Here is a 111,135-nt window from a genome sequence, read left to right on the forward strand (position 1 = left end):
ATCGATGGATCGAGTACCGGATCGGTGTCAATCTCGGCGACGTCATCATCGAGGCCGACGATATCTTTGGCGACGGTGTCAATGTGGCCTCGCGTCTGGAAGGGATTGCGGCGCCCGGTGAAGTGTTCATTTCCGGCGGCATCTACGAGCAGATCAAGCATAAGATGGTCTGCGGATACGAATCGCTCGGGGACCGCAAGGTCAAGAACATCACCGATCCGGTCCGGGTTTATCGCGTGCTGCCGGACGCCGCCGCGTACCAAAGAACGCGCAGGCGTCGTGAGGCCATCCTGCTCACGCTGCTCGGATTGGCGATCGCAATCATCGCCGCGGGTGCGCTCTGGTACATGCTCGCGCAATCGCGCGGCAAGTTGACCGACGTGGCGCGGGCGCCTTCCGTGCCGACGGCATCGCCCGCAGCCCAGCAGCCGGCAGCAACCGCGGCTCCCGCTCAGCCTCCAGGCCAGGCTTCAAGTCCGATCCCAGGTGCCGCGCCGGCACAGCAAGCGACACCGCAAGCCGCACCCTCGACAAGTCCAGCCGTGGTGTCGGTGCCGGAGCCCGAAATGATTGCGCTCCAGGGCGGCAGCTTCTCGATGGGGAGCAATGACGATCCCTCGGAACGCCCGATCCGCAGGGTGACGGTCAAGTCGTTCGCGATGGGCAAATATCCGGTCACCGTGCGGGAATGGAACGCCTGCGCGGCGGCCAAGGCCTGTGACTTCACGGCCGGCGGCAAGGACGACGTGCCGGTCACCAATGTGAGCTGGAGCGACGCGAAACAGTATGTGGCGTGGCTCGCCGAGCGTACCGGGAAGGCCTACCGGCTGCCGAGCGAAGCCGAATGGGAATATGCGGCGCGTGGCGGAACGCAATCAAGATACTGGTGGGGCGACCAGATGCAATCGGGCAATGCCGGTTGCAAGGATTGCGGCGGCGCTGACGGCTCCGAACAGCCGGTCAAGGTCGGCAGCTTCAAGCCGAATCCGTTCGGTCTTTACGACATGGGCGGCAGTGTTGATCAGTGGGTCGAGGATTGCTGGCACAGGAACTACCAGGGCGCCCCGGCCGACGGTGCGGTGTGGTCCGGCGGCGACTGCGCCTCCCACGTCATTCGTTCGGGCTCCTGGAAGAATGATGCACGCTATGTCCGTCCGGCCAATCGCGACAATTACGACACCAATGTTCGCTACCCGACCCACGGTTTCCGGGTCGCGCTGTCTCCCTGAGAGATCGTCTGCAATCGTCAGGTTTGGAGGGGTTATGAAAAGTGCAGGCCTGATCGTGCTCGCTGCGGCACTGACATTGCTCGCCAGTCCGGCCATCGCGCAAAACAAACCGGCGGGGAAAGACGCCAAGCTGTATTTCATCTGGCCGCACGACGGAGCTAAGGTCAGAAGCCCGTTCTGGTGCCGCTTTGGGCTGCGCAACATGGGCATCACGCATGCCGGCGACGAATACCCGAACAGTGGCCATCACCATCTTCTGATCGATGTGGATGAGCCGTTGAATCCGAATGAGCCGATCCCGTCGGACAAGTCTCACCAGCACTTCGGTGCGGGCCAGACCGAGACGCAGCTCGATCTGGCGCCCGGCAAGCACACCTTGCAGCTGGTGCTGGGCGACGCCAAGCACTATCCATTCAACCCGCCGGTCGTCTCCGAAAAAATCACCATCCGGGTCAAATAGGCCGATACGGATAGCTCCCTTGCGCGACCGCCGCTTGCGCAAAGCGGCCTCGTGCGGTTTGTTGCGCGCCGCCGGGCGCTAGACCCGGCGTGGAGGGCGTCCGATGTTGTCTCGACTGCTGCGTCTGGCTGGCCTCGTTCTGGGAGTAATTGTCATGGCCACATACGCCAATGCCGACGCCTTGAAGGATCAGATCGCGCCGACCGGAAAGCTCCGGGTCGCGATCGCGATCAGTCCGGCGGGCGGCGCGTTCTGGTCGACCCGGACCGAGAATGGCTATGCCGGCGTTCCCGTCGATCTCGGCAGGGAGATGGCGGCGCAGCTCGGCGTTCCCGTCGACTATGTCGTGCACCAGAATTCCGGCCAGATCACCGATGCGGCGTCGAGCAATACCTGGGACATCACCTTCCTGCCCAAGGATCCCGAGCGCGAGACCAGGATGACGTTCGGACCGATCTACGAGGTTGCCGACGCCACCTACATCGTCAAGCCGGGCTCGGCGATCGCGAATTTCGCCGCACTGGACCAGGAGGGCGTCAAGGTCGCCGCCGTCAATGCCACCACCACGATGCGCGGCGCGATCGCACACCTCAAGCACGCCAAGGTCACGGGCTATCAGACCTATGACGAGATCTTCAATCTGCTGAAGAGCGGCGAGATCGACGCGTTCGCGCTGTCGCGCGATCAGCTCAATGCGATGGCCAAGAAGATTCCGGGCACCCGCGTGCTGGACGAGACCTTCAAGCAGACCGTCACTGCGGTTGCGGTGCCGCTCAACCATCCGCTGGCCGCGGCGTTCGCCACCAGGTTCATGACGGAAGCGATCGCCAACGGCACGTTGCGCAAGGCCTATGACAATAACGGGCTGAAGGGCTCCCCGATCCGCACCGAGGTGAAGTAGTCCGGCGCGTATCGACCCTTCCCCTTCACCCCTAAGGAGCGCACAACGCGTCTCGAAGGGTCGACGGCCACCAGCCGGGCGGTTCATCCTTCGAGACGCGCGCAAGAGCGCGCTCCTCCAGCGACAAAGGCGAAGCCTTTGCGCGGGGATGACGGGGATGGAGAGGCGCGCATCCGGCGTGGGCGACATCTGGGCATGCTGCATAATTCCGCGCCATCGCGCTCGGCGGCTCCTGCGTCACCTCTCTAACTCATTGGATTGAAGAGGATTTGAGGCCAACCGCGAGCGCCTCCGGTTGGCATGGCCATTGCTTTTAGATGCACCAGTCAATGACGACTGCCGTCCTCCGGATTGCCGAAGCCAATGCAGGCCGAGGTGAGGGGATCAAGGCGCCCCGCCCGGGCGTCGCGAGCAATCGTTGCACCCCCTAACTCCCCCGGATGGACGAGCAATTAAACCAACCCGCGTCGCTTCCGGCAGGCAACCGGCGCGGCCGAATTGCGCAAGGGGAATTTACGAATGGCCTATCTCGCACCGTCCGAATTCGTCACCAAGATGGTGGACGCCGGCGAATCCAAGATCTTCATGTCGACGCGTGACACCGTGATCCGCGCCTACATGGCCGGTGCGATCCTCGCGCTCGCAGCCTGGTTCGCCGTCACGATCAACGTGAATACCGGACAGCCGATCATCGGAGCGCTGCTGTTTCCGGTCGGCTTCGTGATGCTCTATCTGCTGGGCTTCGATCTGCTGACCGGCGTGTTCGTGCTCTCGCCGCTCGCGCTGCTCGACAAGCGCCCGGGCGTCACGCTCGGCGGCGTGCTGCGCAACTGGGGCCTCGTCTTCATCGGCAATTTTGCCGGCGCGCTCACGGTGGCGTTCATGATGGCGTTCGTGACCACCTTCGGCTTCACGCAGGAGCCCGACAAGGTCGGCATGACCATCGGAAACGTCGGCGAGGCGCGAACGCTGGGCTACGCGGCGCATGGCGCGGCGGGCATGGCCACCCTGTTCATCCGCGGCATGCTCTGCAACTGGATGGTCTCGACGGGCGTCGTCGGCGCCATGATCTCCACAACGGTGCCCGGCAAGGTCATCGCGATGTGGATGCCGATCCTGGTGTTCTTCTACATGGTGTTCGAGCATTCGGTCGTGAACATGTTCCTGTTCCCGTCAGGACTGATGCTCCATGCCAAGTTTTCGATCATGGACTACCTGATCTGGAACGAAATCCCGACCGTGCTGGGCAATCTCGCCGGCGGTCTCGCCTTCACCGGGCTCACACTCTACACGACGCATGTGAAGACGGCGCCGAAGCGCCAGCGCCTCGCGGCTTGATCCTGGCCGGCTTATGGGGCTCTCCTGTCACGGAGGGCCTCATTCGCATTGGGACGGTCGATGCCGCGCGCGCTGAAGATATCGGTCGGGCAATTCTCTGATCAGGGCCGCAAGGACACCAATCAGGATTTCCACGGCGTGCTGATCCCCGATGAGCCGCTGCTCGGCCTGAAGGGCATCGCCGTGGTGCTTGCCGACGGCATCTCCTCGAGCAGCGTCGGCCGCATTGCCGCCGAGTCTGCGGTCAAGAGCTTCCTGACCGACTACTACTGCACCTCGGAATCCTGGTCGGTGAAGACCTCGGCGCAGCGCGTGCTGGAGGCGACGAATTCCTGGCTGCACGCGCAGACCAGGCGCAGCCAGAACCCCTACGACAAGGACAAGGGTTACGTCTGCACGCTGAGTGCGCTTGTCATCCGCTCGACCACGGCGCATCTGTTCCATGTCGGCGACAGCAGGATCTACCGCGTCGCGGGCAACAGCCTCGAGCAACTGACCAACGACCACCGCGTCGTGATCTCCTCGCAGCAGAGCTATCTGGGCCGCGCGCTCGGCGTGAACCCGCAGCTCGAGATCGACTACCAGAATCTGCGGCTCGAGCGGGGCGACACCTTCCTGCTGGTGACCGACGGCATCTACGAGCATGTTCCCGCGCGGCAGCTGGCGCGGATGATCCTCGACGGCGCTGCCGATCTCGATGCCGCCGCGAAGTCGATCGTCGAGCAGGCCTATGAGAGCGGCAGCCCGGACAATCTCACCGCGCAGATCATCCGGATCGACGAATTGCCAGACGGCGACGCCAGCGAGGTGTTCGGCCAGCCCACCGAGCTGCCGCTGCCACCGCTGCTCGATGCAAGGATGCTGTTCGACGGCTACCGCATCGTCCGCGAACTGCACGCATCGCACCGCAGCCACATCTATCTCGCGGTCGACGAGGAGAGCGGCACCACGGTCACGATCAAGATCCCCTCGATCGATCTGCGCGACGATGGCGCCTATCTGAAACGCTTCATGCTGGAGGAATGGGTCGCCCGGCGGATCGACAGCCCGCATGTGCTGAAGCCGTTTCTGCCGCAGCGCAGGCGCAACTTCCTCTATGTCGCGATGGAGTATATCGACGGCCAGACTCTGACGCAGTGGATAACAGACAATCCGTCACCGGCGCTCGAGACGGTACGCGACATCACCGAGCAAATTGCAAAAGGGCTGCGCGCGTTCCACCGCAAGGAGATGCTGCACCAGGACGTCAGGCCCGACAACATCATGATCGACAGGACCGGAACGGTGAAGATCATCGATTTCGGCTCGACGCGGATCTCGGGCGTTGCCGATGCGGCGCCGGCGGGCGTCGAGGACATTCTGGGCACCCAGCAATACACCGCGCCGGAGTATTTCCTGGGCGAGGGCGGCACCGCGCGTTCCGACCTGTTCTCGCTCGGCGTCGTGACCTATCAGATGCTGACCGGCCGCTTGCCCTACGGTGCGCAGATCGCGCGCGCCCGCACCCGATCCGACTTCAACCGGCTGCTCTATCGTCCGGCTGCGCATCGCGGCCGCGACATCCCGGCCTGGGTCGACGGTACGCTGGAGCGCGCCGTGCACGCCAATCCGCTCAAACGCTACGACACCTTCTCGGAGTTCCTGTTCGACCTGCGCAATCCCAACGCAAGATATCTGACGACGTCATCGACCCCGCTGATCGAGCGCAACCCGGTGCTGTTCTGGAAGTCGACCACGCTGGTGCTGGCGCTCGTCGTGGTGGTGCTGCTCGCCTACGGCGCTCATCATTTGGGGTAGGGCGCCAAATCCGCCCAACCTATCCCCGTCATCCCCGCGCAAAGGCGAAGCCTTTGCGCGGGGATGACGGGGAGAGAGCGGGGGGATGACAGGGATAGATCCGGCGATGTCTCGCTAATGCGTCGCGCCGGCGGCAATCGGATCCAGCCCGCTCTTGACCAGCGCGTCGCGCGCATCCGCCGAGGCGAGGAAGCTGATCAGCGCCTTGCCGGCGTTGGGCTCCTTCGAGGCGGTCGCGATGCCGGCGGAGAACACCGTGATCTTCTGCACCGGCTCCGGCAGCGGACCGACGATGTCGATGCCGGCAACCGGCTTCAGCTCCGAGATCTGCTGCAAGCCGATCTCGGCCTCGCCCTTGGCCACGATCTCGCCGACCGGGGTTGCCGGGATCATCCGCGCCTTGTCCTTCATCTGATTGGCGATGCCGAGTTTGCCGAACATCTCGGTCGAGACATAGACGCCGCTGGCGCTGTCGGAATAGGCGACCGATTTCGCCGCCAGCAGCGCTTGCTTGACTGAATCGGCCGAGCGGATGTCCGGCCTCGGTGCGCCTGATTTGACCGCGATGCCGATCGGCGACTTCACGAGGTCGACGCGGCTGTCGGCCACCGCCTTGCCCTGCTTGATGAGGTCACCCAGCGCATAGCCGACCATGATCAGCACGTCGGCCGGCTCACCGCGCTCCAGCCGCACCGGAATGGCGTTGGTCGTGGTGCCCATCGACGGTCCGAAGGCGGTCACCACCTTGTGCCCGGTCTTGCGCTCGAATTCCGGCACCAGCGCCTTGTAGGCCGCCGTCAGCCCGCCCGAGATCATGACATGGACTTCGGCGGCGGATGCGGCCGACGTGAGGGCGAGGGCGCCGATGACGGCGAGCGTGAGGGCACGGAAAGTGACGCGCATGGAGTTTCTCCCTGGACGATTCTTGGGAAATAGGTCGTCGTGGCCGGGGAGACTACTGCGCGAGGGGATGCGTGACTAGCTCCGCCGTCATTGCGAGCGAAGCGAAGCAATCCATAGTGCCGCATTTGCGGAGCCTTGGATTGCTTCGTCGCTTCGCTCCTCGCAATGACGGGAATGAACGTCGCCAGTCCTCACGAATTCACATGCACGAAATCGCGCAGCAGCGGGTAGATCTCGTTGTTCCAGCGCTTGCCGGAAAACACGCCGTAATGGCCGACCCCGGCCTGCATGTGGTGCACCTTGCGATAGGTGCGCACGCCGGTGCAGAGGTCCTGGGCGGCGAGCGTTTGCCCGATCGAGCAGATGTCGTCCTTCTCGCCCTCCACCGTCATCAGGCCCATTCGCCGGATCGCCGCCGGGTTCACCGGGCGGCCGCGATGCATCAGCATGCCCTGCGGCAGCAGATGCTCCTGAAACACGTCGCGCACCGTCTCGATGTAGAATTCCGCCGGCAGGTCCATCACGGCGAAATACTCGTCGTAGAAGGTCTTGATCACCTCGGCCTTGGCGGTCTCGCCCTTCGCGAGATGGTCGGCGAGGTCGATGTGCTGCTTGATGTGGCGCTCCAGGTTCATCGAGACGAATGCCGTCAGCTGCACGAAGCCGGGATAGACCTGACGCAGCGCGCCCTTGCACTGCATCGGCACGTAGTTGATCAGATTGTCCTCGAACCATTTGATCGGCTTGCTCTTGGCGAATTCGTTCACCTTGGTCGGCAGGATCCTTGTGTCGATCGGTCCGGCCATCAGGGTCAGCGATGCCGGCCGCGCCGGATGATCGTCTTCGGACATCACCGCGGCAGCCGCCAGCGCCGACACCGAGGGTTGGCAGATCGCCACCATATGCGCGCGCGGGCCGAGCTGGCCGAGGAAGTCGATCAGATGGTCGGTGTAGTCCTCGAGCCCGAAGCGGCCTTCCTGGCGCGGGATGTCGCGCGGATTGTGCCAATCGGTGATGTAGACGTCGTGGTCCTGCAGCAGCGTCTTCACGGTGCCGCGCAGCAGCGTGGCAAAATGGCCGGACATCGGCGCCACCAGCAAGAGCCGCGGCTGCTCCGGTCCGTCCACCTTCCTGAAATGCAGCAGCGAGCCGAACGGCGTCGCGTAGGCGACCTCCTCAGTCACTTGGTATTCCCGGTTGCCGGCGGACACGCTGCCGATGGCGTAGTCGGGACGGGCGTAGGTCAGGGTGGAGCGCGAGATCAGCTCGAGCGCCGCCTCGAGCCGGCCGTACACCCGGTCGGCGGCGCCCTGCGGCACCAGATTGAGGTATTTCAGCGCGGCTGCAGCCCCGGTCCGCCATGGCGCCGTGAGGTCCATGTGGTTCTGATAGGCTTGGTACATCATTGACATCATACGCATCCGCCCCTGGCCCGGCTGGATATGCAATATCGACGCCAGAGCGGGGGCGGGCTGCCCGGCAAATTGGCACGTGGCTTGCTGCAAAATTGAACGGCTCCGGGGCGCGGCGGTTGGACCGGCGCGCGGTCACCGGGGCTAAGGACGCGTTCGGGCGTGAGGATTCGATATGGCGAAAGCGACACTCACCATCAGCAGCAAGAATTATTCGTCCTGGTCGCTGCGCGGCTGGCTGCTGGTGAAATTCGCCGGGCTGGAATTCGAGGAGGTGGTCACCGCGCCCGATGACGCCTCGGCGCGGGCCGAACTGCTGCTGCTGTCGTCGTCGATCCTGGTGCCCTGCCTGCGCCACGAGGGCGCGACCGTCTGGGATACGCTGGCGATCGGCGAGTATCTCAACGAGGTCATGCCGCATGCCGGGCTGCTGCCGGAGGACCGGATCCAGCGCGCGCATTGCCGCTCGATCTCGGGCGAAATCCATTCCGGCTTCACCACGCTGCGGTCCTCGCTGCCGGTCAACCTCAAGGGGCATTTTCCCGGCTTCAAGATCTGGTCGCGGGCGCAGGCCGATATCGACCGCGTCTGCACCATCTGGCGCGACTGTCTCGGCAAGTCCGGCGGCCCGTTCCTGTTCGGCGAATGCCGCACCATGGCGGACGCGATGTATGCACCGGTCGTGACCCGCTTCATGACCTATGACGTCAAGCTCGAACCGGCCCTTGCGGTGTATGCCAGCACCATCATGACCATGCCCGAGATGCAGGAATGGATCGAGGCCGCGAAGGCGGAGCCGGCCGATGTCGAGGAGCTCGAGGTCGAATATTAGGCAGCGCGTACCCAGCCTGCCTGCCTCGGCGGCTCAAGCTCCAGGCAAGCCTTGCTCAATGGACGTGCCTTCGGCGTCCGGTACCGGCAGCGTGCGGCGGGCGCGCCCGGCAGCCGCCGAACGCAAATATGTGCCTCGCGCCAAATGCTTCGCGGCGATATCAGCGCATGGCGGGACCGATCGCCGCAGCACAACCGGGCTGGCAAGGATTTCGCATAGCAACAAGCGAGCTGTGACCGCGACGATGCGACGCTGCCGAAAATTTGGACGCTGAGCCGCGCCGCGATTTCGCGAACACGAGAACCGTGGAGGCTTGAAATGAACCAGCACGCCATCGTCAGCAAATTCTCCCACGTCAAACCCGGTGACACCGAGTTCAAGGGCGGAGGTCTGCGCGACTTCTTCCTGTATCGCGATCTCGGCATCGCCGATGCCACCGGCGGGCAGGTGATCTGCCATCTGGTCAAGGCCAATCCCGACCTGCCGCCGGAAGAGGGCACCGGCTGGCACAAGCATCTGTGCGATTTTCAGATCGTCATCATGACCAAGGGCTGGGCGCGCTTCATGTATGAGGACAAGGAGACGCTGGTCGAGGCCGGCGACGTGATCCATCAGCGGCCCGGCATCACCCACTATCTGTTCGATTACTCGAAGGACATGGAATACCTCGAGATCGTCAGCCCCGCCGATTTCAAGACCGTGGATGTGCCGCCTGCGACCGAGACCGTGCCGCCGGTGACGCCGTGGAAATGATCGCGAGGAGGGACCGCAAATGTCGTCCGCGGAGGAATTAACCTTTGTCGTCGGCCGCTGGCTGCGGCCGATCGTCATGCTTCTGTATGTGGTGCGCCGCCTCGGGATGATGACCACATCTAGCCGTGAACAACGGAGTACGTCGCTCCATCAGTGATTCGGACGCGGTTCGTTCCATCCGCGTTCCAAATCTTAAAACGCGCCGCGTGCGCGTCGCGTTTTGAAACAGCGCGCCAAACGCCCCTCAGGCCATGCCCGCCTGCTTCACACGCGGCATGCGCCAGGCGATGACATTGACCTCCAGCGCGCCGCCGGTTGTGTCATTGCGCCACTGGCCGTCGATGAAGCGGCAGGCGAACGGCAGCTGATACGTTCCGCTGTGATCCTCGCAAAGCACTTCCACGCGTTGTTCCGGCGAAGGTTCACCATTGCCGTCGAATTGCGCCAGCCGTTTTTCGCGCGTAGCCATACGATCTGTCTCCACTGCCCAAGGTCGAGCCAAAAGGGGTCGAACCAAACAAGTTCCGAAGGCCCCGTCCCCACGAGTAGTCCCCGTAATGGGTCAAGCACACCGCTCGAATGCGGTTTCAGTGTGGTATGTGTGCCTGGCTTTCAGCGTCGCGAGCACAAAACTGTGAATGACGCATGTGATTGGGGATGTCGATGATCGCGCGTTTCGTTGTTGCCTTGCTCGTGCCGCTCGCACTCTGCGTCGTCGGAACCGCGCATGCGCAGGACGTTCCCGGTATCGAGATCTGCACCGTCGAGAAGACGATGGAGCGGCGCACCAGCTGCCTGCAGAGCAATGTCGATTTTCTGCAGAAGACGATCGGCAAGCTCACATCGGATCACCAGCAGAAGCTCGACGCCGCCAACCGGCAGATCGAGAGCCTGAAGAGCACAATCGCGGGCTTGCAGAAGCTCGTCACCGATTTGCAGGCGGCGCAGGTCAAGCTGACCGAGGATATGAAGAAGAAAGCCGACGTGCCGCCGGCGAAGGATGCGACGCCGGCAACGAAGGACGGGACGAAATAGGGGGCGTCATTGCGAGGAGCGAAGCGACGAAGCAATCCATCCCGCCACACACGACACCATGGATTGCTTCGCTTCGCTCGCAATGACGGGTTGGAGGGACCGTCGGCCTACGCCACCCGATACGTCTCCATCACGTCGCGATCCGGCTCGTAGCCGAGCCCGGGGCCCTGCGGCACGGCGACCTGGCCACGGGCGTCGACGTCGATGCGGTCGCCCCACAGGCAGGCGGGGCGCTTCATGAAGAACACTTCGATCAGGCCTTCGTCGCGGATCGCCATCAGGTGCAGCGTGGCAAGGAAGCCCGGCCCGAAATAGGGCGAATGCGGAATCACCTGGACGCCGAACTCGTCGGCGAGCACCGCCACGCGCAGGAATTCGGTGACGCCGCCGACCTTGATCACCGACGGCTGCGCGTGACTGACCGCGCCCGCGGTCATCATCTGGCGGAATTGATGCACCGTGCAGGCGTTCTCGCCGGCGGCGATATCGAGCCGGCCTTCTCTCCGCACCTCCGCGAGCGTTGCAAAATCCTCCGGCGGCCAGACCGGCTCCTCCAGGAACATCGGCGCGGCCTGCTTGCAGTCGCGGGCGAACTGGATCGCCGCCGGTCCATCCAGCGGACAATTCATGTCGACCATCAGCGGCACGCCGGGGCCGATCGCTTCGCGCGCCGCAGCAACGGCCGGCACGGTGGTCTCGTGCAGCTTGATCGCGGCGTAACCGAGCTTGATCGCCTTCCTGCATTCGGCGGCGATGTGCGTCGGATTGCCGATCCGCATCAGGCTCGCATAGGCCGGAATCGTGCTGCGCTTGGCGCCGCCGATCAATTGATGCAGCGGCACGCCCTTCACCTTGCCGGCGAGGTCCCACAGCGCGATGTCGAGCGCCGAGATCGCAAACATCGTGATGCCGTAGCGGCCGAACAGATGCAGATTGCGCTGGATCTGCTCCATCGCGGCGGGAATGCTGGCCGCGTCGGGCACCTCGAGGCCGCGGGCCTCCGGTGCGATCATCTCGGCCACCGCCGCGCAACTCGTCTTCGGGCAGACATAGGCGAAGGCATCGCCCCAGCCGGTCAGGCCGGCATCGGTCGAAATCTCGACCAGCACCATGTCGAGCGCCGAGATCGCGGAAGCGCCCTGGCGGAAGCTCGCAGGGCCTGCGTCATAGGGAATGCGGATATGGTGGGCGCGGACGTCGGTGATTTTCATTGTTGTTGTCCTTCCGATCGCAGGATGTAGCAGGGTGTCCCTGGAGTTCGTGAGGGCCGGACGCGGCAGCCTGGACGGCGTCGCTTCGGCTCGCCTGGGTTCCAGCCATCGCAGCCCTTGCTTGTGGCAAGCGTTGCTCGTGACAAATCTTGCTCGTGAATCGTGTCGAAGACGTGGATGCCCGGCGTGGCGCCGGGCATCACGAAATCCGAAAACTGTGGAGAAGGCTGCTACGAACTCTTCTCGCCGCTCATGACGGGGCCGAACCGCTCCCAGCTCTCGCCCTTGAAGCGCATCATCTGCAACTGCTCGATCGGTGCATAGTCGTCCGGCCCGGTCTTGATCTTGGTGCCGGGCAGATAGATGCCGATCTCGAAGTTGAGGCTGGCCGCCTGCTTCATCAGGTTCTCGCGGGTGAGGTTGTCGCCGCATTGCCGCAACACCTGCTCGAGCCCCTTGGCGACGCCGTAACCGAACACGGTCGAGGCGTCGTTCTGGTCGCCCTCGGGATACCACTTGGTCATGAAGGCGCGCCACTCGTTCATGGCTGGATCGTTCTTCCACTCGTGATCCGCGGGATCCTTCAGATACTGGGTCGACAGGATGTCCTGGCTCGCCTCATAGCCGGCCGGCTTCATCACGCCGCCGATCGAGACGGAGACGTTGGTCAGGAACTGGACCGGATGCCAATCGAGCTCGGCGGCCTTCTTGATCGCCTGCGCCGCGAACTTCGGCGTCGCGATGTTGACGAAGATGTCGGGATTGGCGCCCTTGATCTGCACGATCTGCGAATCCACCGTCGGCGACGTGGTCTCGTAGGAGGATTCGACGACGATCAGTTTCTTGGCCGCGTCGCCGAGCCCCTCATGCAGGCCGATCAGATAGTCCTTGCCGAAATCGTCGTTCTGGTAGAGCACGCCGATGGTCTTGCCGGGATATTTCTGCAGGATGTATTTGGCATAGATGCGCGCCTCGACCTGGTAGCTCGGCTGCCAGCCCATGGTCCACGGAAAGTTCTTCGGATCGTTCCACTTGGCGGCGCCGGTGGAGACGAACAGCTGCGGCACTTTCTTGGCGTTCATGTATTTCTGGATCGCGGTGTTGCCCGGCGTGCCCAGCGGGTTGAAGATCAACAGCACCTCGTCGCTCTCGACCAGCTTGCGGGCCTGCTCGACCATCTTCGGCGGGCTATAGCCGTCGTCGTAGGAGACGAAGTTGATCTTGCGGCCGTTGATGCCGCCCTCGCTGTTGAGCTTGGTGAAATAGGCCGCTTCCGTCTTGCCGATCGTGGCATAGGCGGATGCCGGGCCCGAATAGGGCATGATGTTGCCGACCTTGATCTCGGTGTCGGTCGCGCCCGGATCGTACTTCTTCTGGGCGTTGGCTGCGCTGACGACGGCGATCGTCAAAAGCCCCGCAAGCGCCGCAGACTTGACGCAGTTGACATAGCTCAGGCGTTGGTGGTGCATCATTGTCCTCCCTGACATGCTGGCCGCGGCTCGTGCAGTCTTGATTTTCGGGCAGCTTGGTGAGCCGTCGGATCGATGCAACTGCGAGTATGCACGATTGCAGCGGTGTTGCCAGCGACGGCTTTGCGGTAAAATTTCGCAGAGCGGAATCATAGTTTCGCCGCCGCGCAGCAAGGACTGTCAAATGCCGCGGGCGGCAGCCATGCATGATGCCCGAGCATTGCAGGAAGGCCGTCGTCCATGAATCCAGCCCAGAAGGCGCTCTGGTACATCGAAAGCCACCTGCGCACCTCGCTGACGCTCGATGATATCGCGGTCGTTGCCGGGGTCTCGCGCTTCCATCTGGTGCGGGCGTTCGCGGAGGCGACCGGGTTTTCGGTGATGCGCTACGTGCGGGCGCGCCGCCTCAGCGAGGCCGCGCGCGAGCTCGCGGCCGGTGCGCCCGACATTCTCACGCTGGCGCTGGATGCGGATTACGGCTCCCACGAGGCGTTCACCCGCGCGTTTCGCGACCATTTCGGCGTCACGCCGGAGACGGTGCGCGCGACGACGTGCCTGACCAAGCTCAAGCTTCAGGAGCCGATCACCATGATCTCGACCGCTCTCGATCACATCGATCCGCCACGCATCGCGACCGGCAAGACCTTTCTCGTCGCCGGTGTCGGGGAGCGCTACAACCACGCCAATGACAGCACGGCCGGCATCCCGAACCAGTGGCATGGCTTCCACCAGCAATGCGCGCATATTCCCCGCCAGGTCGGTGACGTTGCCTATGGTGTCTGCTGCAACGGCGACGATGCCGGCAATTTCGACTACATCGCAGGAGTCGAGGTCGCCGATTTCTCCGACCTGCCGCGCGAGTTCGCGCGGGTCCGGATCCCCGCGCGGAAATACGGGGTGTTCACCCACGCCGACCACATCTCGACCATTCGCCGCACCGTCAACACGATCTGGAATCGCTGGCTGCCGCAGTCCGGCATGAAGGTCGCGGACGCGCCGAACTTCGAGCGCTACGACGAAAAGTTCGACAAGAACAGCGGTAACGGCGGGCTCGAGATCTGGGTGCCGGTGGAGGAGTAGCGGCCGGTGTGGTGGTTGCGCGGGAGGCGAGAGGTGCGGGAGACCTTTCAGATGAAGGTCGACAGATACGAAAGACCGGTTGCCATGAGCGATCCGGGGCGTCACGCGCCTCTATTCGATGGCCTGCCGCGGGGCGCCGGCGCGCTTGCGACGACCGTGCAGGGTGTGCTGATCCATCAGCACATCGCTCCGGCCTATGGGGTTACGCTCGGCGGCGACCAGCACGCGCAATCGCAGGTCCGCGCCGTCGAGACAATGCTGGATGAAATCGTGACGCGCGACGCGCGGCCGCTCGCCGTGGCGCGTGCCGTCAACGAGCGCCAGGTCGGTGTGTGCAGGCACTTCACGCTGCTTCACGTGGCGATGTTGCGTACGCAGGGCATTCCGGCACGTGCCCGTTGCGGGTTCGGCGCCTATTTCGAAGCGCGAAAATACCTCGACCATTGGGTGACGGAGTACTGGAACGAAGAACGGAAATGCTGGGTAATGTTCGATGCCCAGATCGACGATCGCCAGCGTGAGCTGTTCGGGATCGGGTTCGATGCGGCGGATGTACCACGGGATCAGTTCCTGGTCGCGGGCGATGCCTGGTCGCTCTGTCGTGCCGGGAGTCATGATCCGCGCGCCTTCGGCATCCTCGACATGCACGGGCTCTGGTTCATTGCGGGCAATCTTGTCCGCGACATCGCCGCTCTGAACAATCGCGAGATGCTGCCGTGGGACGTTTGGGGCGCCATGCGCATGCAGGACAGCGAACTCGATCTCGCCTTGTTCGACCGGCTGGCAATCGTCAGTCGTGAGCCTGATGCTCACGTCGATGAACTCGGTGCGCTTGATCGCGATGAGCGGGTGCGTATTCCCGGAGCCGTTTTCAACGCCGTGCTCGACCGCGTGCAGGACCTGTAGCTGAAGGTCGCGGGCGCGCCGAACGTTCGAGCCGGTCGTATCATGTCGCGAGAATGCGATGGTGTGGCTCGCAGATCGTGCAACACATTGGCTGTCGTCCCTGCGAAAGCAGGGACCCATAACCACAAGTGGCTATTGTTTGAACACTTCGGAACGACGACTGCCGTTCACAACTCTTGCCGCGGCGTATAGGTCCCTGCTTTCCCAGGGACGACACCGTCTATGATGCGCGGTGATTGCAGGGTCTACTCAGTGCGATCTTGCGAGGCAGAACGCCACGACCTGTTCCAGCGCCGTCTTCATCGGCGAGGACGGGAACAGCGCCAGTGCGTCGACCGCCATTGCGCCGTAGTGGTGGGCGCGGCTGATGGTGTCCTCCAGCGCGCGGTGCTTGGTCATCAGCCCGATCGCGTGATCGAGATCGGCCGCGCCGATCTCGCCGCGCTCCAGTGCGCGAATCCAGAACTGGCGCTCGGTGTCGTTGCCGCGGCGGAAGGCGAGCACCACCGGCAGCGTGATCTTGCCCTCGCGGAAATCGTCGCCGACATTCTTGCCGAGTTTTGCGGATTTGCCGCCATAGTCGAGCACGTCGTCGACGAGCTGGAAGGCGATGCCGAGATTCATGCCGACCGAGCGGCAGGCGGTCTGCTCGGCCTTGGGCCGGTTGGCGATCACGGGACCGACCTCGCAAGCGGCGGCGAACAGCTCCGCGGTCTTGCCACGGATCACGGCGAGATACTCGTCCTCGGTGGTCGCGGTGTTCTTGGCGGCGGCAAGCTGCATCACCTCGCCCTCGGCGATGGTGGCGGCGGCCGCGGAGAGAATATCGAGCGCGCGCAGCGAGCCGACCTCGACCATCATCCGGAACGCCTGGCCGAGCAGGAAGTCGCCGACCAGCACGCTGGCCTCGTTGCCCCACAGCATCCGCGCGGACAATTTGCCGCGGCGCAGCTCGCTCTCGTCGACCACGTCGTCATGCAGCAGGGTCGCGGTGTGCATGAACTCGACCGCGGCGGCGAGCTTGATATGGCCGTCGCCTGTGTAGTCGGCGAGCTGGGCCATCGCCAGGGTCAGCATCGGGCGCAGCCGCTTGCCACCGGAGGAGATCAAATGATTGGCGACCTCGGGGATCATGGTGACTTCGGAGCCGGTCCGCGAAAGGATGGTCGCGTTGACGCGCTCCATGTCAGCGGCGACAAGTCCCACCAGCCCGTCGATCGAAGCATTGGACGGGCTTTCGAAGGGTACAATAACCGCCACGCTGGTCTCCAATTTTGCCGAATTCGCACTATCCTCAGCTATAACAATAGAAACTGCGCGGTGCAGCGGCAAGGCCACGAAGTTGTTGACATGTGACGCATTGGCCGCACAGCCGGGCGGAGAGGAGAGTGGATCTTGCGGGAATTGGTACGGACCAATGACGTGGTGCTGGTCTCCGCCGTCGGCGCGCTGCTCGACAGCGCTAACATCCATCATCTGGTGCTGGACCAGAACATGAGCATCATCGAGGGCTCGCTCGGCGTGCTGCCGCGGCGGATCCTGGTGCACGAGGACGACAACCACGAGGCCCGCCAGCTCCTGACCGATGCCGGCCTCGGCCACGAATTGCGGGCCGATGAGTAGAGCGTTTTCAAACGAAGTTGGCCCCGGTTCGCGTGAAGAAAACGCGTCAAAAAACCAGTCTCCGGCCGCTGAGATCACCGAAGACGGATTTCTCGGCGGGCAATTGCGGCTGCGGCAGCCGCGCAGCGGCCATCGCGCCGGCCATGACGCGATCCTGCTGGCCGCGGCGACGCCGGCCCGATCAGGCGACCGCGTCGTCGATCTCGGCTCCGGCGTCGGCGCCGCCGGGCTGGCGGTGGCGCGGCGGGTCAGCGGGATCGATCTGGTTCTGGTCGAAATCGACCCGGCATTGGCCGAGCTTGCCCGGAATAACGCCGTCGCCAACGCGATCATGGCCGAGGTGATCGTGCTCGATGTCGAGGCCGGCGCCTCCGCCTTCGATGATTTTGGCCTCACGCCCGACAGCGCCGACGTCGTGCTGATGAACCCGCCGTTCAACGATCCCTCAAGGCACCGCGCCTCGCCGGACGGCGTGCGCGAGCGCGCCCATGTCGCGACCGCGACCACGCTGGCTAGCTGGGTTCATGTGGCGCGGCGGATCCTCAAGTCGAACGGGCAGCTTGCGATGATCTGGCGGGCCGACGGAATTGCCGAGGTGCTGGCCGCGCTGGATCGCGGCTTCGGCAGCCTCGAGATCCTGCCGGTTCACGGCGACGCGGCCTCGCCGGCGATCCGAATCCTGGTGCGGGCCACCAAGGGCGGCCGGGCGCCGACTCGGCTGCATGCCGCGCTATTGCTCAATGAAGAGTCAGGTGTGCCCAATAAATGGGTGCAGGAGGTCTTGGCTGGAAAGGGAGAATTGCCGTTGGCGCGGCGTTGACGGGCAGGGATTCTGCCCGCGTCGTACTGGCACTAAATCACTGCGGGGCCGTTTCCGACTGGCGTTCAGGCCTGGATGTGAAGTGGATCGCCGTGAGGAGCGTACCGATCAGCAAAATCAGGAGGTAGATCTTCATGGTTTCCTCTCCGCCCGCGCGTTGCAGCCCCAATGACAAAATGCAAAACGCGTTCCACGAAATCCAATGACACTGGCGTGATAAAAAGTGGTTAATTCGAGGTAACGGCATGAATGAACAAACAAGTGATCGCCAAGGACATTCCGGAGCGCATTCTGGAGGACGTTCGGGATGGCTCGAACGCGTGCAGGGAATGCTTCCGGCGCGGTTCAGGCCCGGCATTGCTGTCGTGCCGGTGGTGCGGCTGTCAGGCGTGATCGGAGCGGTGACGCCGCTGCGGCCCGGCTTGACGCTCTCGGGCGTCGCCAAGATGCTGGAGCGCGCCTTTGACACCCGGAATGCCAAGGCGGTGGCGCTGGTGATCAATTCGCCGGGCGGCTCCCCGGTGCAGTCGCGGCAGATCTATCTGCGCATCCGGCAACTGGCCGCCGAGAAGAAGCTGCCGGTGCTGGTGTTCGCGGAGGATGTCGCGGCCTCCGGCGGCTATATGATCGCCTGCGCCGGCGACGAGATCTATTGCGACCCGTCCTCGATTCTGGGCTCGATCGGGGTGGTCGGCGGCAGCTTCGGTTTTCAGGAGGCGATCAAGAAGATCGGGGTCGAGCGCAGGCTCTACACGGCCGGCAGCCACAAGGCGATGCTCGATCCGTTCCTTCCCGAGAATCCCGATGACGTCGCCCGCCTCAAGGCGATCCAGCGCGAAATCCACGCCACTTTCATTACCCTGGTGAAGCAGAGCCGAGGCAGCCGTCTCAAAGCTGCCGACGACATGCTGTTCACCGGCGAATACTGGGCAGGTGAAACCGCGATCGGGCTCGGGCTTGCCGATGGGATCGGCGACCTGCGCGCGACGTTGCGGGCCCGCTATGGCGAGAAGGTGCTGACCCCGGTGATCGCTCCGGCAAGCGGGATGCTGTCCAGCCTGCTCGGCCGGCGGGCGCCGGGCGCGGGCTCGATGGCGGCGCTGGACGGACTAGCGACCCTGCCGGACGACCTGATCTCGGCGGTCGAGACAAGGGCGATCTGGGCCCGATTCGGGTTGTGAACACGGGGATTTGAGCGCGCCATTTAGCCCCAAAACGGCGATTGCGGCGCAGACCGGGTTGCGCGAGAATACCTTTTATTGGGGGCCTGACAGACGTGAACGACAAGGATCGACCGATGCCGCCGCTGATTGCATTCGCAGGCGTTCTGGGTGGCCTGGCCGTGGTCCGCTGGGCTTACAAGACGGCCGTCCGGATCAACCAGGAACTGGAAGAGGCGCGATTGTCCCGCATGGCCGAGCCCACACGCGCGAGCGAGATCAAGACCCTGCGCCGCGACCCCGTGACCGGGGCCTATCGCCCGGGCTAGCAGGCTTTAAGTCCCGCAAATTGGCGTTGCCGGATTTCCGGCATCGCCTTGATTCCATTGGCCGCCGCCGATACGGTCCCGCGCGCTTCAAAACCCCCTCGCGAGACCTGTAGAGACGATGGACGCCCTGCCTGACCACATGCGCCCGGAACGTTCGTTCCAGGGCTTCATCCTGGCTCTCCAGCGATTCTGGGCCGAGCAGGGTTGCGTCATCCTGCAGCCCTACGACATGGAAATGGGCGCCGGCACCTTCCATCCCGCGACCACGCTGCGCGCGCTGGGCCCGAAGCCCTGGAACGCGGCCTATGTGCAGCCTTCGCGTCGGCCAAAGGACGGCCGCTACGGCGAAAACCCCAACCGGCTGCAGCACTACTACCAGTTCCAGGTGATCATGAAGCCGTCGCCGCCGAACCTTCAGGACCTGTACCTGAAGTCGCTGGCCGCGATCGGCATCGATGCCGCCGTCCATGACATCCGCTTCGTCGAGGACGACTGGGAGAGCCCGACGCTGGGCGCCTGGGGGTTGGGGTGGGAATGCTGGTGCGACGGCATGGAGGTGTCGCAGTTCACCTACTTCCAGCAGGTCGCCGGCGTCGAATGCGCGCCGGTCGCGGGCGAACTCACTTACGGGCTCGAGCGGCTCGCGATGTATGTGCAGGGCGTCGACCGCGTCTACGACCTCAATTTCAACGGCCGCGAGGGCGCCGAGAAGGTCACCTATGGCGACGTCTTCCTGCAGGCCGAGCAGGAATATTCACGGCACAATTTCGAGTACGCCGACACCGCGATGCTGTTCGAGCAGTTCAGGATGGCGGAAGAGGCCTGCCGCAAATATCTCGCCGCCGGCTGGCGCGAGGGAAGCAATTCGAAGGAACATCTGATGGCCTTGCCGGCCTACGACCAGTGCATCAAGGCGAGCCACGTGTTCAACCTGCTCGACGCCCGCGGCGTCATCTCGGTGACGGAGCGGCAAAGCTATATCGCGCGCGTGCGCGACTTGGCCAAGGCCTGCGGCGAGGCATGGATCCACACCGAAACGGGCAGGGCGGTCTGATGCCGGATCTCCTCCTCGAACTGTTCTCCGAAGAAATCCCCGCGCGCATGCAGGCCAAGGCGGCGGACGATTTGCGCCGCATGGTGACCGACAAGCTCGTCGCCGAAGGCCTCGTCTATGAGGGCGCCAAGGCGTTCGCAACCCCGCGCCGGCTGGCGCTCACCGTGCACGGCATTCCGGCGCGCCAGCCCGACCTGAAGGACGAGCGCCGCGGCCCGCGCGTCGGCGGACCCGAGCCCGCGATCCAGGGCTTCCTGAAGGCCACCGGCCTGTCCTCGATCAGCGAGGCCAAGATCCAGACCGATCCGAAGAAGGGCGATTTCTACATCGCGCTGATCGAAAAGCCCGGCCGCGCCGCGATCGACGTCGTCGCGGAAATGATCCCGGTGATCATCCGCACCTTCCCCTGGCCGAAATCGATGCGCTGGGGCGCGCGCTCGGCGAAATCAGGCTCGCTGACCTGGGTGCGCCCGCTGCACGCCATCACCGCGACCTTCGGTCTGGAGACCGAGGAGCCCGACATCGTGAAATTCTCGGTCGACGGCATCGAGGCCGGGCAGACCACCTATGGCCATCGCTTCATGGCGCCGGGTGCGATCAGCGTGCGCCGCTTCGAGGACTACGAGGCCAAGCTGAAGGCCGCCAAGGTGATCCTCGATCCGCAGGCGCGCAAGGACATCATCCTCGAGGACGCCAAGGAGCTGGCGTTCGCGCAGGGCCTCGAGCTGGTCGAGGACCAGGTGCTGCTCGACGAGGTCTCCGGCCTCGTCGAATGGCCGGTCGTGATGATGGGATCGTTCGAGAAGGAATTCTTGTCGATCCCGGATGAAGTGATCCGCGCCACCATCCGCAACAACCAGAAGTGCTTCGTGGTCAAGGATCCCAAGACCGGGAAATTGACCAACAAGTTCGTGCTGACCGCCAACATCGAGGCGCCCGACGGCGGCAAGACCATCGTCGCCGGCAATGAGCGCGTGATCCGCCCACGGCTGTCCGACGCAAAATTCTTCTACGAGACCGACCTCAAGACCAGGCTCGAGGACCGGCTGCCGAAGTTCGAGCAGATTGTGTTCCATGAAGATATCGGCACCCAGGCGGAGCGGATCAAGCGCATCGAGCAGCTTGCCGCCGAGATCGCATTGCTCATCGGCGCCGACGTCGACACGACCAGGCGCGCCGCGCGCCTGGCGAAAGCGGACTTGCTGACCGAAGTCGTCGGCGAATTCCCCGAGTTGCAGGGCCTGATGGGCAAGTACTACGCGCTGGCTCAAGGCGAGGATGCGTCTGTCGCAGCGGCAAGCGAGGAACATTGGAAGCCGCAGGGGCCGACCGATCGGGTGCCGACCGATCGGGTTAGCGTCGCGGTAGCTCTCGCTGACAAGCTGGATACGCTGGTAGCCTTCTGGGCCATCGACGAGAAGCCGACGGGCTCGAAGGACCCTTATGCACTTCGACGTGCGGCATTGGGTGTCATCAGACTTGTCATTGAGAACAATTTACGTATCAGCCTTGCTACGACGCCGGGTAAGCATGCTGCCAGAATGTACAAGCAATTGGCGAAGCCTGTACTAGGCCACATATCAACACCGTGGAAAGGGGAGACGGTTCCAGTCGTGGCGATCGACCTCCTTTCCTTCTTCGCCGACCGTCTGAAGGTCCAGCTCCGCGACCAGGGCGCGCGGCACGACCTGGTCGACGCCGTGTTCTCGCTCGGCGGCCAGGACGATCTTCTGCTCGTCGTCCGCCGCGTCGAGGCGCTCGGCAAATTCCTCGACAGCGACGACGGCAAGAACCTGCTTGCGGGCACAAAACGCGCCAGCAACATCCTCGCGATCGAGGAGAAGAAGGACAAGCGTACGTTCGACGGCGCGCCCGACGCCGCGCTCTACAAGCTCGAGGAAGAGAAGACGCTGGCTGCGGCGATCGACCAGGTGAAAGCCGAGGCCTCCGCCGCCGTCGCCAAGGAAGACTTCGCCGCCGCGATGAGCGCGATGGCCAAGCTGCGTCCGGCGGTCGACGCGTTCTTCGACAAGGTCAAGGTCAACGACGACGACCCGAAGGTGCGCGAAAACCGCCTGAAGCTGCTCAACGAGATCCGCGCCGCAACGCGCGCGGTGGCGGATTTCTCCCGGATCGAGGGCTGACCGATGGACCGCGCGACGCTCGCCGCTTACGACAAGGATGCGGCGGCGTTTGCGCAGGACTGGCACGAGCAGCCGGCGCCGGTCGACCTGCAAGAGACCGTCGGGCAATTCTTCATCAAGGGCGGCGTGACAGCCGATATCGGCTGCGGCAGCGGCCGCGAGGTGGCGTGGCTCAATGCCAATGGCTTTCCGGCCGAAGGCTTTGATGCCTCCGAGGGCCTGCTCACGGAAGCCCGCGCCCGCTACCCGGCGCTGCGCTTTGTGCGCGCCGAATTGCCCGAGCTGTCCGGCATCGCCGCCAACACTTTCGACAATGTGCTCTGCGAGACCGTGATCATGCATCTCGATCCCGCGCTGATCGCGCCGTCGGTGCGCCGCATGTTCGAACTCGTGAAGCTCGGCGGCATCTTCTATCTGAGCTGGCGCGTCACCGCAGGTGACGATGCGCGCGATGCGCATGGCCGGCTCTATGCAGCCTTCGATACGGCGCTGGTGCGGGCTGAACTTGCGGCGGCCGAATTGCTGCTCGACGCGGAAGTCGTCAGCGCCTCGTCCGGCAAGGTCATTCACCGGCTGGTCGCCAGCAAGGGCAGGCGGTGATGGCGCGGCTCGCGACATGCGCCTGCGGACAGCTCCGCATCACCTGTCAGGGCGAGCCCCTCACGATATCGCTGTGTCACTGCCTGGAGTGCCAGAAGCGGACCGGCAGCACCTATGGCGTCGCCGCGTTCTTTCCGCGTGCCGATGTCGAGCCGCAGGGCGAGGCGCGCGAATACAGCCGCATCGGCGGCAGCGGGTCTGCGGTGGTGTTTCATTTCTGCCCGAATTGCGGATCGTCGGTCTATTGGGAGCCCGGTCGCGCGCCGGATCTGATCGGCGTTGCGGTCGGCGCCTTCGCGGACCCGGATTTTCCCGCGCCGTCGCAATCGGTCTTTACCCAGCGCCGCCACGCTTGGGTCGTCGACAGGTAAACGGCCACCGCCGCGAGATGCGTCGCGCCAGAAATATTTCGAAACAATTCGCAATTTATTAACCATGCCCTGCGAGGGTCCTGGCGAGTCAACGATTTCTTAAGAAATCGCCCCTCGCGCCAATGCAGGGACCTCTCCGATGACCTCGATCGGCACCACGCCCAATCCTTACGCCCAATACGGTTCGGCCTACGCACGGGCCGCCGCGACGCCCTCGCTGGCGGCGACCTTGTCAGGCGACGGTACCGCCGGCGACCTGTCGGCGTCCGCGACATCGAGCGCTGCAACCAACCTCACGCTGTCGGACGCCGCCCGCGCGCAGCTTGCCAAGGCGCCGCTGCCGGATTTTGCGACCGTCACCAATGACGCGCGCGTCACGCTCGACCGGCTCTACACGGTCGCGGGGGTGAAGAAGCCGATCGTCGACGGCAAGACCACGATCGATCTCTCGACACTGGATCGCCGATCACTGTTTGCGATCTCGACCAACAATGGCGGCAAGTTCACGCCGGACGAGCAGGCGGTCGCCGCTGCCGAGCTGAAGCAGCGCTTCGACAAGGCCTTGGCGCCATCGCTTGCGACCACGCGCCTGACCGGCGACTACGGCGTCAGCTACAAGTCCGCGCTCGACTATCTCGACGGCGCCAGCGATGAGGAAAAGGCAACCGCAACCTGGGCCAGCCAGCGCGCCGCGGTGCTGAAGGGCTATCAGGCGACGCAGCAGGATCCGAACAAGGCGCCGGCTGGAATTTCAGGCGACCCGGTCGCGGCGGCGCTGGCCGGAACCACGTCTCCCACGACGGGTAAGCCACGCGATTTCGGCAGCGTGGCGAGCGATGCGCGCGCCTTCCTCGATCGGCAGAAGAGCGAGGCGGGGAAGAGCGGCAAGGAACTGGTCTACGATTCCCGCCGCAAGACCGGGCAGCTCGCCGATCTGTCCTCGCTCGACAACCGCTCGCTGTCGGCGATCTCGTTGAACCAGGACAAGAAGTTTTCAGGCGAGGAGATCTTCGCGGCCAAGCAGGAACTCAACACGCGGACCCGTCTTGCGGTGCTCGATGCGCTGAAGCAGAGCCAGTCCGCCGGCGATCCGCGCCAGTTCAGCCTCGGCATCCTCAAGCAATATTCCTCGATGAGCGCTGAGGAACGCCAGGCGGCCAACTGGACGCAGGATTTCCAGGACGCGGCGATCAAGAGCTACAAGTCGACCTCGACGCTGCTCTCGATCCTGAAATCGTAATTTGGTGCGACACTAGAGCGGGATGAATTTTGGTTGAATCGGCTTGCCGGGCTTTCGGTTGACCTCTCCCCGTCGGGGAGAGGTCGGATTGCTCTCGGCGATGCGAAGCATCGTCCGGTGCAATCCGGGTGAGGGCGCTTGCTCTCTCGATAAACCCTAACCCCTCACCCGATTTGCTGCGCAAATCGACCTCTCCCAAAGGGAGAGGTGAACTTTCGACGCCGTTCCAGCTCAACCTAATCTCATCATGCTTTAGAACCGAAGAGCCCCGCCCGGAGGGGAGGCCGGGCGGGGCTTTCTGGTCCGGTCGATCTGCGCGCACATCCGCTTGCGCGGCGCCCGGACTGTTCGTTCAGGCGATCGTGCTGAGTTGAGCTACTCGACGACCTGAACGATCCGCCGCGAACGCGGCTCGACCAGAACGGTCTCGCCATTCACGACGGTGTAGCGATAGGGCGTCGCGCCGAACCGTTGCGGCACGTCGTAATACGTTACGCCGGCATCCGGCAGCACGGTGCCGACCACGACGCGATCCGGAACGGCGTAGTTCGGCACGCGCTCGCGCACGATGTATTCGCGGAATGCCGGGCGCTGCTCGACCGCAATGCCTTCGTCATCCTCGACTGCAACCGGCGGGCCACCGCGGACAACGCCGACGGTCTGGGCCTGTGCGGCAACAGCCGGCACCGTGATCGCAGCAGCAACCGCTGCAACGGCAAGTATTCTGTTTCGCATGGCTCGCTCCATTCTTTTGACGCACGCGCCGACCTTCGCCGATGCGCACGGCGAGCCAATGCATCTGGTGTGGCGATGTTCCGGAAAAACCGCCGCCACATACGCGGCATTTTGGAGCAATTTTCGTGAGTTGCGGGAACTCTCAGGCCGTGACGGACGTCTTGATGTGGAAACCCCCGCAGCGGATAAACTGCCGCTCGATTCGCTCCTCCAAAAAACCGCCGGAGAACTCTTCAATGGTCATCACCGCTGGGCATTTGCCGCACATTGTCGCTCTGATTGCAGGCATCCTGATCCTGATCATGCCGCGGCTGCTCAACTACATCGTCGCGATCTACCTGATCTTCGTCGGGCTCGTGGGGATGGGCCTGCTGCGCTGGCTGCACCTGTAGCGGGAAAGCGGGGTTTCGCGGCTTGCGCGGAACCCCCCAAAATGGTGTAAGGCGCGCATCTTCGACCCCTCTTTTCGGATTGTTGTCTGACATGGCCAAAGCCGTCGCGAAGTCCAAGAAAACTGCCGAGAAAACCGCAGCGAAATCAAAGTCCTCGGCACCGGCCCGGAAGGCCGCTCCGGCGCGCAAGGCGCTGAAGAAGAGCGCCCCGAAGCCGGCTGCAAAGCCCGCCGCCAAATCGGCTCTGAAGCCGGCTGCAAAGCCTGCCAGCAAGGCGCCGGCCAAGGCCGTCACCGCTGCGAAAAAGGCGGCTCCGCCAGCGATCAAGGCCGGCAAGTGGGTCTATACCTTCGGCGACGGCAAGGCCGAGGGCCAGGCGACCTTGCGCAATCTGCTCGGCGGCAAGGGCGCCAATCTCGCGGAAATGGCCAATCTCGGCCTGCCGGTGCCTCCCGGCTTCACCCTCCCGACCTCGGTCTGCACCTACTTTTACGACCACGACAAGACGTATCCGAAGGAGTTGAAGGCACAGGTTGAAAAGGCGCTCGACTATGTCGGCAAGCTGACCGGCAAGACCTTCGGCGACGCCAAGAACCCGCTGCTGGTCTCGGTCCGCTCGGGCGCGCGCGCCTCGATGCCGGGCATGATGGACACCGTGCTCAATCTCGGCCTCAACGACCGCACGGTCGAAGCGCTCGCAGAGCTCTCCGGCGACCGCCGCTTCGCCTATGACAGCTATCGGCGCTTCATCACGATGTATTCGGACGTGGTGCTCGGCTTCGAGCATCATCACTTCGAGGACATCCTCGACACCTTCAAGGACGGCCAGGGCTACTCGCTCGACACCGACCTCACCGGCGACGACTGGGTCGAGCTGGTCGGCAAGTACAAGGAAGCGGTCGCCAAGGAGACCGGCCACGACTTCCCGCAGGATCCGCACGACCAGCTGTGGGGCGCGATCGGTGCCGTGTTCTCATCCTGGATGAACGCGCGCGCGGTGACCTACCGCAAGCTGCACGACATCCCGGAATCCTGGGGCACCGCGGTCAACGTGCAGGCGATGGTGTTCGGCAACATGGGCGAGACGTCGGCGACCGGCGTCGCCTTCACCCGCAACCCCTCGACCGGCGAGAGCAAGCTGTACGGCGAGTTCCTGATCAACGCCCAGGGCGAGGACGTCGTCGCCGGCATCCGCACGCCGCAGGACATCACCGAAGAGGCGCGCCAGGAATCCGGCTCCGACAAGCTGTCGATGGAAGCCGCGATGCCGGCCGCGTTCAAGGAGCTGACGCGGATCTACACGCTGCTCGAGAAGCACTACCGCGACATGCAGGACATGGAGTTCACGGTCGAGCAGGGCAAGCTGTGGATGCTGCAGACCCGCGGCGGCAAGCGCACCGCCAAGGCGGCGCTGCGCATCGCGGTCGAGCTCGCCAATGAAGGCCTGATCTCGCGCAAGGACGCGGTGACGCGGATCGATCCGGCGTCGCTGGACCAGCTGCTGCACCCGACCATCGATCCCGCCGCCAAGCGCGACGTGATCGCGACCGGCCTGCCGGCGTCGCCTGGTGCTGCCTCCGGCGAGATCGTGTTCTCGTCGGACGAAGCGGCCAAGCTGCAGGCCGACGGACGTAAGGTGATCCTGGTCCGCATCGAGACCAGCCCGGAAGACATCCACGGCATGCACGCCGCGGAAGGCATCCTGACCACCCGCGGCGGCATGACGTCGCATGCGGCGGTGGTCGCGCGCGGCATGGGCAAGCCCTGCGTCTCCGGCTGCGGCACCATTCGTGTCGACTACGGCCGCGGCACCATGAGCATCGGCTCGCGCACCTTCAAGACCGGCGACGTCATCACCATCGACGGCTCGGTCGGGCAGGTGCTGGCCGGCCGCATGCCGATGATCGAGCCGGAGCTGTCCGGTGAGTTCGGCACGCTGATGGGCTGGGCCGACGAGGTCCGCAAGCTCGGTGTCCGCGTCAACGGCGACACGCCCGACGACGCGCGCACCGCGGTGAAGTTCGGCGCCGAAGGCATCGGCCTCTGCCGCACCGAGCACATGTTCTTCGAGGAGACCCGCATCCGCACCGTACGCGAGATGATCCTCTCCGAGGACGAGCAATCGCGCCGCGCCGCGCTGTCGAAGCTGCTGCCGATGCAGCGCGCCGACTTCGTCGAGCTGTTCGAGATCATGAAGGGCCTGCCCGTCACGATTCGCCTGCTCGATCCGCCGTTGCACGAGTTCCTGCCGCACACCCAGGCCGAGATCGAGGAAGTGGCGCGCGCCATGAACACCGATCCGCGCAAGCTCGCCGACCGCGCCCGCGAACTGTCCGAGTTCAACCCGATGCTCGGCTTCCGCGGCTGCCGTCTCGCGATCGCCTATCCGGAGATCGCCGAGATGCAGGCGCGCGCGATCTTCGAGGCGGCTGTCGAAGCCGGCAAGCGCACCGGCAAGCCAGTCGGCCTCGAGGTGATGGTGCCGCTGATCGCGACCAAGGCCGAGTTCGATCTGGTCAAGGCGCGGATCGATGCGACCGCCAACGCGGTGATGAAGGAAACCGGCGTCAAACTGACCTACCAGGTCGGCACCATGATCGAGCTGCCGCGCGCCTGCCTGATGGCGGGCGAGATCGCACAAACCGCGGAGTTCTTCTCCTTCGGCACCAACGACCTGACGCAGACCACCTACGGCATCAGCCGCGACGACGCTGCGAGCTTCCTCGGCACCTACGTCGCCAAGGGCATTCTCGAGATCGATCCGTTCATCTCGGTCGATCGCGACGGCGTCGGCGAGCTGGTCAGGATCGGCGTGACGCGGGGCCGCAAGACGCGGCCGAACCTCAAGGTCGGCATCTGCGGCGAGCATGGCGGCGATCCGGCGTCGGTCGCGTTCTGCCACGAGGTCGGGCTCGATTACGTCTCCTGCTCGCCCTATCGCGTGCCGATCGCGCGTCTTGCCGCTGCCCAGGCCGCGCTCGGCAAGGAGATCGCCAGCCAGGCGTGAGCGATCAGTCGGCTCAGAGAGTGCAATGGCCGGGACCAAGTCCCGGCCATTTGTTTGTCGTTGCACCTAAAGCATGATCCGGAAAAGTGTGAAGCGGTTTTCCGAAAAGATCATGCTCAAACAAGAAGCTAAAGCGCGATGACGCTTCAACCTGATCTCATCGCGCTTTAGCAAGCACCGTCATTGCGAGAAGCGATAGCGATGAAGCAATCCATCGACCCGCATGTGCGGTGCGATGGATTGCTTCGCTTCGCTCGCAACGACGGTGCATTGGCGGTCGACGCCTGCAACACTTTGTTCACCATCTTCGTTGACCCGGTGTTTACGACTTTCATGCGCCGCGCATTTACCAAGGCGCCTGATGCAGCGCGCCTCGGATGCGCGATCGCTTGAGTGTAGCGCGCGTGCAACGCCGATTAACTCCGCGGCAACCTAAACAAGTTAGCAACGAGAAAGGTCGAATTGCGCGGATGTACCGCGTTCGATTGCACTCAGTAAGCGTTGCGTGAGCGTACGATGTTTGTGTCGCGTAACCAGCCGAAGGGCGCACGTCTTGCGCTCTTCGGTCTCGGTCTTGGCATCTTCGCACTGATGCCGACCGAGCTCGGATATCAGGATATTGCTTCGCTTTTGGCCCGGCAGCCCGGCGTCGCCGAGCGCTGGCAGAAGCGCGTCTTCGCCTCCGCGGTCGGCTCCATCCAGGTCGCGACCTACAGCTTCGGCCGTCCGATCGGAACATCCGCGCCGCAGGATCCGCAAATCCTGCTCGCAAGGCTGGACAGTCCGAGCGCCGACATCACCGGCACCGTGACGCGCAATCCGATCGCTGCGCCGCCACCGCGCTACCAGGCATCGGATTTTCCCAAGGTCGATCGCACCCTGAAGGGCGATCGTCTCGTCGTCGGGCGGCCTGACCAGGTCGATCCTGCACAGCCCGCGAACCCGGCTCCGGCGAACGAGGATCCCGCGACATCGAATTCGTCGGTCAAGGGCATGAAGACCGCGACCGCGCCGGCCGACAACGCGCCGCTTGATCCCGAATTGCAGGAGGCGCTGCGTGCGCCGCCGTTGCCGCAATACGTGAAGCCGTCGCCGCAGCAATACGACGTGTCGATGTCGCTTGAGGCCAGCCCGCTCGACGATCTGAAGCCTGTGCCCGCGAAGCCTGCTGCTGCGCCGCCTGCCGATGCAACGCACGAGCGCGACCCGTTTGCATTCAAGACCGCCAGCCTGTTCTTCGGCTCGTCGCTCGGCACGCCCGAAAATCTCGAGCGCTGGCAGCCCGGCGAGGCGCCGGTTGTCGTGGTGCCGGCAGCGCAGCCCGATCCCGACCTGAAGGTGATGGCGTCACTGCCGGTCGATGCCGACGGCCCGGTGAAGGCGGGCGAGATGGGCGAGAGCATCGCGCCGAAGGGCGAGGTCAACGCCGACGACCAGCACACCAAGACGCCGGCGGAACGGCTCGGCCTGTTCGACGAGAAATCGCGCGCCAAGTCGGAGAAGTGCCTCGCCGAGGCGGTCTATTTCGAGGCGCGCGGCGAAGCGGTGCGCGGCCAGATCGCGGTCGCCCAGGTGGTGCTGAACCGCGCCTTCTCCGGCAAATATCCGGAGACGGTGTGCGGCGTGGTCTACCAGAACAAGAACCGCCACTACGCCTGCCAGTTCACCTTCGCCTGCGACAACATCCCCGACGTGGTCCGCGAGCCCGACATGTGGGACCGCGCGAAGAAGATCTCGAAGGCGATCCTCGACGGCAAATTGTGGCTGCCGGAAGTCGATCGCTCGACCCATTACCACGCCTATTGGGTGCGGCCGTCCTGGGTCAGTGAAATGAAGAAGACGTACAAGTTCGGCGTCCACACCTTCTATCGCCCGCGCGCCTGGGGCGACGGCAGCGACGCGCCGAGCTGGGGCAATCCGGCCGAGACCGCCAAGATCTCGGCGCAGCTCGCCGAGGCCGCCCAGAGCTCGGCCGAGCAGGCGAGCGCCAGGCGATAGGTGCCAACCTAACCTCCCCTTGAAAAGGGGAGGTCGCTTTGCTCGTCAGAGCAAAGCGGGTGGGGATCTGGTCTCTCCATGAGCAGCGATGTGTGTGGCTGACCCCCATCCCGACCTTCCGCCTTTCAGGGGGAAGGAGGAGACGACGTTCCCCTGCCATTCGGCCTGAGTCGCCGCAATATTCGGAGCTGTGCTCAACCGCGTCGTAATCTCGCGACGTCATTCCGGGATGGCCCGTAGGACCAGGACCCGGAATGACCGTCGCATATTTCGCAGAGCTGCCTTGCGAGCGAATATTTTTCTCCGCCGCCTCTTGGGCTTTCCATGCAGATGCATTAACTCCCGGCAATGTTTCGCGGGGCGGTTCCCCCGCAGCAGTTGCGGGGGAAGACAAGATGGCCGTTACCAGCGGGGATCTCCGACCGACATCGGGCACCACCTGGCGCACACCGCTCGTCATCATCGTCTGCGGCTGTGCGATCGCGCTGCTGAGTTTCGGCCCGCGCTCCAGCCTCGGCTTCTTCGTGCAGCCGATGGGCCGCGAATTCGCCTGGGGCCGCGACGTGTTCGGCCTTGCCATCGCGCTGCAGAACCTGTTGTGGGGGCTCGGCCAGCCGATCGCAGGCGCCATTGCCGACCGGTTCGGCCTGCTGCGCGTCATGGTCGTCGGCGCCTTGCTGTACGCCGCCGGCCTGCTGCTGATGCGTTACTCGACCAGCTCATTGTCGCTCGACATCAGCGCCGGGGTGCTGATCGGCTTCGGCCTGTCGGGCTCGTCGTTCAATCTGGTGCTGGCCGCGTTCAGCAAGCTGTTGCCGCCGGAGAAGCGCGGCATCGCGCTGGGCGCCGGCACCGCCGCCGGTTCGTTTGGTCAGTTCCTGTTCGCGCCGTTCGGTGTTGCGATGATCGACAATTTCGGCTGGCAGACCGCGCTCGTCGTGTTCAGCGCGCTGATGCTGTTGATCGTGCCGCTCTCACTCGCGCTTGCGACGCCGCCCGCCGAGGCCGGCGAGGTGTCGGCCGCCGACCAACAGTCGTTCAAGACCGCGCTCGCCGAAGCCTTCGGCCATCGCTCCTACGTGCTGCTGGTGCTCGGCTTCTTCACCTGCGGCTTCCAGCTTGCCTTCATCACCATCCATCTGCCGGCCTATCTGGCCGACCGCGGCATTCCGGCGACCACCGGCGGCTGGGTGGTTGCGGCGATCGGCCTGTTCAACATCGTGGGCTCGCTCAGCGTCGGCTGGCTGCAGAACTTCTTTCCGAAGCGCTATTTGCTCTCGGTGATCTACTTTTCGCGCGCGCTGGCGACCGTGGCCTTCATCTCGTTCCCTGTCACGCCGTTCTCGGCGATTGCATTCGGTGCGGTCTCGGGGCTGCTGTGGCTCTCGAGCGTGCCTCCGACCTCGGCGCTGGTTGCGCTGATGTTCGGCACCCGCTGGTTCTCCACGCTTTATGGCTTCGCCTTCGTCAGCCACCAGGTGGGCGGTTTCCTCGGGGTCTGGCTGGGCGGCGTCGTGTTCGAGCAGTATGGTTCCTACACGCCGATCTGGTGGCTGTCGGTGCTGTTCGGCGTGCTGTCGGCGCTGATCAACCTGCCGATCGTCGAAAAGCCGGTCGTGCGCCCGGTTGCGCAGCCGGCCTGATGGGTTAAACACTCCCCCGAAACCAAGATTACGGGGAGTGCTCATCGTGGCAACGTTCAAGGCAATCAGGATCGACAAGGCGGACAAGGGTACCACCGCCGCACTGACCCAATTCGACGACGCGGAATTGATGGACGGCGACGTCACCGTCCGCGTCGAATGGTCGACGCTGAACTACAAGGACGGCCTGGCGCTGACCGGCAAGGCGCCGGTGGTGCGCCGTTTCCCGATGATCGCCGGCATCGATTTCGCCGGTACCGTCGAGCAATCCAGCCATCCCGACTGGAAGGCGGGCGACAAGGTCGTCTGCAACGGCTGGGGCATGGGCGAGACCCATCTCGGCGCCTATGCGGAAAAGGCCCGCGTCAAGGGCGACTGGCTGGTGCGACTGCCGGACGGGATTTCGGCCCGTGACGCGATGGCGATCGGCACCGCCGGCTACACCGCGATGCTCTCGGTGCTGGCGCTGGAGAAGCACGGTCTCACCCCGAAGAGCGGCCCGGTGGTGGTGACGGGCGCCGCCGGCGGCGTCGGCTCGGTCGCGATCGCCGTGCTCTCGAAGCTAGGCTATCACGTCATCGCCTCGACCGGGCGGATGTCAGAGGCCGACTATCTCAGGGGACTCGGTGCCACCGAGGTGATCGACCGCGCCGAGCTGTCGGGTGCCCCCAAGGCGCTTGCGAAGGAGCGCTGGGCCGGCGGCATCGACAGCGTCGGGTCGACCACGCTCGCCAATCTGCTTTCGATGACCAGGTACGGCGGTGCCATCGCGGCCTGCGGCCTGGCGGCCGGCATGGACCTGCCGTCGTCGGTCGCGCCCTTCATTTTGCGCGGTGTGTGCCTTCTCGGCATCGATTCCGTGATGTGCCCGATCGAGCTCCGCAGGACTGCCTGGCGCCGCCTTGCCAGCGATCTGGATAAGGCAAAACTGGCTGATATCACTCATGAAATCGCCTTGGACGAGGTCATGGGGTATGGTGCGAAAATCCTCGCTGGCCAGGTCCGCGGCCGGATCGTGGTAAAAATAGTCTGAGGACGTTCAGACTTTACCAACCAAGCTGCTCCAATGTTGCCACGGTTGGTATGGTAAGCAGCGGGTAAAGAGGCTTGCAGCATGATCCCGGGGGGCCGGGTTTCCTCGCGCAGACGTCGAGAAGCGTTGGTGCGGGGGTCATGCTCAACAAGGAGCGGGTGCCCGCGCTCGTAAGTGGAGTAGCTCATGCTTGGGCGTTTGCTGTTGGGGGCCGTCACGGCCGGAGCGATGGTCGTGCCGGCATTCGCAGGCGCGATGAACGCCGATGAGGCCCGCAAATTCGTCGCCGGCAAGGTGTTCGCCTTCACCTGCTTCGACGGCACCCGGGGCGCCGGCCGTATCCTCGACGATCTGGGCGCGGCAGGCTCGATCCAGTTCTCCGGCTCCGGACCCATCCGCCACGTGCGCCTGCCCGGCAATACGCTGCAAATCCGCGGTCAGAGCGTTTGCGCGTCGTTGAAGGGCATTCCGTTCGAACCTTGCTTCAATCTCGACAAGCAGGACGACCGCACGTTCCGCGGCTCGGTCTCCGGCATGGGCTTCGCCTACTGCGATTTCCATCACCAGGGCGGCCAGCAAATGCTGATGGCACGCGCAGTGGCGCGTCCGCGTTCGCTGCACCCGCGCACCCGATCGGCGGATGCCTCGCCGACCGAAGTGTCGCGCGTCGAGACACCGCAGGTCGGAAGCGCGAAGCTCGAGCCGGTCAAGGCCGAGCCCGCCAAGGTCGAAAGCGCGCCGGAATTGCGCCGTTCCACCGACTAACGTCTCATCTGCGCGCTAGCGGGAATAACGCCAAGCCGTAGTCATACGGATGGCGGTCTCCGCGCGTTGATAGCTACTCAATACCTTAGCGTTCGCCGACAGGCGGGATGACGAGGACACCGATTTGAGTAGTCATATGGCGCAATATTTTTTCCGTATCAGTGATGGCGATTACGCTGGTGCGTCCGACCACGCGACGGAGTTCGAGAGCCGTGACGTGGCCTGGGCCGAGATGACCAAGGTCTGCGGTAATTTCCTTGGCAGCATTTCGCGCAACATGAAGCAAGACAGCGAATGGCACATGGAGTTGCTCGACGAGAGCCGGAAGCCCGTGTTCAGGATTCGGCTGGTTGCCGAATCCGTCGACTGAGGCGCTCGCCGTTCAGGACAACAAGCTTCAGGCCCCAGCCTGCGGGACCGGCGGAGCGGCCCGCCTGCGGAACAGGATCCGCTGATACAGCCAGCCGATCGCGACCAGCACGATGCCAAGGCACATGAACGACAGCGCCCGGTAGACTCCGGTGAGCGTCGACATGTCGACCAGGAACGCTTTCAGGATCGTAAGCCCGATCACCGCGGCGGAGGCGAGCCGCGCCCGCTGCGAGTTGACGACGATGCCGATGCCGAGCAGCACGACGCCGAACATCAGCCAGGCGATCGAATAGGTGTATTGCTCCGCACCCGTGGTCTCGCCGCGCGTCAGCACCGGTCCATGATAGAGCCTGCGGATTTCGAACGTGACGTAAGCGAGCGCGAGCACCAGCGCGCCGGCGGCGATCGTGTTGGCATATGCAGCGGGACGATGCCCCGCTACCGCGTAGGACAGCAGCAGCGCCAGCACGGCCGGCAATGCGTAGCCGAGCAGCAGCAGGTTGAAGAAGCTGCCGCCGACGTCCTGCCACCACAGCATCGGGTTCTCCAGCCCCAGCAGCCCGAACAGGCTGGCAAGCCCGGCGAACGCGGTCAGCAGCACCGCGCCGACATTGTGGACGATGCTGCCGCTGCGCAGCCGCAGGCGCTCCAGCCCGATCGCCATCGCGAGCGTCACGCCGACCTGCAACGCGACCTCGGTCAGCCCGGCGCTCTCGCGATAGACGTCACCGGCATTGACCGCGTGACGGATCTCCATGAAGGCGAGCAGCACCGTGAACAGGATCGCAGCGGATTCGACCATGCGCAGCGGGACGTCGTCGCCATCGCGGCGCAGGAAATGGCTTCCGGCCCAGAATGACAGCGCCGGAACGCCATAGCCCCACAGCAGCCAGTTGAAGATCGGCGTGGTGCCGACGGCGTCGCCCGCGATCCGCGGCTCGTAGCCGATGCGCAGCACCACGATGCCGGCCAGGATCGCGGCGAGCCAGCGCAGGAACGGGATCGGCCGCTGCACCGACAGCCATGCCGCGCCCATCGACACCAGCGCCAGCGCGATGGTGAGCCAGCCCTTGTCGAGTGCGAAGGTCAGCGCCAGCGCCAGCGAGGCGAGGGCGCCGGTGGCCGACAGCGCGATCGAGGGCGACAGCTCCGGCCGCTCGCCGCGCCGGGTCAGTGCTTCGGTCGCGGCCGCGTAGGCGGCGGCGAGCAGCACGGCGAGGATCGCGAACGGGATCGAGCGATCGAGATGCGCGATGCGTGCATAGAGTGCGACCAGCAGCGCGACCGGCGTGAACACGGCTGCCGCGGCCCAGGTCACCGTGATCTTCGTGGTGGCAAAACGCAGTTGCGCGAGGAAGCCGGCGATGCCGAAGGCGGCGGCGAACAGCGCCGCGGTGACGAGATGCAGCGAGACCGAGCCGTCGGTCGCGGAGGGGCCGATGCCAGGGATCGCACCGCCCGGCAGCACCAGCATGTCGACGTTGCGGCGGATGGCCCATTCGCCGAACACGATGAAGACGAAGACCGACGCGGCGGCGATCGCGCCGGCCGCGGCCGGGGCGCGCCAGGCCACGACAAGGCTGCCCGCCGTCAGCAGCGCAAAGCCGATCATCGCGATGTCGGCATGCGCGCTGTTGAGCACGATCAGCATCGCGCCGAACAGATAGGCCGCGAGCGAGCCGGACGAGATCGGCTCGATCTCCTCGCCATCGCCGTCGGGGCCGAACATGAAGCCGCAGACCACGAGCAGCGCCGCCAGCACGAAGCCCGCGATCACGTGGAAGACGTGCGGCGCGATCATCTCCGGCCCGCACTGCAGGCAGGGGAAGGTCCATAGCAGCGCGAAGGCGATCGTCGTGACCGCAAGCCAGCGCCACAGCCGGATGCGCGCGAGGCCGAACGCCGCCGCCGTGACGATGGCAAGATAAATGTAGAGCGACCAGAAGTCCGGCTTGTCGGAGGAGACCAGAATCGGGGTGACGAAGGCGCCGACGATGCCGAGCCCGGCCAGCGCGGGCCCATGCAGCAGTGCGGCCGCGAGCGTGCCGAGCGCGACCATGCCGAGCAGGATGAAGGCGGTTGCCGGCGCGAGGAAGTCGTACAGCGCGTAGGCGGCATAGACGGTGGCGAACGCCACCGCGGTGCCGGCGGCGGTGAGGATCGCCGGAATGTTGGCGACCGGCAGTGCCGCGATGCTGGAGATGCTTTCCTTGCGCCGCGTCCACTCACCGGCGCCGAGCAGCGCCAGCGCGAACAGCCCTCCGAGCATCGTGCGCACGCCGGGCCCGAGCAACCCAGCCTCGATCGAATAGCGCACCATGAAGAAGCCGCCAAGCGCAAGCGTCAGGCCGCCGATCCACACCACCCAGCGTGTGCCGAGCGTCTCCTCGAAGCCGGGTGCGTGCTGCGGCGGGGCCGGCAGGGGCGGTGGCGTGGCGCTTGCCGCCTCCGTGGCTGCCTCTGCATGCACATCCGGCTCGCTCGCAGCCGCTTCGGGGAGCGGCGGCGGCACGATGGGAGGTGCCGCAGGAAGCGTGTGCTCGAACTCCTGCAGCGGCGTCAGCGGCGGCGGCACGGCCGTCCGCGCGGCGGCCACGCCTGCGGCCTCGATCGCATCCAGCCGGCGCTGCAGCACCGCATTCTGGCCCAGCGCCTTGCGCGCAAAGATGATTGCGACAATCGCGATAACGAGCGTGAGGAAATCGAACGGCGAATCGAACATTGGGCCTCCGGCGGGACGCGCCGGACCATCGGCCAGCCGGCCGCCCGTCGCAACCTAAAGCATGATCCGGAAGAGCGCGTGCGGTTTTCCGAAAAGATCATGCTCAAATCAAAGAACTAGAGCAGGATGACGATTCGAAGAAAAGTCATCCCGCTCTAGTAGTGCAGTTGAGCGGACTGGAAGTTCAAGCGATCGGCCGGGGCCAGCCGTGCTAGTCCAGGTCGATGCGGAAGGGCCGGCCCTCGACGCTCATGCTGCCGGGGCCCATCGCATCGAGCGCGCGCAGCATCCGGCCCTCGCGGCCCAGCGCCTTGTCGGCGAGGCTGACGATCAGCCGGTTGGGCGCCGCGATCGGCGAGGCCTCGCGGATCAGCCGGGCGATGGACATTTCGTCGCGGTGCGGATTGAGCGCGCAGACCGTGGCAAAGGCGCTCGCGGTCGAGCGGCTGATGCCGGCGTAGCAATGCACCACCATCGGCGCGCTGCGATCCCAGCCGCGCACGAAGGCCAGCACCCTCTCGATATGCGTCTCGTTCGGCGCAACGAACCCGTCCATCTGTTCGATGATGTCGTCCATCGACACTTTCAGATGGTTGCCCGGAAGCACGGAGGGCGGCCGCTGGACCTGGTCGACATTGGCCATCACGGTCAGCACATGGCTGGCGCCGGTGGCACGAACCGTGTCGGGGAGCGCGGCAAGCGAGCAGACGTGAAGCATGATGGTCCTTGGCTAGCGGGTGCGCCCGATTATAACGGCTGCTCCCGGGTGGGCAAAGCCGGGCGTCGCGATGCCCGCTCTTGGTTTTGCGGGCGATGCCCGTACCTGGTTTTGCGGCGCAACCGGCTGCACGCTTCGCGGTGCCGCGCCTACGATACGTGCAATGCCTTGAAGCGTTCGAGGAACTGCTTTTCGGCCCTCGCTGCGGTCCATGGCGTCAGATAGTCGCGCTCGGTGGCTTCCGGCAATCCCGGATCGCGGCCGAACAGCCGCCTGGCTTCGGCCTGCGAAAATCCCGCCAGATGCGTTGCCTCGAGATAGGCGGCACCGCGATCGGCAGCCTTGATCTGCTGGGTGATCTCGTCCGCCAATACCGCAGGCAGGCCGAAGCGGATATGGATCGCCGACAGCAGCCGCTTCTCCACCGCCTTGTATTCGCCGGATAGCACCGCCTTGAACGGCGAGATCATGTCGCCGATGACATATTCAGGCGCGTCGTGCAGCAGTGCGGCGAGACGATGGCTGATATCGACGCGCGGCATCTGCTGACGCATCACGGCCTCGACCAGCAGTGTGTGCTGGGCCACCGAGAAGATGTGCGCGCCAGAGGTCTGGCCATTCCAGCGCGCAACCCGCGCCAGTCCATGCGCGATGTCGACGATCTCGATATCGAGCGGCGACGGATCGAGCAGATCGAGCCTCCGCCCCGACAACATCCGCTGCCAGGCGCGGGTGGTCTCGGTCGATTGACGCGCAGTCATTTCTTCTTGAGCCGCGGTGTGCGGAGCTTGCCGCTGCAGGCCTCGTGGCAGAAGCAGGTCACGAGGTGATCGTTGACCATGCCGGTCGCCTGCATGAAGGCATAGACGATGGTGGGACCGACGAATTTGAAACCGCGCGCGCCGAGCTCCTTGGAGACCTTGATCGAGACCGGCGTCGAGGCCGGCACGCTCGCGGTGGTCTTGAACTGATTGACCTTCGGCTTGCCGTCGACGAAGTCCCACAGGAATTTCGAGAAGCCGGGACCCTTCTCCATGATCTCGAGATACGACTTGGCGCTCGCCACCGTGCCTTCGATCTTGGCGCGGTTGCGGACGATTCCGGCGTCGTTCATCAGCGCGTGCACCTTCTTGTCGGTGTAGCGCGCGATCTTCTCGGGCTGGAAATCGTCGAAGGCTTTGCGGAAATTCTCGCGCTTGCGCAGGATCGTGATCCAGGACAGGCCGGCCTGGAAGCCGTCGAGGATCAGCTTTTCATAGAGCGCGCGGTCGTCATATTCCGGCACGCCCCATTCATTGTCGTGATAGGCGACGTAGAACGCATCCTCGCCCGGCCACGGGCAGCGCGTCTCGCCGTCGGGGTGCAGTTGCGCGGCGCGGCTCATGCGACGGTCTTCTTGGGTGGGGTGCGGACGGCGTCCGGCTCGGCGAGGTGAAGCGCGAGCCCGCCCGCGGTCAGCGGCAGGCCGGCGTCGAGCGCGCCGGCGACGCGGTCGATGCGCACCAGCGCGAGGCCTTTCTCGCCGGCGGTCGAGCCCATGGTGCCGACCTGCTTGTCGCCAGCCTGGATCATCGCGCCAGTCTCGGGGGAGGGGCCGTCGAGAATGATCTTCACCGTGCGGGTGCGCGCCGTGCCGCGATGCTGCATGCGCGACACCACCTCCTGGCCGACATAGCAGCCCTTGTCGAAATCGACGCCGTTGAGGCGGTCCATATTGGTCTCGTGCGGGAACGCGTCGCCATACATGAAGTCGAGCCCGCCGCGCGGCACGCCGGCCGCGATGCGATGCGCCTCATAGGCGCTGGAGTCGACGAGATCCGCGCCGATCAGGTCGGTGAGTTTCTGCTTCAGATCTTCCGGGATCAGGATGCGCCAGCCGAGCGCCGCATTGCGCGGATCGGCGAAAGCGAGATCGGGGATTGCCGCCGGCTCGCCGTCCCAGGCTGCCAGCACACCGAGACTGTCGGACAGGTTCTCGACCACGACCTTGGCGCGCAGCTTGTAGAAGCCGAGCTTGTCGGCAAGCCCCTTGGCGAGCGCGCGCGGCGCGTCGATCAGGAAGCCGCCGCCATGGCCTGTGGGTATCTCGGTGATCAGGAAGTCGACGATGATCTTGCCCTGCGGCGTCAGCAGCGCGCCAAACCGGGCCTGTCCCGGGGCCAGCTGCTCGACATCGGTCGTGATGAGGCCGTTGAGGAAGTTGCGGGCGTCCTCGCCAGAGATTTTGACCACGCCCCGATCTGGAAGAAACGCTGCTTTCATTCGCAAAATTGGCTCTTTTTCCAAGTTCCTTGGGAAACGCTGTCCCCGCGGATATCCCCTGCCAAGCTAAGGCGCTAGAGTGCGCCGAACAAGGCCCGCGCGACAGCCGAAAGCGGGCGCCGAGGACCGATGAATCAGCATTTTGACACCATTCTAAAATCCGGCACTGTGGTCAATCAGGACGGCGAGGGCGTGCGCGATATCGGCGTCACGAATGGCCGCATCGCCGCGATCGGATCGCTCGGCCAGGCCTCGGCCGGCGAGGTGATCGACTGCAAGGGTCTGCATATCCTGCCCGGGGTGATGGACACCCAGGTGCATTTCCGCGAACCCGGGCTGACGCAGAAGGAAGATCTCGAGACCGGCTCGCGCAGCGCCGTGATGGGCGGCGTCACCGCGGTGTTCGAGATGCCGAATACCAATCCGCTGACCGTCACCGAAGAGGCATTTACCGACAAGATCAAGCGCGGCCACCATCGCATGCATTGCGACTTCGCGTTCTTCATCGGCGGCACCCGCGAGAACGTGCAGGACCTGCCGGAGCTCGAGCGCGCGCCGGGCTGCGCCGGCGTCAAGGTGTTCATCGGCTCCTCCACCGGCGCTCTTTTGGTCGAGGACGACGAGAGCCTGCGGCGGATCTTCCAGGTGATCCGGCGCCGCGCCGCGTTCCACGCCGAGGACGAGTATCGTCTGAACGAGCGCAAGCCGCTGCGGATCGAGGGCGATCCACGCTCGCATCCGGTGTGGCGCGACGAGACCGCAGCGCTGATGGCGACCGAGCGCCTGGTCAATCTCGCGCGCGAGACCGGCAAGCGCATCCACGTGCTGCACATCTCGACCAAGGAAGAGATCCTGTATCTGCGCGATCACAAGGATGTCGCGTCCTGCGAGGCAACGCCGCACCACCTCACCATGGCCGCGCCGGAGTGCTACGAGCGGCTCGGCACGCTGGCGCAGATGAACCCGCCGGTGCGCTCGGCCGATCACCGTGCCGGCATCTGGTACGGCATCGAGCAGGGCATCATCGATGTGCTCGGCTCCGACCACGCGCCGCATACGCTGGAGGAGAAGGCCAAGACCTATCCGGCCTCGCCGTCGGGCATGACCGGCGTGCAGACGCTGGTGCCCCTGATGCTCGATCACGTCAATGCCGGGCGGCTGTCGCTGGCTCGCTTCGTCGATCTCACCAGCGCGGGTCCGGCGCGCCTGTTCAATATCGCCTGCAAGGGCCGCATCGCGGCGGGCTATGATGCCGACTTCACCGTCGTTGATCTGAAGCGCAGCGAGACCATCACCAACAAATGGATCGCCTCGCGCGCAGCCTGGACGCCCTATGATGGCGTGCGGGTGCAGGGCTGGCCGGTCGGCACCTTCGTGCGCGGCAAACGGGTGATGTGGCAGGGCGAAGTCACGACGCCGTCGACCGGCGAGCCGGTCCGGTTCCTCGAGACGCTGAGGGCCTAGCGCATCAAATGCGCCAGATCCTTGTTTGACGCGTTTTCTTTACGCGAACCGGTGCCCACTTCGCTCGAAAACGCTTTGCGGGATTACTGCCGGGCCAATGCCAGCGAGAACTCGCCGTTGCGCACCCGCGCGGCGAGGCCCTCAGCGAACTTCGCCACCGCATCCTCGCCATAGGTGCCGACCAGCTCGGCGAGCGCCGCGAACAGGCTCGCCTGGGCGAGGCAGTCGCCGTCGACGCCGTCGTGACGCGCTTCCGCCCACGCCTCGTTCAAATAGCCCAGCGCGGCCTGCTTCTGCTCGTGATCGGGACGCGGGTCTTGGTGATGGGGAAAGGACGCTGGATGGCGCATGAAACTCTGCAAAATGGATGCGCGCGGTCCGAGGAGCGAACCACTGCGACGCGCGAGATTTATCACGCATGCCGGTACCGCCTAGCCCACATCTTTCGAAAAGGTTAACGCCCGCCACGGCATTTGAAGGGGAATTCCGGATGTCGCCGCCGCGATCAGCCAAATGAGCTGTGGATATGGTCCAGCACAGCGCGCGGCGAGGCGCACAGATGGCTGGCGCCAGCCCCGATCAGCTCCTCCGGCGTGCCGTAGCCATAGGTGACGCCGATCGCGCGGATGCTGTTGCGATTCGCGCCGATCACGTCGTGGCTGCGGTCGCCGATCATCAGCGCGTGCGCCGGATCGGCCCCGGTCTGTTCGAGCGCATAGGCCAGCAGGTCGACCTTGTTGACCCGGGTTCCGTCGAGCTCGGAGCCGAACACGTGGTCGAAATAGCCGCTGAGGCCGAAATGCGCGACGATCCGCGTCGCGAACACATGCGGCTTCGAGGTCGCAACGTAGATGCGCCCCGGTGCCTGCCGCAGCTCCGCCAGCACGTCCGCGATATCGGGATAGACGCTGTTCTCGAACAGCCCGACATCGCCGAACCGCTCGCGGTAGAGTTCGACGGCGCTGTCGGCGAGCTCCTCGCCGCCAAGCAGCATCGCAAAGCTCGCCCTCAGCGGCGGCCCGATGCACCAGGTCAGTTCGTCCTGCGACGGAACCGGGCGGCCGAGCTTTTCCAGTGCATACTGGATCGAGCCGGTGATGCCGGGCTTCGGGTCGGTCAGGGTGCCGTCGAGGTCGAAGAAGATCGCGCGTTCAGTTGGCATAGCGGGCCGTCAGGTCGCGCGAGATCTTCGAGCCTTCCTCGATATAGCGGCGGATCGCCACGGTGGCGGCCGGGGTGCAGGTCCGGTAGCTCTGCTGGAAGCCGTTGTAGCCGCGGTTGAAGCCCGCGACCATGCGGGCGCGGCGGTCCCCGGAGGGGGTCTCGGCGTCGATCAACGCCTGCATCTCGTTGCGCCATTTGGCGCCCTCGTTGGAGCCGCAGATGCCGCGCAGATAGTGCAGGGCGCCGAGGATCTCGGCCAGCCGCTGCAGATCGCCGTCGAACGGCGCAGCCGCGTCCTGCGCCCGGGCGGGCGTCGCGAGGCATGCCGACATCAGGATCACAACGGCGAGAAAGGCTCTGATCATCAGGGGTTCCGGAATCGCCGTGGTATGCCCCCTCAATGCGCCCGAGGCAAGGCGGGCGAGGTCCAAAAACAGGCCTCAAACCAGCCGCCGGGCGGCCGCAATCACCTCATGGAGACCGCCAGTGACCTTGAGGTCGCCGATCTCCTCCGGCGCCAGCCATTTGAAATCGTCGTGCTCGTCGTTCAGCGCAGGCTCGCGGGAGGTCCAGCGCGCCGCGAACGTCATGATCATATAGTGCCCGGTGCCGGGACCGGTCGGCAGCACCTCGCGCCAGCCGGCCAGCCCCAGAATCTCGACCCGCAGACCGGTCTCCTCATCGATCTCCCGGTGCAGGGCGGTGTGCAGCGTCTCGCCGAATTCGACCCGGCCGCCGGGCAGCGAATAGAAGCCCTTGCCGGGCGAGCGGGCACGGCGCACCAGCAGCACCTTGCCGTCGCGGAAAATCACGCCGGAGACGGCGAGTTGCGGGCGGATCGGAGGTTCGGGAGAGCTCAAGACGACAACCAGTTTTGACGACCATCATGCCCGATAAATCAGGCGCCCGCCATGATGCGCTCGACATCGGCCTCTGCGGCGCCGTTGATGACACCGGCAGTCTGCATCACCAGCGGCTTGACCCAGACGATTGCCTGCTCGGCGAGCGCGACCCGGCTCTTGTCCTGGTGCAATTGCCGCATCGCGGAGCCGACCTCGGTCAGGATCTTGGTCATGCTGTCGGTGAGCTGGTCGAATTCGGCCCGGATGGCGGCATCCGCCATCTGATAGGCTTCGATCGCGAGCTCACGCGCCCGAAAATTGGACGCGGTGAAATGCTCGGCATAGGACAGGGGTTGCCATTCGAGGAAATCGCTGGCGCATTCCGGCAGGTCCGGCACCATCTCCAGCAGCATGATGGCTTCGTTGAAGTGATTGAGGTAGTCGGTCGCAAGCCCGGTACGGGGATTGATGTTGGCGGCGCGCAACAGCGCCGCCCGCGCCTCGTCGGGGTACGTCGGTCGCGGGGAAGAGCCCGCTATGGCGGCCGTTGAGGTCATTGGTCGCAGTCTTTAACGGTCTAAGTTAAGGCGGAATAAACGGATACCACCCTGGACAGGATATGTGCGGACGCTTTGTCATTACCTCGCCGCCGGCGGCCTTACGCGAGATGTTCGGCCACATCGAGCAGCCGAATTTTCCGCCGCGGTATAATGTTGCGCCGACCCAGCCGATCCCGGTCGTGCTGCTGCAGAATGGCGGCCGGCACTTTCAACTGATGCGCTGGGGCCTGATCCCGTCCTGGGTCAAGGATCCCCGCACGTTCTCGCTGCTCATCAACGCCCGCTCCGAGACGGTGCGGGAGAAGCCCGCGTTCAAGAACGCGATCAAGCGGCGCCGCGCGCTGATCCCGGCCGACGGCTACTACGAATGGCAGGACGCCGGCGGCCGCAAGCGGCCGTTCTTCATCCATCGCCGCGACGGCCATCCGCTCGCCTTCGCCGCACTCGCCGAGACCTGGATGGGACCGAACGGCGAGGAGCAGGACACGGTCGCGATCGTTACCGCGCCTGCGAGCCCCGACCTCGCGCAACTGCACCACCGCGTGCCTGTCACGATCCGGCCCGAGCAATTCGCGCACTGGCTCGACTGCCTGCCCAACGATGTCGACGACGTGATGCCGATGCTGAAGGGGCCCGATGTCGGCGAGTTCGCCTGGCACCAGGTGACGATGCGCGTGAATGCCGTCGCCAACGACGATGCGCAATTGCTGCTGCCGATGAGCGCGGAAGAGATCGCGGCGGAGGACGCGCCGGCCCCGAAGAAGGCAGCGCTGCGCAAGGCGCCTGTGCGCGAGGACGACGGGCAGGGGTCGCTGTTTTGAGGGCTCACTGAAGAAGCGCGGTGCGCGGTGCAGATGGCGCGCCGCTCTTCCCACATCGTCGTCCCGGCGAAGGCCGGGACCCATACGCCGCGGCGGATATTGTAAGTGGGACTCGTCGTTGCAATAGCGCGAAACTATTCGCATCGGTGGTGATGGGTCCCGGCCTTCGCCGGGACGACACTGAGAGTGCGGGGATCACCCCTTGACGTGTGCCACGCCCTCGATCTCGATCAGCATCTTCGGATTGGGCAGCGCCACCACCACGCAGGTGGTGCGCGCGGGGTAGGGTGCAGGGCCGAACGCGCCGGCATACAGAACGTTCATCGTCGCGACGTCAGAGGCGCGAGTCAGCAGCACGTTGACCTTGACGAGATCGCGCATCGTGGCGCCAGCCTCGGTCAGCACGCGCCGGAAATTGGTAACGACATTGGCGAACTGCGCCTCGAAGCTATCGGGCAGGTCGCGGTTGGCGTCGAAGCCGGGAATGCCTGAGATGAACAAGAGATCGCCGACGCGGGCGCCGAACGAGAGCGGCGGCGCCGTGATGCCGGGTGGAGGAGGGAAGTGCTTGATTGCTGTGTTTTCTGTCATTGGGGTCAGCCGTCTGCGCGAGATGGAAGGGAAGCGGTTTCGACGCCGCGCGGCGCCATTGTGCGCCGGCGCCAGAGATTCTTGCCGAAGAGATTCTGGCCGATCATGCCTGCCAGCATCGCGACGACGAACACCACGATCGGCAGCGAAAGCCCGGCGAGATTGACCAGCGCGGGCCCGGGGCAGATGCCGGCGAGGCCCCAGCCGATGCCGAACAGGATTGCGCCACCAACCAGCGGCGCATCGATGTCGTTGCGGTCCGGCCAGAGGAAGCGCGCCGAGAAGGCAGGCGCTGTGCACCGCCGCGCGATCGCAAAGCCTATTGCTGAGACCGCAACCGCACCCGCCATCACGAAGGCGAGCGTCGCATCCCATGCGCCGAACAGGTCGAGGAAGCCTAGCACCTTCAGCGGATCGGTCATGCCCGAGATCAAAAGGCCCGCGCCGAAGATCAGACCGCAGAGGAAGCTTGCGAGAACCGGCATGGTCAACCTCCGATCCCGTGCCTGACGATGGCAACGGTGACGATCGCCGCCGTCATGAAGATGAACGTTGCCACGATCGAGCGGCCGGACAGCCGCGCGAAGCCGCAGACGCCATGGCCCGAGGTGCAGCCATTGCCCATCCTTGTGCCGAACCCGACCAGAAGCCCCGCGATCGCGATCACCACAAGGCTCGCATTCATCGCCGGCCGCGGCAGCGGCGCGCCGAATAGAGCCGCAATCAAGGGCGCCGCGATCAGCCCCGCAATAAAGGCGATGCGCCAGGCGCGGTCGGCGGTATCGGGCTGGAGCAGGCCGCCGACGATGCCGGTGACGCCGGCGATCCGCCCGGTCAGCAGCATCAGCAGCGCCGCGGCAAGCCCGATCAGTGCGCCGCCGGCGAGGCCGGAAAGTGGGGTGAAATCGTGCATCGATGCGGGTCCCTGTTGCGCAAACTCCTCAGCGATGGCGCAAAGCGCCGGGCGTGCATGCGCCAATGGTCGCGCGACTATGCGGGCGATGATAGACTTCGCAGTAACAGGAACAAGCGCAATCCCGCGTGCTTTGCCGGCATTTCGACGTGCCGCCGCCCGATTGGATTGCCGCGATTCGCTTCACTTCGTCCGGAGAACTCCCCATGAGATTGTCATCCGCCGCCCGCGCCGTGTTGTTCGCGCTGGCGCTGCTCACCGGATCGTCCGCTGCACTGGCCGACGAGGGCGCGGTGACGCTCGTCATCTTCAAGGGCGGCTGGATATTCGGCGGCTCCGCCGGCAAGGGCGTCCTGACCTTCCACGGCCAGACCTACGGGCTGACCGCCGGCGGGCTGGACTACGGCCTCGTGTTCGGTGGCTCGCAGACCACGTTGCAGGGGCGGGTGCGCAACATCCGCCGCGCCCAGGATATCGCCGGCGTCTATGCCGCGGCGGGCATGGGCGTTGCGCTCGGCGCCGGCGTGCGCGGCATCCTCTTGACCAACCAGAACGGCGCGGTGCTCGAATTGAGCGGCAAGCAGATCGGGTTGATGGCCAATGTCGATCTCAGCGGGCTTGCGATCACGTTGAAGGAGTAACGGGCGGGCTTCGTAGGATGGGTTTCGCTGCGCTCTACCCGTCCTACGGTTCCGTGATCCACTGCGCCAGCTCACGCCACGGCTGCAACGTCCAATGCCCGGACGCCGCACCCGACGGCGACGGCAGCACGAAAACGTCTGGAAAACCGCTCACGGCCGGCTGCCGGCCGAGCGCAAGCGCGCTGGTCGGCCTGTCGTAAAACAGGCTCGCGGCCTTCTTGCTGGTGAAGGCGATGGTCCTCGGCCGAACCATCTCGATCTTGGTCCTGAAGCCCGTGACATCGAACGAGCCCCGCGCGATCTCATGATCCATCCCGGCGCCGGTCTTGGAGAGATCGGTGAAGCCGATGCCGAGTTCGAGCAAGGCCGTGAACTCCTCCGGCCGATAGCGCCGCGGCGTGATGCCGGCCTCATGCAGCGCGCGCCAGAAGCGGTTGCCGGGATGCGCGTAGTAATGCCCGACGGCGGCCGAGCGCGTGCTGGCCGCGGTGCCGACGAACACCAGCCGCAGATTGGCGCGGAGCTGGTCGGGAAGGCGGTGGCTGTCGTTGTCCTGCATTTGAGAGATCGTGGAAGCCGCCGGTGTGACGGACCCGACCGCTACCATTTCCGCCGCTCTCGTCATATACCTCGGCGATGAACCGCGAAGAATTGGTCGCCGCCTACACGGCGCCCGGCCGCCACTATCATAACCTCGCGCATATCGAGGACTGCCTCGCGGCGCTCGCGCGCGTCGACGGCCTCTCGGTGGTCGAGCGCGAGATCCTGTCGGAGGCGATCTGGTGGCACGATGTCGTCTACGACCCGACGCGGCCGGACAATGAAGAGCTGAGCGCGCAGCTCGCCAAACAACATGTTCGCGCCGGGATCGGCCACGAGGTCGGCCGCCTGATCCGTCTGACGAAGACGCACGACGTTCAGGCCGATGATCGTCTCGGCGCGATCCTGATCTCGATCGACCTCAGCATTCTCGGCGCCGAGCCCGCGCGCTACGATGCCTATGCCGCGGCGATCCGGCAGGAGTTCATCCATGTCGCCGATGCCGACTATCGCGCCGGCCGCGCCAAGGTGCTTCGCCACTTTGCTGCTCGCCAGGTGATCTTCCCCGATGCCGGCTTCGCCGCGACCTACGACCGCCGCGCCCGCGACAATCTCGCGCACGAGATCGCGGCGCTGGGCTGAGCGCTGTCGGTAAATCGCCCACTCCCCGTTCTTGCGGGGAGAGGGCTGGGTGAGGGGCTTTAGCCGCATATGGCCTGCCTCCGCAGGGGCGCATTGCCAAAACATCGAAAACAACCCCATGCACAGGAGCCGGCGGCGTGCCGGCATTCGACACGGCCACTTGACATGTCGGGCAAATCAGCGGCATTATTCTATTATTCAGAAATAGGACAGGCGCGCCTCACCCCACGCTACGGGACATGGCCGTAGCCCTATGCGATTGCCTGCCGCAAGCGGGGCGAGGTCGCGGCTGGATTCCCTTGATCTCGTCAGGCGCTAGGTCGTGTGGACACTTACCGCATCCAAAGGACGATGGCTGCGAGAGTGACGACGGCGCGATAATTTCGGGCGGTCTTTTCGAAGCGGGTTGCGACGCGGCGGAACTGCTTGAGCTTTGAGAAGCAGCATTCGACGAGGTGACGCTGGGCATAGAGGTGCTTGTCCAGCGGGTATTTGAGTGCGCGTGACGGGTTGTTGGGGATGACGGCGAGCGCGCCCTTGGCGGCGATGGCTTGGCGCAAATGATCGGCGTCATAGGCCGTATCGGCCATGACGACCTCGGCAGGTAGTCCCTCGATCAATGCGGCAGCTTGCGGTGCATCGCCCTGCTGGCCTGCGGTCAGCGCGAACCGTACGGGACATCCCAAGCCACGAACGGCCATATGTATCTTGGTGCTCAGCCCCCCGCGCGAGCGGCCGATCGCCTGATCTTCAGACCCCCTTTTTTGGCGCCGGCGGCGTGCTGATGCGCCCGGACGATGGTGGAATCGACGATCAGATATTCGAAGTCCGGATCATCGGACATCGCCTCGAAGATCCGCCACCAGACGCCCTTGATGCTCCATCGACTGAAGCGCCGGAACACGCTGTTCCAATCCCCGAACGCCTCCGGGAGATCACGCCAGGGAGAGCCCGTGCGAACAATCCAAAGTACACCTTCCACGAACATCCGATTGTCGCGCCCAGTGGAGCCCTTCTGGTCGGGGCGACCTATGATCAGCGGCGCCATCCGCTCCCAAGCCGCGTCGCTCAATACCAAACGGTCCATCACACCCAAGACTGCCTCCCCAAAAGCAGTCTTGAATCTGATTTGCGCCTAAAAGGGAATCCTTAGAGTCCACACCACCTAGCGCACCGGCTCCTTGATCTCGTCTTCGGCCGTCACCGCCTGCGCCGGCCCCGTCGAGCGCACCATCAAGAACCGTCCCGAGAACGCCGTGCCGCGGATGCTCCAGCGGCCGTCGATCTCCGTCGCGTCGGCATTGACAGCGCCTTCATAGTGGACGGTGTCATAGCCGTAGCCTGATGGTTCGTAGCGCTTGACGAACGTCACCGCGCGGCCTGATCGGTGACCCGCCAGCGAGGCATTGTGGGTGCTGATCGGGCAGCCCGGCGCGACGCAGGGTTCGGTCACGCTGCCGCCGAGCGCGCCGCCGGCGTCGATCAACGTCGCCAGGAACGTGACCATGCCGCTCGGCTGGACGTAGCTGCCGTCCCAGACGCCGGTGAGATTGTCGTCCATTCGCTGGTCCGGATTGCCGCGCGTTGAAATGCTGAGATCGATGTGGTGCAGGCAGCGCCTCAACGCAAGTCGCGCGCGCCGCCGCGCGGTTGCCTGATCCGGCAAAAGGGTCTGTAATCCAGCCCAACAGATCAAGAAGACTATTGGAGCTGACAATGACGGGTGAGGCGAAAACCCATTTCGAGGTGATCGTGGTCGGCGCCGGCGTCGCCGGCATCTACCAGATCAAGCGGCTCGTCGATCTCGGCATCGGCGCCACCGTGCTCGAGGCCGCGCCCGATCTCGGCGGCACCTGGTACTGGAACCGCTATCCGGGCTGCCGCTTCGATTCCGAGAGCTACACCTACGGCTTCTCGTTCTCGCGCGAGCTGCTCGACGAGTGGCACTGGAAGGAGCGCTTCTCCGGCCAGCCCGAGAATCTGCGTTACCTCAACTACGTCACCGACAAGTTTGACCTGCGCAGGCACATGCAGTTCAACTGCAAGGTCGAGGCGATGCAGTTCGACGCGACGCGCGACCTCTGGCAACTCAGGATCAGCGACGGCCGCGCGCTGACCTGCCGCTTCGTCGTGCTGGGCATCGGCCTGCTCTCGGCGCCGACCATGCCGCGCGTGCCTGGCATCGAGGATTTCAAGGGTCGCTCGTTCCATACTTACTATTGGCCGCACGAGCCGGTCGATCTCGCGGGTAAGAAGGTCGCCGTGATCGGCACCGGCGCGACCGGCATTCAGGTGATCGGCGAGATCGCCGACAAGGTCGGCGAGCTCACGGTATTTCAGCGCCGGCCGAACTGGAGCGCGCCGCTCAACAACAGCGAGATCTCGGAAGCCGAGATGGCCGACATCCGCGCGCGCTATGACGAGATCTTCGCCGCCTGCGCGCTCACGCCGGGCAGCTTCGTGCACGGCCCCGACAAGCGCGGCTTCTACGAGGTGAGCCGCGAGGAGCGGCTGGCGCTCTGGGACAAGCTCTACGACGAGCCCGGCTTTGGCATCTGGCTCGCGAACTTCCGCGAAATCTTCATGGACGAGGCCGCCAATGCGGAGCTGTCCGAATATATCGCGGACCGCATCCGCCGCCGCGTGAAGGATCAGAAGGTCGCCGAAAAGCTGATCCCGCGGGATCACGGTTTTGGCGTGCAGCGCCTGCCGCTGGAGACCCGATATTTCGAGGCGTACAATCGCGACAACGTGCATCTCATCGACCTCAGCGAGACGCCGCTGGTGCGCGTCACCGAGACGGGCCTGCGCACCACGGCGCGCGACTACGACTTCGACATCGTCGTCTACGCCACCGGCTTCGACGCCATCACCGGCGCCTACGACCTGATCGACATCACCGGCATCGGCGGCGCGAAGCTATCAGACAAATGGAAGCAGGCGCCGTCGACCTTCCTCGGCATGATGGTCCACGGCTTCCCGAACCTGTTGATGCCGACCGGCCCGCAAAGCGCCTCTGCCTCGACGAACTTTCCGCGCGGCATCGAGAACGGCGTCAACTGGTGCACCAATCTCCTGCAATACATGTGGGACCGCGGCCTCACCCGCGCCGACGCCACGGAAGAGGCGCAGCAGCGCTGGACCGCGCATGTCGCAAAGATGTACGAGATCATGCTGATGCGCAAAGCCAAGTCGTGGTTCACCGGCTACAACTCCAACGTCGCCGGCCACGAAGAGGGGACGGTGCGGTACTTCGTGTACAACGGAGGAACACCGAAGTTCTTGGGGATCATCAATGGGGTTGCAGCGGAGGGGTATCGGGAGATTGAGTTTGGGGCCGGGGTGGGTGGTGGTGTGAGGGCGGTGGCTGTTGGCGCGTCGGCATCATAGGGTGGGTTAGCGAAGCGTAACTCACCATTGTCTCGTCGACCAACGGGTGGGTTACGCCTTTGTCGCCTTGTGACCCAAAGCTGGCATGGCTCCTACCACCAATCGGCCTTCTCCCCCGAATGGTCCTCAATAGAGAGCCGCCGATTTTCTTGCCTCATCGTGAGGCATTGTATGTCGGCCCACGTCACTTGATAGCCGCCGATGGTCGCTGCGTCAGGGCTAAAGGTGAACCAATTGGTTCCCAATGGTCTATCGCAACTCACTACGTCGAGAAGGGAGACGAGCTTCCCCTTGGAAAAACTGACCCGGTATCGTTGACCGTCGTGCACGGTTGATACAACGAGCCGCTCTGACAGGGCGTTCAAGATGGCACCGATGGCGAATGGCTCGAATGGTGGCACACCAGCGCGGATGTACAAGAATAGTTCATAGATTGCTGGATGCGGCACGGTTCTCCCAATCGGAGTGAAGGGTACGATGGGAAGCGGCGTTCCGTCCCAAGCCACCGTGATTGTGGACTGACTCCACAACCCAACACAAATCTCTTTTGGCGAAGGCTCCAAATTTGCAATGGCATCGACAACTGCACTCGGCAAGCGCAATGCCGAAGATCGATCCGGCTCAACCGTACCAATATACATATCTGGTCTTCGCCGAATTATGTCCAGTCCTTCAATAATCTCGATGTCCCGCATCGTGTACATTGCCAACTCCAGGCTTCCGTCGGCTGACCATAGCAACGTCTGAGCAGCGACGTCACCCATTGATCCCCACTCGTAAGTTTTGCAACTTGGGCAGGTTTCGCTAATGTCAGCTCCTGACCCGTAGCTGATATCAAATTTATGCACCGTCAGTGTCCGTGTTTGAGAGGGCATTGCCATCTCGCACACGCGCAATGGATTGATGCGTACGCGCCCTAGAAGCAAAGAGGCCAGGCTGTCGCCCGGCCTCTTCGTTTTGGATGGATACCCGGGTCGAGCCCGGGCATGCGGAGTGGTGAGGGGGGCGCCTCACAACACCCGATTGCTCTCCTTCACCTTCTCCGCGTCGAGATACAGGTTCTCGCCCATCTCCTTGAACTTGGCGCTCATCGTCGCCATGCCGTCCTCGATGGTGCCTGAGATCGACGCCCCGACACTCGTCGGGTCGTTGAGCGTCGCGGCGTAGTCGCGGACGTCCTGGGTGATCTTCATCGAGCAGAATTTCGGGCCGCACATCGAGCAGAAATGCGCGACCTTGTGGGCTTCCTTCGGCAGCGTCTCGTCGTGGAAGTTCTTCGCGGTCTCGGGATCGAGGCCGAGGTTGAACTGGTCCTGCCAGCGGAAGTCGAAGCGGGCGCGGGAGAGCGCATCGTCGCGGAGCTGCGCGGCGGGGTGGCCCTTGGCGAGATCGGAGGCGTGGGCCGCGATCTTGTAGGTGATGACGCCGACCTTGACGTCGTTGCGGTCGGGCAGGCCGAGATGCTCCTTCGGCGTGACGTAGCAGAGCATCGCGCAGCCGAACCAGCCGATCATCGCCGCACCAATGCCCGAGGTGATGTGGTCATAGCCCGGCGCGATGTCGGTGGTCAGCGGCCCGAGGGTGTAGAACGGCGCCTCGCCGCATTCCTTGAGCTGCTTGTCCATGTTGATCTTGATCTTGTGCATCGGCACGTGGCCGGGGCCCTCGATCATGACCTGGCAGCCCTTGTCCCACGCGATCTTGGTCAGCTCGCCGAGCGTCTCGAGCTCGGCGAACTGCGCGCGGTCGTTGGCGTCGGCGATCGAGCCGGGGCGCAGGCCGTCGCCGAGCGAGAACGAGACGTCATACTTGCGCATGAGGTCGCAGATCTCGTCGAAATGGGTGTAGAGGAAGCTCTCCTTGTGATGCGCGAGGCACCACTTCGCCATGATCGAGCCGCCGCGCGACACGATGCCGGTGACGCGGTTGGCGGTGAGGTGGATGTAGGACAGCCTGACGCCTGCGTGGATCGTGAAATAGTCGACGCCCTGTTCGCACTGCTCGATCAGGGTGTCCTTGTAGAGCTCCCAGGTCAGCTTGACGGGATCGCCTTCGCACTTCTCCAGCGCCTGGTAGATCGGCACGGTGCCGATCGGCACCGGCGAGTTGCGCAGGATCCATTCGCGGGTGGTGTGGATGTTGCGCCCGGTGGAGAGGTCCATCACGGTGTCGGCGCCCCAGCGGATCGCCCACACCATCTTGTCGACCTCTTCCTCGACCGAGGAGGTCACCGCCGAATTGCCGATATTGGCGTTGATTTTTGTGAGGAAGTTGCGGCCGATGATCATCGGCTCGAGCTCGGCATGGTTGATGTTGGAGGGGATGATGGCCCGTCCCCGCGCGATCTCCGAGCGGACGAATTCCGGCGTGATGAAGGCCGGCACCGACGCGCCGAAGCTTTCGCCGTCGGCAAGGGCTGCTTCCGCACGCTCGAGCTGCTGCTTGCGGCCGAGATTCTCGCGCTCGGCGACGTAGATCATCTCCTTGGTGATGATGCCGGCGCGGGCGAACTCGAGCTGTGTGATCTTGTGGCCGTCGAGGCCGCGCAGCGGCTTGTGGTGCGCGGTGAAGGCCTTGGCGGCATGCGATGCGCCGACATTGCCGTTGTCCTCGGGCTTGATGTCGCGGCCCTCATATTCCTCGACGCCGCCGCGCTCCTTGACCCAGGCGAGGCGATTGCGCGGCAGTCCGCTGTTGACGTCGATCGTCACGGCCGGATCGGTGTAGGGGCCCGAGGTGTCATAGACCGGCAGGTTCGGCTCGCCGGCGCCTTCCGACAGGATGATCTCGCGCAGCGGCACGCGGATGTCGGGCGCGGCCGCAGGCGTCGCAAAGATCTTGCGCGAGGAGGGCAGCGCGCCGGTGGTGACGGCGGGGAGCGTGGTGTCGGGGTTGGAGCGGATGTTCATGGAATCCTCCTTACTTCAATTCGTTGGCATCGCTGCGCGAGAGACAAACATGGCTGTCATCCCCGCGAAGGCGGGGATCCAGTATTCCAGAGGCCGCGGCGGGATACGGAGACGCCGCGGCGTACTGGGTCGCCCGGTCAAGCCGGGCGATGACGGCAGAGTGTGTGGAGTGGCACGAGACTTTTGGACAGGGTGCATCACGCGGCCTCCGCGTTGAGGCCGAGCCATTGCCGCACCCGCGCGTCGGGGTCGGCGTTCTGGGTAACGTCGGAGACGACGGCGATCGAATCGGCGCCGGCGGCGAAGATCTCGGCGGCGTGCTCGAACTTGATGCCGCCGATCGCGACCAGGGGGATCGCGCCGATGCGCTTCTTCCACTCGGTGATCTTCGGTATGCCCTGCGGCTCGAACCGCATCGACTTCAGCGTGGTGAAGAAGATCGGGCCGAGCGCGACGTAATCGGGTTTCGCCGCGAGCGCGGTTGCGAGCTCGGCGTCATCGTGCGTGGAGACGCCGAGCGTGAGTTTGGCCTTGCGGATTTCAGAGAGGTCGGCTCCCGCGAGATCTTCCTGGCCGAGATGCAGATGCTCGGCGCCGGCGACGATCGCCGCGCGCCAGTAATCGTTGACGACGAGTTTTGTGCCCCTGCCCCTGGTCACGGCGAGCGCGTCGCTGACGATCTGCAACGCCTCGGCATCGTCAAGCTCTTTGGCGCGCAGCTGGATGGTGCCGACGCCGAGCTTGGTCAGGCGTTCGACCCACTCGATGCTGTCGACGACGGGATAGAACGGATCAGGATACGGCATGCCAGAACGGGGTCCCAACGACAGGGGTGGAGGGGGAGGCGAAGTCGCGGGCTTCCATCAGCCCGGCTTCATAGGCGGTGCGGCCGGCCTCGACGCCGAGCCGGAAGGCGTTGGCCATCGCAACCGGATCGGCGGCTTTCGCCACCGCGGTGTTGAGCAGCACGGCGTCGTAGCCGAGCTCGAGCGCTTGCGCCGCATGCGACGGCGCGCCGAGGCCGGCATCGACCACCAGCGTGATGTCGGGCAGGCGGTCGCGCAGCAGTTTCAGCGCGTCGCGGTTGGTGATGCCCTTGGCGCTGCCGATCGGCGCGGCCCACGGCATCACCACCTTGCACCCTGCTTCGACCAGCCGCGAGGCGACCGAGAGATCCTCGGTGCAATAGGGGAACACTTCAAAACCGTCCTTGATCAGGATGGCGGCGGCCTCGACCAGGCCGACGACGTCGGGCTGCAGCGTGTCGTTGTCGGCGATCACCTCGAGCTTGATCCAGGGCGTGCCGAACAATTCGCGCGCCAGCTTCGCGGTGGTGACCGCCTCGCGCACGCTGCGGCAGCCCGCGGTGTTCGGCAGCACGGTAACGCCGAGCTCGCGGATCAGCGCCCAAAACGCATCGCCGGTCTTGCCGCCCGCCGCCTCGCGCCGCAGCGACACCGTGACGATGCTGGCGCCGGAGGCGCGGATCGCGCCCTGCATGATCGCAGGCGACGGATACAGCGCCGTGCCGATCAGCAGGCGGGAGGGGAAGGATTTGCCGTAGAAGGTGACCATGATGTCATTGTCTCTCTGCTCTCAGCCCCACACTCAACTCGTCGTCCCGGCGAAAGCCGGGACCCATACGCCGCGGCCCTTCATGGGGCACGCGGGACGACGTTCTTTCCGACAATTGCCGGTCGTGGTTATGGGTCCCGGCTCCGTGCGCAAGCGCGCACTCGGCCGGGACGACTCGGGGAGGGAGTGTGCGAACAAATTCACATCACCCTCCTTGCCGCGGCGTAATGATCTCGATCTCGTCGCCAGCCTTGAGTGCGGTCTCGGCCCAGCGGCTCTTCGGCACCACGTCGTAATTCAGGGCGATCGCGAAATGCGTGCCCTCGTAGTCGAGCTCGGCCAGGAGCGCGTCGACGCTGGAAGCCGCGATCTCCCGCTGCTCGCCGTTTATGATCACACGCATTGGACGATCACGCGCATTGCATCACCTCATTGTCGATTTCGCCGCGCGCGAGATAGGCGAGCGTCAGTTCGGCCAGCGCCGGCGCGAGCAGGAAGCCGTGACGGTAGAGTCCGTTCACCGTGATGCGGTCCTGCTCGATGCTGATTTTGGGCAGATTGTCCGGATAGGCCGGGCGCAGGCCGACGCCGAATTCGACGATGCGCGCCTCGCCGAACGCCGGATGCACCACATAGGCGGCGCCGAGCAATTCCAGCGCCGAGCGCACGCTGACGCCGTTGTCCTCGGCCTCGATCGAGGTCGCGCCCAGCATGAAACGGCCGTCGCCGCGCGGGATCACGTAGAGCGGCCAGCGCGGATGGATCAGCCGCACCGGGCGCAACAATTCGACTTCCGCGGTCTCGATGACGATCATCTCGCCCTTGACGCCGCGCAGGCTCGGCTCGCGGTCGCGCGCGGCAAGACCGCGGCAGTCGATCACGAGGCCGTCGAGATCATCAGCCTCGGCGTCGCTGCCGAACTTGATGGCGCCGCCGGCCTTGGCGATGGCGGCATGCAGCCGCGGCAGCACGCGGCGCGGCTCGACATGGCCCTCGTCGGGATAGAACAGACCGTCACGGAAGCGGCCCTCGAGCGACGGCTCGAGTTCGCGGACGCCCTCCGCATCGAACCGGCGATAGCCTGACGTGAGGCGGGCAAAGCGCTCGAAATCGGCGCGGTCGCGCGGATGCGCCACCACCAGCGAGCCGTTGAACGGGGTTTCCGGAAAATGCTGCCGCCACAGGTCGAGCGAACGAATGCCGAGCCGCGAGATTACAGGCTCGGAGGCCTCCGCCTCGCACCAGGGCGCCAGCATGCCGCCGGCCCAGTGGCTTGTGGATTGCGTCATCGCAGCGTCACTGCGCTCATGCAGGGTGACGGCACGTCCGGCCTCTGCGAGCAACAACGCATGCCAGGCGCCGGTTATGCCTGCGCCGATGACGGAGACGGGGGAATCCCCCCGCGGTTGTGACGTCTGATACATCCCTGTCCCTTCGCCGGCATGACCCGGATCAGGTTCAAAGGGTCACCGCGGTCCCGAACTGATCGCCGTGATGGCGAAGTCCAAGCTTGCGGTATCTCAGCTCCTCCTTCGGAGCACCCCTCGGAACGCGCCTAATGTAGGCTGATGGGCGGATGTGTCAACTTGTATGCCAGGAGCGGCACCGCGGCGTGCGCAGAGCGCTCGTGCCTCGGACGCAGCCCAGCGCGACGGCGGTGCGCTGCTGAGCCGGGCCCATTCTTTCGAAACGCAGGTCCCGGCTCTGCGGAGCAACGCTTGCGTTGCAGCGCCTCCGGGACACGCAAGCACCTATTTGGGAGCCTGTTCCGGCTTTGGCTCGGCGGTCTCGGCCGACATTTGCTCTTGCTTGGCGAGTTCCTTCGGTGGCGCACCCGCGCCGCCATGCATCGCCTCCTTGAGGTGACCGCCGCGCTGCCGCTTTGCGACATAGTAATAGCCGCCCGCGAAATAACGCACGGCTCGGTCGAAATCCCCATTGGCGGCGCGATAGGCGCCGGCGAGGTATTTGACGCCGTATTTGAGGTTGGTCGCGGCGTCGCGCAGACCTTCGGCGGTACCGGTGTAGCCGACCCCGCGGGCGGTCGCGAGCTTGATCTGCATCATCCCGATGGCGCCGCCGCGCCCGATCAGCTGCGGATGGTACTTGCTCTCGCGGACGATGACGCGATGCACCAGTTCTTCCGGTACCAGGTTCGCCTGAGCTTCCGCCGCCACCATCGCCTCATATTGCGCCCGCGATTGTGCACGCGCGCTGGCGCAGGACGCCAGCACCGCGATTGCGGCGGCAAGGCAGCTAAGGGTCTGAAGGGTCTTCATCTCGGGTCGCCCGGGGTGATCAAACGCGCGTCGGTTCTGCGGTCTTATTGGTACGGCGAGCGGGCAGGAATGTGGCAGAACCTTCGCATCGGCGAAACGTTCTGCGTCCGTGATTGTCCGGGTGCGGGTGAAGCGCACGACGCGGTTGCGAAGACAGATGCTTCAAATTGTTTGCTTCAAACGTCGCAGCCGAAAATTGTCTCCGATCTTCTTGGCCGCCGATTTTCTCGGCCGCCCTTTGCCGCACGCTATCCACAGCGGATTGTCGTGCAAACGACTTGATGAAGGTTTACACTGCATCCAACGACAGACGCGCGTGTTGAGTCAGCACGTCTGTCCGTTCCAAAGCACGCAAAAAACAACATTCGGGAGATGCGCCATGGTCCGTCAGGACACCGGCTACATGCCTCGCGAAAATCCCTGCGCGCAATGCGGCAAGCCGATTGCCCGCCCCGATTGGGTGGAGCACAGCGAGGGGCGCACGTCGTTCCTGTGGAATTGCCGCGCCTGCAATTACCGCTTCGAGGCGATCGCGATCTACGACACAGCGCAGCTCACGCCGCTCGCCGCCTGATCCCTTGATTCTCGGTCAGCTCGTCGCCGATCAGATCAGCCTGATCAGGCCGCGGATTTCCGCGGCGATTGAAGCAGCTGCTGCCGCGCCGGCAGTTCGATCCGGACCACCAGCCCATGCGGCTTGCGATCGTGCAGCGACAGCGTACCGCCATGCGCGAGCACGATGGCGTTGGCGATCGACAGGCCAAGGCCAAAGCCTTCGGCCTCGTCCATGTTGCGCGCCTGGTCGCCGCGCACGAACGGCTCCAGCACGCTTGCCTTGTGTGCGTCCGAAATGCCGGGGCCGTCATCCTCGATGTCGATGACGAGGCGATCCGGCTTGACGTCGAGGCGAACGGCGACTTCGCCGCCGAAGCGCACGGCATTGTCGACCAGATTGGTGATGCTGCGATGCAGGTCGGCCGGCCGCGCGGTCGCCATCGCGTGCTGCGGACCTTCGTAGCTGACCTTGTGTCCCATGTCGGCGAACTGGTCGGTGACGAGGTGCAGCGTGCTCGCGATGTCGACCAGCGTCATCTCCTCGAGCTTGCGGTCGTTGCGCAGGAACGACAGCACCGATTCCAGCATCGAGCGCATCTGGTCGAGGTCGCGCAGCATGCGGTGGCGATGGGCCTCGTCCTCGATGAATTCGGCGCGCAGCCGCATCCGCGTGATCGGCGTGCGCAGGTCGTGGCTGATGGCAGCCAGCATCTTGGTGCGGTCGTCGATCAATGCCGTGATCCGCTCGCGCATCCGGTTCAGCGCCTTGGCCAGCGAGCGGATCTCCTCGGGGCCGCGTTCGGGCAGCGGCGCGGCGGCACCGTTCAGGCTGAAGGTCTCCGCGGCCTTGACGAAGGATGACAGCGGCGCCGTCAGCGCCCATGCCGCCCACAGGCCGAGCAGGGTGACGCTGATGACCGCGAACAACACCGTCATCATCCACGGCCCGCCCCAGAACGGCCGCATGTGCTGGTCCGGCATCAGGTTCGCGGCGAACATGGCGCCGTCGGGCAGGCGGATCGCGACGCGGCGGATATCGCCGTCACGCGACGTCCTGCCCGCCTCGCGCGGCAGAGAGTAGACGTGATAGCCGGCGCCGAGCCGGCGCAGCGCGTGCAGGCTCGGCGGGTCGGTCTCGGTGAGCGTGCCGGTATCGGCCGGCAGGTCACCGATCGCAAGCTGCGGGAAGGCTCTGATGATGTCGGCCTGGAGCCGCGGCCGCTCCGATGCCGGCGCGTGCCCGAGCAGTTGTGCGGCGGCGGCGAGCTGGGTGTGCCAGCGATCGGACGGCTCCGGCCGGTCCGGGCGATGGATCAGGAAGGTGGCGGTGATGATCAGGTGCAGCGTGACGATCGAGACGACGACCAGCGCCGCCATCTGGGCGCCGATCCCCCGCAGACTCAGCACGCGCGGCAGCTTCATGGTCAGTTGCTCGTGGCGGCAACCGCCTCCACCCTCGGAGTGAACACATAGCCGCCGGACCGCACCGTCTTGATCATGGTGGCTTCCTGCGGATCGGGCTCGATCTTGCGTCTGATACGGCTGACCAGCACGTCGATCGAACGCTCGAACGAGCCGGCGCTGCGGCCTTGCGTCAGGTCGAGCAGGCTGTCGCGCGACAGCACGCGGCCGGGCCGTTCGCAGAAGGTGCGCAGCAGGTCGAACTCGGCGCTGGTCATGGCGACGCGCGCCCCTTCAGGGTTGCGCAGCTCGCGCAGGCGGATGTCGATGCGCCAGCCGAGGAAGGTCAGGGTGGTCGCCCCCTCGATCGCGCTGGCGTTGCGCGCGGCGGCCTGCCGGCGCAGCACCGCGTTGATGCGCGCCAGCAACTCGCGCGGGTTGAACGGCTTGGCCAGGTAATCGTCGGCGCCCATCTCGAGGCCGAGGATGCGGTCGACGTCCTCGCCGCGCGCGGTCAGCATGATGATCGGCGTCTGCGACTCCGCGCGCACCTTGCGGCACAGGCTGAGGCCGTCCTCGCCCGGCAGCATGACGTCGAGTACCAGCAGATCCACGCGGTGATCGGTCATGGCCTTGGCCATCTCGCGGCCGTCGGAGGCGGTCGTGACATTGCAGGAATTGGTGCGGAGATATTTTGCGATGAGAGATCGCGTTTCGCGGTCGTCCTCGACGACGAGGATATTGGGCGCAGCCTCGGTCATACCGATCTTTTGTCTGTGATTCGGGTGAAACGGCTCAGGAATTTTGTTTCAGTGCATTTCTGGAATCTTACCCGGCACGATAAGTTAACAGGTCGGCGCCGTGGAGAAAAGTTATCGTTCCGTCATCAAGCCTAATCCATTGAAATACGGGCGGAAGTTTCCGATGCCGCACGTCGGTCGCGCGGCGCCATGGCGGTCCGAAAAAGGAGAGGACCGCTGTCCTATCCGACGCCGGAACCCGTTCCCAGGGCGACGCGTTGTTTCTCTTTCAGGCCAGGAGGATGAGATGGCTGTCGAGGTGGCGACAAGGCCGCATCAGCTCATTGCAAGCGATCGGGTCGAGGGCACGGCGGTGCGCCGCGCCAATGGCGACATGATCGGCCATATCGAGCGGCTGATGATCGACAAGATTTCGGGCAAGGTTTCGTACGCGGTGCTGAGCTTCGGCGGCTTCCTCGGTATCGGAACCAATCTGCTTCCGCTGCCGTGGGCCCGGCTGCACTACAATCCTAAGTTCGAGGCTTATGAACTCGACATCGAGGATGACGAATTGAAGCGCGCGCCGTCGTTCCGCGCCGACAAGGATTTCGATTGGGGCGACCGCTCCCAGGAAGTCGAGCTGCATCGCTTCTATGGCGTGCCGCCCTATTGGGGCGGCTTCTGAGCGCAACACGTCGCGCTCGATCAGCTTCCTTGGCGCGGGCGCGCTGCGACATGCGTGCGCGGATGATTTTGGGCAAGCGCGGTTCGCCGGGGCGACTTAGTGAGCCAAACGTCGTCACATCAGGGACTGCGCGTCCGGCGCAGTCGTGAGGCTCAACCGCAGCCTGCTTGAGAGATCACGATCGCTTTCGTCAAGCACCGCAACGTTCCATGCAACCCTCGGGTGCCGCACTGCTTCCGTGGCGTTCCCGGGCATTGGGGCGGCTTTTGAGCGCAGGCTGATTAGGAACGGTCACGCACATCACGGGTTCTCCCAGCATCGATTTTGTGAACTGAGGAGAGCGCATGATGTTGATCAAATCCATCGTTGCCGGCGTGGCCGGCTCAGCACTGCTTGCAACCGTCGCGTTTGCGCAGGCACCCGCCGACAAGGGCGACAAGATGGCACCGGCGGCGTCGACAACGGCCACGTCGACGACCTCGTACAAGGGCGACTGGCGCGCGTCCAAGGTCGTCGGCCTCAGCGTGTACAACGATAGCAACGAGAGCGTTGGCTCGATCAATGATCTCCTGATGGACAAGGATGGTGCCATCAAGGTGGTCGTGATCGGCGTCGGCGGCTTCCTTGGCGTCGGCGAGCATCTGGTCGCCGTGCCGCTCGACAAGGTGAAGTTCGTCAACGAGCCGGTCGCCTACACCGGTGCCTCGAACACCGGCAGCACGACCAAGTCGACGACCACCACCGGCGCTGCGCCCGCGGCGGCGACGTCGAAATCGAATCCCTGGTATCCGGATCACGCGGTGTTCAGCGCGACCAAGGATGAGCTGAAGGCGATGCCCGAGTTCAAGTACGCGACCGAGTAACGCGCGTTAGGCTGCCTGAAAGACGAATGCGCCCGGCGATGCCGGGTGCATTTGTCGTAAGGTGCATGAAATCCGCGTCTGTTGCCGGCATCACCAGCCCAGTTCACGCAAGTAAGCCGCGCGGGCGGCAACGCCGGTGTGGGTGAAATCGGTGAACACCCCATCCACGCCGAGACGGAAGAATTTCAGATATTCCAGGCTCGGGTCGCCGCGATAGTCGGCGGCGAGATACTTCTTCTCGTTGCGGAACGTGAAGACATGCACGAACAGGCCGCGCTTGTGCGCGTCGGCAATGACACTGGTGGCGTCCTGCGTCGAGGCGTCCGCCGTCGATCCCTTGTAGGGCTTGCCATCGGCGTTGCTGTCCTTCCACGGCGAGATCTTGTAGGGCACGATATAGGCCTTCCACGGACCGATGCCGTCGGCATAGGTCTTGATCTCTGCGAGACCCTCGGGCGTCAGCATCGCATCGAAGGTGCGGGAGTCCCCCGCAACCGTCCAGTCGTACGGGCGGGAATTGGCGATGTTGTTGAGCAGGACCTTGCCGGTCTTGAAGTCGACGCCGTTGCCGTCGATCAGCTGGACCTGCCTCGTCTCCAGTCCATGGCTGCGCATATATTTCAGGCTGCCGGGCTCAAAGCTCTGAACGATGATCGGCGCGTCCTTCGCGTTGAGGCCGTTATCCCTGATGATCTTGATCAGGGCATCCTCAAGCGGGTGGCTGCCGGGCGCGCCGCAGCCATTGGCGATCGCCTGGGCGTTGTTCCAGGTCGGGTTCTTGGTTTCCGGATAGACGGCGATCGAACGTCCCGTCGCCTTGCCCTTGGCTTTGGCTATGTCGATGATGTCCTGGAAACTGATGACCGGAAACTTGCCGTTGAACAGCTTCGGCCGTTCGTTGGCCGCATCATAGGTGGTGCCGGCGATCCAGGTCTTCAGCTCGTCCATCGTGAAATCGGTGATCGACCAATCATTGGTATGGTCGTCGCCGTCCACGATCAGCGCCTTCAGCACCGATTTGGGATCGGCCGGGTCGATGAGGTCGGTGAGATATTCGGCCGGCCCGCTGGTGGGTGTTTGCGGCCATTTCACCTTGGCGGGAACGCCGGGCGCGGTGCGCTTGCGTTTCGCGACTTCCGCATTGGTCTTCGCCACTTCGGCGACGTTGGTGTTGTCGCCCAGCCATGGATTGTGGCGTGCCACCAGCACGCAATCCTTGGTCAAATGCAGGTCCTCTTCAAGCGCGTCGGTGCCGAGGTCGGCGGCCAGCTCATACGATGCCTCGGTCTCCTCGGGCACCAGGCCCGGTACGCCGCGATGCCCGATCACGAGCGGCTGCTTGCCGTCGACGGTCAGGAACGGCTTGGCGCCGGCCGGCGCCGAGCCGGTTTGCGCTGATGCCATCGACGGCAGCAGGACCGCCAAGGCCGCCGCACCGAGCAGCATCGCGCCAACATGCACCTTCCGTCGCGAACGAATCTGCTTCACGGCCAAGTCTCCATCTCTTGCGTGGCATCGGGGAGATGCCATGAGGGCCGAGCCCAACAGGGCCGACGCTATTGTCTTCTTGTCGCAATCTTCTGACAGTCCGATGACCGTTGGACAAGGCGAGCAGACGAAGCTTCCGGGACGCGCCGGAGCGCGCAGGTCATCGCGGTTCGCGGCCGGGCGTTGTGCGCGTCAACGTTCGATCCGGACGCTCATGCCGGGTTCGAGACCTTCCGCGGCGCCTGCGGGGTCGAGACGCAGGCGCAGCGTGTTGCGGTCGTGATCGCCGATCACCCGCTCGGCCTGCCAGGTGGCGAACACCCCAAGCGGCCGCAACTCGGTGATGGCAGCCTTGGTGGCGGCGCCGGAACCGTTCTGTATCACGCTCACGGTCTTGCCCATCGCAAGACCGTCGAGATGGTCCTCGCGCACATTGAACGACAGCCATTGCTTGCCGGCTGCAGCAATCATCAGGATCGGCTGACCCGCGCGAACGTTCTCGCCCACTTCCGCGGCGATCACGCTGACCACGCCGTCGACCGGCGCGCGCAAGACCATCTTGTCGAGACGGCGCTCGAGCACTGCGACGGCGGCCGCGGCCGCCTGCACCTGCGCGTCGGCGATGGCGCGCTCCTCTTTGGTCGGCCCTGCGACGGCGGCATCGTAATTCGCCTGGGCCGCCGCCACGCCGGCGCGGCCTGCGGCAACGTCGTTCTCGGCCTGGTCGAGCGCCTGCTGGGTTTCAAAGCTCTGGCTCGCCAGCGTGGTGATCCGCTTGAGCTGGGTCTCCACATAGTCGAGCCGTGAATTGGCCTTGGAGATCGCGGCTTTCAGCGAGTCGATCTGCTCGCGGCGTACGCCGGCATAGACGTTGTTGCGGCTCGCCACCGCGGCGGCGAGCGCGGCCCGCGCCTGGTCCGCCTGTGCGCTCAACTCGACCGCGGAGAGTTTGGCGAGGACGTCGCCCGCGTGCACCTTGGCGCCTTTCTCGACCGCGATCGACACCAGCTGGCCGTTCACTTCCGGCTCGATCCTGACCTCGGTCGAGCGGACCACGCCGACGATTGCGGGGGCCGGCGTCGCGCGGCTCTCGGCATAGATCAGCGCACCCGCGACGAGCACAAGCGGGATCGCGACAATGGCGACGCGCCTAGCGTTGGGCATGTTGCTGTCCTCTCTTGAACACCAGCGCGGAGATTACGGCGAGCGCGAAATAGCCCAGGGCCAGACACCACAGCCTCAGCCAGTCATGCGAGACCTCCCAGATGCTGGCGCCGAGCTGGTTGATACGCACGAGGCCATCGATCGCCGAGTCGGCCGGGAACAGCCGGCCGAGCGCCGTGGCCGCAGGGGGGATGGCCTCGCGCGGCCAGGCGAAGCCGGCGGTGAAGAATTGCGGCAGGCTGGTCGCCAGCAGCAGGATGGTGGCGTTCTCCGGTCGCGTGAACCAGGCGCCGATCGCCTGTCCCAGGAAGCTCGTCGCCAGCAGGAAGACGGTCGCCAGCGCGAAGATCTGCGGCAGATGGCCCAGCGTCGAGAAGCCATAGATCCGCGGCAGCACGATCAGATAGAGCGCGAGCGCCGGCAGATAGATAGTCAGATGGGCAACGCCGCGCCCGAACACGCCCGCGACCGTGTTGCGGGAATTCGCCAGCGCCGTGCCGGTCAGCATTGCCGCGCCGATCAACAGCGTCTGTTGCAGGATCAGAATGAACGCCGCTGGGACGATGTAACTCGCATAGCCGCCGACCGGGTTGAAAATCGGTTGCAGCAGGACGTTGGCCGGGCTGAGGCTCGCGAGCTTCGCCTTGACCAGGCTTCCGTCGGCGCGGGCGCCCCGCGACACCAGTTCGGATGTCAGCGTGCCGATCGCGGTGGCGACGGCGCCTGCGGTCGACCGGAAGATGAACAGATAGGTGGCGTCGGCGTAGACCGGGATGTGCGCGGTGAGGCCCTTGAGCACGTCGCGTTCGGTGCCGGACGGGATCTGCACGGCGGCAAATGCATAGCCGCGGTCGATGGCGGTGCGTGCCTCTGCGAGGGTGCGGGCGCGCACCGTCACGCTCAATGTGCCGCTGGCATCGAGCGTCTCCACGACCTGGCGTGAGAGATCGCTGAGATCATTGTCGACGACCGCGATCGGCAGCTTGCGCAGGATCTGGTTCAGATAGGGTTGCGGATAATAGATGCCGTAGACCAGCGGCGCGAGGAACACCAGGCTGAAGGCACTGCGCGTTCCGAGCACGCGCCGCCACTCCGCCGCGAAGGCGCCGCCGACGCCTGCTGGCGCCGGCTCGCTCGCTGGCGGCTCCTCGGGCCGCGCTGTTGCAAACCAGCCCCGGCGCGTCAGGCTCACCATGCGCAGCAATGCGAGCGCGGCAAACAGCAGCGTGAGGCCTGCGAGCGCCGCGAAGGGAATTGCCGATTCCGATGCCGGCAATCCGCGCGCCGCTTGTCCCATCAGCACCGACATGTACCAGCGCAGCGGCAGGATCGCGCTCCAGACCTGCGCAAACGTATTCATGCCGATGGTGGGAAAGCCGACACCGGCATAGCCGAAGGCGGGGGAGGCGATCAGGCCAGCCAGTCCGAGCCCCGTCGCGAGGTCGCGGACCAGGAGCTGGAGCAGGGCGCCGAGCGACAGATAGGCGATGATCAGAAGCAGCCCCGCGGCGATGATCAGCAGCACGTCGCCCTTGAAGGGAATCTGCAACACGCCCTCGAGGATCAGCGGCTGGGCCAGCATGATCAGGATGAAGATCACGAACAGCGGCGCCAGTTTGCCGGCGAGCGCGGCGATCGGATCGCCGCCGGCGCTTTCGAGCCACTCCCGTGCGTTGCGGCGGCGGAATTCGGAGCCGACCGAATAGCCCGCGGCGAGCGTGATCACGACGTGGATGATCGTCGGCAGCAGCGCACGCAGCAGGAATTGCGCGTAGTTCTTCTGCGGATTGACCAGCGCGATGGTCTCTGCGGATAGCGTTCCCATCGACGCCGGGGCGGGGGCGGCGCGATTGGCGGGAGCGGCCGCGCTCGCGGCGGCGGACAGCACATCGTTCAGGCCCGACGATGCGATGCCGGCTGCCGTCAGGAATTGCTGGTTGTAGAAGCCGACGACCTGCGGGCGGCGATCGGCCTTCAGGTCGCGTTCGAAATTCGGCGGGATGAAGATCGCCGAAATCGCCTTGCCGGACCGGATGTCCTGTACGGCTGACGACAGCGAGCCGGAATCGTCGACGATTCTGAGACTCGGCGACGCCGCGACCTGCTGCGTCAACGCGCGCGAAGTATCCGACTTGTCGGTATCGACGATCGTGACGCCAAGGCCCCGGATCACCGGTTGGCTGAACACGGCCGTGAGCACCACGAAGGCGAACAGCGGCACGCCGACGATCAAGAGCAATGCCACGCGGTCGCGCAACAGCCACCGGCATTCGCGCTGTGCGACCCGCCAGAATCCGGGCTTTGAGGCCAGCCTCATTGGCGTGACCGCCAGTCGAGATAGGCGCTCATGCCGGGCCGCAGCTCAGGCACCGGCTGCACCGGATAGGCGCGGATCGAGAATGTCCGCAAATCGAAATCGCCGGTGGCGCGGGTCGCCCGCCAGCTCGCATATTCGCCCTTGGTGGCGATCAGCTTGACCTCGACCGTGACATGGCGGTCGTCGAGCGCCGGAATCCGGACGTCGAACTTGTCGCCGACCTTCAGGCCCTTCACCAGATCCTCGCGCAGATCGAAATGGATCCACAGGTCGCCGAGATTGATCAGCGTCACCAGCGGCACGCCCGGCGAGACGAACTCGCCCGGTTCGACATTGCGCTGATAGACTTGCGCGGCAACCGGCGCGTAGACCGCGAGCTGATCGATCACCGACTGGACGCTTTGAATGTCGGCTTCGGCTTTCTCGACATTGGCTTTCGCGATCGCGCGTTCTTCCTTGGTGTAGCCGTTGACCGCCTGCTCATAGGCCGATTTCGCCTGGTCGAGCCCGCGCTCGGCTTCGTGCAGCGCATCGGTGGTCTGGTCGAGACGGGCCTGCGGCGCGTTGCCTTGCTCGGTCAGTGTCTTGGCGCGATCGAAGGTCTTCTGCGCCAGCACCTGCGCGGCCTCCGCACGCTCCATTTCTGCCTTCCGCGCGGCAATGGTTTCCACTCGCGTTCCAACCATGACGTTGGCGAGCTGCGCGTCTGCAACGGCCTTGGCGGCGCGCATCTGGTCTTGCTTCGCAAGCGTTTCCGGGTTGTCGATGCGCACCAGGACGACGCCCGCCGCCACGTTCTGGCCGCGCTCGACCGGGATGTCCTTGACCCGTCCGTCGACGCGCGCGGCGATATCGAGCCGCGTTGCATCGACCTCGCCCTGCACGAGCAGCGGCTCGGGCCGCAGCAGATAGTAGACCGAGAGCGCAACGATGATCGCTGCAACGACGCCGACAATGATGGCCGGCATGCGCGTCGCGGCGTGCGCATTGTCCTGGCCTGCTGCCTGTGGTGGCTCCGACGTGCTTCGGCTCTCGTTACCAGAAGGTGACACGTCCATAGCTGACCCCACATTGGCTCACGACCAGGATAGTCATTCACTATGGCGTGGATGTTAAATCCTGCCAACCTCGGCCGCCTGTCCGATCCGGCTCGAATTTGACCGAAGCAACCGCCTCCGGTGCGATCGGCGCGATCTCGCTTCGATGTGCGCCGCATCGAGGCGCGGTTGCATGCACAATTCCAGCGGCGGCGGGATTGGCGCCGTGCATCGGCCGGACCCTTTGAAGCGCGCGGAGCCCGCATGCTCGCTGCATGTGACCGGCCATGTTGCCGTGGCGTTGAACCTGGGTTCCGCCGAGGTTCGCGCCTGCGACCGCCAGCGTGCCCGCTGACTTTCGCGCCGCTGCCGCGTGGCCCGAGCAGGCCGCCATTGCGGGCCGCGCATGGCATCGCCGGTCACACGGATATTTGAAGCCCGCGCCCGAATAAATCGTATCCGATTAAATCGGGATACTTGAAGACCGGTCGTGCGATGCCTTTATCTGGCGCGAGCGAATTAATCGTATGCGATGTAAATCGCGGGAGCGTTACCATGACTACCAGGATTTCCCACGTCGCCAGGACGTTCAGAACGACGCCGTTCAGAACTGTCGCGCTGGCTGTGGCCCTGTCGGCCATCACGGCGACGGCGGCCTCGGCCCAGGCCGCGATCTCCGAGCCGGCCGCCTACCAGGCGCTGTATCCGTATCGCGACGTGCTCAATAACGGCGCGCCGACGCCCGCGGCTAGGCTGGTGTTGCTGCCGCCGGCGGTGCTGCAAACGCTGCAGGCGCAGGAGAGCGGCATCGGCGTCGTTCACGTGCCGCGCCGCAGTGCGCATCGTGCCGGGCGCTGAGGCCCAGCAAAGAGGATGTGCGTCGATCGCCCCACATCCTCAAACCGGATCAGACCAGCTCTCGCGTCTGTGATTGAATGATACCAATCATTCTATTGATCGCCGGCGCCGCCCGACTACGTCGAAATAGAGTGGCTTCCCCTTATGACGGAGACGTTCCATGACCAAGCAGATCGACGACCTCTCAAGGTACTATCGCTATGAGCTCGTGCACGGCGACCATGCCGATTTCATCGCCTATCAACGCAATCTGGGTGACGGCGTCTGGCAGACGTATTCGACCTGGATGATCCCGCGCGCGAATGGCGAATAGCGCCGGCTGACGAGGGCGATTACCGGGACTTGCCGCGGAATAAAGAAAAATGCGCCCGGTGGCGGCCGGGCGCATTTCTTGTTGGCCGTCATCGGGCGCACATCCGGGCGACCCGGCCCGCGGCAGCCTGCAGGTCAGTTCGACTTCACCAGCGGGCAGCCGCCCTTGTCGAGCGGGCGGAACGCTTCGTCGCCGGGCACGGTGGCGATCAGCTTGTAGAGATCCCACTCGCCCTTGGATTCCTCGGGCTTCTTGGTCTCGAACAGGTACATGTCGTGCACCATGCGGCCGTCGATGCGGATATGGCCGTTCTTGGCGAAGAAGTCGTTGACCGGCGTCTTGCGCATCTGCTCCATCACCTTCGGCGCCTCGTCGGTGCCGATCGCCTCGATCGCCTTCAGGTAATGCATGGTCGCCGAATAGAGGCCGGCCTGGATCATGGTCGGCATGTGGCCGACCTTTTCGTTGAAACGCTTCGAGAAGGCGCGGGTCTCGTCGTTCATGTCCCAGTAGAAGGCGTCGGTGACGATCAGGCCCTGTGTCGCCTTCAGGCCCAACGCGTGGGTGTCGGTGATTTCCATCAGCAGCGCGATCAGCTTCTGGCCGCCCTGGGCCAGGCCGAACTCGGCGGCCTGCTTCAGCGCGGTGGTGGTGTCGCCGCCGGCATTCGCCAGCGCCACGACCTTGGCCTTGGAGGCTTGCGCCTGCAGCAGGAAGGACGAGAAGTCCGACGAGTTGAGGGGATGGCGCACGTCGCCCAGCACCTTGCCGCCGGTCTCCTTGACGACGTTGGCGGCGTCGCGCTCCAGCGCCATGCCGAAGGCGTAGTCGGCGGTGACGAAGAACCAGGTGTCGTCGCCGCGCTTGACCATCGCCTTGCCGGCGACGTTCGACAGCGCGTAGGTGTCGTAGGTCCAGTGCACGGTGTTGGGCGAGCAGGCGGTGCCGGTGATATCGGAGGAGCCGCCGCCGGAATTGATGTTGATCTTGTTCTTCTCGCGCGTCAGCGCCGAAATCGGCAGCGCGACCGAGGAGGTCGGCACGTCGAGGATCGCATCGACCTTCTCGTTGTCGTACCAGTTGCGCGCGATGCTCACGCCGACGTCGGGCTTGTTCTGATGATCGGCCACGACGACCTGGATCGGCTTGCCCTTCACCTTGCCGCCGTAATCTGCGACCGCCATCTCGACCGCGGCGACCGAACCCTTGCCGGTGGCGTCCGCATAGAGGCTCGACATGTCGGTGAGCACGCCGAGCTTGACGACGTCGTCGGAGATCTGGGCGTTCGCCGCGGTGCCGGAGACCGCCAGCGCGAGGCCGGCCGCTGCTGCGGCCAAGAGCGATTTCATCGTGTTTCTCTCCCTGATTTTTCGTTCGAGGTTGCTTCCACGGGGCACCTTCTATCCGGTGCGGCAACCTGTCGCAAAGACGACTTTTTGGGCATGCGTAGGGCGCGCGGCGGATGGAACGCCGGGATTCGCGCCCTACAGCGCCGGCAGCGCGGTGAGGGCGGCCTTGATGGTGCCGTCGGTCTCCACGATCACCCGGAGCGTCTTCGAATCGAACGCGATGCCGGCGAGGCGGATGCTGTTGACGTCGGCGTCGACGCGGATGCCTTCCTCGTTCTTCTGCAGGTCGGCGATGGCGGCGGTGATCTTCCGCTGCGCGTTGGTCGCGAATGGCTTCAGGTCGACGACCAGCCGGTCGGCGAGCGCCTGCTGCAAATGCGGGATCGCCGCCCGCGCGGCGGCGCCGAGCAGGCCGAACGCGGCTTCGGACTCGACCGCCAGCTCGACATCGGCGAGCCGCAACGTCTGCGCCGCCTGGTCGAGCCGTGGCCGGCCCCAGATGTGCACGGTCGCCTCGGCGCCGAGGCCGAAGAAGCTCTTCTTCTCCTTGGCGTGCACCAGAAGCGAGATCAAAAGCCGGTCGCTGGAGGCGGCGATGCTCGCACTCTTGACGGTCACGTCGACTGGGCCGGAGCCGTCCTCGGGGAACGTCTTGCCCTTCAACTGCGCCTCGACGAGCTGCGTCAGCGTGGTGAAGGACATGTCGACCGGCAGGCCGACCGAGACCTGGCTCGGGATCGGCGGCACGATCGAGAGCTTGTCGGGGAACGGGCAGTTCGGCGTGGTCTGCGTCTCCGTGATCCGCGTCTCGGCCTCGATCCCCATGGTCAGGATCAGCGAGGACGCATCGACCTTCGGCTGCGCCGCGATCGCGCGGGTCGGCCGCAGCTCGAGCCACATCGGCGGCATCGACGCGGTGCCGCCGGTGCCCTGCAGCGGGATCGAGCGGCAGGCCTTGACCCATTGCGTGCGGGCGGCGTTCTGGAACACGGGGTTGTTCTGCAACCGCGCCTCGACCACGGAAATCTGGTCGGCGACCGCCTTGTCGATGACCGGCTTGACCTGGGCCGGCACGCTGATGCGGACGCCGGCGGCCGACAGGCTGGTGTCGCCGAGATTGACCTGCGCCTGCAGGTTCGGCTCGATCCGCCAGGACGCGCCGAGCTTCGGCCGCGCGGTCAGCGTGACGCTGCCCTTGATGTCGGCATTGGCGTTGATGTTCTTGATGTTCACGGCGCCGATCTGCTTGGCGACATTGCCGCCGAGCAGGCTGCCGAGCGCGTCGCTGACCGCGCCGGTCGCCTTCGCGGACAGTGAGCCGGTGACCTTGAGCGTGCCGTTGATCGGGGTCGTCAGCGTCAGCACGTCCTGTGCGCCGGTGGCTGCGATCGGCCCGCGCGAGGCGGTCCAGCCGATGTCGGCATTTTGCAGGATTTGCTGGACCGGATTGTCGGCCTTGCCGCCGAAGGTCTTCGGCGCACCGCGTTCGGCGGCATCGCGGATTGCCGACAGCGCGACCGAGACCTGCGCCACGACCGTCGAGGAGCGCGGCGCCTGCGGCAGCGGCGGCAGCTGCACGAGCGGCGGCGTCTGCACCGTGACGCTCGGCGCGAGCCAGTCCATGGCCTTGAGGCTGATCGCGAACGAGACCAGCACCACCGTGAGCCCGAGCGCGATTGTTCTTGGATGCATCGGTAGACGCATCATTCCCCCGGATGAAATCAACTTGACGGGTTGTACAGGCCCGCCGACGAGGGCGCCAGTATGGCGGGATCAAGCTGCTTCAGCGGCGGCCGCCCGAGATCACTTGGACGTTAACGACCTGGACGTCAACGACCCGGACGTTAACGATTATGAACGCGACGACGGCCCCGGCATGATGCCGGGGCCGTCGTCAATGACTGAATGTGTCGCGCCTAGCGGACGGCCGAACCGAGGTCGGCGCGGCGGTCGGTCATCGGCAGCACGATCACCTTGGTGCCGACGCTGACCCGCGAATAGAGGTCGGTGACGTCCTGATTGGTGAGGCGCAGGCAGCCGGAGGAGACGTGGGTGCCGATCGTCTCCGGCGCGTTGGTGCCGTGGATGCGGTATACGGTACCGCCGAGATACATGGCGCGGGCGCCGAGCGGGTTGCCGGGGCCGCCGGCCATTTGGCGCGGCAGATAGGGCTGGCGGGCGATCATTTCCGGCGGCGGGGTCCAATCCGGCCACTCCGCCTTCTTGGTGATGGTCTGGGTGCCCGACCAGGTGAAGCCGTCGCGGCCGACGCCGATGCCGTAGCGCATGGCCTGGCCGCCTCCGAGCACGAGATAGAGATAGGTGTGCGGGGTATCGATGATGATGGTGCCGGGAGCCTCGCGGGTCGGATAGGCGACGACCTGGCGGCGCAGCCTGGCGGGCAATTCGACGGAACGGTCTGCGTCCTGCACCTGCGGCATCGATTGCACCGGCGGCTGCACCGCCCCGGTCGGCGGCGTCAGGATGAATGGGAACATCGGCAGCGGAGCGGCCGCGGCGGAGCCCGAGAAAGCGACGGTACCAATCGCCAGCGCACCGAAGGCGGCGGCAGCGAGACGTGCGTTCAGCTTGATGGAATTGAACATTGTCGACCCCTGTGGTTTGCGCCCTGCGCGCCGGTTCCGGCGCGTCGTTGGGTTAAACCAGTACAGGTGAGGCGTTTCAGGACGTTTGCACGAAATCGCCAAAATGGTTTCGTGCCGTTAGGGATTTGTTTCGTCCGTGTTTCGTCGCACGGTTAAGGGCGCGTTGCCGGGGGCTGTCCTATCCCAAGACATCGTTCCCGGCACGGCGCTTGCTGTCCGAAGGCGTGGTTTGGAATGGAGTGGAAGTCATGCCAGCGCCTTCGATGGGGAGCATGCTGGATCAGCAGAAAGGCTTTGGTCCCGGGTTTGATTTTCTCCGCGTTGCGCTCGCAATCTCCGTCGTCGCGGGGCATACGTCCTATGTTGCTACCGGTCGCGGCGACGCCGATCCGACGTGGATCCTCTGGTTTCCCCAATTTGCCATCCTCGTGATGTTCTTCGCATTGAGCGGATTCCTGATCGCCGCAAGCGGGCTGCGGCTTAGCCTGAAGGAATTCCTGATCAATCGCGGAATGCGGATCATTCCGGCGCTCGCGGTCGAGATCGTGCTGTCGGCGTTGATCCTCGGACCGATTTTCACCACGCTGCCGCTCTGGGACTATTTCACCAGCGCCGGTACCTGGAAATATTTCACGAATGTCGTCGGCCTCGTGAACTACACGCTGCCGGGCGTGTTCGCCGGCAATCCCGCGCCGGAGGTCAACAGTTCGCTGTGGACCGTGCCGTTCGAATATGGCTGCTACGCGGTGATGGCGTTCATCATGACCCTGGGGCTGCTGCGCAGGCCGGCGCTGATCGTGCTCGGCGTCGTCGTCCTGATCGGCATCGGCTTTGCAGTGCAGATCACCGGGCATGGCGCAACGCCGTCGCAACTGCCTCCGGGCGTTGCCGGCACGCTGTATGACAAGGTCTTCAGCACGGCGCTGTTCCTCGGGCGCGGCGCGAAACTGCCGGTTGCCTGCCTGCTCGGGATCGCGATCTACCTTTACCGCGACCGCATTCCCCATGACGGGCGCATTCTCGCCGTCTGCTGCGCGCTCTGCCTCGGAGCAGCACTGCTCGGACCGGCAGCCTGGATCACCCAGCCCGTCCTCAATGCCGTCATTGCTCCGGCGCTGGTCTACATCACCGTGTTCCTCGGTGTCTCGAAGCTGCCGCGGCTGCCGCTGTTTTCAAGGGGCGACTATTCCTACGGGATCTATCTGTACGGTTTCCCGATGCAGCAGGTGGTGAAGGTGTGGCTGCCGAACGCGCCGCTGGTTGTCCAGTTCGCCGTCGCGCTGGTGCTGATCACGGCGTTCGCGGCATTCTCCTGGCACTGGATCGAGAAGCCGGTCCTGAAGCTGCGCCGCCATTTCTCGTTCGTGGCGCGCAAGCGGCTCGAGCCGGAGGATATGGTCGAGATGCTCGAGGGGATCGGGCCGCTTGCCGTCAGCGTCAGCGGCAGCCGGAGCAGGCGATCTTCCTGACGAGCAGCAACAGCGTCGCCTGCGCTCAGAGGTGAATGTATCCGGCCAGTCCGTCCCACAGCAGCTTGGCCGCGGTGATGACGAGAATGGCGTAGCAGGCGCGGTATAGCGCCCGCTGGTCGAGGCGTTCGTGCAGCCGCCAACCGGCCCAGACGCCGATCGGTACGGCCGGCACGCAAAGCGCCATCAGCATCCACAGGCTTCGCGACGGCGTGGCGAGCACCAGCCACGGACCGGCCTTCAGGAGGTTGCCGACCGTGAAGAACAGGCTGGTGGTGCCGGCGTAGAGCGCCTTCGGCATGCCGAGCGGCAGCAGGTAGATCGCAAGGGGTGGTCCGCCCGAGTGCGCAACCATCGTTGTGACGCCGGAAGAGAGCCCGGCGAGCGTCGCCTTGATCGTCGAGCGCGGCCGCGGCTTAATCTCGCCGCCGCCGATGAACCACAACGCGGCGAACGCCAGCGTCACCACGCCCATCACGATCTCGACGGCATGCCGGTCGAGATCGCGCAGCGCGAAATAGCCGATAACGATGCCGACCACGAGCGCCGGCAGCAGCATCGCGAGGTCGACGCGCGACCACGTGCTCGGGCGCCAGAAACGCAGCGCCGTAAGGTCCATCACGATGAACAATGGCGCAAGCAGCGCGCCGGCCGCAATCGGGTCCATCGCGAGCGAGAGCAGCGGGATGCCGACGATGGCAAAACCGCCGCCGAATGCGCCCTTCATGAAGGAGATCAGGAACACGCCGGCCAGCGCGACCGCGAGCACGAACGGCGCGGGCAGGTCTACGATGAGGGATGCGATCATAGTGGCGCAGCATGGGGGCGTACGCATGCAGGCGCAATCCAAACATTGCTCTCGGTGCAATTGGTGTGCCCGAGCGGGCTAGCTTGCGCGCATTCTCGGCACGCCCGGCCGGTCGCCGTTGATCACCGCGCGGCGGTCGGCGACGGCGTGATGGAATTGCTCGAGCGTCAGCCCGATCACCGTGAGATCGCCTTCCTCGATCGCGCCGTCGTCGTAGCAATCGAGCGCCTCGCGCAGCAGCGCGTCCGCATCGCCCTGCATTGCCGCGAGCTCCTCCGGCGTCTCGGCGCCGCGCACCCGCGAGATCAGCGTCAGCAGACCGTCGCGATGGGTGATGTAGCGCTCGCGCTCGTCGCGTTTCACGTAGTGGCGCAGCCAGGCGCCCGCCGTGCCGAGGCCGGAGATCAGCAGGATGCTGCCCCAGATGTAGTCGGAGTATTTTTCGAGGAAGGTGCGCTCCGTGCCGTCGATATAGGCGGCCGCGCCCTGATGCGCCGGCAATGCGGCATCCTTGTCGGTGTCCGGCTTCTCGATCTTGGCGGCCGCCGGCAGGTCGCGCGCGACCTGGAGCCGCTGCGTGAACAACTGCCGATCGAGCGCGGCGATGGTCGCTTCATTCAGGGCGTGCTGCGCGACGATGAGGTGATTGACGGCGACGGTTTCGACCTTGTCCTCGGGCCGCGCCGGCGACGACGAGAAGATGCTTCCGGCGATCTCCTCGGACTCGTAGAGCGGATGCTTCTGCGCGATCGCTTCCGAGACATCGACCGGGAGGAACTTCGGTTCGCCGCGCGCCGCCGCCGTCGCCGCGATCGCTTCCGCCGTGATCTTGCTGTCGAGCGGCCCGACGGTCATGTAGGCGTCGAGCGAGGGATCGCGCGCGAGATCGGCGACCTTGTTGACGGCGAACTGACTGATCGTGACCTTGTCGGGGTTGACGCCGGACTCGGTCAGGATCACCCGCAACAGCGTGACGTTGGCCTCGGTACTGCCGACGACACCGACCTTGTGGCCCGGGAGATCGTCGATGCTCTTGATCTTCGCAGACCGCGGCTTTCCTTTGCCGCCCGACGGTGCCCACAGCACAACGACATTCTTGCGCAGGATCGCAACCGACTCGGCGCTCGCCGGCAGACTGAGATCGCCGCGCACGACCGCGAGGTCGACCTTGTTCGCGGTGAACAACGCGATGCTTTCGGCGGCGCCCTGTGTCGTGACCGGCTTCAGCCGCACCGAGTGGCCGTCACGCGCAAAAGCCTGCGCGAAGCCCTGGATGAGCTTGACGTCGTCACTGCCGGTCGGGCCGACCGCGATCTTCAGCGTCACCGGACGCAGTGCGTAGAAAAGCACGCCTCCGGCGGCGCCAAACACGAAGATGCCGGCCGCCAGGATCAGCAGCGACGAGTTTCGCCTTTTGAGCCTGCGGCGCGAGGTGCCGGGATGTTCGCTCTGCTCTGACATCTGGCTGTCATGTTACACGAAAAACCGGCAGTTCGCCGTGAAAAACAACCTAACATTTCGATGACGTCATACGTTTGAAACATCCATGTCAGAACGTCGTGCGAGCAGAATCAAGATTAACGATTTGGGTCTCCTGCGATGCGCATACTCGTTGCGACCGATGCCTGGCATCCGCAAGTCAACGGCGTGGTTCGGACGCTGACGTCGCTTGCGCGCAGCGCAGCGACCCTCGGCGCCGAGATCGAATTCCTCACCCCCGACGGGTTCCGTTCGGTCGGTGTGCCGACCTATCCGGGCCTGCGCATGGCGCTGCCGAACCGCCGCGAGATCGCGCGCCGGATCGAGGAGGCCGCGCCCGAGGCGATCCACATCGCGACCGAAGGACCGATCGGCTGGGCGGTGCGCGGCTATTGCCAGCGCAACAAGCTCGCGTTCACCACATCCTATACAACGCGCTTTCCGGAATATGTTTCGGTGCGCACCGGAATTCCCGACAGCGTCGGCTATGCCGTGCTGCGCCACTTCCACGCGGCCGGATCGATGACGATGGTTGCGACCGACTCGCTGCGATCAGAGCTTGCCGAGCGCGGTTTCCGCAAACTCGGCTTCTGGACCCGCGGCGTCGACACTAAAATCTTCAATCCGGATCAACCGGCGCTGCTCGACCTGCCGCGTCCGATCTTCATGACCATGGGCCGCGTCGCGGTGGAGAAGAATCTCGACGCCTTCCTGTCGCTGGATCTGCCGGGCTCCAAGGTCGTGGTCGGCGATGGCCCGCAACGGGCTGCGCTGGAACAGAAATATCCCGACGCGATTTTCCTCGGCGAGAAGAAGGGCCAGGATCTGACCTCGCACCTCGCCGCCGCCGACGTCTTCGTGTTCCCGAGCCTGACCGACACCTTCGGCGTCGTGCAACTCGAGGCGCTGGCCTGCGGCACGCCGGTCGCGGCGTTCCCGGTCACCGGCCCGAAGGACGTCATCGCGGATCATCCGATCGGCGCGATCGACAACGATCTGCGCAGCGCCTGCCTGCGCGCGCTGAACATGTCGCGTGCCGACTGCCGCAATTTTGCGTTGGAGCGTTCCTGGGAAAACAGTGCGCGTCAGTTCATCGGCAATCTGGCCACGTTGCAGCCGAGCCGCGCGCCGCGGCCCGCCCGCCGCGTTGCCGGCCGCAGTGCGGTTCCGAATTAACAGCTCAAACGAACGAAAGACGAGAGACTTATCTATGGCTGAAATCATCAAGCTGGGCGCCGACCGTTCCATGGACTTCGACCGCGAAACGGTCGAGCAGGCCTATGACCGCTGGGCGCCGATCTACGACCTCGTGTTCGGCGGCGTGTTCAGCAAGGGCCGGCAGGCTGCGATCCAGGCCACCAACAAGATCGGCGGCCGTGTGCTCGAGGTCGGCGTCGGCACCGGCATCTCGCTGCCGCTCTATAGCCAGAATGTGCGCATTTTCGGCACTGACATCTCCGAGGCGATGCTCGAGAAGGCCAAGAAGCGGGTTGCCGAGCAGGGCCTGAAGAATGTCGAGGGCCTTGCGGTGATGGACGCCGAGAAGCTCGAATTCCCCGACGATTCGTTCGACGTGGTGATGGCGCAGTACGTGCTGTCCGCGGTGCCGAACCCGGAAGCCGCGCTCGACGAGTTCGCCCGCGTGGTGCGCCCGGGCGGCGAACTGATCATCCTGACCCGCGTCAGCGCCGATGCCGGCGTCCGCCGCTTCATCGAGCAGAAGCTGCAGCCGGTGGTGCGCCCGCTCGGGTTCCGGACCGCCGAATTCGCCTGGTCGCGCTACACCAAATGGCTGGCCGGCGCGCGCGGCATGGAGCTCGCTGAGCGCCGCCTGATCCCGCCGCTCGGCCACTTCTCGCTGGTCCGCTTCCGCAAGGCGGACGTCGCCAAAGCCGCCTGAGGCGGTTGGCCTGGCGGCTCAGCCCGCCGGTCCTCCCGGGTGAGGTGGCGCACAGCGCGCCCCAAGCCAGGAGGCTACGATCTGCTTCGCCTCATCTCCGCAAGCCTCGCCGGGATGAGGCGAGACCCTTCTCCGGTTGCGTCAAGGCGTCGCTCCGCATTGTCATATGTCATTATGATGATGTCACACGCGATACATCGAATCCCTGTAAATCCTGTCCCGAAAGATGTTGGGGGAACCAATGATCAAGAATTTTCTGCAAGAGCTGCGTACCCAGCGCTGGGATGACCATCGCTTCTACCACCACAGCCGGATCAACCAGAGCCTGCACTTCGTCAGTGCGCTGAGCTTCCTGTTCGCCTATGTGATGCTGTTCTTTGATCCGGTCGTGTCGGCGCTGGTCGGCTGGCTGGTCTCGATGACCTCGCGCCAGGCCGGTCACTTCTTCTTCGAGCCGAAGGGGTATGACCACGTGAACCAGGCGACCCACGAGCACAAGGAAGACATCAAGGTCGGCTACAACCTGCAGCGCAAGGTCGTGCTGATGGCGATCTGGGCGCTGTCGCCGATGGTGCTGTACTTCGATCCGACCCTGTTCGGCCTGTTCAAGCCCTGGGTCACGATGGGCGACTTCACCCGTCAGGTGGCCAAGGTCTGGCTCGTAGTCGGCATCGGCGGCCTCCTGTTCCGCACCATCCATTTGTTCTTCATTCGCGACATCGAGACCGGCCTCGTCTGGATGACCAAGATCGTCACCGACCCCTTCCACGACCTCAAGCTCTATCACAAGGCGCCGCTGTTCCTGATGAAGGGCGAGCTGATCGATCCGGGTCTCGAGAAGCACGTCAAGCACGCCTGATCGTTGCTCCAATATCTTTCCGATATGCGTCATGCCCGGGCTTGTCCCGGGCATCTACGTCTTGGGGCATCGCAACAACAAGGTCTCGTCTTGAAGCTTCTCGTTTGTGCAATCTCTTCACCTCGCCCCGCGTGCGGGGAGAGCTCGGATTGCATCGCCAGATGCAATCCGGGTGAGGGGGGCTCACCGCAAATCCGTCTGTTACCGATCTTGTGGATGCGGCCCCTCTCCCCAACCCTCTCCCCGCAAGGGCGGGACGAGGCAGCGCGAGAGCGGTGGCTCGCCTCAGCGCCCGAACCTCACGGCGACCATCTCTTTCAGGATCTGCCGCTTGATGTTCTTGTTGGTGAGGCCCTCCTTGTGCCACCACCAGGCGTCGCGCTTCATCTTCTCGGCTGCCGCGACGAAGCGGTCGGCGACCTCGGCGAAGTCGGCGTCGGTGTAGTTCAGGCTGAAGATCAGCCGGCCGGTGCCGACCCAGCTCAGCGCCAGTCCCTCGGCCCGCAGATAGTATTGCAGCATCCAGTTGTAGCGGGACGGCTCGGTGTAATAGACCGTCCAGATCGACGAGATGTTGCCGACCCGAACCGGCAGGTCCTGCGCTTTGAGCCGGTCGTTGAGCGCCATGGCGCGCCCGTTCCAGGTCTCGTCGAGCCCGTTGTAGATCGAGCGGAAGTTCGGGCTGGCGAGCCGGCTCAGAAACTCGTCCATCGCCGTCATCACATAGGGATGCGAGTTGAAGGTGCCGCGGGCAAAGCAGATGTCGGCCGGCCGGTCGTCCCGGAAGCGGCGCATCAGGTCCTTGCGGCCGCAGACCACGCCGACCGGAAGCCCGCCGGCAAGGCTCTTGCCGTAGGTCGCCATGTCGGCCTTGACGCCGAAATATTCCTGGGCGCCGCCGGCGGCGAGGCGGAAGCCGACGAACACCTCGTCGAAGATCAGCACGATGCCGCGCTCGGTGCAGACCTCGCGCAGTTTCTTCAGCCATTCGGTGTAGGCGGCGCGGTCGTATCGGGAGGAGCGCGACGAATCGACCAGCGCGGAATCGCCGGGCGCGTTGCCGTTCGGATGCAACGCCTGCAGCGGATTGACCAGCACGCAGGCGATGTCCTTGCGGGTGCGCAGCACGTGCAGGGTCTTCTCCGACATGTCGGCGAGCGTGAAGGTCTCGTGCGGCGACACCGGATTGCCGACGCCGGGCTGCACCTCGCCCCACCAGCCGTGATAAGCGCCGGCGAAACGCACCAGATGGGTCCGCTTGGTGTGGTAGCGCGCGAGTCGCACCGCCTGCATCACGGCCTCGGTGCCGGACATGTGGAACGAGACCTCGTCGAGGCCCGAGATCTCGCAGAGGCGCCTGACGTTGTCGGCAATAACCGGGTGGTAAGGGCCGAGCACGGGGCCGAGCGCGTGCGCCCGCTTCTCACCCTCGGCGATGCACTCCTTGTAGAAGTCGTTGCCGAAGATGTTGACGCCGTAGGAGCCGGTCAGGTCGTAGGACACGTTGCCGTCGAGGTCGGTGACGGTGACGCCGCTGGAGGCCTCGACGAAGGCCGAGGTGCCGAGATGCTCGCGCACCAGGCGGCTGTACTGGAACGGTACGCGGTAGGTTTCGGTGAACTGCAGGTCGGAGATCCGCTCCGTCACCTCGGCGGTCAGCGCGCGGCCCTTGGGGTAGCGATCCGCGTAGAGGCCGGCGAGGCGGAAGAAGCCATCCTGCCGCTGCATGGCGACGTCCTTCGGTGCTCCGTCGGAGCGGAAGAACTCGTCGATGTCGAATTCGTAGTGCGGCACCATGCGCGCCACCATCTTGGACATCTTGGAGTGTCCGGTCAGCGAGCGGTGCTTGGCCCGCGACAGCGCGAGGCGGGCCTGAATTTTTGGGAAAGCTGCGGCGGCGCCGGCAAGCGCGGCGGCGGACAGCGAGAGAATCGGAAGGGATGTTTCCATGACAGAAGCGCTAGCCTCGGCACCTAACAAATTCATGACAGTCAAGGGCCTGATCTCGGCATTCACCCAGCAGGAAGACCTCAATTTCCTGCTAACCAACCGGATTCCGCGGGCGGCGATCACCCGCTTCATGGGTTGGTTCTCCAAGGCCGAGAACCCCCTGGTGCGCGACGTCTCGATCGCCTGCTGGAAGCTGTTCTCCGACCTCGATCTGTCCGAGGCGAAGAAGACCGAGTTCAAGAGTTTGCACGATTGCTTTACCCGCGAGCTCAAGCGCGGCCTGCGCCCGGCGGTGGCCGATCCCGCCATCATCGCGAGCCCGTCGGATGCGATCATCGGCGCGCATGGGCGGATCGAGGATGGGCAGTTGTTCCAGGTCAAGGGCGCGCCCTATTCGCTGCTCGACCTGGTCGGCGATCCCGCGCTGGTGGAGCGGCACAGCAACGGCCGCTTCGTCACGCTGCGGCTGACCTCGAGCATGTATCACCGCTTCCACGCGCCCTATGACCTTGCGATCGACAAGGTGACGTTCATTCACGGCGACGTCTGGAACGTCAATCCGATCGCGCTGAAGCGGATCGAGCGGCTGTTCTGCAAGAACGAGCGCGCGGTGCTGCGCGCGAAGCTTGCGACCGGCGAGGCGCTGACGCTGGTTCCGGTCGCCGCCATCCTGGTGGCGAGCCTCCGCCTGCATTTCCTCGACGTCACGCTGAATGCGCAGTCGCGCGGCCCGGTGGATTTCCCGTGTGACGCGCATGTGAAGAAGGGCGATGAACTCGGCTGGTTCGAACACGGCTCGACGATTATCGTGCTCGCGCCCGGCAATTTCGAATTCTGCGACAATGTCGCGGAGGGAGCACGGATCAAATGCGGCGAGGCGTTATTGCGGAAGCCCTCATAGCGCTTTCGAGCGAAGTGGGCACCGGTTCGCGTGAAGAAAGCGCGTCAAAATATGAACTCTGATCTCGCTGTTTCCTGCGCGTCATTCTTTGGGCACGATCTGCCCGGAAAACCGGTTTCCACTTTTCCGGATCATGCTTTAAGATATGCGGGATCGTCGCGCGACGATCCTGAATCGCAAACCTGATGGACACGCGATGGCGCGGACGCCTGTTCTGGCGGCGGGAGGCATTGTGCTGCGGCGGGACGCACCGCAGCGCTTCGCCGTCGTGCGCCTGCGCAAGCGCAATGAATGGGTGCTGCCCAAGGGCAAGCTCGACGATGGTGAGACGCCACGCGCCGCCGCCGAGCGCGAGGTGCTGGAAGAAACCGGCCACGATGTCGAGGTGCACGAATTCCTCGGCACGCTGGTCTATGATTCAGGCGGACGTTCCAAGGTGGTGCACTACTGGCGGATGGATGCCGACGGCAAGCCGGTGCGCGCGTTGATGAGCGATATCAGGGAAGTCGACTGGCTGCCGCTCGACGCGGCGCTCGACCGCCTGTCGCGCAGCTATGAACGTGCGTTTCTGGAGAATGTCGGCCCGATCGCGTTGCAGGCCGCCGAGCGACGGCGCGTGCGGCTTGTCGAAGAGGAGCCGGGCGTCGATACGACCGCAAACCCCGAAGCTCCCGCCGCCGCAGAGACTCCGGCGGTCGCTGAAGCGTCCGTGGTCGCTGAGGCGTGCGTGGATGCCGAGATGCCGGTCGTCGTTGACGCGCCGGCGCCTGCCGAGGCGGCGGTCATGGCGGAGCCGTCCGATATTGCCGGGGCGCCGGCGGCGGATGCATCCGAAGCATCACCGTCATCCGCGCGCGGGATCGAACCCCTTGCCACGGCCGTCCGGCCGATCCCGCGCAAGAACCTGATCGCGCGCGTGCGGGACTGGCTGCGCCGCGCGGCCTGATCACCCGCACATCTGGCGCCGTGCGGTTGGCTGCCAGGCGTCGATGTCACGCTGCAAGGCAAGACACTCGGCAACGCGCTTGGGCGAACCCAATTCATTTGCGAGAAGCTGTGCCGCATGAACTTCCGCCATGGCGCCGCGAACGTCCCCGTGCGCCAGCTGGAGCCTGGAAATCTGCAGCCTCAGCCGCACGACCTGAACCCGCCCTTCGATGCTGGACCACAGCTGGCGGGCGAGATGGAGATGCCGCATTGCTGTCTCATGGTCCTGCCGGGAGAGCGCGAGGATCGCCTGCGCTTCGTTGGTGAGCGCGCGGATCGAGGGCATCGGCCAGCGATCAGGACTTCCCGAAAGTTCGCAGATCAATGCCTTCGCTTGACTGGTCCGATGCGTGTGTGCCGCGACCAGCGCCAGATGCGCGAGCAGGATTCCCCGCCGCTGCAGGGTCCACCAGGTCTTGCCGATCAAGCTCCGTTCGAGACTCGCATGGGCCGCTTCCGCTTCGCCTCTTGCGAGCAGCAACATCGCGCGGCCCGGCTCCGGGCACCAACCCATCGTGTAAGCCCTGTCGTAGGCTTCGAGCGCTGCGTCGTCATTGCCGATGGCAGCCAGGATATCGCCCAGCACCCGGTTGGCATCGCCCATCGACCATGGCGCATCGCTGGTCAGGCGCGCGAGCGCGTCCCGAATCCGAGCGAGCGCTTCGTCGAGTGAACCCCTGATGCCGAGCACCTCGGAGCGATGCAGCTGGCATGAACCTGTCAGTTCCATACCGCTGCTCGAACAGAAATTCTGGTAGCTCCGCGTCCACTGGTCGGCCCGCGCCCAATCTCCGAACATCCGGGCTGCCCACAGAATGTTGCAATAGAGGTTGCCGCCCATGATCGGGTCCAGATTGGTGCTGGACAGCGCGACCGCGGCGGCATGGTCCTGATCGGCCAGTCCACCATGCGTGTCGCCGAGGCATAGCCGATAGAAGCCGCGATAGGCCAGGCTCAGAGCTTCGATGTTGAGCGCATCCTTGTATCGGACGGCGGTGTAGGCCGCGTCGGCCAACGCGAGTGCCTGTTCCGGCTCGCCATCGAAGGCAGCTAGTTTGGACTTCATCCATAACAGCAGGGCAGTCGTCGGCGGATCGTCGAGCCTGGAGGCCCAATCTTCCGCTCGCGCGAGCCAGCCCTTTCCGATCGCGGCCTGACCGCTCTCGAAATGCAGGCCCGAGAGCGCGATTGCTTCGACCGCTGCGCCGGCAGCGTCGCCGGCTTCGTTGCGCGCGGCGACCGCGCGAACCAGAATCGGAATGGCTGCCGCGGTCCTGCCGAGGCATTGCAGGGCAAGCGCCCATTGGTGCAAGTCTTCAGCGTTGAGCCGGCCGTCTTCATCCGCGCTCGCGAACAGGGTGGCTGCCTGCAGCCACAATTGCCCGGCCGCTGCGCGTCGGGCAAGACCGATTGCTCCGAGTGCACCGACGATGCCATCGGCTTGCTTTTGGCCAGCACGTTCCGGCTGCCTGATCTCGGAATCAACGAAGAGCCGATATCCCTTGCCCGGCAGATTCCGGATCGCTCCCTCCATGCCACCCTTGCGCAGCGCGGCGCGCAACGAACTCACCGCCCGCTGCAGCGAGTTGTCGGTGACCGTGACATCCGGCCAGACGGCCTCGAGCAGCTCGTCCTTGGAGACGACCCGGTCGCGGTGGTGGACAAGGTAGACCAGCAGATCGAACACACGCGGCTGCAAAGCGACTTCCTGCCGCGCGCACAGCAGCACGCGTCCAGCTTCATCAAGCTCGAACAGTCCAAATGAGATTGCCATGTGTATGGGTCCGGCGTCGCCGGAAAAGGTTCAGGCAAAGATCAGACAATGATCAGTCCGCGGTAAGGACAGTCGGCATCGACAGCGCCTATAGCTCATCATGGCCCGAGATCATCGTGGCCCGCTGTCCAACAGTCGTAAACTGAGGAGATTTCGATGGAACTCTATGTCATTCGCCGTCCGAGCGCCTGGGCAAACATGGGCGAGCTGGAGCTTGCCGGTGCAACGTCCGCCAGGATCGGCGACGAGCAGATGCCGGACCGCGTCCGCTGGATCCGCAGCTACGTCGTGCATGAGGCAGATGGTCGCATTGGCACTTTCTGCATCTACGAGGCGCGTGACGGTGACTCGATCCGGGATCATGCGCGCTGCGTCGGCATGCCGGGTGAGGAATTCTACAAGGTCGCGACCACAGTGGTGGTGCGCGGTGATCCCATCCAACCGCCCATTGCAGCCGAATGACGCCTGCGAGGCGTCGCATGGCGCATCCCGGCCAACCATTATCCGGAGCGCCATCACACTTCGATCAAGGAAACGATAATGTCGATTTCATTCATGGAGTCCTTCTACAATCCGGTGCGAAGGCATTTTTCCATTCTGCTCTTGCGCATCCGCCGGATCGTCGATCAGTCGGTCGCAGAGATGCTCGCACGCCGCGAGCAGCAGGCAAATTGCCTGATGTCGCGCGATATCGGCGGCCGGCGGTCGAAGGGCGCCGGCAACCGCGGCTCTCGGCCGATCATTCGAAGTGCGCTGCTCGGGCTGATGATCGCAGGTTTGTCGTCGCCGGTGTTCACCAGAGCGGAGGAGCCTGCCGTTCGGGAGCATCGTGCAGCTCAGGCGCAGCAGGTGGTTTGGCCTCAGCGCAGTGGGCGCGGCTGCAGGCATCGTTCGGATTGGAGCATTGCTGCCGCATCCACCATCCCGGTCCTTCTCGACCGTCGCACCTAGCTCGCAGCACATTGAAGTCATTGCACGACGCCCTTTGGCGCAACTCCCGGACTTCAGGCGAAGCCAGCGGCTTCGCCGGCAGCCGCACCACACATTTTTAAAGGAGATACACATGAACGTTCAGACCGAAATGCCCACCGTCGACCTCGCCGCCGTCAAGGCACGCCAGCAAGCCACTTGGAGCTCGGGGGACTACGCGATCGTCGGTACCACGCTTCAGATCGTCGGCGAGTTGCTCTGCGAGGCGATCGATCTGCGCAGCAATCAAATGGTGCTCGACGTCGCCGCCGGCAACGGCAACGCGACGCTGGCCGCGGCGCGGCGTTTTGCCGACGTGGTCTCGACCGATTACGTCGGAGCGTTGCTCGAGCGCGGCCGCGAGCGTGCGGCCGCGGAGCGGCTGCCGGTCACGTTCCAGGAGGCGGATGCGGAGAGGCTGCCGTTCGCCGACGCGAGCTTCGATGTCGTGCTGTCGACCTTTGGCGTCATGTTCACCGCCGACCAGCAGCAGGCGGCGAATGAACTGCGCCGTGTCTGCCGCATCGGCGGCAAGATTGGCCTTGCGAGCTGGACGCCAGAAGGTTTCATCGGCCAGGTGTTCAAGGCCATCGGCAAATATGTGCCGCCGACTCCGGGCGTCAAATCTCCCGCGCTATGGGGCACCGAGGCGCATCTCGCCGCCATGTTCGGCGCGGACGCCAGGGTTGACGCCCAACGCAGGCACTTCAATTTCCGTTACCGGTCGCGCGAGCATTTCCTCGAGATCTTCCGCACCTATTACGGTCCGGTGTTGAAAGCCTTCGGGGCGATCGATGCCGTCAAGCAGCAGCTGCTGGCCGCCGACCTGTTCGGCCTGATGGACCAGTTCAACGTCGCCAAGGATGGAACGCTGGTAATCCCCAGCGAATATTTGGAGGCCGTGATCACCAGGCGGGGCTGATCTGCCGTTCGCAATTCGTCGATTGGAGTGTGGTGCCGGCGTCCTCGCCGGTGCCACGCTCGCACCTTGGGTCGCAGAAGCTCGTCAGGGACGCTCAAGCGAGCACGACATGGCTGCGATCGATCAATAGTGCCGCTTGTCCTTGGGCGGCGGCTTCGCGGCGCGCGGCGGTGGCGCGCGTCGTTGCTGGAAGGCCGGGCGTGCCTGCACTGCGGGCCGTTGTACGCCCGGACGCGGACCCGGTGCGGCCTGCTGAATGCCGGGCCGCGCCTGGCCGGGTGCCTGCGGCGCAGGCTGCGCCGCGCCCTGTCGCGGCACGCTTGGCTGAGCCGGTTGACCTGGCTGGCGCACGCCGCCTGGCATCGGTGTGCGACCGGGTTGCAGGCCGCCTTGACGTGCAGGCGATTGTTGTCCGCCGGGCGGTGTCGCGCCGCCTTGGCGCGTGGGGTCTTGGCGTGCAGGTTCTTGGCGCGCGGGCTGTTGTCCGGCCGGCGTCTGGACGCCGGGCGCGTGCGGCAGCGTCGTGCCGCCGGGTTGGCCGGGCAGCGCGTGCTGTGCGCCGCCTTGCTGCTGCGTGCCCGGCTGCTGCTGCGAGCCCTGCCGGCCAGGTGTGCCCGGTTGCGTGCCCGGTTGCTGCGGTTGGCCCGGACGGTTCGGCTGGCCGGGCTGCTGCAACTGACCCGGACGGTTTTGCTGACCCGGTTGCTGCGGAGCGTTGCGGTTCTGGCCTGGCGGGCCGTTCTGGCGCTGCGGGTTCGGCTGCACCGGCTGGCCGCGGTTCGGATAGGGCGCGGCCGGATTGGCCCGGCGGAAGTCCGGATTGGCGCGGCGGAAGTCACGCTGCTCGCTCACGACCTGACGGCCCAGTGTCTGCGCGGAATGCACCGCGCGCACGAAGCCCTGGTCACGCGTCATCTGTTGCGGCGAGATCGTCAGCGGCACCGCGGCGAAGCGCGCGCCGCCGGTGCCCGGACGAATCGCAAACCCGCTCGCCCCGCGCGTCAGCACGCCGAGCGAGGCGCCGCTTCGGTCGTTGACCTCGATGCGGCCGACATGTCCGTCGGCGTCGGGATAGAGCTTGATGCCGACATTGTTGCTGGTCGCGGTCGCGCCTTCGGGCACTTCGACAAGGCCGGTGGTGCCGCGGATGCCGAGGGTTGCGGTCGGCGTCGAGATCTTCATGTCGCCGGTCTTGGCGACGGCGGCGGCGACGAACGCCGCCGTTCCCTTGGCGACGTTGAACAGCGCGCTGTTCTGCTGGCCGCCGTCCTCGTAGACATAATTGTCGATCGCGATCCTGGCGTTGGCCCGCAGGTTGAAGGTGGTGCCGTCGTTGAAGGTGATGCCGAGCGAGGAGGTCGCCGATGTGGCGACGTCATCATTGGCGAAGATGTCGTCGCGGATCTGCAATGGAGTGGTGGTGTTGTTGCGCGTGACGGTGGCGGTGCCGGTCAGTGTCGCGACGTTGCCGATCGGCTCGGGCGCGGTTGCCTGCGGCGCGGCGGCCGGAGCGGGTGCAGGCGTGGCAGGCGCTGGCGTTGACGGTGTCGCACTCGGCGCCGGAGCGGCCGAAGGCGCCGGTGCAGGCTGCGCTTGCGCGAGCTGCATCAGGTCCGGTGCGGCATTGGCCGTTGCATGCCAACCGATCGTGACGCCGGCACCAAGCAGAAGCGCATAAAGGAAGGCGCGGCGCATCACCATCGATTCCCGGGAGGCATTGGGGATCGGCAATTGAGCCGCGTCAGGCTGAATGCCGAATGAACGGTGCTGCCTTGTTGTCATGGCGGCCCCGAACGATCAAGCACCGCACTCCCGGAAGGAAGCGCGGCGCTTGGTTGTTGTTGGGGGGGTGGCTAGCCGCGCTTGTGAGGCGTGATGTTGAGTGGCTTCGCCGGCCTGGCCGCGGGCGCATAGCTTGCAGGCTGCGCGGCGGTTGCGGCCGGCACGTAGTGGAACACCGCCTTGCAGCCGTCGCTGAGCAGCGCGCGCTGCCGGACCATGCAGGCGGTGACGCGATCGACATCGGGGATTTCCGAGCTGCACAGCCGCATCGCGTCGCCAGTGCACATCTGCTGCTGCTCGTCGGTGTAGGCATAGGACGCGGAGGTCAACAGACCGAGCGTGAACGCGGTTGCCGCCAGCAGTTTGCCCTGACGAAGCGCGGAAGCGGTGAAAGCCATGATGTCCCCCTTGTGGTGAGCGCGCCGACGCAGCGCGTCGTCGAGGCCATCACTAGGGAGGCTTGGTTTCGGCAATTCTTCGTGCGCACTGCAAAATGGTTTCGTCGCGCGCCGGTTTGTTTCGTCAACCACACGCCGACGGGTAACGTCAGCGCCTACGGTGTCGCTGCCGCCGGAGCCCCCTCCAGCGCGAGCACGGCCTCGCGCTGGGCTTCGGGCATGGCGCGGATGCGGTGCCTGGCGGTGAGCCGAAGGGCGGCAAAACCGCCGAGGAACACCACGATCTTGCTCACGATGCCGAAGATCGGCATCACCACAGCCCATGTCGTGATCTCGCAGGTCAGCGCGACGAAGGCATTCACGGCGGCGGAGGTGAACATCAGGGCTGCCCAGGCGTAGCCGACCATGACGGCGACATCGGGCACGACCGTCTGCGCGATCTCGGGCAGATAGCGGTTGAGCCAGCCTCGCTTCAGCATCACGACGCCGACGATTGCGTAGATCACGCTCGGCTTGAACAGCACGAAGCGCGGGTCATTCGTGAGCAATGTCGCGGTGCCGGCGGTGACGACCAGGAACAGGCTCAGCCATTCCATGGTGTCGATCCGCCTCCGGCGTACGATCTGGATGCCGATCTGCGTCACACCGAAGGCGATGCCGATACCGACCGAGAGCGCGGTGTTGTGGGTCAGCAGGAACAGAACGAGAAAGACGAGGGTCGAGGCCAGGTCGAGGGCGAGCAGTTTTGCCGCCGTGAGAAAATGCTTCATCGGTCGTTGCGCTCCGCTCGCCGTGCCACGCCTTGGCGCGATCCGCGCCTGCGCCGGCACAGCTAGACAGATTGTGGGGCCGCAAGCCTATCGATTTCTGAAATCGAGGAGTGATTTCTCACCCTGACCGAGCGATTTCCGCAGCGTTCGTGGTTTGCGCGGCCGTCGCCCGGCGTCGAAACTCGGTCGGCGTCAGCCCGGTGTCCGCCTTGAAGGCACGGTTGAACGGCGCCAGCGACTGGAACCCGGCATCCAGCGCAATCGTCAGCACCGGCACCTCGGCCTGGCCGGCATCGGCGAGCGCCGCCTTGGCTTCGTCGAGCCGATAGCGGTTGAGGAAGGCGTTGAAGTTGCGGTGGCCGAGCCCGTCATTGATCAGCGTCCGCAGCCGGTATTCCGGCATGCCGAGCCTGACCGCCAAGACGCCGATGGTCAGCCCCTCCTGCCGATAGGTCCGCTCGGTCGCCATCAGGTGCTTGAGGTGATTGAGCGCGGCCTGGCTGGACGGCGGCGGACCGGCATTGGCGAGCGAACGCGCGACCGGTGCGGCCTGGCCACTTCCGCCGCGGGCGCCGGCAACCGCCGGCTGGCTCTCGGGCGGATCGAACAGCATCATCCAGATCGCGATCAGCGCGAATGCGCCAAGGGCGAGCGCGGCGCTGAGGCTGATCGACCGGGTCGGAATCGCGGCGAGTCCGGCCGCCGCGGCGAACATCATCTGAAGGCCGATGCCGATCAGCAGCGCGATCAGGATCCGGCCACGTGCCGTGGTCACGGCGGTGCGCCATCCCTTCGGAATTTGCGCGATCCCGAGCACGGCGAAGGCGATCGTCGCCAGCGCCAGGGCGCGGCCGCACGGCCCGGCGAGATCGGGCCAGATCGTCCAGCAATTGTGGCTCACGACACCAAGGCCGGCGAGCAGCGTCCACACCGCCGCGTGCCAGGGCCGCAGCGCAAACCGCTCGTCGAACATCGCGCGCGCCCACAGCCAGAAAATCACCGGCGAGCCCATCGCGAAGGCGATGAACGGAGAGCTCCAGCCGAATGACGATGCGGGAAAGAAGGGTGCGGTCGAAATCGCGTAGGCCGCGCCGGCCACGCCCATCGCGGCACCGAGATGCGCGGCGCGATGCACCGCCGCGTAACGCAGCAGCAGCACCGCGCAAACCACCAGAAACAGCGCGACCACCGCGCCCCGGAGACCGAGTTCAAGAGCCGTCATCGCCATCGCAAGCCGCCTGCAGGTTCGATTCAACTCGACACTGCTGCGCTTATAGCGCGTCCGGCGATCGACATGAAGCGATCGTCGGACCGGTAAAAAAACTGATGTCCGCCCGCCGTCTGCGCGGCAGCGGACATCAGGTCGTGCCGTGTCGGCGCGCTAGCTGACCCGCTTCCAGGTCTGGCCGCCGCAGAACATGCCGCCGAAGGCGCAGCCCTGCACGCGCATCGCATTCGGGCCCTTCATCGCGATCGTCGAGTCGTAGTTGCGGCCGGAATCGGGATCGTGGATGCGGCCACTCCACTTGCTGCCGTCGGGCTTCATGTTGATCAGGATGCGCTCGTTGCTCTTCATCGAATAGCCGCACAGATTGGTGCCGCAGGATTCGACGCGGACGTTGCCCTTGTTTTCCTCGGTGGCCCAGACGCCGATCGGTCCGGTTGGCGCCGCCGCTGGTGCTGCTGCAATCGGAGCGGCTTGCGGCTGCGGCGCGGGCTGCGCGGCGACCGGTGCAGGCGCAGCGGGCGCGGCGTCAACCGGCGCGGGGGCCGAGGTCGCAACCGTTGCCGGTGGCGCAGGGGGCGGGGGAGGCGGCGGGACGGCGGCAGCGGCCGGCTGCGGTGCGGCGGCCTGAACCGGCGCAGGTGCGGGCGCCGCCGGCGGGGCGGGTGACGGCGAGATCGTCGAGGCGGCATCGTCATCGTCGTCGGACTTCGAGCCGAGATTCTTGCTGATGCCGCCGATCGTGCCGTTATAGCCCGGCGCTGAGATGCGGATGCAGGACAGCGCGCTGCAATTGCGCGGCGCCTCGACATGAATGCGCTGGCCGTCAATCTGGAAGGTGATGCCGGTGCCGCCGGCATGCGCTGACGTGGTGGCCATCAGCAGCGCGGCGATCGCAACGAGCTTCTTCATCTTAAGTCTCCATGGCGTTGAGCGGGGGGCATCGATTGGTCCGGACGCTACGCGCCACCGGCACCCGCTTCTGTGATGCGCATCACGTTGCCGGGCTGAGCCGCAGGCCTCGCCACGGTGACGGAGATCACTGCGCCGCGAGCAGGCCGCCCCTAGCGTCATCGGATGTTTTGGAGGCTTCGATGAAGCGCTTCTGCCCGCTCGTCGCGCTGATGCTGTTCACGCCGCTCGCCCATGCCAGCGAGGGCATCACGTTTTCGATTGGCGGCCACCGCGTCCACGTGGATTCGAGGCGCTGCCGTTCGTTGTCCTGCGTCTCGGTGTCGGGCGCATCCAGGCGCGACGACGGCGGTGACAATGGCCGCACGTTGAAGCCGCTGCCCGCGCCTGTGCCGGCAGCGCCTCCCGCGCCGCCACCGATCATCGTGTACAAGCCCGCTCCGGTCGTCCCCGCTGCCGCGACGCCACCGTCAGCGCCGTCGCCGCCCCGCGTGATGACGCCCGCGCCACCGTCGGTCATCGCAGCTCCGCCTCCGCCTCCGCCTCCGCCGCCGGCCGCGGTGCCTGCAGCGCCTGTGCGTCCGGCGCCGCCGGTGATGCGCGTCTCGCGCGAGGCCGACGAACCGGACGACGGTCCGATCGGCGACTGGCAGACCGAAGCCAGCAATTTGGTGCGCATCCGCCTCTGCGGTACGGCGTTGTGCGGCTATGCGCTCGACAGGACCACGCGCGATCTCGGTGAAGCGGTGCTGATCAACATGAAGCCGAAGACGGACGTGCGCTGGAATGGCGGCGTCTACAGCCAGGACAGCGGCAACATCCGTTACGGCACGATCGAATTGAAGGGCGCTGACAAGCTGCGGGTCTCGTCCTGCGCGCTCGGCCGCGTCTACTGCACCGGTGCCGACTGGGTCCGCGTCTCGCACGCGCGGCAGCGCGTGATCACGCAGGGGCAGCCCCGGGGCGAGCCGCGCTCCTGAGCGCAGCTGTCCAATTTGTAACCGGATGAGACGCGCGCGATGGCGCTCCTGAGAGGGTGACGGAATAAGCTATCGCAAGAAAGCAAAGCGCCCGGCGGGTGCGGCCGCCGGGCGCCGAACTCGTGGCCTGGTCGAATGCTTTAGAACACGCCGAGAATGATGGCGCCGACGAAGGCGAACGCGATGTACGCGGCCACAATGCTCAGCTTGCTCAGCAGAGGACTCGCGAAATCCATTGGGAAGCTCCCTTGGCTCACAATGCTGCCCGCATCAACGCAAAAGCTAGCAAGAGGTTCCTGGCCGAAAAAGTCAGCGTTGCTGCCAAGCTCGATGTTTCCATGCGATGCCGCATTGCGATGCGTGGCTCAAACAGACGCCGAATCAAGGCGTTGAAGCGCCCGCAAATAAATTCCGCGGGGTTGCGGGTTGCGGTCTGGCCGCGGGTCCCGGATACCGTCATCAGATTTCAGAAAGATTGCAATGATGCGAGACACAATCAAAAGGTGAATGGCGATGCCGCAGGATGTCGAACCTCCACGCATTCTCGATCACAACAATGCGGTGGCGATCACCTCGCTCCGCTGCGACGTGACGCGAAGCGTTCGCCACAGTTGACACAGCGAGATCGATGCGGTCGCGCGAATTGCCCTGCGGGGTTCCGCTGCATGGTTAAAGACACCTGAAATCAAGCAGTCGAAATGCGTTGAAGAGTCTTTAATCAAATTCGCAGAACCTCCGCGCCATGACGCGTGGAGTTCGTTTGTATCTCGTCGGCTCCCTTGTCCTTGTGTCGCTTGCTGGTTGCGGCCGCGGTCTGTTCCAGACTGCCGAGCGCGAACCGTGGCGGGCCGAGGCCGAGGCCGCTTGCCTGAAATCAGGCGCGGTCAAGGAAGGCCCGGACCTCGTCCGCATCGATCCGATTTCCGGCCCCGGTGTCTGTGGCGCCGAGTTTCCGCTCAAGGTCGCCGCGCTCGGCGAAGCCAGTTCGGCTTACGGATTTGCCGACGACAGCCTGCGTCCACCGGCGTCGGTCGGCAACCAGCCGCGTTGGCCGATCAATCGTCAGCCGGGCCCGCCGCCCGCGCAGGCGCCATACTCCGAACAGGCCGTCGGCCAGCCGAACTATGGCAGCCAACCGAACGGACCGGTGTCGCTGTCGGCGCCCGGCGTCCCGCCGCAGCAGGGCGAGATCGACCTGCCGCCGGATGGCTCGCCCGATGCCAGCGGCGAGCGACCTTATTATCCGGGTCTGCCCCGTAATCCGCAGCGCGAGGGCGCGACCGCGCCTTATTCACCTGCGCCTTATTCCCAGCAACCGTCGGGCGCGGCGCCGCCGCCACGGCTTGGCCCGTCGAACGGCAATCCGGTGATGACGGTCGGCCCGGTCGCGGTGAAGCCTGCGGCAACGCTGGCGTGTCCGATCGTCTCGGTGCTGGAGCGCTGGCTCGCCGATTCCGTGCAGCCGGCGGCGCAGCGCTGGTTCGGCGCGCGGGTCGTCGAGATCAAGCAGATATCGGCCTATTCCTGCCGCGGCATGAACGGCAATTCGCATGCGCATATTTCCGAGCACGCCTTCGGCAATGCGCTCGATATCGCGGCCTTCACGCTCTCTGATGGCCGACGCATCTCGGTGAAGGATGGCTGGAAGGGCCTGCCGGAGGAGCAGGGCTTTCTGCGCGATGTCCAGGCCGCCGCCTGCCAGCAATTCACTACGGTGCTGGCGCCGGGTTCCAACGTCTATCACTACGACCACATCCATGTGGATCTGATGCGCCGTGCCAGCCGGCGCCTGATCTGCCAACCCGCTGCCGTCTCCGGCGAAGAGGTCGCGGCGCGTGCCGGCGGCCGTAGCCCCTATGCAGCGCGCGAACCTTATGTCACAGGATCGCTCGGCGGCAGAAAGCCTGCCCCGCGGGGTAAGGCGGGGGTCAACGAAGAAGACGAATTCGCCGACGAATAGGACGCGTCTGATACCCGTATTTTTACTGGGGATGCCGTGCAAACGGTAGCCACTATTTGCTGCATATGCTCGCTGAGCCGGGCGCACCCGGCTGATTCCTGGGGGATAGCTTTGCAAGACGTGCCGATCATTCTCGTCATCGAAGACGATCGTGATCTTCAGATGATGGTAGAGGACGCCCTGAGGGACGGCGGCTATGAGCCGGCGATCGCAGGCTCGGGCGAAGAAGCGCTGACGCTTCTGAAGGCATTCCGCACCAAATACAGCGCGCTGGTCACCGACATCCGCCTGCTCGGCCGGCTCGACGGCTGGCGTGTGGCGCGCGGCGCCCGCGAAATCGATCCGTCATTCCCTGTGCTCTACATCACCGGCGGCGGCGGCGACGAGTGGCCGACCCGAGGCGTGCCCGACAGCGTGCTGCTGAACAAGCCGTTCTCGCCCGATCAGCTGGTTGCCGCCGTGGCGAAGCTGCTCAAGAACGGCGCGCCGGCCTGAGCGATCGATAGCCCCTCGCAAGATTGGCAATACGCATGTTGCGCGGGCAAAATGTGGCTGCTAGGCCGGCATGAATGACTTCGCACAGTCGATCGCGGCGGCAGCTTCACTGATCGCCAGCCGCGATCCGGTCCTGCTTGGCATCGTCGCACTGTCATTGCGCATCAGCCTGTTGGCGAGCCTGCTCGCGCTTCTGATCGGAGCGCCGATCGGCGGCTGGCTTGCGATATCCCGATTTCGTGGTCGGCAGGTGGTGATCGTGCTCGCCAATGCCTGTCTCGGCCTGCCGCCGGTCGTGGTCGGCCTCGGGCTTTATCTCCTGCTGTCGCGATCGGGACCGCTGGGCTTCGCCAGCCTGTTGTTCACGCCGACGGCGATGGTCGTGGCGCAGGTCATCCTGGCGACGCCGATCGTGGTCGCGCTTGTGCATCGTCCGGTCGCGCTGCTGTGGGCGGAGTACGCCGACCTGATCCGCACCGACGGCCTGTCCCGCCTGCGCAGCCTCGCGCTGGTTTTCTCGCTGGGTCGCACCTCGCTGCTCACAGCGTTCCTCGCCGCCTTCGGCCGCGCCATCGCGGAGGTCGGCGCCATCATCATCGTGGGCGGCAACATCAGCGGCTACACGCGAACCATGACGACCGCGATTGCGCTCGAGACCAGCAAGGGCGAGCTGGCGCTCGGCCTCGGCCTTGGTGTGATCCTGCTTGCGCTGAGCGTCAGCGTCAGCACGATCGCGTTTCTGCTAGTGCGCGGCGTTGGGGAAAAATAGCTGCTCGCCGCCCACCTTGTAGCCAGCGATGGCCGACTGCCCGGCCTGCGAAACCAGCCAGTCGATGAAGGCCTGGCCGTCCGCGGCCTTTACCGTCGGATGCTTCGCTGGATTGACCAGCATCACGCCATACTGATTGAACAGCCGCTTGTCGCCTTCGGTCAGCACGGCGAGCTCGCCGCGATTTTTGAACGACAGCCAGGTGCCGCGGTCGGACAGCACATAGCCATTCGACGCCGCGGCCATGTTGAGCGCCGGACCCATGCCCTGGCCGATCTCGCGATACCACTGGCCTTTCGCGGAGCCGAGATCGATGCCGGCCTCTTTCCAGAGCCGCAACTCGGCCTCGTGCGTTCCGGAGTGGTCGCCGCGCGAGATGAAGGCCGACTTGGTCGCGGCGATCTTGCGCAAGGCCTCCGCGACATCCTTGTCGCCGGCGATGCGCGCCGGATCGGCCTTGGGGCCGACGATGACGAAATCATTGTACATCACATCGTATCGCCTGGTCGCAAAGCCCTCGGCCAGGAATTTGTCCTCGGCTACGCGATCGTGCACGAACACGACATCGGCATCGCCGCGCCGTCCGATGTCGAGCGCCTGTCCGGTGCCGACCGCGACCACTTTCACATCGATGCCCGCAGCCTGCGAGAAGCGTGGCAGCAGATAGCCGAACAGGCCGGACTGCTCGGTCGATGTCGTCGAGGCGACGATGATGGAGCGGGTCTGTGCGAGCGCGGGACCGGCGAACAACAGCACGGCCGCGATGACGAGGTGTCGAGACAGGAGTGTCATGTGGTCAGCATGTGATGGAGGGCAGGAGATGAAGTCGCGCTGGTCACCATGCCCCAATTGATCCGGTGCCGCAAAGCGGACCGGGTGTCGCGCCAAGCGACGGCCCGTGAACTGGCGGCACTTATTCCTTCTTTATATCATGCCGCGGCATCCCTCCTCGAATTCATACGTCCTCCGGTTCACTTTCCCGGCGAGCAAGCTCGCCAGCAGAGCTCCATGGAGGCAAAGATGACGACCTATCGCGCCTATATCGTCGGACCGCACAGCCGATCCATCGGCGTGGTCAACATGGATTGCAGCGATGACGATGCGGCCGTCATGTCGGCCAGCCGTCTTGTCGACCGCCATGATATCGAACTGTGGCAGATGGACCGGCCGGTAGCCAGGTTCGACGCCTGTTCCAAGCAGGTGTTCCGGAAGCAGTGCGACATTGCGGCAGACCAGCGCCTAGATCCATGAGCGAGCAGCCATGGTCTTGATGCGCTGAAGCAGTCATTCAACGAACGGTCTCAGCCGCGAGCACGCGAGCTGTTTCCGGAAGCGACGATCGCCCGGACAACAAGTGCGATGCGTTCGTTGCGCGCGCCGGGCCTGATTCGGCCTGAGCGCTCGAGGGCGGCGAACCCATGAAGGGCTGCCCAAAAAGTCTCGGTCACGTCAGCTACCTCTACGCAATACGGCGCGACGACCGCCGCAAGCGCTTCGAAAGCGGCCCGCAATTCCGGTCTGGTTCCAGCTTCCGCGAACCGCAAATCCGTCGGAAGGACAAACATCGCGTCGTAGAGTGCGGGACGACTCAGCGCAAAGGCGAGATAGGCCAAGGCGACATTCTTGAGGGCGTTTCGTCGTCCGGTCGATCGGCTTGCCGCTTCCCGAAGCGCTACCGTGATTTCCTGAAAACCTTCGACCGCAACGGCCGCAACAATCGCATCCCTGTTCTTGAAGTGTGAGTAGAGGACAGGCTGGCTATATTCGATCTCATCGGCGAGGCGGCGGATTGTAACGCCATCCCATCCTTCGCGTTCTGCGATTACCCGCGCTGCCGCGACAATGCGATGCTCGCGCTCAGCCCGGTCCCTGCCTTTCCGCTCAGCGGTACCCAATCGTCGATCCCCCGGACTGGAAGGTCCAAACATTTCAATATCATACCGATGCTTGAAAAGCTAGCGTTGCTACATATCTAGCAATGCTAGATAATGTTCTTCGGCTAGGAATGGATCGGTGTGATGCATTGGCTTGCGCTCGGTACGGGATTGCTCGTCGCCCTCGGAATTATCGCGATCGGCATCGGCTACATCGCGAGCCCGAGGACTATGACACGCAGCTTCGGCCTGCCGCTTCCTGAAAGCGGCATCAACATCGCCTGGTGGCTTCGCCTCAAAGGGGTGCGCGACATTGTCGCGGGATTGGTCGTGCTGGCATTCATGGTGTTCGGCACTCCGAGAGATGTCGGCATCATCCTGCTGGTTGAAGCCATCATCCCCATCGGGGACATGCTGGTCATACTTGCCGCGAAGGGCTCCACCAAAAGCGCCTTCGGCATTCACGGTCTCACGGCGTTGATCATGGTCCTTGCGGCTATGCCCCTGATCATTGGAGTGCCCTGAGATGATGCATGCTCTTCCAATCTGGCTGCTCGCTGCCGGCTTCTTTGGCGCAGGCTTCTTCAACGCGATCAGCACGTCAGCGACCCAAGGCGACTTCGCTCGGTGGGGCTACCCGCGCTGGTGGGGCATTTTGACCGGTGGACTGGAGATGATAAGCGCTGTTCTGATCGCGCTTCCAGTCAGTCGGGTTGTTGGCTTGGCGCTTGGGGCGGCCATCATTGCGACCGCGGTTTTCACCGTTCTGCGCCACCGTGATTTTTCTCATCTCGTGCCACTTGGCGTCTTTGTCGTCTTGATCGCTCTTGCCGCAACCTCGTCCTGAGCGCCGCCCCGGGTGTCGCGCCGCGCGATTGCTGATGATAGACCTTGCGCCAGCTTCGTCATCAACAGGGATACCAGGTCATGGCTTTGGAGAAGGTCGCACTCGTCACCGCGGGCGGCAGCGGCATGGGAGCGGCGGCGGCACGGCGGCTTGCCGCAGATGGATTTCGCGTCGCGATCCTGTCGTCGTCGGGCAAGGGCGAGGCGCTGGCCGGCGAGCTCGGCGGCATCGGCTTCATCGGCTCGAACCGTTCGAACGATGATCTGAAGCGCGCCGTCGACGGCGTGATGGCGCGGTGGGGTCGCATCGATGCGCTGGTCAACAGCGCCGGCCACGGCCCGCGCGCGGGCGTGCTGGAGCTGACCGACGAGCAGTGGCACACCGGCCTCGACGTCTATCTGATGAACGTGATCCGCCCGACGCGTCTGGTCGCACCTCACATGCAGGCGCAGAAGTCTGGCGCGATCGTCAACATCTCCACCGCCTGGGCATTCGAGCCGAGCGCGATGTTTCCGACCTCGGCGGTGTTCCGCGCCGGGCTCGCCGCGTTCACGAAGCTGTTCACCGACAGCTACGCGGCCGACAACGTCCGCATGAACAACGTGCTGCCCGGCTGGATCGACAGCCTGCCAGCAACCGACGCGCGCCGCGACAGCGTGCCGATGAAGCGCTACGGCAAGGCGGAGGAGATCGCCGCGACGATCGCGTTCCTCGTCTCCGACGGCGCGGGCTACATCACCGGCCAGAACATTCGCGTCGATGGCGGTTTGATGCGGTCGGTTTGAGGCGACCAGTAAACCCGTCATCCTAAGGGCAGGTGGTTTCACGACTCACTGGTGGCTCCGAACACTCGGAGTCGTCCCGGCGAAAGCCGGGACCCATAACCACCATGGCCATTGTTGCTCGTCGGTGGAACGTTCACAACACCCGCTGCGGGGTATGGGTCCCGGCTTTCGCCGGGACGACAGTGGGTGTGTGGCGCCGTTCGTGCCGTCACAGGATGACAGATCTGGCTTCGCGCACTCGCTTCCTTCGTCGTTGTCGTAGCGTCGCCGCAACTTGCGCCGCCAGTTGCGTCTACGCGCTGCGCGGCGCATTCCAGGCTGCACGCGTCACAATTGCGGCGACCTCAGATTGCGTTTGTCGTGATGACAAACTGAAAGCGCAGGGCTAGCCTTCCGTCAAATCAAAACATACGGGAGGAATGGCATGCCAGACGCAGCAGTCGCAGCACGCGCTTCGGACTCCACGCACGGCGGAACCACGCAGCAGGTCGACGTCGCAGTCGTCGGCGCCGGTTTCGCCGGTCTCTATCTGTTGCATCGGCTGCGCAAGGCGGGCTTCTCGGCGGTTGCTCTCGAAGAGGGCAGCGACGTTGGCGGCACCTGGTACTGGAACCGGTATCCCGGCGCGCGCTGCGACATCCAGACCATCGATTACAGCTACACGTTCGATCCCGAACTCGATCAGGCGTGGACCTGGTCGGAGAAGTACGCGACCCAGCCGGAAATCCTGCGCTATCTCGGCTTCGTCGCCGACCGCTACGATCTGCGCCGCGATATCAGGTTCGGCACCAAGGTCACGCAGGCGACCTGGGACGACGCGACCGCGCGCTGGCTGATCTCGACCAACAACGGCGCCAACGTCTCGTGCCGCTACTACATCATGGCGACCGGCTGCCTGTCGTCGCCGAAGCCGCCGGAAATCGACGGCGTCAAGGACTTCAAGGGCGAGATCTATTTCACCGGCCGCTGGCCGCATCAGGGCGTCGACCTGAAGGGCAAGCGCGTCGCCGTGATCGGCACCGGATCGTCGGGCATTCAGTCGATCCCGTTGATCGCCGAACAAGCCGCGCAACTCACCGTGTTCCAGCGCACGCCGAATTTCGCGTTGCCGGCCGGCAACGGTCCGGCGCCGGAAGATCGCAAGACCTTCTTCGAGAGCGACCGCGCGGCCTATCGCGAGCAGGCGCGCTGGTCGATGGCCGGCGTCCCGTATCCGCAGCAGACCGTGGTGAGCTGGCAATTAAGCGATGCCGAACGCCGCGAGCGGTTCGAGAAGGCATGGGCGGCGGGCGACCTCGTCCACATCCTTTCTCAGCTCTGGGCCGACCAGGCGGTCGATGTCGAAGGCAACCGGCTGGTCGCCGATCTGATCCGCGAGAAGATCGGTGCCGTGGTCAAGGATCCGGAGACGGCTGCGGCGCTGGCCCCGCACGATCATCCGTTCGGCGCCAAGCGTCCCTGCCTTGATACCAATTACTATGCGACCTACAACCGTCCGAACGTGACGCTGGTCAATCTGCGGCAGGAGCCGATCAAGGCGATCACCGCCAGCGGCATCTCGACCGACAAGCGCAGCTTCGATGTCGACGTCATCGTGTTCGCCACCGGCTTCGATGCGATGACCGGCGCGATCATGGCGGTGCATCCGATCTCGGGCCGCGGCGGCAAGTCGCTGTCGGATGTCTGGGCGCACGGACCGCAGACCTATCTCGGCGTCACCGTCGCGGGCTTTCCCAATCTGTTCATGATCACCGGTCCCGGCAGCCCGTCGGTGCTGTCGAACATGGCGGTGTCGATCGAGCAGCATGTCGACTGGGTGGTCGACCGCATCGCCGCGTTGCGCGACGCCGGTTTCACCACGATGGAAGCAACCGAGACCGCGCAGGCCGGCTGGGAACGCCACATGGCCGATTGCGCGACGCTGACGCTGCATCGGCTCGCCAACACCTGGTACACGGGCGCCAACGTGCCGGGCAAGCCGCAGGGCGTGATGCCCTATACCGGTGGCGTCGGTCCGTACCGCAGCATCTGCAACGAGGTGGTCGGGCGCGGCATGCTCGGCTTCAGGCTCTCGGGTCCCGGCGTTGCCGAGCAGTGCAATGACGGCGAGGTGGTGCGTTTGCAGCCGGATGTGCGGCTGGTGCTCAATATGCTCGACGAGATGAACCTGCCGCCTATCGAGACGATGGGCGCACAGGGCGCGCGCGACTTCCTCACCGAGTTCAACAAGGGCCGTCCCGCCGGCCGTCCGGTCGGCGAGGTCGGCACCGGCATGCTGCAGGGCGCTGAAGGTCCGCTGCCGTACAAGCTCTACCGGCCGGCGACGCCGGGGCCGCATCCGATCGTGGTGTATTTCCACGGCGGCGGCTGGGTGCTCGGTGACGAACTCTCCGACGATCCGTTCTGCCGCGATCTGTGCCGGCGCACCGGCATGATCATCGTCAGCGTCGGCTACCGCCACGCGCCCGAGCATCGCTTCCCGGCTGCGGCCGAGGACGGCTATGCCGCGACGCGCTGGATCGCTGCCCACACCGCCGAACTCGGCGGCAGGGCAGGGCCGGTGCTGGTCGCAGGCTGGAGCGCCGGCGGCAACATCGCGGCCGTGACCTGCCAGCTCGCGCGCGATCGCGGCGGGCCCGAGATCGCCGGCCAGCTATTGATCTGCCCGGTCACCGACTCCTCGTTCGACCGGCAGTCCTATGTCGACAACGCGGCCGGCTACTTCCTCACCCGCGGGCTGATGTTCTGGTTCTGGGATCTGTACTGCTCGCCGGCCGACCGCACCGATCCGCGTGTCGCGCCGTTGCGCGGCAAGCTCGAAGGCCTGCCGCCGGCGTTCATTGCGACTGCGGAGTTCGATCCGCTGCGCGACGAGGGGAATGCCTATGGCGACGCGCTCGCGAAGGCCGGCGTAAAGGTCGAGCAGCTCAAGGCGCGGGGCCACTTCCACTCGTCGTTCGTGATGGTCGACGTCATCATCACCGGCGTCGCCGGCCGCGTGAAGATGGCGAAGGCGCTGCGACGCTTCGCCGGACTGCCCGAGGAGTTGGAGCAGGACAACGTCGCCGCGCCGCGGGTCAACGCCGCGGCGAATTAGGGAAGCGCAGATCCCCGCGGCTTGCCCGCGGGGATTTCGCACGACTCCGACCCCGGAGCTCCGATTCAATCAGAACCAGCCCTAGAGGAAGGCGAGATGCTCGACCTTGTTCACGACGTCGTCGAGCGTCTGCTTGGTGGCCGCGGTATCGCCGCCGGCCATGAACACCTGCCAGAACTGCCGATCGACATTATGCAGATGCAGGATGGACACGCGAACGCCGTTCTTGTTGCCGGCGACCTCTGACTGGGTATTGACGACATCGGTGAAGCCGTTCTGCTTCAGCGTGTTGGCGACGACGCCCTTGAGCTCGCCGACATTGGCGAGCGCCTCGCTGAGGCCCATGCTGCGGAAACTGAAAAACAGGAACGCCATGCGACACCTCCTTCTGTTGCGGACGAGCGCAGCGCGCGGAAGTGCGCCGAACTGGCTCTCTCGCTCAACCAGAGGTGTATTTCATTGTTGAATAATCGCGTTATGGGCTGCTTCACAGGAGCCGCGTCCGCGATCATGCGTCATTTGAACGCACGGGCTCCTCTAGCCGAGCTCGAACGTCGTGACGCCGAACACGCGGTCGATCCGCAATGGCGGGATCGCGCCGGTGTACATCCGCGCGGTCTCGAACACCGGCGACAGCCCGAGGCCCTGCGCCAGCGCCACGGCATCGCGGTTGACCGCGGGGACATCGAGGAAGATGTCGCCGCCGCCTGCGTTCGCGAGCAATGCGGACAGGATGGTCTCGGCGCCGGCGCGGTCGTCGGCAACCAGCGGACCGACCTTGCGGCCGGTGCGGCATGGGCGGATCACACCCCAGCCGACCAGCCTGCCGTCGCGCATCAGCGCGCGTCCGACATGTCCCGGCGCATTGATCCAGGCGCGGAGGAAAGCCGGGCGCGGCGCGGGAAACACCGTGGCGTCATCGGCCTCGACCAGCGCGATAGGCAGATCGGCCAGCGCGACGATGCCGATGTTCGGCGCCGACGGTACGGTGACCGCGCCGCCGTAGCGCACATTGGCGTAGGCGAGCGCGAAGCCGGACTTTTGGTAGTTCGCCTGCTGCGCCACCACGCCATCGAGCCCGATCGCGCGCGGATGCGCATGCGCGATAGCCGCATTCCAGATCTTCAGGCCATGGCCGTGGCCGCGCAGATCCGGACGCACGATGTAGAAGCCGAGGAAAGCGAAACGCGCGCCGTAATTGACGCAGGAGATCACCGCGGCAGGCTGGCCGTCGCGCTCGCCGATGAAGAATCCCAGCGGATCTTCGGCGGCAAAGCAGGGCGCATCGGCGAGACCGGGATTCCATCCCTCCGCCGCGGCCCAGTCGATCGCGAGCGCGATCTCCTCGGGCCGCATCTGCCGGATGGTGAGGTCGTTCATGGCGGATGATCACCTCGAATTAGCGACGCAACAGCCATGGTAGCCCGCTAATGGCTCTCCGTCATTGCGAGCGGAGCGAAGCAATCCATCGGCCGCGAGCAAGAAGGGTGGATTGCTTCGCTTCGCTCGCAATGACGAAAAGATCAATCCGCCTGCTTCGGCCGATACGCCGCGAAGAACACGCGCGTCGCGCTGTCGACGACGGTTGCGATCCGGTCCGGCGAGGGCGACGGATTGGCCTGGAAGATGAACGCCTGGAACAGCGTCGCCTGGCACATCTGCATGAACTGCCAGGCCGCGAGCTGATAGTCGTCGATCTCGAGCTCGCCGAGCGCGGCGCGCGCCTCGAGATAGGCGGCGAAGCGGTCGACGGTGTGGGCGATCACATGGGTGTAGAACCGGCTGCCGAGCTCGGGCATCCGCTCGGCGATCGCCATCACTGTGCGGATCGCCGAGCCGCCGCCGGGGCGGCACAGCACCGCGACATAGGCGCGGCCGAATTCGGGGAGGGTGGTGTCGACGTCGCGTGCCGGATCGAAGTTGAAGGCGACCTTGCCCTGCTCGCGCTTCTCCTCCTCGACAATCGCCGCGAACAGCCCGGCCTTGTCGGGGAAATACACGTACAGGGTGCCCTTGGAGACGGCGGCGGCGCGGGCGATCTCGCCCATGCTGGCGCCGTCGAAGCCGAGTTCCAGGAATACCTTGCGGGCACCGTCCAGGATCTGGCGGCGCTTCGAGGACTCCTCGTCGCCGACGACGAGGTGGAGGGGGTTTGGGGGCGCTGCAACCATTGATTTAGCTTCTCGCGAAAGAACTCAAGCCAGCATCAGTCCGGGAAGAATCGAAGCCTTATAATCCGCTGGGCGGGAATGTAGATTGACCGAACCGTTCGGTCAATGGTATTGGTAGGAGTGACGATGCGCCGCACGGCCCTTCTTCCGCCATTGCGCGCGTCAGGATTTTTGGTGGGGAGCCTCGGTTATGGCCGCAGCACGGGATCAGGCTGCACGCATTGTTCGTTCCGAGCCTGAAATGGCCGAGGACGCGATGGCGCGCGACGCATCCGCCGATCTCGGCGAGCAGGGCCGCGCTGACGAAGCCAAAAGGGCCGACGAAGCCAAGAGCCGTGTTGACAAGAGTCCCGGCGAAAAGGGCCCCGGCGACAAGAGTCCTGCCGAGGCGCCGCCCGCTTCTGCGCCCGAACAGCCGGCGGCGTCGGCCGCCGCCGCGGCGCCGAAGTCCGGCAAGCGCAAATTCGTGATGATGGGCGTGCTCGGGCTGCTCGCGCTCGCCGGCGCGAGCTATGCCGCCTATTACCTGTTGGTCGGGCGCTACTACATCTCGACCGACGACGCCTATGTCCGCGCCAACAACACCATGCTCGGCGCGCGCGTCGCGGGCCATATCGCGGCGATCCTGCCCGGCGACAACGCGCTGGTGCGTGCAGGCGATGTGATCTTCCGGATCGATGACGGCGACTATCGCATCGCGGTCGACGCCGCGCGCACGCGGATCGCGACCCAGCAGGCGACGATCGAGCGCATCGGTCGCCAGGTCGCGGCGGCCGAAAGCTCGGTCGAGCAGGCGCAGGCGCAGCTCGTCTCGGCCGAAGCCGGCCTGAAGCGCGCCGATCTCGATTTCGATCGCCAGCAGGCGCTGAGTACCAAGGGCTTCGCCTCGCGCGCCACCTTCGAAGTCTCCGAAGCTGGCCGTGATCAGGGCGCGGCCGCGGTGCGGTCGGCGCAGGCTGCCTACGAGGCCGCAAAGAGCAACGTCGATGTCACCAAGGCGCAGCAGGCCGAGGCCCGCGCCCAGCTCGCCGAGTTGCAGACCCAACTCGCCAAGGCCGAGCGCGATCTCGATTTCACGAAGGTGCGCGCGCCGGTCGACGGCACCTTCTCCAACCGCCTGGTCAACACCGGCGACTACGTCAATGTCGGCCAGCGGCTCGGCAATGTGGTGCCTCTCGACGGCGTCTTCATCGACGCCAACTACAAAGAGACCCAGCTCAAGCGCATCCGCACCGGACAACGGGTGACGATCAAGGTCGACGCCTACGGCTTCCGCAAGTTCACCGGCATCGTCGACAGCATCTCGCCGGCCGCGGGCTCGGTTTTCACGCTGCTGCCGCCCGACAACGCCACCGGCAACTTCACCAAGATCGTGCAGCGTCTGCCGGTCCGCATCCGGGTGCCGAACAGCGTCGCCAAGCAGGGCATGCTGCGAGCCGGCATGTCGGTCTACACCACCGTCGACACGCGAGAGGGCGCGGCCGATGCGGACGCCGATACCGACCTCGACGCGCCGATGATCCATCCGCAGTGATGCCTTGAAGCTTCGGGCCGCGGGTTCGAAGCGCGGAGCCTGATGAGCACATGGCCGACGCGACTACTGCCTCTCCCTCGATGATGACCGGCGCCTCGGAGTCCGAGCGGCTCCAGCCCAAGCGGGTGGTCGCCTTCATCATCATGGTGTTCGGCATGTTCATGTCGATCCTGGACATCCAGATCGTCTCGGCCTCGCTCACCGAGATCCAGGCCGGCCTGTCGGCGTCTTCGACCGAAGTGTCGTGGGTGCAGACCGCCTATCTGATCGCCGAGGTGATCGCGATCCCGCTGTCCGGCTTCCTGTCGCGCGCGCTCGGCACCCGGCTGTTGTTTGCGATCTCGGCGTTCGGCTTCACGGTGTCGAGCCTCTTGTGCGGCTTCGCCTCCTCGATCGAGCAGATGATCCTGTGGCGCGCGCTGCAGGGCTTCCTCGGCGCCGGCATGATCCCGACGGTGTTCGCCTCGGCCTACACGATCTTTCCGCGCTCCAAGTTCTACATCGTCGCGCCGATCATCGGGCTGGTCGCGACCCTGGCGCCGACCGTTGGGCCGACCGTCGGCGGCTACATCACTGATCTGATGTCGTGGCACTGGCTGTTCTTCATCAACGTCGTGCCCGGAATCATCATCACCATCGGCGTGCTGGCGCTGATCGATTTCGACCAGCCGAACTTCGCGCTGCTCGACCGGTTCGACTGGTGGGGCCTGATCTTCATGGGCGGCTTCCTCGGCTCGCTGGAATATGTGCTTGAGGAAGGCCCGCAATATGGATGGATGCAGGACACCTCGGTGGCGATCTGCGCCGCGGTCTGCTTCGTCTCGGCGATCGCCTTCTTCTGGCGGGTGCTGACCGCGGAGGAGCCGATCGTCGATCTCTATGCGTTCTCCAACCGCAACTTCGCGGTCGGCTGCGTGCTGCAGTTCTGCATCGGCATCGGGCTCTACGGCCTGACCTACGTCTATCCGCGCTATCTCGCCGAGATCCGCGGCTACAGCGCGCTGATGATCGGCGAGACCATGTTCATCTCCGGCATGACGATGTTCTTCATGGCGCCGGTGGTCGGCCGGCTGATGCAGAAGGTCGATCTGCGCTACATCATCGCCTTCGGCCTCGTCACTTTCGCGCTCGGCTCCTGGCAGATGACCTGGATCACCCGCGAGTACGATTTCTACGAGCTCTTGGTGCCGCAGATCCTGCGCGGCATCGGCATGATGTGCGCGATGGTGCCGACCAACAACATCGCACTCGCCACGCTGCCGCAGGACCGCGTCAAGAACGCTTCCGGCCTGTTCAACCTGATGCGCAATCTCGGCGGCGCGGTCGGGCTCGCCGTGATCAACGAGGTGCTCAACGACCGCACCGATCTGCACATCTCGCGGCTGCAGGACCGCGTGACCTGGGGCAACACGACCGCGGTCGAGACCCTCAACAGTTTCACCCAGCGCCTGCAGGGCATGGGCGATGCCGCCACCATGGCGATGAAGCAGCTCTCGCAGCTCGTGCATCGCCAGGCCCAGGTGATGAGCTATGGCGACGCCTTCTTCATGCTGTCGCTGTTCTATGTCGGCCTCAGCCTCCTCGTGCTGTTCGTCAACAAGCCGCCGTCGATGACCGCAGGCGGCGGCGACGCGCATTGAGCGCATCGGCTTTGCACGCGGAGTGCACCCGTTGGCGTGCAGAGCGTTGCATCGCCGACACATTGACGCACTCACGCGCTTGTCATGTTGCCAACTGCGCGTGATGCATTTATAAGCAGCGCATTCTTTACTCGAACCCGGGAGATGCGCATGAAGTCGTTTATTTCGCAGATCGCGCGCCCGCGTTCGATGGTGCTTGACGCCGCAGCGCGTTAGCTCCCGGCGCTGATCGGGCCTGATCCCCGATCACCCAAACTTCCGAACACGTTATCTACAATTTCCAGCGACATCAGCGGCCGGATTCCGTCCGCCCGTCGCCTCAAGTGGAGCCGGCTTGCGCTGCAGAAGCGTGGCCGGAATATGACATGACCTCTCCGACGACCAAGCGACCGGCCGCGATCCGGATCGTCCTGCCATTCGTGTTCCGCCACTGGCTGGAGCAGCCGCTGCGCGCTTTCGCCGTGATGGCGGGCTTCCTCGGTGCGACCGTGGCCGACCTGTTCATGCCGGTGTTTTCCGGCCATCTGGTCGACGCGCTGACCGCGGGGGCGACGGATGCCGTTGCCCGCCATGCGGCGATGCTGGCGTTCGGCGCCATCGTCGGCCTTGGCGCGCTGTCGCTGCTGCTGCGGCTGGTCGGTATCCAGACCATCGTGCCGTTTACGCTGAAGACGATGTCCGACGTCGGGCAGCAGGCCTTCATGCGCGTGCAGCGCTTCTCGACCGACTGGCACGCCAACTCTTTCGCGGGCTCCACCGTGCGCAAGATCACGCGCGGCATGTGGGCGCTCGACCTCCTGAACGACACCATCCTGATGGCGCTGTTGCCGTCGCTCGTGGTGCTGCTCGGCTCGATGATCCTGCTCGGGCTGCACTGGCCGCAGCTCGGCGCGGTGATCGCCGTGGGTTCGGTGATCTATGTCGCGATGACCATGGTGTTCCAGGTGCGCTACGTCGCGCCTGCCGCGCGCGTCTCCAACGCGTGGGACACCAAGGTCGGCGGCACGCTGGCCGACGCCTTGACCTGCAACGCGGTGGTGAAGTCGTTCGGCGCCGAGACGCGCGAGGACATGCGGCTGGACGGCGTCATCAGCCGCTGGCGCCGGCGGGTGCGGCGGACCTGGCTGCGCTACAACCACACCTCGACGGCGCAGCTCCTGGTGCTGCTATGCTTCCGCGCCTCGGTGATCGGCGGCGCGATCCTGCTGTGGGCGGCCGGCCACGCCACGCCGGGCGACGTCACTTATGTGCTGACCAGCTACTACATCATCCACGCGTATCTGCGGGATGTCGGAATGCACATCAACAACCTGCAGCGTTCGGTGAACGACATGGAGGAACTGGTGCAGATCCATGGCGAGCCGCTCGGCATTGTCGACGCGGATGATGCCGGGGCGATCGACATCCAGGGCGGCCGCATCATGTTCGACGACGTCACGTTCCACTATGGCGGCCATCGCTTGCCGCTCTATGACGGGCTGTCGGTCGACATCGATGCCGGCGAACGCGTCGGCCTGGTCGGGCGCTCCGGCTCCGGCAAGACGACCTTCGTCAAGCTGGTGCAGCGGCTCTACGACGTCTCCGGCGGCAAGATCCTGATCGACGGTCAGGATATCGCGAAGGCGACGCAGCAATCGCTGCGCAGCCAGATCGCGATCGTGCAGCAGGAGCCGATCCTGTTTCACCGCACGCTGGCGGAGAACATCGCCTATGGCCGGCCGGGCGCCAGCATGGAGGCGATCGAGCAGGCGGCGCGGCTTGCCAACGCGCACGACTTCATCATGCGGCTGCCGAAGGATTACGGCACGCTGGTGGGCGAGCGCGGCGTCAAGCTGTCGGGCGGCGAACGGCAGCGCG

At 65.0% G+C, this 111,135-nt stretch carries 112 protein-coding genes and 1 riboswitch (2 of these 113 running past the window's edge); of the genes, 58 read left to right on the forward strand and 54 right to left on the reverse strand.

Features of this window, described 5'->3' with window-relative positions:
• The 5 genes from HAP47_RS11720 to HAP47_RS11740 all read left to right on the forward strand — a co-directional run.
• A protein-coding gene (locus HAP47_RS11720) for an SUMF1/EgtB/PvdO family nonheme iron enzyme (protein WP_173638109.1) crosses the window boundary here: on the forward strand, positions 1-1,229 show its 3' portion. 325 nt of this gene lie to the left of the window's left edge; only the last 1,229 of its 1,554 coding nucleotides appear in the window; its start codon lies off the left edge, out of view; the stop codon is at positions 1,227-1,229.
• Between the two features lie 34 nt (positions 1,230-1,263).
• Complete coding sequence (locus HAP47_RS11725) at positions 1,264-1,689, forward strand: DUF4399 domain-containing protein (RefSeq protein WP_173638108.1); 426 nt, start codon at positions 1,264-1,266, stop codon at positions 1,687-1,689.
• Positions 1,690-1,843: 154 nt separating this feature from the next.
• Positions 1,844-2,590, forward strand: coding sequence for a transporter substrate-binding domain-containing protein (locus tag HAP47_RS11730; protein WP_231168841.1), 747 nt, complete (start codon positions 1,844-1,846; stop codon positions 2,588-2,590).
• 519 nt (positions 2,591-3,109) lie between these two features.
• Complete coding sequence (locus tag HAP47_RS11735; protein ID WP_173638106.1) at positions 3,110-3,928, forward strand: formate/nitrite transporter family protein; 819 nt, start codon at positions 3,110-3,112, stop codon at positions 3,926-3,928.
• 60 nt (positions 3,929-3,988) lie between these two features.
• Positions 3,989-5,725 carry a bifunctional protein-serine/threonine kinase/phosphatase gene (locus tag HAP47_RS11740; RefSeq protein WP_173638105.1) on the forward strand — a complete coding sequence of 579 codons (1,737 nt, stop codon included), beginning with the start codon at positions 3,989-3,991 and terminating at the stop codon, positions 5,723-5,725.
• A 114-nt stretch (positions 5,726-5,839) separates the two neighbouring features.
• Here the strand turns inward: HAP47_RS11740 and HAP47_RS11745 are convergent, their stop codons facing one another.
• Both HAP47_RS11745 and HAP47_RS11750 read right to left on the reverse strand, forming a co-directional pair.
• A complete protein-coding gene (locus HAP47_RS11745) occupies positions 5,840-6,628 on the reverse strand; it encodes a substrate-binding domain-containing protein (protein ID WP_173638104.1) in 789 nt (262 codons plus the stop codon).
• Positions 6,629-6,819: 191 nt separating this feature from the next.
• Positions 6,820-8,043 (reverse strand): polyhydroxyalkanoate depolymerase, encoded by a 1,224-nt coding sequence (locus HAP47_RS11750; protein ID WP_173640540.1) that lies wholly within the window; start codon positions 8,041-8,043, stop codon positions 6,820-6,822.
• 172 nt (positions 8,044-8,215) lie between these two features.
• Between HAP47_RS11750 and HAP47_RS11755 the strand changes: the two genes are divergently transcribed.
• Both HAP47_RS11755 and HAP47_RS11760 read left to right on the forward strand, forming a co-directional pair.
• Complete coding sequence (locus tag HAP47_RS11755; protein ID WP_173638103.1) at positions 8,216-8,872, forward strand: glutathione S-transferase; 657 nt, start codon at positions 8,216-8,218, stop codon at positions 8,870-8,872.
• 318 nt (positions 8,873-9,190) lie between these two features.
• Positions 9,191-9,625 (forward strand): cupin domain-containing protein, encoded by a 435-nt coding sequence (locus HAP47_RS11760; protein WP_173638102.1) that lies wholly within the window; start codon positions 9,191-9,193, stop codon positions 9,623-9,625.
• 244 nt (positions 9,626-9,869) lie between these two features.
• On the opposite strand, the gene HAP47_RS11765 is transcribed toward HAP47_RS11760, so the two are convergent.
• Positions 9,870-10,094: a hypothetical protein gene (locus HAP47_RS11765; protein WP_029079022.1), complete on the reverse strand. Its 225-nt coding sequence runs from the start codon at positions 10,092-10,094 to the stop codon at positions 9,870-9,872.
• A gap of 194 nt (positions 10,095-10,288) precedes the next feature.
• On the opposite strand from HAP47_RS11765, the gene HAP47_RS11770 reads away from it, so the two are divergent.
• Complete coding sequence (locus HAP47_RS11770) at positions 10,289-10,660, forward strand: hypothetical protein (RefSeq protein WP_173638101.1); 372 nt, start codon at positions 10,289-10,291, stop codon at positions 10,658-10,660.
• A gap of 107 nt (positions 10,661-10,767) precedes the next feature.
• On the opposite strand, the gene HAP47_RS11775 is transcribed toward HAP47_RS11770, so the two are convergent.
• Positions 10,768-11,871: a mandelate racemase/muconate lactonizing enzyme family protein gene (locus HAP47_RS11775; protein ID WP_173638100.1), complete on the reverse strand. Its 1,104-nt coding sequence runs from the start codon at positions 11,869-11,871 to the stop codon at positions 10,768-10,770.
• Positions 11,872-12,101: 230 nt separating this feature from the next.
• Positions 12,102-13,343, reverse strand: a complete 1,242-nt coding sequence (locus HAP47_RS11780) for an ABC transporter substrate-binding protein (RefSeq protein WP_173638099.1) — start codon at positions 13,341-13,343, stop codon at positions 12,102-12,104.
• Between the two features lie 237 nt (positions 13,344-13,580).
• Here HAP47_RS11780 and HAP47_RS11785 point away from each other — a divergent pair, with 237 nt between their 5' ends.
• Both HAP47_RS11785 and HAP47_RS11790 read left to right on the forward strand, forming a co-directional pair.
• Positions 13,581-14,420 (forward strand): AraC family transcriptional regulator, encoded by an 840-nt coding sequence (locus HAP47_RS11785; RefSeq protein WP_173638098.1) that lies wholly within the window; start codon positions 13,581-13,583, stop codon positions 14,418-14,420.
• 156 nt (positions 14,421-14,576) lie between these two features.
• Positions 14,577-15,326, forward strand: coding sequence for a transglutaminase-like domain-containing protein (locus HAP47_RS11790; RefSeq protein ID WP_231168842.1), 750 nt, complete (start codon positions 14,577-14,579; stop codon positions 15,324-15,326).
• Between the two features lie 249 nt (positions 15,327-15,575).
• On the opposite strand, the gene HAP47_RS11795 is transcribed toward HAP47_RS11790, so the two are convergent.
• Positions 15,576-16,586: a polyprenyl synthetase family protein gene (locus HAP47_RS11795; RefSeq protein ID WP_173638096.1), complete on the reverse strand. Its 1,011-nt coding sequence runs from the start codon at positions 16,584-16,586 to the stop codon at positions 15,576-15,578.
• 135 nt (positions 16,587-16,721) lie between these two features.
• Here HAP47_RS11795 and HAP47_RS11800 point away from each other — a divergent pair, with 135 nt between their 5' ends.
• From HAP47_RS11800 to HAP47_RS11840, 9 genes are all read left to right on the forward strand, one after another.
• Entirely contained in the window at positions 16,722-16,949 is a 228-nt protein-coding gene (locus HAP47_RS11800) for a putative signal transducing protein (RefSeq protein ID WP_173638095.1), read from the forward strand.
• On the forward strand, positions 16,942-17,769 hold the full coding sequence (locus HAP47_RS11805) for a tRNA1(Val) (adenine(37)-N6)-methyltransferase (RefSeq protein WP_231168843.1): 828 nt from the start codon (positions 16,942-16,944) through the stop codon (positions 17,767-17,769). The genes HAP47_RS11800 and HAP47_RS11805 overlap by 8 nt, the downstream gene beginning before the upstream one ends.
• A gap of 245 nt (positions 17,770-18,014) precedes the next feature.
• Positions 18,015-18,950, forward strand: a complete 936-nt coding sequence (locus HAP47_RS11810; protein ID WP_371821759.1) for a S49 family peptidase — start codon at positions 18,015-18,017, stop codon at positions 18,948-18,950.
• A 116-nt stretch (positions 18,951-19,066) separates the two neighbouring features.
• On the forward strand, positions 19,067-19,258 hold the full coding sequence (locus HAP47_RS11815) for a hypothetical protein (RefSeq protein ID WP_173640537.1): 192 nt from the start codon (positions 19,067-19,069) through the stop codon (positions 19,256-19,258).
• A 118-nt stretch (positions 19,259-19,376) separates the two neighbouring features.
• Positions 19,377-20,312 carry a glycine--tRNA ligase subunit alpha gene (locus HAP47_RS11820; protein WP_173638094.1) on the forward strand — a complete coding sequence of 312 codons (936 nt, stop codon included), beginning with the start codon at positions 19,377-19,379 and terminating at the stop codon, positions 20,310-20,312.
• The gene (gene glyS / locus HAP47_RS11825; RefSeq protein WP_173638093.1) at positions 20,312-22,456 is read left to right on the forward strand and encodes a glycine--tRNA ligase subunit beta; all 2,145 of its coding nucleotides are present in this window, start codon (positions 20,312-20,314) and stop codon (positions 22,454-22,456) included. Before HAP47_RS11820 ends, glyS begins: the two co-directional genes overlap by 1 nt.
• Before the next feature lie 3 nt (positions 22,457-22,459).
• Positions 22,460-23,056, forward strand: coding sequence for a class I SAM-dependent methyltransferase (locus HAP47_RS11830; protein WP_173638092.1), 597 nt, complete (start codon positions 22,460-22,462; stop codon positions 23,054-23,056).
• Positions 23,056-23,427 (forward strand): GFA family protein, encoded by a 372-nt coding sequence (locus tag HAP47_RS11835; RefSeq protein ID WP_173638091.1) that lies wholly within the window; start codon positions 23,056-23,058, stop codon positions 23,425-23,427. The genes HAP47_RS11830 and HAP47_RS11835 overlap by 1 nt, the downstream gene beginning before the upstream one ends.
• Positions 23,428-23,566: 139 nt before the next feature.
• Positions 23,567-24,667, forward strand: coding sequence for a hypothetical protein (locus HAP47_RS11840; RefSeq protein WP_173638090.1), 1,101 nt, complete (start codon positions 23,567-23,569; stop codon positions 24,665-24,667).
• 375 nt (positions 24,668-25,042) lie between these two features.
• Here HAP47_RS11840 and HAP47_RS11845 read toward each other — a convergent pair whose 3' ends face one another.
• Entirely contained in the window at positions 25,043-25,402 is a 360-nt protein-coding gene (locus tag HAP47_RS11845) for a DUF1236 domain-containing protein (protein WP_173638089.1), read from the reverse strand.
• Between the two features lie 236 nt (positions 25,403-25,638).
• Here HAP47_RS11845 and HAP47_RS11850 point away from each other — a divergent pair, with 236 nt between their 5' ends.
• The 8 genes from HAP47_RS11850 (at position 25,639) to HAP47_RS11885 (ending at position 34,610) form a co-directional block, all read left to right on the forward strand.
• The gene (locus HAP47_RS11850) at positions 25,639-25,794 is read left to right on the forward strand and encodes a DUF3096 domain-containing protein (protein WP_084518327.1); all 156 of its coding nucleotides are present in this window, start codon (positions 25,639-25,641) and stop codon (positions 25,792-25,794) included.
• 91 nt (positions 25,795-25,885) lie between these two features.
• Positions 25,886-28,801, forward strand: coding sequence for a pyruvate, phosphate dikinase (gene ppdK / locus HAP47_RS11855; RefSeq protein ID WP_173638088.1), 2,916 nt, complete (start codon positions 25,886-25,888; stop codon positions 28,799-28,801).
• Positions 28,802-29,002: 201 nt separating this feature from the next.
• The gene (locus tag HAP47_RS11860) at positions 29,003-29,194 is read left to right on the forward strand and encodes a hypothetical protein (protein ID WP_173638087.1); all 192 of its coding nucleotides are present in this window, start codon (positions 29,003-29,005) and stop codon (positions 29,192-29,194) included.
• A gap of 123 nt (positions 29,195-29,317) precedes the next feature.
• Positions 29,318-30,799 (forward strand): cell wall hydrolase, encoded by a 1,482-nt coding sequence (locus HAP47_RS11865; RefSeq protein WP_173638086.1) that lies wholly within the window; start codon positions 29,318-29,320, stop codon positions 30,797-30,799.
• A 395-nt stretch (positions 30,800-31,194) separates the two neighbouring features.
• Positions 31,195-32,442: an MFS transporter gene (locus HAP47_RS11870; protein ID WP_173638085.1), complete on the forward strand. Its 1,248-nt coding sequence runs from the start codon at positions 31,195-31,197 to the stop codon at positions 32,440-32,442.
• 46 nt (positions 32,443-32,488) lie between these two features.
• Complete coding sequence (gene acuI, locus HAP47_RS11875; protein WP_173638084.1) at positions 32,489-33,475, forward strand: acrylyl-CoA reductase (NADPH); 987 nt, start codon at positions 32,489-32,491, stop codon at positions 33,473-33,475.
• Positions 33,476-33,661: 186 nt separating this feature from the next.
• On the forward strand, positions 33,662-34,240 hold the full coding sequence (locus HAP47_RS11880) for a hypothetical protein (protein ID WP_173638083.1): 579 nt from the start codon (positions 33,662-33,664) through the stop codon (positions 34,238-34,240).
• Between the two features lie 136 nt (positions 34,241-34,376).
• On the forward strand, positions 34,377-34,610 hold the full coding sequence (locus HAP47_RS11885) for a DUF6894 family protein (protein WP_050403167.1): 234 nt from the start codon (positions 34,377-34,379) through the stop codon (positions 34,608-34,610).
• A gap of 27 nt (positions 34,611-34,637) precedes the next feature.
• Here HAP47_RS11885 and HAP47_RS11890 read toward each other — a convergent pair whose 3' ends face one another.
• From HAP47_RS11890 to ygfZ, 5 genes are all read right to left on the reverse strand, one after another.
• Complete coding sequence (locus HAP47_RS11890) at positions 34,638-37,334, reverse strand: DUF2339 domain-containing protein (RefSeq protein WP_173638082.1); 2,697 nt, start codon at positions 37,332-37,334, stop codon at positions 34,638-34,640.
• A 211-nt stretch (positions 37,335-37,545) separates the two neighbouring features.
• A complete protein-coding gene (locus HAP47_RS11895) occupies positions 37,546-38,052 on the reverse strand; it encodes a tyrosine phosphatase family protein (protein WP_173638081.1) in 507 nt (168 codons plus the stop codon).
• Positions 38,053-38,201: 149 nt separating this feature from the next.
• Entirely contained in the window at positions 38,202-38,813 is a 612-nt protein-coding gene (locus HAP47_RS11900; RefSeq protein WP_173638080.1) for a YfbR-like 5'-deoxynucleotidase, read from the reverse strand.
• The gene (locus HAP47_RS11905; RefSeq protein WP_173638079.1) at positions 38,810-39,436 is read right to left on the reverse strand and encodes a DNA-3-methyladenine glycosylase I; all 627 of its coding nucleotides are present in this window, start codon (positions 39,434-39,436) and stop codon (positions 38,810-38,812) included. The genes HAP47_RS11900 and HAP47_RS11905 overlap by 4 nt, the downstream gene beginning before the upstream one ends.
• Positions 39,433-40,314, reverse strand: coding sequence for a CAF17-like 4Fe-4S cluster assembly/insertion protein YgfZ (ygfZ, locus tag HAP47_RS11910; RefSeq protein WP_173638078.1), 882 nt, complete (start codon positions 40,312-40,314; stop codon positions 39,433-39,435). The genes HAP47_RS11905 and ygfZ overlap by 4 nt, the downstream gene beginning before the upstream one ends.
• A 129-nt stretch (positions 40,315-40,443) precedes the next feature.
• On the opposite strand from ygfZ, the gene HAP47_RS11915 reads away from it, so the two are divergent.
• Positions 40,444-41,778 carry a dihydroorotase gene (locus tag HAP47_RS11915; protein WP_173638077.1) on the forward strand — a complete coding sequence of 445 codons (1,335 nt, stop codon included), beginning with the start codon at positions 40,444-40,446 and terminating at the stop codon, positions 41,776-41,778.
• Positions 41,779-41,861: 83 nt separating this feature from the next.
• On the opposite strand, the gene HAP47_RS11920 is transcribed toward HAP47_RS11915, so the two are convergent.
• From HAP47_RS11920 to HAP47_RS11940, 5 genes are all read right to left on the reverse strand, one after another.
• Positions 41,862-42,128, reverse strand: coding sequence for a hypothetical protein (locus tag HAP47_RS11920; RefSeq protein WP_028332620.1), 267 nt, complete (start codon positions 42,126-42,128; stop codon positions 41,862-41,864).
• 155 nt (positions 42,129-42,283) lie between these two features.
• A complete protein-coding gene (locus HAP47_RS11925) occupies positions 42,284-42,940 on the reverse strand; it encodes an HAD family hydrolase (RefSeq protein ID WP_173638076.1) in 657 nt (218 codons plus the stop codon).
• Positions 42,930-43,307 (reverse strand): TIGR02301 family protein, encoded by a 378-nt coding sequence (locus tag HAP47_RS11930; RefSeq protein ID WP_173638075.1) that lies wholly within the window; start codon positions 43,305-43,307, stop codon positions 42,930-42,932. Before HAP47_RS11930 ends, HAP47_RS11925 begins: the two co-directional genes overlap by 11 nt.
• Before the next feature lie 75 nt (positions 43,308-43,382).
• On the reverse strand, positions 43,383-43,802 hold the full coding sequence (locus HAP47_RS11935) for an NUDIX hydrolase (RefSeq protein WP_173638074.1): 420 nt from the start codon (positions 43,800-43,802) through the stop codon (positions 43,383-43,385).
• 38 nt (positions 43,803-43,840) lie between these two features.
• The gene (locus HAP47_RS11940; RefSeq protein WP_173638073.1) at positions 43,841-44,341 is read right to left on the reverse strand and encodes a hypothetical protein; all 501 of its coding nucleotides are present in this window, start codon (positions 44,339-44,341) and stop codon (positions 43,841-43,843) included.
• A gap of 62 nt (positions 44,342-44,403) precedes the next feature.
• Here HAP47_RS11940 and HAP47_RS11945 point away from each other — a divergent pair, with 62 nt between their 5' ends.
• The gene (locus tag HAP47_RS11945; protein ID WP_173638072.1) at positions 44,404-45,165 is read left to right on the forward strand and encodes an SOS response-associated peptidase; all 762 of its coding nucleotides are present in this window, start codon (positions 44,404-44,406) and stop codon (positions 45,163-45,165) included.
• A 195-nt stretch (positions 45,166-45,360) separates the two neighbouring features.
• On the opposite strand, the gene HAP47_RS11950 is transcribed toward HAP47_RS11945, so the two are convergent.
• From HAP47_RS11950 to HAP47_RS11960, 3 genes are read right to left on the reverse strand one after another with little or no spacing between them, the layout of a single operon-like run.
• Entirely contained in the window at positions 45,361-45,756 is a 396-nt protein-coding gene (locus HAP47_RS11950; RefSeq protein WP_173638071.1) for a RidA family protein, read from the reverse strand.
• 5 nt (positions 45,757-45,761) lie between these two features.
• Complete coding sequence (locus tag HAP47_RS11955; RefSeq protein WP_173638070.1) at positions 45,762-46,241, reverse strand: DUF6691 family protein; 480 nt, start codon at positions 46,239-46,241, stop codon at positions 45,762-45,764.
• 2 nt (positions 46,242-46,243) lie between these two features.
• The gene (locus HAP47_RS11960) at positions 46,244-46,669 is read right to left on the reverse strand and encodes a YeeE/YedE family protein (RefSeq protein ID WP_173638069.1); all 426 of its coding nucleotides are present in this window, start codon (positions 46,667-46,669) and stop codon (positions 46,244-46,246) included.
• Between the two features lie 206 nt (positions 46,670-46,875).
• Here HAP47_RS11960 and HAP47_RS11965 point away from each other — a divergent pair, with 206 nt between their 5' ends.
• Positions 46,876-47,310, forward strand: coding sequence for a hypothetical protein (locus HAP47_RS11965; protein WP_050403182.1), 435 nt, complete (start codon positions 46,876-46,878; stop codon positions 47,308-47,310).
• Positions 47,311-47,353: 43 nt separating this feature from the next.
• Here the strand turns inward: HAP47_RS11965 and HAP47_RS11970 are convergent, their stop codons facing one another.
• Positions 47,354-47,869, reverse strand: a complete 516-nt coding sequence (locus HAP47_RS11970) for a mismatch-specific DNA-glycosylase (RefSeq protein WP_173638068.1) — start codon at positions 47,867-47,869, stop codon at positions 47,354-47,356.
• 77 nt (positions 47,870-47,946) lie between these two features.
• On the opposite strand from HAP47_RS11970, the gene HAP47_RS11975 reads away from it, so the two are divergent.
• Complete coding sequence (locus HAP47_RS11975) at positions 47,947-48,492, forward strand: HD domain-containing protein (RefSeq protein WP_173638067.1); 546 nt, start codon at positions 47,947-47,949, stop codon at positions 48,490-48,492.
• 332 nt (positions 48,493-48,824) lie between these two features.
• Here HAP47_RS11975 and HAP47_RS11980 read toward each other — a convergent pair.
• Positions 48,825-49,588, reverse strand: a protein-coding gene (locus tag HAP47_RS11980) for an IS5 family transposase (RefSeq protein WP_173637509.1) whose coding sequence is annotated in 2 segments (ribosomal slippage) — positions 48,825-49,250 and positions 49,253-49,588 — 762 coding nt in all. Because the reading frame shifts where the segments join, the coding sequence is not laid out codon by codon here.
• A gap of 69 nt (positions 49,589-49,657) precedes the next feature.
• On the reverse strand, positions 49,658-50,053 hold the full coding sequence (locus HAP47_RS11985; RefSeq protein WP_173638066.1) for a hypothetical protein: 396 nt from the start codon (positions 50,051-50,053) through the stop codon (positions 49,658-49,660).
• A 155-nt stretch (positions 50,054-50,208) separates the two neighbouring features.
• On the opposite strand from HAP47_RS11985, the gene HAP47_RS11990 reads away from it, so the two are divergent.
• A complete protein-coding gene (locus tag HAP47_RS11990; RefSeq protein WP_173638065.1) occupies positions 50,209-51,882 on the forward strand; it encodes a flavin-containing monooxygenase in 1,674 nt (557 codons plus the stop codon).
• 92 nt (positions 51,883-51,974) lie between these two features.
• Here HAP47_RS11990 and HAP47_RS11995 read toward each other — a convergent pair whose 3' ends face one another.
• From HAP47_RS11995 to HAP47_RS12025, 7 genes are all read right to left on the reverse strand, one after another.
• Entirely contained in the window at positions 51,975-52,646 is a 672-nt protein-coding gene (locus HAP47_RS11995) for a hypothetical protein (RefSeq protein ID WP_173638064.1), read from the reverse strand.
• Positions 52,647-52,892: 246 nt separating this feature from the next.
• Entirely contained in the window at positions 52,893-54,791 is a 1,899-nt protein-coding gene (thiC, locus tag HAP47_RS12000; protein ID WP_173638063.1) for a phosphomethylpyrimidine synthase ThiC, read from the reverse strand.
• 197 nt (positions 54,792-54,988) lie between these two features.
• On the reverse strand, positions 54,989-55,597 hold the full coding sequence (locus tag HAP47_RS12005; RefSeq protein WP_173638062.1) for a thiamine phosphate synthase: 609 nt from the start codon (positions 55,595-55,597) through the stop codon (positions 54,989-54,991).
• Positions 55,584-56,366, reverse strand: coding sequence for a thiazole synthase (locus tag HAP47_RS12010; RefSeq protein ID WP_173638061.1), 783 nt, complete (start codon positions 56,364-56,366; stop codon positions 55,584-55,586). The genes HAP47_RS12005 and HAP47_RS12010 overlap by 14 nt, the downstream gene beginning before the upstream one ends.
• A gap of 205 nt (positions 56,367-56,571) precedes the next feature.
• Positions 56,572-56,769: a sulfur carrier protein ThiS gene (gene thiS, locus HAP47_RS12015; RefSeq protein WP_173638060.1), complete on the reverse strand. Its 198-nt coding sequence runs from the start codon at positions 56,767-56,769 to the stop codon at positions 56,572-56,574.
• A 7-nt stretch (positions 56,770-56,776) separates the two neighbouring features.
• A complete protein-coding gene (locus HAP47_RS12020; RefSeq protein WP_173638059.1) occupies positions 56,777-57,790 on the reverse strand; it encodes an FAD-dependent oxidoreductase in 1,014 nt (337 codons plus the stop codon).
• Positions 57,778-57,921, reverse strand: a riboswitch (TPP riboswitch). (Overlaps the previous gene by 13 nt.)
• 196 nt (positions 57,922-58,117) lie before the next feature.
• Complete coding sequence (locus tag HAP47_RS12025) at positions 58,118-58,645, reverse strand: lytic transglycosylase domain-containing protein (RefSeq protein ID WP_173638058.1); 528 nt, start codon at positions 58,643-58,645, stop codon at positions 58,118-58,120.
• Between the two features lie 379 nt (positions 58,646-59,024).
• On the opposite strand from HAP47_RS12025, the gene HAP47_RS12030 reads away from it, so the two are divergent.
• Positions 59,025-59,219, forward strand: coding sequence for a hypothetical protein (locus tag HAP47_RS12030; RefSeq protein WP_050403193.1), 195 nt, complete (start codon positions 59,025-59,027; stop codon positions 59,217-59,219).
• Between the two features lie 44 nt (positions 59,220-59,263).
• On the opposite strand, the gene HAP47_RS12035 is transcribed toward HAP47_RS12030, so the two are convergent.
• Both HAP47_RS12035 and HAP47_RS12040 read right to left on the reverse strand, forming a co-directional pair.
• Positions 59,264-60,622, reverse strand: a complete 1,359-nt coding sequence (locus tag HAP47_RS12035) for an ATP-binding protein (protein WP_173638057.1) — start codon at positions 60,620-60,622, stop codon at positions 59,264-59,266.
• Between the two features lie 2 nt (positions 60,623-60,624).
• On the reverse strand, positions 60,625-61,362 hold the full coding sequence (locus HAP47_RS12040) for a response regulator (RefSeq protein ID WP_173638056.1): 738 nt from the start codon (positions 61,360-61,362) through the stop codon (positions 60,625-60,627).
• Positions 61,363-61,648: 286 nt separating this feature from the next.
• Here HAP47_RS12040 and HAP47_RS12045 point away from each other — a divergent pair, with 286 nt between their 5' ends.
• On the forward strand, positions 61,649-62,026 hold the full coding sequence (locus HAP47_RS12045) for a PRC-barrel domain-containing protein (protein ID WP_173638055.1): 378 nt from the start codon (positions 61,649-61,651) through the stop codon (positions 62,024-62,026).
• A 347-nt stretch (positions 62,027-62,373) separates the two neighbouring features.
• Positions 62,374-62,889, forward strand: a complete 516-nt coding sequence (locus HAP47_RS12050; protein ID WP_173638054.1) for a PRC-barrel domain-containing protein — start codon at positions 62,374-62,376, stop codon at positions 62,887-62,889.
• Positions 62,890-62,979: 90 nt separating this feature from the next.
• Here HAP47_RS12050 and HAP47_RS12055 read toward each other — a convergent pair whose 3' ends face one another.
• The 4 genes from HAP47_RS12055 to HAP47_RS12070 all read right to left on the reverse strand — a co-directional run bounded on the left by HAP47_RS12055 (position 62,980) and on the right by HAP47_RS12070 (position 68,826).
• Positions 62,980-64,377: a glycerophosphodiester phosphodiesterase family protein gene (locus HAP47_RS12055; protein ID WP_231168844.1), complete on the reverse strand. Its 1,398-nt coding sequence runs from the start codon at positions 64,375-64,377 to the stop codon at positions 62,980-62,982.
• Positions 64,378-64,569: 192 nt separating this feature from the next.
• A complete protein-coding gene (locus HAP47_RS12060; RefSeq protein ID WP_173638053.1) occupies positions 64,570-65,541 on the reverse strand; it encodes an HlyD family secretion protein in 972 nt (323 codons plus the stop codon).
• A complete protein-coding gene (locus tag HAP47_RS12065; RefSeq protein ID WP_173638052.1) occupies positions 65,528-67,858 on the reverse strand; it encodes an ABC transporter permease in 2,331 nt (776 codons plus the stop codon). The genes HAP47_RS12060 and HAP47_RS12065 overlap by 14 nt, the downstream gene beginning before the upstream one ends.
• On the reverse strand, positions 67,855-68,826 hold the full coding sequence (locus HAP47_RS12070; RefSeq protein WP_231168845.1) for an HlyD family secretion protein: 972 nt from the start codon (positions 68,824-68,826) through the stop codon (positions 67,855-67,857). Before HAP47_RS12070 ends, HAP47_RS12065 begins: the two co-directional genes overlap by 4 nt.
• 624 nt (positions 68,827-69,450) lie before the next feature.
• On the opposite strand from HAP47_RS12070, the gene HAP47_RS12075 reads away from it, so the two are divergent.
• Together HAP47_RS12075 and HAP47_RS12080 are read left to right on the forward strand one after the other, a co-directional pair.
• Positions 69,451-69,753: a hypothetical protein gene (locus tag HAP47_RS12075; protein ID WP_173637092.1), complete on the forward strand. Its 303-nt coding sequence runs from the start codon at positions 69,451-69,453 to the stop codon at positions 69,751-69,753.
• A gap of 160 nt (positions 69,754-69,913) precedes the next feature.
• Positions 69,914-70,066, forward strand: a complete 153-nt coding sequence (locus HAP47_RS12080) for a hypothetical protein (protein ID WP_173638050.1) — start codon at positions 69,914-69,916, stop codon at positions 70,064-70,066.
• Positions 70,067-70,200: 134 nt separating this feature from the next.
• Here HAP47_RS12080 and HAP47_RS12085 read toward each other — a convergent pair whose 3' ends face one another.
• The 3 genes from HAP47_RS12085 to HAP47_RS12095 form a co-directional block, all read right to left on the reverse strand.
• Positions 70,201-71,415 carry an ABC transporter substrate-binding protein gene (locus HAP47_RS12085; protein WP_173638049.1) on the reverse strand — a complete coding sequence of 405 codons (1,215 nt, stop codon included), beginning with the start codon at positions 71,413-71,415 and terminating at the stop codon, positions 70,201-70,203.
• Between the two features lie 135 nt (positions 71,416-71,550).
• Positions 71,551-73,119, reverse strand: a complete 1,569-nt coding sequence (locus HAP47_RS12090; RefSeq protein ID WP_173638048.1) for a DUF4403 family protein — start codon at positions 73,117-73,119, stop codon at positions 71,551-71,553.
• 212 nt (positions 73,120-73,331) lie between these two features.
• Entirely contained in the window at positions 73,332-74,021 is a 690-nt protein-coding gene (locus HAP47_RS12095) for a L,D-transpeptidase (RefSeq protein WP_173638047.1), read from the reverse strand.
• A 248-nt stretch (positions 74,022-74,269) separates the two neighbouring features.
• Between HAP47_RS12095 and HAP47_RS12100 the strand changes: the two genes are divergently transcribed.
• Positions 74,270-75,490, forward strand: coding sequence for an acyltransferase family protein (locus HAP47_RS12100; RefSeq protein ID WP_173638046.1), 1,221 nt, complete (start codon positions 74,270-74,272; stop codon positions 75,488-75,490).
• A 25-nt stretch (positions 75,491-75,515) separates the two neighbouring features.
• Here the strand turns inward: HAP47_RS12100 and HAP47_RS12105 are convergent, their stop codons facing one another.
• Both HAP47_RS12105 and HAP47_RS12110 read right to left on the reverse strand, forming a co-directional pair.
• Positions 75,516-76,298 (reverse strand): sulfite exporter TauE/SafE family protein, encoded by a 783-nt coding sequence (locus tag HAP47_RS12105; protein WP_173638045.1) that lies wholly within the window; start codon positions 76,296-76,298, stop codon positions 75,516-75,518.
• 78 nt (positions 76,299-76,376) lie between these two features.
• Positions 76,377-77,759 (reverse strand): TAXI family TRAP transporter solute-binding subunit, encoded by a 1,383-nt coding sequence (locus tag HAP47_RS12110; protein ID WP_173638044.1) that lies wholly within the window; start codon positions 77,757-77,759, stop codon positions 76,377-76,379.
• Positions 77,760-77,897: 138 nt separating this feature from the next.
• Between HAP47_RS12110 and HAP47_RS12115 the strand changes: the two genes are divergently transcribed.
• The 3 genes from HAP47_RS12115 (at position 77,898) to HAP47_RS12125 (ending at position 80,536) form a co-directional block, all read left to right on the forward strand.
• Positions 77,898-78,953, forward strand: coding sequence for a glycosyltransferase family 4 protein (locus HAP47_RS12115; RefSeq protein WP_173638043.1), 1,056 nt, complete (start codon positions 77,898-77,900; stop codon positions 78,951-78,953).
• 34 nt (positions 78,954-78,987) lie between these two features.
• Positions 78,988-79,677, forward strand: a complete 690-nt coding sequence (locus tag HAP47_RS12120; protein WP_092115972.1) for a class I SAM-dependent methyltransferase — start codon at positions 78,988-78,990, stop codon at positions 79,675-79,677.
• A 241-nt stretch (positions 79,678-79,918) separates the two neighbouring features.
• Positions 79,919-80,536 carry a hypothetical protein gene (locus tag HAP47_RS12125; RefSeq protein WP_092115970.1) on the forward strand — a complete coding sequence of 206 codons (618 nt, stop codon included), beginning with the start codon at positions 79,919-79,921 and terminating at the stop codon, positions 80,534-80,536.
• Positions 80,537-80,821: 285 nt separating this feature from the next.
• On the opposite strand, the gene HAP47_RS12130 is transcribed toward HAP47_RS12125, so the two are convergent.
• Entirely contained in the window at positions 80,822-82,486 is a 1,665-nt protein-coding gene (locus HAP47_RS12130) for an aminotransferase class III-fold pyridoxal phosphate-dependent enzyme (RefSeq protein WP_173638042.1), read from the reverse strand.
• Positions 82,487-82,520: 34 nt separating this feature from the next.
• Here HAP47_RS12130 and asd point away from each other — a divergent pair, with 34 nt between their 5' ends.
• A complete protein-coding gene (gene asd, locus HAP47_RS12135) occupies positions 82,521-83,387 on the forward strand; it encodes an archaetidylserine decarboxylase (RefSeq protein WP_173640535.1) in 867 nt (288 codons plus the stop codon).
• A gap of 196 nt (positions 83,388-83,583) precedes the next feature.
• On the forward strand, positions 83,584-84,333 hold the full coding sequence (locus HAP47_RS12140; RefSeq protein ID WP_173638041.1) for an NUDIX hydrolase: 750 nt from the start codon (positions 83,584-83,586) through the stop codon (positions 84,331-84,333).
• Here the strand turns inward: HAP47_RS12140 and HAP47_RS12145 are convergent, their stop codons facing one another.
• Positions 84,334-86,103 (reverse strand): winged helix-turn-helix domain-containing protein, encoded by a 1,770-nt coding sequence (locus tag HAP47_RS12145; protein ID WP_231168846.1) that lies wholly within the window; start codon positions 86,101-86,103, stop codon positions 84,334-84,336.
• A gap of 201 nt (positions 86,104-86,304) precedes the next feature.
• Between HAP47_RS12145 and HAP47_RS12150 the strand changes: the two genes are divergently transcribed.
• The 3 genes from HAP47_RS12150 to HAP47_RS12160 all read left to right on the forward strand — a co-directional run bounded on the left by HAP47_RS12150 (position 86,305) and on the right by HAP47_RS12160 (position 88,039).
• Positions 86,305-86,610, forward strand: coding sequence for a nickel-binding protein (locus HAP47_RS12150; protein ID WP_092125941.1), 306 nt, complete (start codon positions 86,305-86,307; stop codon positions 86,608-86,610).
• A 78-nt stretch (positions 86,611-86,688) separates the two neighbouring features.
• Entirely contained in the window at positions 86,689-87,099 is a 411-nt protein-coding gene (locus HAP47_RS12155; protein WP_173638039.1) for a hypothetical protein, read from the forward strand.
• A gap of 112 nt (positions 87,100-87,211) precedes the next feature.
• On the forward strand, positions 87,212-88,039 hold the full coding sequence (locus HAP47_RS12160; protein WP_173638038.1) for a class I SAM-dependent methyltransferase: 828 nt from the start codon (positions 87,212-87,214) through the stop codon (positions 88,037-88,039).
• 123 nt (positions 88,040-88,162) lie between these two features.
• Here HAP47_RS12160 and HAP47_RS12165 read toward each other — a convergent pair whose 3' ends face one another.
• From HAP47_RS12165 to HAP47_RS12190, 6 genes are all read right to left on the reverse strand, one after another.
• The gene (locus HAP47_RS12165; protein WP_371821760.1) at positions 88,163-89,821 is read right to left on the reverse strand and encodes a FecR domain-containing protein; all 1,659 of its coding nucleotides are present in this window, start codon (positions 89,819-89,821) and stop codon (positions 88,163-88,165) included.
• Positions 89,822-89,892: 71 nt separating this feature from the next.
• Entirely contained in the window at positions 89,893-90,219 is a 327-nt protein-coding gene (locus HAP47_RS12170) for a hypothetical protein (protein WP_371821761.1), read from the reverse strand.
• 155 nt (positions 90,220-90,374) lie between these two features.
• The gene (locus tag HAP47_RS12175) at positions 90,375-90,989 is read right to left on the reverse strand and encodes an inner membrane-spanning protein YciB (protein ID WP_173638036.1); all 615 of its coding nucleotides are present in this window, start codon (positions 90,987-90,989) and stop codon (positions 90,375-90,377) included.
• 118 nt (positions 90,990-91,107) lie between these two features.
• Positions 91,108-92,217 carry an AraC family transcriptional regulator gene (locus HAP47_RS12180; RefSeq protein WP_173638035.1) on the reverse strand — a complete coding sequence of 370 codons (1,110 nt, stop codon included), beginning with the start codon at positions 92,215-92,217 and terminating at the stop codon, positions 91,108-91,110.
• A gap of 153 nt (positions 92,218-92,370) precedes the next feature.
• Positions 92,371-93,126, reverse strand: a complete 756-nt coding sequence (locus HAP47_RS12185; protein ID WP_173638034.1) for a DUF2147 domain-containing protein — start codon at positions 93,124-93,126, stop codon at positions 92,371-92,373.
• Between the two features lie 127 nt (positions 93,127-93,253).
• The gene (locus HAP47_RS12190) at positions 93,254-93,646 is read right to left on the reverse strand and encodes a hypothetical protein (protein ID WP_173638033.1); all 393 of its coding nucleotides are present in this window, start codon (positions 93,644-93,646) and stop codon (positions 93,254-93,256) included.
• Positions 93,647-93,686: 40 nt separating this feature from the next.
• On the opposite strand from HAP47_RS12190, the gene HAP47_RS12195 reads away from it, so the two are divergent.
• From HAP47_RS12195 to HAP47_RS12210, 4 genes are all read left to right on the forward strand, one after another.
• The gene (locus HAP47_RS12195) at positions 93,687-94,106 is read left to right on the forward strand and encodes a DUF2147 domain-containing protein (RefSeq protein ID WP_173638032.1); all 420 of its coding nucleotides are present in this window, start codon (positions 93,687-93,689) and stop codon (positions 94,104-94,106) included.
• 742 nt (positions 94,107-94,848) lie between these two features.
• Positions 94,849-96,066 carry an extensin-like domain-containing protein gene (locus tag HAP47_RS12200; protein ID WP_173638031.1) on the forward strand — a complete coding sequence of 406 codons (1,218 nt, stop codon included), beginning with the start codon at positions 94,849-94,851 and terminating at the stop codon, positions 96,064-96,066.
• Positions 96,067-96,177: 111 nt separating this feature from the next.
• Positions 96,178-96,561, forward strand: a complete 384-nt coding sequence (locus tag HAP47_RS12205) for a response regulator (protein WP_173638030.1) — start codon at positions 96,178-96,180, stop codon at positions 96,559-96,561.
• A 70-nt stretch (positions 96,562-96,631) separates the two neighbouring features.
• Positions 96,632-97,330 (forward strand): ABC transporter permease, encoded by a 699-nt coding sequence (locus HAP47_RS12210; RefSeq protein ID WP_173638029.1) that lies wholly within the window; start codon positions 96,632-96,634, stop codon positions 97,328-97,330.
• On the opposite strand, the gene HAP47_RS12215 is transcribed toward HAP47_RS12210, so the two are convergent.
• Positions 97,304-98,122 carry an extracellular solute-binding protein gene (locus HAP47_RS12215; protein WP_173638028.1) on the reverse strand — a complete coding sequence of 273 codons (819 nt, stop codon included), beginning with the start codon at positions 98,120-98,122 and terminating at the stop codon, positions 97,304-97,306. The genes HAP47_RS12210 and HAP47_RS12215 overlap by 27 nt on opposite strands.
• 228 nt (positions 98,123-98,350) lie before the next feature.
• On the opposite strand from HAP47_RS12215, the gene HAP47_RS12220 reads away from it, so the two are divergent.
• Entirely contained in the window at positions 98,351-98,581 is a 231-nt protein-coding gene (locus HAP47_RS12220) for a hypothetical protein (RefSeq protein WP_173638027.1), read from the forward strand.
• 50 nt (positions 98,582-98,631) lie between these two features.
• Here the strand turns inward: HAP47_RS12220 and HAP47_RS12225 are convergent, their stop codons facing one another.
• Entirely contained in the window at positions 98,632-99,225 is a 594-nt protein-coding gene (locus HAP47_RS12225; protein ID WP_173638026.1) for a TetR/AcrR family transcriptional regulator, read from the reverse strand.
• Positions 99,226-99,348: 123 nt separating this feature from the next.
• Between HAP47_RS12225 and HAP47_RS12230 the strand changes: the two genes are divergently transcribed.
• From HAP47_RS12230 to HAP47_RS12245, 4 genes are all read left to right on the forward strand, one after another.
• The gene (locus HAP47_RS12230; RefSeq protein ID WP_173638025.1) at positions 99,349-99,729 is read left to right on the forward strand and encodes a DUF4267 domain-containing protein; all 381 of its coding nucleotides are present in this window, start codon (positions 99,349-99,351) and stop codon (positions 99,727-99,729) included.
• 1 nt (position 99,730) lies between these two features.
• Positions 99,731-100,051, forward strand: coding sequence for a DoxX family protein (locus HAP47_RS12235; RefSeq protein WP_173638024.1), 321 nt, complete (start codon positions 99,731-99,733; stop codon positions 100,049-100,051).
• 80 nt (positions 100,052-100,131) lie between these two features.
• The gene (locus HAP47_RS12240; protein WP_173638023.1) at positions 100,132-100,836 is read left to right on the forward strand and encodes an SDR family oxidoreductase; all 705 of its coding nucleotides are present in this window, start codon (positions 100,132-100,134) and stop codon (positions 100,834-100,836) included.
• Positions 100,837-101,260: 424 nt separating this feature from the next.
• On the forward strand, positions 101,261-103,933 hold the full coding sequence (locus HAP47_RS12245) for a flavin-containing monooxygenase (RefSeq protein WP_173638022.1): 2,673 nt from the start codon (positions 101,261-101,263) through the stop codon (positions 103,931-103,933).
• A gap of 81 nt (positions 103,934-104,014) precedes the next feature.
• On the opposite strand, the gene HAP47_RS12250 is transcribed toward HAP47_RS12245, so the two are convergent.
• The 3 genes from HAP47_RS12250 to HAP47_RS12260 form a co-directional block, all read right to left on the reverse strand.
• The gene (locus tag HAP47_RS12250) at positions 104,015-104,308 is read right to left on the reverse strand and encodes a hypothetical protein (protein WP_173638021.1); all 294 of its coding nucleotides are present in this window, start codon (positions 104,306-104,308) and stop codon (positions 104,015-104,017) included.
• 162 nt (positions 104,309-104,470) lie between these two features.
• Positions 104,471-105,313, reverse strand: a complete 843-nt coding sequence (locus tag HAP47_RS12255) for a GNAT family N-acetyltransferase (RefSeq protein ID WP_173638020.1) — start codon at positions 105,311-105,313, stop codon at positions 104,471-104,473.
• A 143-nt stretch (positions 105,314-105,456) separates the two neighbouring features.
• Positions 105,457-106,104, reverse strand: coding sequence for a TetR/AcrR family transcriptional regulator (locus tag HAP47_RS12260; protein WP_173638019.1), 648 nt, complete (start codon positions 106,102-106,104; stop codon positions 105,457-105,459).
• 241 nt (positions 106,105-106,345) lie between these two features.
• Here HAP47_RS12260 and HAP47_RS12265 point away from each other — a divergent pair, with 241 nt between their 5' ends.
• From HAP47_RS12265 to HAP47_RS12275, 3 genes are all read left to right on the forward strand, one after another.
• On the forward strand, positions 106,346-107,638 hold the full coding sequence (locus HAP47_RS12265; RefSeq protein ID WP_441299940.1) for an HlyD family secretion protein: 1,293 nt from the start codon (positions 106,346-106,348) through the stop codon (positions 107,636-107,638).
• 50 nt (positions 107,639-107,688) lie between these two features.
• Positions 107,689-109,278: a DHA2 family efflux MFS transporter permease subunit gene (locus HAP47_RS12270; RefSeq protein WP_173638017.1), complete on the forward strand. Its 1,590-nt coding sequence runs from the start codon at positions 107,689-107,691 to the stop codon at positions 109,276-109,278.
• Between the two features lie 365 nt (positions 109,279-109,643).
• On the forward strand, positions 109,644-111,135 hold the 5' portion of the coding sequence (locus HAP47_RS12275) for an ABC transporter ATP-binding protein (protein WP_173638016.1). Its footprint extends 308 nt past the window's final position; the window shows 1,492 of its 1,800 coding nt (coding positions 1-1,492); its start codon is at positions 109,644-109,646; the stop codon falls past the right edge of the window.

Origin of the sequence: Bradyrhizobium sp. 41S5, from assembly GCF_011516665.3 — a bacterium.
Classification (GTDB): Bacteria; Pseudomonadota; Alphaproteobacteria; order Rhizobiales; family Xanthobacteraceae; genus Bradyrhizobium; species Bradyrhizobium quebecense.

Coding starts and splice junctions, on each gene's coding strand:
- HAP47_RS11725 (WP_173638108.1), top strand. CDS start 1,264: ATGAAAAGTGCAGGCCTGATCGTGCTCGCTGCGGCACTGACATTGCTC.
- HAP47_RS11730 (WP_231168841.1), top strand. CDS start 1,844: ATGGCCACATACGCCAATGCCGACGCCTTGAAGGATCAGATCGCGCCG.
- HAP47_RS11735 (WP_173638106.1), top strand. CDS start 3,110: ATGGCCTATCTCGCACCGTCCGAATTCGTCACCAAGATGGTGGACGCC.
- HAP47_RS11740 (WP_173638105.1), top strand. CDS start 3,989: ATGCCGCGCGCGCTGAAGATATCGGTCGGGCAATTCTCTGATCAGGGC.
- HAP47_RS11745 (WP_173638104.1), bottom strand. CDS start 6,628: ATGCGCGTCACTTTCCGTGCCCTCACGCTCGCCGTCATCGGCGCCCTC.
- HAP47_RS11750 (WP_173640540.1), bottom strand. CDS start 8,043: ATGATGTCAATGATGTACCAAGCCTATCAGAACCACATGGACCTCACG.
- HAP47_RS11755 (WP_173638103.1), top strand. CDS start 8,216: ATGGCGAAAGCGACACTCACCATCAGCAGCAAGAATTATTCGTCCTGG.
- HAP47_RS11760 (WP_173638102.1), top strand. CDS start 9,191: ATGAACCAGCACGCCATCGTCAGCAAATTCTCCCACGTCAAACCCGGT.
- HAP47_RS11765 (WP_029079022.1), bottom strand. CDS start 10,094: ATGGCTACGCGCGAAAAACGGCTGGCGCAATTCGACGGCAATGGTGAA.
- HAP47_RS11770 (WP_173638101.1), top strand. CDS start 10,289: ATGATCGCGCGTTTCGTTGTTGCCTTGCTCGTGCCGCTCGCACTCTGC.
- HAP47_RS11775 (WP_173638100.1), bottom strand. CDS start 11,871: ATGAAAATCACCGACGTCCGCGCCCACCATATCCGCATTCCCTATGAC.
- HAP47_RS11780 (WP_173638099.1), bottom strand. CDS start 13,343: ATGATGCACCACCAACGCCTGAGCTATGTCAACTGCGTCAAGTCTGCG.
- HAP47_RS11785 (WP_173638098.1), top strand. CDS start 13,581: ATGAATCCAGCCCAGAAGGCGCTCTGGTACATCGAAAGCCACCTGCGC.
- HAP47_RS11805 (WP_231168843.1), top strand. CDS start 16,942: ATGAGTAGAGCGTTTTCAAACGAAGTTGGCCCCGGTTCGCGTGAAGAA.
- HAP47_RS11810 (WP_371821759.1), top strand. CDS start 18,015: ATGAATGAACAAACAAGTGATCGCCAAGGACATTCCGGAGCGCATTCT.
- HAP47_RS11815 (WP_173640537.1), top strand. CDS start 19,067: ATGCCGCCGCTGATTGCATTCGCAGGCGTTCTGGGTGGCCTGGCCGTG.
- HAP47_RS11820 (WP_173638094.1), top strand. CDS start 19,377: ATGGACGCCCTGCCTGACCACATGCGCCCGGAACGTTCGTTCCAGGGC.
- glyS (WP_173638093.1), top strand. CDS start 20,312: ATGCCGGATCTCCTCCTCGAACTGTTCTCCGAAGAAATCCCCGCGCGC.
- HAP47_RS11830 (WP_173638092.1), top strand. CDS start 22,460: ATGGACCGCGCGACGCTCGCCGCTTACGACAAGGATGCGGCGGCGTTT.
- HAP47_RS11835 (WP_173638091.1), top strand. CDS start 23,056: ATGGCGCGGCTCGCGACATGCGCCTGCGGACAGCTCCGCATCACCTGT.
- HAP47_RS11840 (WP_173638090.1), top strand. CDS start 23,567: ATGACCTCGATCGGCACCACGCCCAATCCTTACGCCCAATACGGTTCG.
- HAP47_RS11845 (WP_173638089.1), bottom strand. CDS start 25,402: ATGCGAAACAGAATACTTGCCGTTGCAGCGGTTGCTGCTGCGATCACG.
- HAP47_RS11850 (WP_084518327.1), top strand. CDS start 25,639: ATGGTCATCACCGCTGGGCATTTGCCGCACATTGTCGCTCTGATTGCA.
- ppdK (WP_173638088.1), top strand. CDS start 25,886: ATGGCCAAAGCCGTCGCGAAGTCCAAGAAAACTGCCGAGAAAACCGCA.
- HAP47_RS11860 (WP_173638087.1), top strand. CDS start 29,003: ATGAAGCAATCCATCGACCCGCATGTGCGGTGCGATGGATTGCTTCGC.
- HAP47_RS11865 (WP_173638086.1), top strand. CDS start 29,318: ATGTTTGTGTCGCGTAACCAGCCGAAGGGCGCACGTCTTGCGCTCTTC.
- HAP47_RS11870 (WP_173638085.1), top strand. CDS start 31,195: ATGGCCGTTACCAGCGGGGATCTCCGACCGACATCGGGCACCACCTGG.
- HAP47_RS11880 (WP_173638083.1), top strand. CDS start 33,662: ATGCTTGGGCGTTTGCTGTTGGGGGCCGTCACGGCCGGAGCGATGGTC.
- HAP47_RS11885 (WP_050403167.1), top strand. CDS start 34,377: ATGGCGCAATATTTTTTCCGTATCAGTGATGGCGATTACGCTGGTGCG.
- HAP47_RS11890 (WP_173638082.1), bottom strand. CDS start 37,334: ATGTTCGATTCGCCGTTCGATTTCCTCACGCTCGTTATCGCGATTGTC.
- HAP47_RS11895 (WP_173638081.1), bottom strand. CDS start 38,052: ATGCTTCACGTCTGCTCGCTTGCCGCGCTCCCCGACACGGTTCGTGCC.
- HAP47_RS11900 (WP_173638080.1), bottom strand. CDS start 38,813: ATGACTGCGCGTCAATCGACCGAGACCACCCGCGCCTGGCAGCGGATG.
- HAP47_RS11905 (WP_173638079.1), bottom strand. CDS start 39,436: ATGAGCCGCGCCGCGCAACTGCACCCCGACGGCGAGACGCGCTGCCCG.
- ygfZ (WP_173638078.1), bottom strand. CDS start 40,314: ATGAAAGCAGCGTTTCTTCCAGATCGGGGCGTGGTCAAAATCTCTGGC.
- HAP47_RS11915 (WP_173638077.1), top strand. CDS start 40,444: ATGAATCAGCATTTTGACACCATTCTAAAATCCGGCACTGTGGTCAAT.
- HAP47_RS11920 (WP_028332620.1), bottom strand. CDS start 42,128: ATGCGCCATCCAGCGTCCTTTCCCCATCACCAAGACCCGCGTCCCGAT.
- HAP47_RS11925 (WP_173638076.1), bottom strand. CDS start 42,940: ATGCCAACTGAACGCGCGATCTTCTTCGACCTCGACGGCACCCTGACC.
- HAP47_RS11930 (WP_173638075.1), bottom strand. CDS start 43,307: ATGATCAGAGCCTTTCTCGCCGTTGTGATCCTGATGTCGGCATGCCTC.
- HAP47_RS11940 (WP_173638073.1), bottom strand. CDS start 44,341: ATGACCTCAACGGCCGCCATAGCGGGCTCTTCCCCGCGACCGACGTAC.
- HAP47_RS11945 (WP_173638072.1), top strand. CDS start 44,404: ATGTGCGGACGCTTTGTCATTACCTCGCCGCCGGCGGCCTTACGCGAG.
- HAP47_RS11950 (WP_173638071.1), bottom strand. CDS start 45,756: ATGACAGAAAACACAGCAATCAAGCACTTCCCTCCTCCACCCGGCATC.
- HAP47_RS11955 (WP_173638070.1), bottom strand. CDS start 46,241: ATGCCGGTTCTCGCAAGCTTCCTCTGCGGTCTGATCTTCGGCGCGGGC.
- HAP47_RS11960 (WP_173638069.1), bottom strand. CDS start 46,669: ATGCACGATTTCACCCCACTTTCCGGCCTCGCCGGCGGCGCACTGATC.
- HAP47_RS11965 (WP_050403182.1), top strand. CDS start 46,876: ATGAGATTGTCATCCGCCGCCCGCGCCGTGTTGTTCGCGCTGGCGCTG.
- HAP47_RS11970 (WP_173638068.1), bottom strand. CDS start 47,869: ATGCAGGACAACGACAGCCACCGCCTTCCCGACCAGCTCCGCGCCAAT.
- HAP47_RS11975 (WP_173638067.1), top strand. CDS start 47,947: ATGAACCGCGAAGAATTGGTCGCCGCCTACACGGCGCCCGGCCGCCAC.
- HAP47_RS11985 (WP_173638066.1), bottom strand. CDS start 50,053: ATGGACGACAATCTCACCGGCGTCTGGGACGGCAGCTACGTCCAGCCG.
- HAP47_RS11990 (WP_173638065.1), top strand. CDS start 50,209: ATGACGGGTGAGGCGAAAACCCATTTCGAGGTGATCGTGGTCGGCGCC.
- HAP47_RS11995 (WP_173638064.1), bottom strand. CDS start 52,646: ATGGGTGACGTCGCTGCTCAGACGTTGCTATGGTCAGCCGACGGAAGC.
- thiC (WP_173638063.1), bottom strand. CDS start 54,791: ATGAACATCCGCTCCAACCCCGACACCACGCTCCCCGCCGTCACCACC.
- HAP47_RS12005 (WP_173638062.1), bottom strand. CDS start 55,597: ATGCCGTATCCTGATCCGTTCTATCCCGTCGTCGACAGCATCGAGTGG.
- HAP47_RS12010 (WP_173638061.1), bottom strand. CDS start 56,366: ATGGTCACCTTCTACGGCAAATCCTTCCCCTCCCGCCTGCTGATCGGC.
- thiS (WP_173638060.1), bottom strand. CDS start 56,769: ATGCGTGTGATCATAAACGGCGAGCAGCGGGAGATCGCGGCTTCCAGC.
- HAP47_RS12020 (WP_173638059.1), bottom strand. CDS start 57,790: ATGTATCAGACGTCACAACCGCGGGGGGATTCCCCCGTCTCCGTCATC.
- HAP47_RS12025 (WP_173638058.1), bottom strand. CDS start 58,645: ATGAAGACCCTTCAGACCCTTAGCTGCCTTGCCGCCGCAATCGCGGTG.
- HAP47_RS12030 (WP_050403193.1), top strand. CDS start 59,025: ATGGTCCGTCAGGACACCGGCTACATGCCTCGCGAAAATCCCTGCGCG.
- HAP47_RS12035 (WP_173638057.1), bottom strand. CDS start 60,622: ATGAAGCTGCCGCGCGTGCTGAGTCTGCGGGGGATCGGCGCCCAGATG.
- HAP47_RS12040 (WP_173638056.1), bottom strand. CDS start 61,362: ATGACCGAGGCTGCGCCCAATATCCTCGTCGTCGAGGACGACCGCGAA.
- HAP47_RS12045 (WP_173638055.1), top strand. CDS start 61,649: ATGGCTGTCGAGGTGGCGACAAGGCCGCATCAGCTCATTGCAAGCGAT.
- HAP47_RS12050 (WP_173638054.1), top strand. CDS start 62,374: ATGTTGATCAAATCCATCGTTGCCGGCGTGGCCGGCTCAGCACTGCTT.
- HAP47_RS12060 (WP_173638053.1), bottom strand. CDS start 65,541: ATGCCCAACGCTAGGCGCGTCGCCATTGTCGCGATCCCGCTTGTGCTC.
- HAP47_RS12065 (WP_173638052.1), bottom strand. CDS start 67,858: ATGAGGCTGGCCTCAAAGCCCGGATTCTGGCGGGTCGCACAGCGCGAA.
- HAP47_RS12070 (WP_231168845.1), bottom strand. CDS start 68,826: ATGCCGGCCATCATTGTCGGCGTCGTTGCAGCGATCATCGTTGCGCTC.
- HAP47_RS12075 (WP_173637092.1), top strand. CDS start 69,451: ATGACTACCAGGATTTCCCACGTCGCCAGGACGTTCAGAACGACGCCG.
- HAP47_RS12080 (WP_173638050.1), top strand. CDS start 69,914: ATGACCAAGCAGATCGACGACCTCTCAAGGTACTATCGCTATGAGCTC.
- HAP47_RS12085 (WP_173638049.1), bottom strand. CDS start 71,415: ATGAAATCGCTCTTGGCCGCAGCAGCGGCCGGCCTCGCGCTGGCGGTC.
- HAP47_RS12090 (WP_173638048.1), bottom strand. CDS start 73,119: ATGCGTCTACCGATGCATCCAAGAACAATCGCGCTCGGGCTCACGGTG.
- HAP47_RS12095 (WP_173638047.1), bottom strand. CDS start 74,021: ATGTTCAATTCCATCAAGCTGAACGCACGTCTCGCTGCCGCCGCCTTC.
- HAP47_RS12100 (WP_173638046.1), top strand. CDS start 74,270: ATGCCAGCGCCTTCGATGGGGAGCATGCTGGATCAGCAGAAAGGCTTT.
- HAP47_RS12105 (WP_173638045.1), bottom strand. CDS start 76,298: ATGATCGCATCCCTCATCGTAGACCTGCCCGCGCCGTTCGTGCTCGCG.
- HAP47_RS12110 (WP_173638044.1), bottom strand. CDS start 77,759: ATGTCAGAGCAGAGCGAACATCCCGGCACCTCGCGCCGCAGGCTCAAA.
- HAP47_RS12115 (WP_173638043.1), top strand. CDS start 77,898: ATGCGCATACTCGTTGCGACCGATGCCTGGCATCCGCAAGTCAACGGC.
- HAP47_RS12120 (WP_092115972.1), top strand. CDS start 78,988: ATGGCTGAAATCATCAAGCTGGGCGCCGACCGTTCCATGGACTTCGAC.
- HAP47_RS12125 (WP_092115970.1), top strand. CDS start 79,919: ATGATCAAGAATTTTCTGCAAGAGCTGCGTACCCAGCGCTGGGATGAC.
- HAP47_RS12130 (WP_173638042.1), bottom strand. CDS start 82,486: ATGGAAACATCCCTTCCGATTCTCTCGCTGTCCGCCGCCGCGCTTGCC.
- asd (WP_173640535.1), top strand. CDS start 82,521: ATGACAGTCAAGGGCCTGATCTCGGCATTCACCCAGCAGGAAGACCTC.
- HAP47_RS12140 (WP_173638041.1), top strand. CDS start 83,584: ATGGCGCGGACGCCTGTTCTGGCGGCGGGAGGCATTGTGCTGCGGCGG.
- HAP47_RS12150 (WP_092125941.1), top strand. CDS start 86,305: ATGGAACTCTATGTCATTCGCCGTCCGAGCGCCTGGGCAAACATGGGC.
- HAP47_RS12155 (WP_173638039.1), top strand. CDS start 86,689: ATGTCGATTTCATTCATGGAGTCCTTCTACAATCCGGTGCGAAGGCAT.
- HAP47_RS12160 (WP_173638038.1), top strand. CDS start 87,212: ATGAACGTTCAGACCGAAATGCCCACCGTCGACCTCGCCGCCGTCAAG.
- HAP47_RS12165 (WP_371821760.1), bottom strand. CDS start 89,821: ATGACAACAAGGCAGCACCGTTCATTCGGCATTCAGCCTGACGCGGCT.
- HAP47_RS12170 (WP_371821761.1), bottom strand. CDS start 90,219: ATGGCTTTCACCGCTTCCGCGCTTCGTCAGGGCAAACTGCTGGCGGCA.
- HAP47_RS12175 (WP_173638036.1), bottom strand. CDS start 90,989: ATGAAGCATTTTCTCACGGCGGCAAAACTGCTCGCCCTCGACCTGGCC.
- HAP47_RS12180 (WP_173638035.1), bottom strand. CDS start 92,217: ATGGCGATGACGGCTCTTGAACTCGGTCTCCGGGGCGCGGTGGTCGCG.
- HAP47_RS12185 (WP_173638034.1), bottom strand. CDS start 93,126: ATGAAGAAGCTCGTTGCGATCGCCGCGCTGCTGATGGCCACCACGTCA.
- HAP47_RS12190 (WP_173638033.1), bottom strand. CDS start 93,646: ATGACCGACGGTGGCGCGGGCGTCATCACGCGGGGCGGCGACGGCGCT.
- HAP47_RS12200 (WP_173638031.1), top strand. CDS start 94,849: ATGACGCGTGGAGTTCGTTTGTATCTCGTCGGCTCCCTTGTCCTTGTG.
- HAP47_RS12210 (WP_173638029.1), top strand. CDS start 96,632: ATGAATGACTTCGCACAGTCGATCGCGGCGGCAGCTTCACTGATCGCC.
- HAP47_RS12215 (WP_173638028.1), bottom strand. CDS start 98,122: ATGACACTCCTGTCTCGACACCTCGTCATCGCGGCCGTGCTGTTGTTC.
- HAP47_RS12220 (WP_173638027.1), top strand. CDS start 98,351: ATGACGACCTATCGCGCCTATATCGTCGGACCGCACAGCCGATCCATC.
- HAP47_RS12230 (WP_173638025.1), top strand. CDS start 99,349: ATGCATTGGCTTGCGCTCGGTACGGGATTGCTCGTCGCCCTCGGAATT.
- HAP47_RS12235 (WP_173638024.1), top strand. CDS start 99,731: ATGATGCATGCTCTTCCAATCTGGCTGCTCGCTGCCGGCTTCTTTGGC.
- HAP47_RS12240 (WP_173638023.1), top strand. CDS start 100,132: ATGGCTTTGGAGAAGGTCGCACTCGTCACCGCGGGCGGCAGCGGCATG.
- HAP47_RS12245 (WP_173638022.1), top strand. CDS start 101,261: ATGCCAGACGCAGCAGTCGCAGCACGCGCTTCGGACTCCACGCACGGC.
- HAP47_RS12250 (WP_173638021.1), bottom strand. CDS start 104,308: ATGGCGTTCCTGTTTTTCAGTTTCCGCAGCATGGGCCTCAGCGAGGCG.
- HAP47_RS12255 (WP_173638020.1), bottom strand. CDS start 105,313: ATGAACGACCTCACCATCCGGCAGATGCGGCCCGAGGAGATCGCGCTC.
- HAP47_RS12260 (WP_173638019.1), bottom strand. CDS start 106,104: ATGGTTGCAGCGCCCCCAAACCCCCTCCACCTCGTCGTCGGCGACGAG.
- HAP47_RS12265 (WP_441299940.1), top strand. CDS start 106,346: ATGGCCGAGGACGCGATGGCGCGCGACGCATCCGCCGATCTCGGCGAG.
- HAP47_RS12270 (WP_173638017.1), top strand. CDS start 107,689: ATGGCCGACGCGACTACTGCCTCTCCCTCGATGATGACCGGCGCCTCG.